92 protein-coding genes and 4 pseudogenes (1 of these 96 running past the window's edge) are annotated in these 115,343 nt (G+C 59.6%); 47 read left to right on the forward strand and 49 right to left on the reverse strand.

The genetic code is table 11. From position 1 onward, the window contains the following. The 11 genes and pseudogenes from tssD to ACIP66_RS05795 form a co-directional block, all read left to right on the forward strand. Window positions 1-248 (forward strand): type VI secretion system tube protein TssD (gene tssD / locus ACIP66_RS05745; RefSeq protein ID WP_400646182.1); only part of this gene is annotated, 248 nt, incomplete at its 5' end. 91 nt (window positions 249-339) lie between these two features. Beyond that, on the forward strand, window positions 340-2,382 hold the full coding sequence (gene tssI / locus ACIP66_RS05750; RefSeq protein ID WP_400646184.1) for a type VI secretion system tip protein TssI/VgrG: 2,043 nt from the start codon (window positions 340-342) through the stop codon (window positions 2,380-2,382). After that, entirely contained in the window at window positions 2,372-3,115 is a 744-nt protein-coding gene (locus ACIP66_RS05755) for a DUF4123 domain-containing protein (RefSeq protein ID WP_400646187.1), read from the forward strand. Before tssI ends, ACIP66_RS05755 begins: the two co-directional genes overlap by 11 nt. Then, window positions 3,112-7,914, forward strand: coding sequence for an RHS repeat-associated core domain-containing protein (locus tag ACIP66_RS05760; protein ID WP_400646189.1), 4,803 nt, complete (start codon window positions 3,112-3,114; stop codon window positions 7,912-7,914). Before ACIP66_RS05755 ends, ACIP66_RS05760 begins: the two co-directional genes overlap by 4 nt. Then, the gene (locus ACIP66_RS05765) at window positions 7,911-8,303 is read left to right on the forward strand and encodes an Imm50 family immunity protein (RefSeq protein WP_400646192.1); all 393 of its coding nucleotides are present in this window, start codon (window positions 7,911-7,913) and stop codon (window positions 8,301-8,303) included. The genes ACIP66_RS05760 and ACIP66_RS05765 overlap by 4 nt, the downstream gene beginning before the upstream one ends. A 317-nt stretch (window positions 8,304-8,620) precedes the next feature. Beyond that, on the forward strand, window positions 8,621-9,052 hold the full coding sequence (locus tag ACIP66_RS05770) for a HEAT repeat domain-containing protein (RefSeq protein WP_400646194.1): 432 nt from the start codon (window positions 8,621-8,623) through the stop codon (window positions 9,050-9,052). Between the two features lie 9 nt (window positions 9,053-9,061). Beyond that, window positions 9,062-9,568 (forward strand): DUF2247 family protein, encoded by a 507-nt coding sequence (locus ACIP66_RS05775; RefSeq protein WP_400646196.1) that lies wholly within the window; start codon window positions 9,062-9,064, stop codon window positions 9,566-9,568. A gap of 27 nt (window positions 9,569-9,595) precedes the next feature. Then, window positions 9,596-12,022, forward strand: a pseudogene (locus tag ACIP66_RS05780) (RHS repeat-associated core domain-containing protein); the annotation flags it as partial. A 467-nt stretch (window positions 12,023-12,489) separates the two neighbouring features. Continuing rightward, window positions 12,490-12,867, forward strand: coding sequence for a hypothetical protein (locus tag ACIP66_RS05785; protein ID WP_400646198.1), 378 nt, complete (start codon window positions 12,490-12,492; stop codon window positions 12,865-12,867). A 658-nt stretch (window positions 12,868-13,525) separates the two neighbouring features. Further along, the gene (locus ACIP66_RS05790; protein ID WP_400646200.1) at window positions 13,526-13,900 is read left to right on the forward strand and encodes a hypothetical protein; all 375 of its coding nucleotides are present in this window, start codon (window positions 13,526-13,528) and stop codon (window positions 13,898-13,900) included. A 523-nt stretch (window positions 13,901-14,423) separates the two neighbouring features. Next, entirely contained in the window at window positions 14,424-15,251 is an 828-nt protein-coding gene (locus ACIP66_RS05795; protein ID WP_400646202.1) for a glycosyltransferase, read from the forward strand. A gap of 323 nt (window positions 15,252-15,574) precedes the next feature. On the opposite strand, the gene ACIP66_RS05800 is transcribed toward ACIP66_RS05795, so the two are convergent. The 6 genes from ACIP66_RS05800 to ACIP66_RS05825 all read right to left on the reverse strand — a co-directional run bounded on the left by ACIP66_RS05800 (window position 15,575) and on the right by ACIP66_RS05825 (window position 21,023). Continuing rightward, complete coding sequence (locus tag ACIP66_RS05800; protein WP_159812497.1) at window positions 15,575-16,159, reverse strand: hypothetical protein; 585 nt, start codon at window positions 16,157-16,159, stop codon at window positions 15,575-15,577. 85 nt (window positions 16,160-16,244) lie between these two features. Beyond that, complete coding sequence (locus tag ACIP66_RS05805) at window positions 16,245-16,424, reverse strand: hypothetical protein (protein ID WP_053119175.1); 180 nt, start codon at window positions 16,422-16,424, stop codon at window positions 16,245-16,247. Window positions 16,425-16,435: 11 nt separating this feature from the next. Further along, window positions 16,436-16,678: a hypothetical protein gene (locus ACIP66_RS05810; RefSeq protein ID WP_053119173.1), complete on the reverse strand. Its 243-nt coding sequence runs from the start codon at window positions 16,676-16,678 to the stop codon at window positions 16,436-16,438. Between the two features lie 166 nt (window positions 16,679-16,844). Beyond that, entirely contained in the window at window positions 16,845-17,912 is a 1,068-nt protein-coding gene (locus ACIP66_RS05815; protein WP_400646206.1) for a lipocalin-like domain-containing protein, read from the reverse strand. Then, a complete protein-coding gene (locus ACIP66_RS05820) occupies window positions 17,902-20,373 on the reverse strand; it encodes an ABC transporter permease (RefSeq protein WP_400646209.1) in 2,472 nt (823 codons plus the stop codon). Before ACIP66_RS05820 ends, ACIP66_RS05815 begins: the two co-directional genes overlap by 11 nt. Then, window positions 20,370-21,023 carry an ABC transporter ATP-binding protein gene (locus ACIP66_RS05825; RefSeq protein WP_053119167.1) on the reverse strand — a complete coding sequence of 218 codons (654 nt, stop codon included), beginning with the start codon at window positions 21,021-21,023 and terminating at the stop codon, window positions 20,370-20,372. Before ACIP66_RS05825 ends, ACIP66_RS05820 begins: the two co-directional genes overlap by 4 nt. A 138-nt stretch (window positions 21,024-21,161) precedes the next feature. On the opposite strand from ACIP66_RS05825, the gene ACIP66_RS05830 reads away from it, so the two are divergent. Beyond that, window positions 21,162-23,135 (forward strand): alkyl/aryl-sulfatase, encoded by a 1,974-nt coding sequence (locus ACIP66_RS05830; RefSeq protein ID WP_400646212.1) that lies wholly within the window; start codon window positions 21,162-21,164, stop codon window positions 23,133-23,135. Between the two features lie 84 nt (window positions 23,136-23,219). Here ACIP66_RS05830 and ACIP66_RS05835 read toward each other — a convergent pair whose 3' ends face one another. From ACIP66_RS05835 to ACIP66_RS05855, 5 genes are all read right to left on the reverse strand, one after another. Next, window positions 23,220-24,596 carry a DUF1254 domain-containing protein gene (locus tag ACIP66_RS05835; RefSeq protein WP_400646215.1) on the reverse strand — a complete coding sequence of 459 codons (1,377 nt, stop codon included), beginning with the start codon at window positions 24,594-24,596 and terminating at the stop codon, window positions 23,220-23,222. Beyond that, window positions 24,593-25,942 (reverse strand): DUF1254 domain-containing protein, encoded by a 1,350-nt coding sequence (locus ACIP66_RS05840; RefSeq protein WP_400646217.1) that lies wholly within the window; start codon window positions 25,940-25,942, stop codon window positions 24,593-24,595. The genes ACIP66_RS05835 and ACIP66_RS05840 overlap by 4 nt, the downstream gene beginning before the upstream one ends. 130 nt (window positions 25,943-26,072) lie before the next feature. After that, the gene (locus ACIP66_RS05845; RefSeq protein ID WP_212546141.1) at window positions 26,073-27,410 is read right to left on the reverse strand and encodes a DUF1329 domain-containing protein; all 1,338 of its coding nucleotides are present in this window, start codon (window positions 27,408-27,410) and stop codon (window positions 26,073-26,075) included. A gap of 11 nt (window positions 27,411-27,421) precedes the next feature. Beyond that, complete coding sequence (locus ACIP66_RS05850) at window positions 27,422-29,248, reverse strand: DUF1302 domain-containing protein (protein ID WP_400646220.1); 1,827 nt, start codon at window positions 29,246-29,248, stop codon at window positions 27,422-27,424. A 98-nt stretch (window positions 29,249-29,346) separates the two neighbouring features. Continuing rightward, window positions 29,347-30,189 (reverse strand): helix-turn-helix domain-containing protein, encoded by an 843-nt coding sequence (locus tag ACIP66_RS05855; RefSeq protein WP_400646222.1) that lies wholly within the window; start codon window positions 30,187-30,189, stop codon window positions 29,347-29,349. Window positions 30,190-30,285: 96 nt separating this feature from the next. Here ACIP66_RS05855 and ACIP66_RS05860 point away from each other — a divergent pair, with 96 nt between their 5' ends. Beyond that, window positions 30,286-31,206 (forward strand): LysR family transcriptional regulator, encoded by a 921-nt coding sequence (locus ACIP66_RS05860; protein WP_053119153.1) that lies wholly within the window; start codon window positions 30,286-30,288, stop codon window positions 31,204-31,206. Window positions 31,207-31,538: 332 nt separating this feature from the next. Here the strand turns inward: ACIP66_RS05860 and ACIP66_RS05865 are convergent, their stop codons facing one another. Continuing rightward, complete coding sequence (locus ACIP66_RS05865; RefSeq protein WP_400646226.1) at window positions 31,539-32,474, reverse strand: LysR family transcriptional regulator; 936 nt, start codon at window positions 32,472-32,474, stop codon at window positions 31,539-31,541. A gap of 71 nt (window positions 32,475-32,545) precedes the next feature. On the opposite strand from ACIP66_RS05865, the gene ACIP66_RS05870 reads away from it, so the two are divergent. Further along, window positions 32,546-33,562 carry a helix-turn-helix domain-containing protein gene (locus tag ACIP66_RS05870; protein ID WP_400646229.1) on the forward strand — a complete coding sequence of 339 codons (1,017 nt, stop codon included), beginning with the start codon at window positions 32,546-32,548 and terminating at the stop codon, window positions 33,560-33,562. 109 nt (window positions 33,563-33,671) lie between these two features. On the opposite strand, the gene ACIP66_RS05875 is transcribed toward ACIP66_RS05870, so the two are convergent. Beyond that, window positions 33,672-35,378, reverse strand: a complete 1,707-nt coding sequence (locus ACIP66_RS05875) for a sulfatase-like hydrolase/transferase (protein WP_400646232.1) — start codon at window positions 35,376-35,378, stop codon at window positions 33,672-33,674. Window positions 35,379-35,768: 390 nt separating this feature from the next. On the opposite strand from ACIP66_RS05875, the gene ACIP66_RS05880 reads away from it, so the two are divergent. The 17 genes from ACIP66_RS05880 (at window position 35,769) to ACIP66_RS05960 (ending at window position 54,681) form a co-directional block, all read left to right on the forward strand. After that, window positions 35,769-37,121, forward strand: a complete 1,353-nt coding sequence (locus tag ACIP66_RS05880; protein ID WP_400646234.1) for a UDP-glucose dehydrogenase family protein — start codon at window positions 35,769-35,771, stop codon at window positions 37,119-37,121. Beyond that, entirely contained in the window at window positions 37,118-38,155 is a 1,038-nt protein-coding gene (locus ACIP66_RS05885; protein ID WP_400646237.1) for an NAD-dependent epimerase/dehydratase family protein, read from the forward strand. Before ACIP66_RS05880 ends, ACIP66_RS05885 begins: the two co-directional genes overlap by 4 nt. An 18-nt stretch (window positions 38,156-38,173) precedes the next feature. Beyond that, window positions 38,174-38,920 (forward strand): sugar transferase, encoded by a 747-nt coding sequence (locus tag ACIP66_RS05890; RefSeq protein ID WP_053119140.1) that lies wholly within the window; start codon window positions 38,174-38,176, stop codon window positions 38,918-38,920. Continuing rightward, the gene (locus ACIP66_RS05895) at window positions 38,920-39,567 is read left to right on the forward strand and encodes a CpsD/CapB family tyrosine-protein kinase (RefSeq protein ID WP_008084477.1); all 648 of its coding nucleotides are present in this window, start codon (window positions 38,920-38,922) and stop codon (window positions 39,565-39,567) included. The genes ACIP66_RS05890 and ACIP66_RS05895 overlap by 1 nt, the downstream gene beginning before the upstream one ends. 21 nt (window positions 39,568-39,588) lie before the next feature. After that, window positions 39,589-40,614, forward strand: coding sequence for a polysaccharide biosynthesis/export family protein (locus tag ACIP66_RS05900; RefSeq protein ID WP_053119138.1), 1,026 nt, complete (start codon window positions 39,589-39,591; stop codon window positions 40,612-40,614). Between the two features lie 16 nt (window positions 40,615-40,630). Further along, window positions 40,631-42,223 (forward strand): Wzz/FepE/Etk N-terminal domain-containing protein, encoded by a 1,593-nt coding sequence (locus tag ACIP66_RS05905; RefSeq protein WP_053119136.1) that lies wholly within the window; start codon window positions 40,631-40,633, stop codon window positions 42,221-42,223. Next, a complete protein-coding gene (locus tag ACIP66_RS05910) occupies window positions 42,220-43,311 on the forward strand; it encodes a glycosyltransferase family 4 protein (RefSeq protein ID WP_400646241.1) in 1,092 nt (363 codons plus the stop codon). Before ACIP66_RS05905 ends, ACIP66_RS05910 begins: the two co-directional genes overlap by 4 nt. Continuing rightward, window positions 43,308-44,678: an O-antigen ligase family protein gene (locus tag ACIP66_RS05915; protein ID WP_400646243.1), complete on the forward strand. Its 1,371-nt coding sequence runs from the start codon at window positions 43,308-43,310 to the stop codon at window positions 44,676-44,678. Before ACIP66_RS05910 ends, ACIP66_RS05915 begins: the two co-directional genes overlap by 4 nt. Then, window positions 44,675-45,643, forward strand: a complete 969-nt coding sequence (locus ACIP66_RS05920; protein WP_400646246.1) for a glycosyltransferase — start codon at window positions 44,675-44,677, stop codon at window positions 45,641-45,643. Before ACIP66_RS05915 ends, ACIP66_RS05920 begins: the two co-directional genes overlap by 4 nt. Continuing rightward, a complete protein-coding gene (locus tag ACIP66_RS05925) occupies window positions 45,636-46,772 on the forward strand; it encodes a glycosyltransferase (protein WP_400646249.1) in 1,137 nt (378 codons plus the stop codon). The genes ACIP66_RS05920 and ACIP66_RS05925 overlap by 8 nt, the downstream gene beginning before the upstream one ends. A gap of 13 nt (window positions 46,773-46,785) precedes the next feature. Beyond that, the gene (locus tag ACIP66_RS05930) at window positions 46,786-47,787 is read left to right on the forward strand and encodes a polysaccharide deacetylase family protein (RefSeq protein ID WP_400646252.1); all 1,002 of its coding nucleotides are present in this window, start codon (window positions 46,786-46,788) and stop codon (window positions 47,785-47,787) included. Further along, window positions 47,784-49,091: a lipopolysaccharide biosynthesis protein gene (locus ACIP66_RS05935; protein WP_053119195.1), complete on the forward strand. Its 1,308-nt coding sequence runs from the start codon at window positions 47,784-47,786 to the stop codon at window positions 49,089-49,091. Before ACIP66_RS05930 ends, ACIP66_RS05935 begins: the two co-directional genes overlap by 4 nt. Beyond that, window positions 49,088-51,010, forward strand: a complete 1,923-nt coding sequence (locus ACIP66_RS05940) for a hypothetical protein (RefSeq protein ID WP_400646255.1) — start codon at window positions 49,088-49,090, stop codon at window positions 51,008-51,010. The genes ACIP66_RS05935 and ACIP66_RS05940 overlap by 4 nt, the downstream gene beginning before the upstream one ends. A gap of 224 nt (window positions 51,011-51,234) precedes the next feature. Beyond that, complete coding sequence (locus tag ACIP66_RS05945; protein ID WP_053119122.1) at window positions 51,235-51,924, forward strand: hypothetical protein; 690 nt, start codon at window positions 51,235-51,237, stop codon at window positions 51,922-51,924. A 4-nt stretch (window positions 51,925-51,928) separates the two neighbouring features. Next, a complete protein-coding gene (locus tag ACIP66_RS05950) occupies window positions 51,929-53,113 on the forward strand; it encodes a GNAT family N-acetyltransferase (RefSeq protein ID WP_400646257.1) in 1,185 nt (394 codons plus the stop codon). Then, complete coding sequence (locus ACIP66_RS05955; protein WP_400646260.1) at window positions 53,085-53,876, forward strand: ChbG/HpnK family deacetylase; 792 nt, start codon at window positions 53,085-53,087, stop codon at window positions 53,874-53,876. The genes ACIP66_RS05950 and ACIP66_RS05955 overlap by 29 nt, the downstream gene beginning before the upstream one ends. 112 nt (window positions 53,877-53,988) lie before the next feature. Next, on the forward strand, window positions 53,989-54,681 hold the full coding sequence (locus tag ACIP66_RS05960; protein ID WP_400646262.1) for an N-acetyltransferase: 693 nt from the start codon (window positions 53,989-53,991) through the stop codon (window positions 54,679-54,681). 208 nt (window positions 54,682-54,889) lie between these two features. On the opposite strand, the gene ACIP66_RS05965 is transcribed toward ACIP66_RS05960, so the two are convergent. Beyond that, window positions 54,890-55,687 (reverse strand): class I SAM-dependent methyltransferase, encoded by a 798-nt coding sequence (locus tag ACIP66_RS05965; protein ID WP_400646265.1) that lies wholly within the window; start codon window positions 55,685-55,687, stop codon window positions 54,890-54,892. 305 nt (window positions 55,688-55,992) lie between these two features. Between ACIP66_RS05965 and ACIP66_RS05970 the strand changes: the two are divergent. After that, window positions 55,993-56,136 (forward strand): annotated as a pseudogene (locus tag ACIP66_RS05970) (DNA-binding protein); the annotation flags it as partial. Window positions 56,137-56,361: 225 nt separating this feature from the next. After that, window positions 56,362-56,712, forward strand: a complete 351-nt coding sequence (locus ACIP66_RS05975; protein WP_400646266.1) for a hypothetical protein — start codon at window positions 56,362-56,364, stop codon at window positions 56,710-56,712. A gap of 111 nt (window positions 56,713-56,823) precedes the next feature. Here ACIP66_RS05975 and ACIP66_RS05980 read toward each other — a convergent pair whose 3' ends face one another. From ACIP66_RS05980 to ACIP66_RS06000, 5 genes are all read right to left on the reverse strand, one after another. Further along, the gene (locus tag ACIP66_RS05980; RefSeq protein ID WP_400646269.1) at window positions 56,824-58,254 is read right to left on the reverse strand and encodes a sigma-54-dependent transcriptional regulator; all 1,431 of its coding nucleotides are present in this window, start codon (window positions 58,252-58,254) and stop codon (window positions 56,824-56,826) included. Further along, entirely contained in the window at window positions 58,223-59,713 is a 1,491-nt protein-coding gene (locus tag ACIP66_RS05985) for a sensor histidine kinase (protein ID WP_400646270.1), read from the reverse strand. Before ACIP66_RS05985 ends, ACIP66_RS05980 begins: the two co-directional genes overlap by 32 nt. A gap of 94 nt (window positions 59,714-59,807) precedes the next feature. Continuing rightward, window positions 59,808-60,887, reverse strand: a complete 1,080-nt coding sequence (locus tag ACIP66_RS05990; RefSeq protein ID WP_400646273.1) for an SCO family protein — start codon at window positions 60,885-60,887, stop codon at window positions 59,808-59,810. Window positions 60,888-60,904: 17 nt separating this feature from the next. Then, window positions 60,905-63,712 carry a multicopper oxidase domain-containing protein gene (locus ACIP66_RS05995; RefSeq protein ID WP_400646276.1) on the reverse strand — a complete coding sequence of 936 codons (2,808 nt, stop codon included), beginning with the start codon at window positions 63,710-63,712 and terminating at the stop codon, window positions 60,905-60,907. A 273-nt stretch (window positions 63,713-63,985) separates the two neighbouring features. Next, window positions 63,986-65,434, reverse strand: coding sequence for a sensor histidine kinase (locus ACIP66_RS06000; RefSeq protein WP_400646279.1), 1,449 nt, complete (start codon window positions 65,432-65,434; stop codon window positions 63,986-63,988). A 423-nt stretch (window positions 65,435-65,857) separates the two neighbouring features. On the opposite strand from ACIP66_RS06000, the gene ACIP66_RS06005 reads away from it, so the two are divergent. The 6 genes from ACIP66_RS06005 to ACIP66_RS06030 all read left to right on the forward strand — a co-directional run bounded on the left by ACIP66_RS06005 (window position 65,858) and on the right by ACIP66_RS06030 (window position 72,240). Then, a complete protein-coding gene (locus tag ACIP66_RS06005) occupies window positions 65,858-67,204 on the forward strand; it encodes a hypothetical protein (protein WP_400646282.1) in 1,347 nt (448 codons plus the stop codon). Window positions 67,205-67,239: 35 nt separating this feature from the next. Further along, entirely contained in the window at window positions 67,240-69,468 is a 2,229-nt protein-coding gene (locus ACIP66_RS06010) for an Ig-like domain-containing protein (protein ID WP_400646285.1), read from the forward strand. A gap of 70 nt (window positions 69,469-69,538) precedes the next feature. After that, complete coding sequence (locus tag ACIP66_RS06015; RefSeq protein ID WP_400646288.1) at window positions 69,539-70,003, forward strand: curlin; 465 nt, start codon at window positions 69,539-69,541, stop codon at window positions 70,001-70,003. A 28-nt stretch (window positions 70,004-70,031) separates the two neighbouring features. Beyond that, on the forward strand, window positions 70,032-71,483 hold the full coding sequence (locus tag ACIP66_RS06020; protein WP_400646290.1) for a curlin: 1,452 nt from the start codon (window positions 70,032-70,034) through the stop codon (window positions 71,481-71,483). Window positions 71,484-71,759: 276 nt separating this feature from the next. Next, window positions 71,760-71,966 (forward strand): hypothetical protein, encoded by a 207-nt coding sequence (locus ACIP66_RS06025; protein ID WP_053119193.1) that lies wholly within the window; start codon window positions 71,760-71,762, stop codon window positions 71,964-71,966. Further along, the gene (locus ACIP66_RS06030; protein ID WP_082341417.1) at window positions 71,956-72,240 is read left to right on the forward strand and encodes a type II toxin-antitoxin system RelE/ParE family toxin; all 285 of its coding nucleotides are present in this window, start codon (window positions 71,956-71,958) and stop codon (window positions 72,238-72,240) included. Before ACIP66_RS06025 ends, ACIP66_RS06030 begins: the two co-directional genes overlap by 11 nt. A gap of 173 nt (window positions 72,241-72,413) precedes the next feature. Here the strand turns inward: ACIP66_RS06030 and ACIP66_RS06035 are convergent. The 21 genes and pseudogenes from ACIP66_RS06035 to ACIP66_RS06135 form a co-directional block, all read right to left on the reverse strand. Then, window positions 72,414-72,784 (reverse strand): annotated as a pseudogene (locus tag ACIP66_RS06035) (DUF6124 family protein). A gap of 1,101 nt (window positions 72,785-73,885) precedes the next feature. Then, complete coding sequence (locus ACIP66_RS06040) at window positions 73,886-74,746, reverse strand: CsgG/HfaB family protein (protein ID WP_053119091.1); 861 nt, start codon at window positions 74,744-74,746, stop codon at window positions 73,886-73,888. 28 nt (window positions 74,747-74,774) lie between these two features. Beyond that, on the reverse strand, window positions 74,775-75,206 hold the full coding sequence (locus ACIP66_RS06045; protein ID WP_282357072.1) for a curli assembly protein CsgF: 432 nt from the start codon (window positions 75,204-75,206) through the stop codon (window positions 74,775-74,777). Further along, window positions 75,203-75,595, reverse strand: coding sequence for a curli production assembly/transport protein CsgE (gene csgE / locus ACIP66_RS06050; protein WP_400646296.1), 393 nt, complete (start codon window positions 75,593-75,595; stop codon window positions 75,203-75,205). The genes ACIP66_RS06045 and csgE overlap by 4 nt, the downstream gene beginning before the upstream one ends. Continuing rightward, on the reverse strand, window positions 75,592-76,131 hold the full coding sequence (locus ACIP66_RS06055; RefSeq protein ID WP_008086659.1) for a type II secretion system protein: 540 nt from the start codon (window positions 76,129-76,131) through the stop codon (window positions 75,592-75,594). The genes csgE and ACIP66_RS06055 overlap by 4 nt, the downstream gene beginning before the upstream one ends. After that, complete coding sequence (locus ACIP66_RS06060) at window positions 76,106-76,480, reverse strand: type II secretion system protein (protein WP_007919395.1); 375 nt, start codon at window positions 76,478-76,480, stop codon at window positions 76,106-76,108. The genes ACIP66_RS06055 and ACIP66_RS06060 overlap by 26 nt, the downstream gene beginning before the upstream one ends. A gap of 5 nt (window positions 76,481-76,485) precedes the next feature. Continuing rightward, a complete protein-coding gene (locus ACIP66_RS06065) occupies window positions 76,486-76,959 on the reverse strand; it encodes a type II secretion system protein (protein ID WP_053119085.1) in 474 nt (157 codons plus the stop codon). Window positions 76,960-76,961: 2 nt separating this feature from the next. Further along, entirely contained in the window at window positions 76,962-78,809 is a 1,848-nt protein-coding gene (locus tag ACIP66_RS06070; protein ID WP_400646300.1) for a secretin N-terminal domain-containing protein, read from the reverse strand. Continuing rightward, window positions 78,806-79,318: a hypothetical protein gene (locus tag ACIP66_RS06075; protein WP_400646303.1), complete on the reverse strand. Its 513-nt coding sequence runs from the start codon at window positions 79,316-79,318 to the stop codon at window positions 78,806-78,808. The genes ACIP66_RS06070 and ACIP66_RS06075 overlap by 4 nt, the downstream gene beginning before the upstream one ends. Further along, the gene (locus ACIP66_RS06080; RefSeq protein ID WP_400646306.1) at window positions 79,318-79,866 is read right to left on the reverse strand and encodes a GspMb/PilO family protein; all 549 of its coding nucleotides are present in this window, start codon (window positions 79,864-79,866) and stop codon (window positions 79,318-79,320) included. The genes ACIP66_RS06075 and ACIP66_RS06080 overlap by 1 nt, the downstream gene beginning before the upstream one ends. Beyond that, complete coding sequence (locus ACIP66_RS06085) at window positions 79,853-80,398, reverse strand: PilN domain-containing protein (protein WP_400646309.1); 546 nt, start codon at window positions 80,396-80,398, stop codon at window positions 79,853-79,855. Before ACIP66_RS06085 ends, ACIP66_RS06080 begins: the two co-directional genes overlap by 14 nt. A gap of 1 nt (window position 80,399) precedes the next feature. Next, window positions 80,400-81,203, reverse strand: a complete 804-nt coding sequence (locus tag ACIP66_RS06090) for a hypothetical protein (RefSeq protein WP_400646311.1) — start codon at window positions 81,201-81,203, stop codon at window positions 80,400-80,402. Further along, the gene (locus ACIP66_RS06095) at window positions 81,184-82,905 is read right to left on the reverse strand and encodes a GspE/PulE family protein (protein ID WP_400646314.1); all 1,722 of its coding nucleotides are present in this window, start codon (window positions 82,903-82,905) and stop codon (window positions 81,184-81,186) included. Before ACIP66_RS06095 ends, ACIP66_RS06090 begins: the two co-directional genes overlap by 20 nt. Before the next feature lie 81 nt (window positions 82,906-82,986). Then, on the reverse strand, window positions 82,987-83,517 hold the full coding sequence (locus tag ACIP66_RS06100) for a response regulator (protein WP_008086646.1): 531 nt from the start codon (window positions 83,515-83,517) through the stop codon (window positions 82,987-82,989). Window positions 83,518-83,736: 219 nt separating this feature from the next. Further along, window positions 83,737-84,498 carry a SurA N-terminal domain-containing protein gene (locus tag ACIP66_RS06105; RefSeq protein WP_282357061.1) on the reverse strand — a complete coding sequence of 254 codons (762 nt, stop codon included), beginning with the start codon at window positions 84,496-84,498 and terminating at the stop codon, window positions 83,737-83,739. A 15-nt stretch (window positions 84,499-84,513) separates the two neighbouring features. Further along, window positions 84,514-86,064: an ABC transporter substrate-binding protein gene (locus tag ACIP66_RS06110; protein ID WP_400646318.1), complete on the reverse strand. Its 1,551-nt coding sequence runs from the start codon at window positions 86,062-86,064 to the stop codon at window positions 84,514-84,516. A gap of 8 nt (window positions 86,065-86,072) precedes the next feature. Further along, entirely contained in the window at window positions 86,073-86,693 is a 621-nt protein-coding gene (locus tag ACIP66_RS06115) for an SCO family protein (RefSeq protein ID WP_400646320.1), read from the reverse strand. Further along, window positions 86,690-87,340 (reverse strand): SCO family protein, encoded by a 651-nt coding sequence (locus ACIP66_RS06120; protein ID WP_400646323.1) that lies wholly within the window; start codon window positions 87,338-87,340, stop codon window positions 86,690-86,692. The genes ACIP66_RS06115 and ACIP66_RS06120 overlap by 4 nt, the downstream gene beginning before the upstream one ends. A 14-nt stretch (window positions 87,341-87,354) precedes the next feature. Beyond that, the gene (locus ACIP66_RS06125; RefSeq protein WP_400646326.1) at window positions 87,355-89,277 is read right to left on the reverse strand and encodes a YncE family protein; all 1,923 of its coding nucleotides are present in this window, start codon (window positions 89,275-89,277) and stop codon (window positions 87,355-87,357) included. A gap of 435 nt (window positions 89,278-89,712) precedes the next feature. Beyond that, window positions 89,713-95,550 carry a manganese-oxidizing multicopper oxidase MnxG gene (gene mnxG, locus ACIP66_RS06130; protein ID WP_400646328.1) on the reverse strand — a complete coding sequence of 1,946 codons (5,838 nt, stop codon included), beginning with the start codon at window positions 95,548-95,550 and terminating at the stop codon, window positions 89,713-89,715. A gap of 200 nt (window positions 95,551-95,750) precedes the next feature. Next, window positions 95,751-96,359, reverse strand: coding sequence for a lytic transglycosylase domain-containing protein (locus ACIP66_RS06135; protein ID WP_053119059.1), 609 nt, complete (start codon window positions 96,357-96,359; stop codon window positions 95,751-95,753). A 205-nt stretch (window positions 96,360-96,564) separates the two neighbouring features. Between ACIP66_RS06135 and gspG the strand changes: the two genes are divergently transcribed. The 3 genes from gspG (at window position 96,565) to ACIP66_RS06150 (ending at window position 98,827) form a co-directional block, all read left to right on the forward strand. Then, window positions 96,565-96,993, forward strand: a complete 429-nt coding sequence (gspG, locus tag ACIP66_RS06140; RefSeq protein ID WP_053119057.1) for a type II secretion system major pseudopilin GspG — start codon at window positions 96,565-96,567, stop codon at window positions 96,991-96,993. A gap of 14 nt (window positions 96,994-97,007) precedes the next feature. Next, a complete protein-coding gene (locus ACIP66_RS06145) occupies window positions 97,008-98,195 on the forward strand; it encodes a type II secretion system F family protein (RefSeq protein WP_282357050.1) in 1,188 nt (395 codons plus the stop codon). A 74-nt stretch (window positions 98,196-98,269) separates the two neighbouring features. Beyond that, on the forward strand, window positions 98,270-98,827 hold the full coding sequence (locus ACIP66_RS06150; protein ID WP_082341416.1) for a hypothetical protein: 558 nt from the start codon (window positions 98,270-98,272) through the stop codon (window positions 98,825-98,827). Window positions 98,828-99,027: 200 nt separating this feature from the next. Here the strand turns inward: ACIP66_RS06150 and ACIP66_RS06155 are convergent, their stop codons facing one another. Continuing rightward, complete coding sequence (locus ACIP66_RS06155) at window positions 99,028-99,927, reverse strand: LysR family transcriptional regulator (RefSeq protein ID WP_400646332.1); 900 nt, start codon at window positions 99,925-99,927, stop codon at window positions 99,028-99,030. Window positions 99,928-100,161: 234 nt separating this feature from the next. On the opposite strand from ACIP66_RS06155, the gene ACIP66_RS06160 reads away from it, so the two are divergent. Together ACIP66_RS06160 and ACIP66_RS06165 are read left to right on the forward strand one after the other, a co-directional pair. Further along, window positions 100,162-101,181 carry an alpha/beta hydrolase gene (locus ACIP66_RS06160; protein ID WP_400646394.1) on the forward strand — a complete coding sequence of 340 codons (1,020 nt, stop codon included), beginning with the start codon at window positions 100,162-100,164 and terminating at the stop codon, window positions 101,179-101,181. A gap of 108 nt (window positions 101,182-101,289) precedes the next feature. Further along, the gene (locus tag ACIP66_RS06165) at window positions 101,290-102,717 is read left to right on the forward strand and encodes a mechanosensitive ion channel domain-containing protein (protein ID WP_400646335.1); all 1,428 of its coding nucleotides are present in this window, start codon (window positions 101,290-101,292) and stop codon (window positions 102,715-102,717) included. A gap of 163 nt (window positions 102,718-102,880) precedes the next feature. Here the strand turns inward: ACIP66_RS06165 and ycaC are convergent. The 6 genes and pseudogenes from ycaC to ACIP66_RS06195 all read right to left on the reverse strand — a co-directional run. Further along, window positions 102,881-103,426 (reverse strand): annotated as a pseudogene (ycaC, locus tag ACIP66_RS06170) (isochorismate family cysteine hydrolase YcaC); the annotation flags it as partial. Window positions 103,427-103,497: 71 nt separating this feature from the next. Next, window positions 103,498-105,336, reverse strand: coding sequence for an amidohydrolase (locus tag ACIP66_RS06175; protein WP_282354532.1), 1,839 nt, complete (start codon window positions 105,334-105,336; stop codon window positions 103,498-103,500). A gap of 43 nt (window positions 105,337-105,379) precedes the next feature. Further along, complete coding sequence (locus ACIP66_RS06180) at window positions 105,380-106,006, reverse strand: antibiotic biosynthesis monooxygenase (protein ID WP_053119045.1); 627 nt, start codon at window positions 106,004-106,006, stop codon at window positions 105,380-105,382. Beyond that, complete coding sequence (locus ACIP66_RS06185) at window positions 105,999-106,415, reverse strand: DoxX family protein (RefSeq protein ID WP_159815775.1); 417 nt, start codon at window positions 106,413-106,415, stop codon at window positions 105,999-106,001. The genes ACIP66_RS06180 and ACIP66_RS06185 overlap by 8 nt, the downstream gene beginning before the upstream one ends. 280 nt (window positions 106,416-106,695) lie before the next feature. Next, window positions 106,696-107,055, reverse strand: a complete 360-nt coding sequence (locus tag ACIP66_RS06190) for a DUF6124 family protein (protein WP_400646340.1) — start codon at window positions 107,053-107,055, stop codon at window positions 106,696-106,698. A gap of 517 nt (window positions 107,056-107,572) precedes the next feature. Beyond that, on the reverse strand, window positions 107,573-108,496 hold the full coding sequence (locus tag ACIP66_RS06195; protein ID WP_212549110.1) for a LysR family transcriptional regulator: 924 nt from the start codon (window positions 108,494-108,496) through the stop codon (window positions 107,573-107,575). Between the two features lie 212 nt (window positions 108,497-108,708). Here ACIP66_RS06195 and ACIP66_RS06200 point away from each other — a divergent pair, with 212 nt between their 5' ends. Further along, the gene (locus tag ACIP66_RS06200; RefSeq protein WP_400646342.1) at window positions 108,709-109,131 is read left to right on the forward strand and encodes a helix-turn-helix domain-containing protein; all 423 of its coding nucleotides are present in this window, start codon (window positions 108,709-108,711) and stop codon (window positions 109,129-109,131) included. A 142-nt stretch (window positions 109,132-109,273) separates the two neighbouring features. Further along, a complete protein-coding gene (locus ACIP66_RS06205; protein ID WP_400646345.1) occupies window positions 109,274-112,168 on the forward strand; it encodes an ATP-binding protein in 2,895 nt (964 codons plus the stop codon). On the opposite strand, the gene ACIP66_RS06210 is transcribed toward ACIP66_RS06205, so the two are convergent. Further along, a complete protein-coding gene (locus tag ACIP66_RS06210) occupies window positions 112,133-113,569 on the reverse strand; it encodes an ATP-binding protein (protein ID WP_400646347.1) in 1,437 nt (478 codons plus the stop codon). The two genes, ACIP66_RS06205 and ACIP66_RS06210, sit on opposite strands and share 36 nt — an antisense overlap. An 89-nt stretch (window positions 113,570-113,658) precedes the next feature. Continuing rightward, window positions 113,659-114,609 carry a GlxA family transcriptional regulator gene (locus tag ACIP66_RS06215; protein WP_400646349.1) on the reverse strand — a complete coding sequence of 317 codons (951 nt, stop codon included), beginning with the start codon at window positions 114,607-114,609 and terminating at the stop codon, window positions 113,659-113,661. A gap of 220 nt (window positions 114,610-114,829) precedes the next feature. Between ACIP66_RS06215 and ACIP66_RS06220 the strand changes: the two genes are divergently transcribed. Then, window positions 114,830-115,343, forward strand: the 5' portion of a protein-coding gene (locus ACIP66_RS06220) for a pirin family protein (protein ID WP_053119028.1). Its footprint extends 209 nt past the window's final position; only the first 514 of its 723 coding nucleotides appear in the window; the start codon lies at window positions 114,830-114,832; the stop codon falls past the right edge of the window.

Below are 115,343 nucleotides of genomic sequence, written 5' to 3' on the forward strand. Positions count from 1 at the left end.
GCATGAGCGAAATCGTTATCCAGTGGTACCGTACTTCTGCTCAAGGTCCCCAAGAGCACTACTACACCACCAAACTGGAAGACGCGATTATCGTCGCCATCAACAACAAAATGCACAACTGCCAGGATCCAGGCAACTCGCACTTCACCCACCTGGAAGAAGTGCAGTTCACCTACCGCAAAATCACCTGGACCCACGAAGTATCCGGTACTTCGGGTTCCGATGACTGGCGTGCTCCAGTCGTTTAATTACGGCTGATTGTTACAAGCATCGGCCAGCTCTGCTGGTCGATGTTGTTTTCGCAACTCCAGATTTTTGTGACAGCACGAGGAACAAGGGATGTTCGCGCCGGCCAATGAAACCCACTTTGCCCTGACCATCGAAGGTCTTTCCGCTGACTTTCAGGTGTTTACCCTGCAAGGCCGGGAAGCCATCAGCCAGCCTTTTGTCTTCGAGGTGGAGCTGGTCAGTGAGCAGCCGTCGCTGGATCTCGAAACCCTGCTGCACAAACCGGCCTTTCTGCAACTGTCGCCCGACGGCAGCGGCATTCACGGCCAGATCTACCGCGCCGCGCAAGGCGATTCCGGCAAACGCCTGACTCGCTACTCCGTGACCCTGCGCCCGCAACTCGCGTACCTCGCGCACCGCGTCAACCAGCGCATCTTCCAGAACCTTACAGTGCCGAAAATCATCGGCATGGTGCTTGAAGAGCACGGTATCCAAGGCAACGCCTACGAATTCAAGACCGGTTCGATTTATCCCGAGCGCATTTATTGCGTGCAATACGATGAATCGGATCTGCATTTCATCCAGCGCCTGTGCGAAGAAGAAGGCATTCACTACCACTTCCAGCACAGCGCCATGGGCCACAAACTGCTGTTCGGCGATGACCAGACGATATTCCCGAAACTCGCGCCCGTGGCCTATCAGCAAGACTCCGGCATGGTCGCCAGCGACCCGGTGATCAAGCGCTTCGACCTGCGCCTGGAAACCCGCACCAGCCGCATCAGCCGCCGCGATTACGACTTCGAAAAACCTCGCCTCACCCTCGAAAGCGAAAACCGTGGCGACGCCCTGCCCGACCTCGAAGACTACGACTACCCAGGCCGTTTCATTGACCGCGAGCGCGGCAAACACCTGGCCAAACGCGCCCTCGAACGCCATCGCAGCGACTTCCAGTTGGCTGAAGGCAAAAGCGATCAGCCATTGCTGGTCAGCGGCCACTTTCTGGCCCTGACGCAACACCCGAAAGCCAAATGGAATGACCTCTGGCTGCTCACCGAAGTCCTCCACGAAGGCAAGCAGCCGCAAGTGCTGGAAGAGTCGGTCACCAGCGACACCACCGCGCTGAAAGACGATTTCCATCAGGGTTACCGCAACCGCTTTCAAGCCACGCCGTGGGACGTACCGAACCGCCCGCCGCTGAACCACCCTAAACCGCGCATCCTCGGCAGTCAGAGCGCCGTGGTCACTGGGCCCAAAGGTGAAGAGATCCACTGCGACGAATACGGCCGCGTCAAAGTGCAATTCCACTGGGATCGCGAAGGCCTGGCTGACGACAAAACCAGCTGCTGGCTGCGTGTCTCCAGCGCTTGGGCCGGCGCCCAGTACGGCGGCATCGCCATCCCGCGCATCGGCATGGAAGTGCTGGTCACCTTCCTTGAAGGCGACCCCGATCAACCGCTGATCAGCGGCTGCCTGTACCACAAGGAAAACACCGTCCCGTACGAGCTGCCGGCGAACAAAACCCGCAGCACGTTCAAGACCCTCAGTTCTATGGGCGGTGGCGGCTACAACGAACTGCGCATCGAAGACAAAAAAGGTCAGGAACAGATCTTCCTGCACGCCCAGCGCGACTGGGACGAGAACATCGAGCACGACCAGAAAATCCGCGTCGGCAACGAGCGCCACGACACCGTAGAGCAAAACAGCTACAGCGAATTCAAAGCCGAAGAACACCACACCGTCTACGCCGACCGCAAAGTCGAAGCGCGCGCCAACGACCACCTCACCGTGGGCGTCAACCAGCACATCAAAATCGGCACCGGCCAATTCATCGACGCTGGCCAGGAAATCCACCTCAACAGCGGCATGAAAGTCGTGCTCGAAGCCGGCGCCGAACTGACCCTCATCGGCGGCGGCAGCTTCATCAAAATCGACGCCGGCGGCGTAACCATGAGCGGCCCGGTGATCAACATGAACTCGGGTGGTAGCCCCGGCACCGGCACTGGCGCCGCCCCGCTGATGCCCGGCATCCTCAAACAGGCCGATGCCGACAAGGCCGGCCAAGTCCTGACACCGGCGCAAATCAACACCCTCAAACGCAACGCGCCATTCTGCGAAGAATGCGAAAAATGCAAGGCAGGTGCCTGTGCCATCTGATCGACTGACACCCAAGGACTGGCTGGCACAACAGCCGCTGCAAACTGGTGAGCGACTGTATTTGGTGATCAGCGCGGCGAGCGATGCCGACGCCCTGAAAAACCTCTACCTGAGCGAACCCACCGCCCAACTCATCCCCATCTGGGGCGGCACGCCCTACTCCACCTGGCAACCGGTGATGCCCTACGTCACCGAGCTCAAGCCTAATTCGGAATTCCTGTCGTGGATCGCTGATACCGATGCTCTCGATTGGGGTTGGCTGGCGGTATCGCGTTCGGAGCCGAACGAAGTGTTCGAGCATCTACGCAGCCTGACGCAGGTGAAAATGCCCGATGGGACGGAGGTGTTTTTCCGGTTCTGGGATGGCCGGCATATCTACCCGATCCTGCATGGGCTTGGGGAGAAAGCTGCGGAAGTGATGCCGATGTTTGAGCGGTATTTGATTAATGGGCAAGCGCTGGAGGTTGGCACGCGGGGGGTGCCGAAGGTGAAGGATTGGCCTTGGTGGGAGGTGCCGAAGGATTTGTTGGATGGGTTGATGGCAGAAAACCCGTCGACCGTCATCGGCAACATGATGCAGTGGCTGCTGGACGAACATGCCGATCTGTACTTCTCGTTCCCGGAATCAAACTTGAAACAAAAAGTAGCGCGCTTCGTAAAACGCACGCCGCTCACGGAAGAAAATTTTACCGGGCTGTTGAAGGCCCATTTGGAAAATGAGGTGGTTGTATGAGCATTTTGATGGGTGAGATCGCGGGTAACCTCACAGCAGAACAACCGAATGCTCAGACCGTCATCGGCGACTTCAAGAAATGTCTGGTTGATTATCGTAGCCATGCCGAGGCTTGGTACGGCGGGTTTATGGACGCTGAACAGCAGTTCCGAGTTGGCGACGAAGTCGACACACAGGACAAGGACAGCAAAAGCAGAGCCGTCCTTTATGCGACCTGCCCGGAAAACGGCAAACTTAAACTGATCCATAGTTTCGAGTCCGCGCGATTTGTTCCGATCGGCAATACACCTGTTCGCTTGGAGCCAGTAGCAGCTGGCAGGAAGAACGAAGCGACTCAGCCGATTGAAAGAAGAATCGACTCGACCGGAATTCTGGAAATTACCGGCCTCACCCCCTACCAGAAATACAAAATCACCTTTTTCCCAAACCCTACCTCCGCACAAATAGACAGTCTTTTCAAATCCTACCAAGGCGTCATTGGTGATTTGAGTACATGGTTAACTACTCAGTGGGCCACCGAGTTCTTGCCTCTTTGGCAGGCGCATAACAACGCCTCGATGCCTGGTCGCATGCTTCAGGAAATGGAAGCTGCCTGGAAGGGATTCTGGAAAGTCGTCATGGGACTGTGGGGCGATCTCAAAAGCCTTTACGACATGGTCTCAGAGCCTCGTAAACACTTTGAGCAGTTGAAAAAGTTTTTCACTGAGGAAGAAATCAAACGCATATACAACGCCTCCAAAGAGGGCCTTCAGACGGCGATGCTGATCGCCAGCGATGAGCCTTTGATGTGGATCTACATTGGCGCTATCAAGGCGTGGATCACATTACTTCCGCCACAGACTCGTACGCAGATATTGACGCAGCTGACGTCCGAAGTTTTGCTGAATATTCTTATTGGTATTGTTCTTACCGGGGGCATCGGGCTTGCGGTTCGGGTGGTGGCAAAAGCACTCAACGTCACACAAAACAGCAACAAAGCTCTCAAATTACTTGAAGACTTTACTGCTCTGTTGATGCAAAACAGTAAAAAACACGCTACCGCACATGCGGAGGCTGCCAAACCTTTGCTGCTAAATGGCGTGGCGGATGCAAACGCAGCACGTAAAGCCGACGTGCGCATTTCAGATCCCAAACCGGCAGAAACCGCAACACAGCCGAAATCAAAACCCCCAGCCGGTGGCGGAAAAGTTGAGGCCGATGCGCAAATTCACGCTCGAGGCAAAACGGAAAACTTCACGCGAATTGAACAAAAAGAAGCCGTAAATAACGCCCCTAACCAGTCGAAAAACCCAGCGGATCAGCCAGCGCAATGCGCTAACAAAACCTGCACCAACGGCGAACCTGTTTCGATGGTAACTGGTGAAGAGCTGCTGACGCTCACTGATGGCGAACTGAGCGGGATACTTCCGTTTGAGTGGACACGTCTTTACCGCAGCAGCGCGGTTGAAATTGATGGTCGCCTTGGTCAAGGCTGGAGTCATTCACTGTCCCATCGTTTACACATTGATGATGAAGGCGTGCTCTGGACTGACAACGAAAATCGCCAGACACGGTTTCCGATGCCCACCGAGCAGCGCCCGGCCATAACAAATAGCTTGGCTGAAGCGGCGATTTATCTGGGGACTGCGCCCGGAGAATTAATTCTCACCCAAGCGGGGCCAAAACCACGCTTCTATCATTTCCGCGCAAACCGACTGATCACCATCAGTGACGCTTATGAAAACCAAGTGCATATCAGCTATGACTTGGTCGGCCGCATACAACGTATTGACAACGGCGTGGGCCGCTCTTTGCTGTTGCGTTACGACGACCACCATATTGTGGCCGTGGATCAACAGCAACAACGTTCGGAATATGACGAGCGTGGGGGACGCCGTGATCCGTGGATGACCCTACAAACGCTCGTCACCTACACGTACAACGCTCGCAACCAACTCGTATCCGCGACCAACGCAGTTGGTGAAATGGAGCGCTATCGCTACAACGAACAGCACGTAATTCTTGAGCGGCAATTGGCGGGTGGCGCCAGCTTCTTCTGGGAATGGGAACGTGAAGGCAAGTTTTCTCGCTGCGTGCGCCATTGGGCGAACTACTCGCAATTGGAAGCGCGTTATGAATGGGACGACAAAGGGACAGTAACGGTTCACAACGCCGATGGCAGTGAGCAGGTTTATGTGCATGATGACAACGCACGCCTGATCAGTGAAACCGCTGCCGACGGTGCAGAAACCCAAAAGACCTATGACGATCAGGGACGTCTGATCGCAGTAAAAGATCCGATGGGGGCCATCACTGAATATCAATACAGCGACGCCGGCCGTTTAATTGCTGTCATACCGCCAGAGGATCTACCAACCCGTTACAACTACTTCGACGGACAACTTATCGAGGTCAAACGTGGTAAGGCTCGTTGGCAGTATGACCGCAATTCCCAAGGCGACATCACCCAACAGACCGACCCCGAAGGCAATCAAACCCAGTACAACTACGACCGTCAGGGACGCTTGCTGGATATCCGTCATCCCGATGGCAGTCGCCATCAATTGGGCTGGAACAATCTCGGGCAGCTGCTTGAAGAGCGTTTGCCGGATGGCGGTCAACGCAAGTATCGCTACGATGCTTTGGGCCGACAGATCACCCGACAAGACGAATTTGGAGCAATCACTCAGTACCAATGGGACGCTGTTGATCGTCTGACTCAGGTCACTCTTCCCGGCGGTGCCACTCGCGCCTTCACCTATAACCCGTACGGACGCGTCACCGCAGAAAGGGATGAGCTCGGTCGAGTGACCCGCTACGAGTACGCGGAAAACTTGCACCTGGTGAGCCGTCGCATCAACCCGGACGGCAGCCAACTCCGCTATCGCTATGACAATGCCGGTCTGCTCCTGACTGAAATCGAAAATGAACGCGGCGAGCATTACCAACTTGATTACTTCGCCAACGGCCTGATTAAACAGGAAACAGGATTCGATGGCCGCCGCTCAGCGTATGAATACGATCTCAACGGCCAACTGCTGAAGAAAATCGAATTCGGCGACGACGGCAGTGAACTGGTTACAGAGTACCAACGTGACGCAGCAGGCCGCTTGCTCGTAAAAACCCTGGCCAATGGCGAGGAAATCCACTACAGCTACGACGCTCTCGGTCGTCTGGTAAACGTCGACGATGGAAACTGGCCACTCGCCTATGAATACGATGTGCAAGATCGCCTGACAACTGAACATCAAGGTTGGGGTACAACGCGCTACAAGTACGACAGCGTCGGGCAGTTAAGCCACTGCCGTCTCCCGGACGGCAGCAAACTCGACTACCGCCATCTGTCCGGCGGTCGTCTGAGCAGCATCGACCTCAACGGGTCACGCCTGACCTCACACCAGTTCAGCGCCGGTCGCGAACAACAGCGCCAGCAAGGTCTGCTGCTCAGCCAATACCAGTACGATGAACAGGGTCGTCTGCAAGCACACAGTGTCAGCCAGCGGGACAAAAACCTGTTCCAGCGCCGTTATAACTACGACGCAAACGGCAACCTCGCCGGTATCGACGACAGCCGCAAAGGTAACCGCAGCTACCACTACGACCCGCTCGACCGATTGATCAGCGTACGTGGCGCAACACCTGAAAGTTTCGCCCACGATCCGGCAGGCAACCTTCTCGGGCAGAATGACCTTCCTGCTGCCAATCTGGCCAACGTCAAAGGCAACCGCTTGCTGATGCAGGGCGACCGCCACTACGACTACGATGCCTACGGCAATTTGAGCCGCGAGCGTCGCGGTGCCGGTCAAAAACTCGTCACTGAATACCGTTATGACTGCCAACATCGCCTCATTGGCGTCAGCCTGCCGGGAGGGAGCACCGCGTCTTACAAGTACGATGCTTTCGGTCGCCGTATCGAGAAAACAGTAAATGGCCACACCACCGAGTTCTTGTGGCAAGGCGAACGCTTGATCGCGGAAAGCGCCGCAAACCGCTATCGCAGCTATATCTACGAGCCTGGCACCTTCCGCCCTCTTGTAATGCTCGACGGCGAAGGCCCGCGCAAAGCCACGCCGTTCTACTACCAACTCGATCACCTTGGAACACCGCAGGAACTCACTGATTACAGCGGTGAAATCATGTGGTCGGCGAAGTATCGAGCCTACGGCAACCTCGCCGCGTTGGACGTCAGCGAAATCGATAACCCGTTGCGGTTCCAGGGTCAGTATTTCGATGCGGAGACAGGGTTACATTACAACCGGCACCGCTACTACAATCCGGGGAATGGACGGTTTTTAACGCCGGACCCGATCAAGCTTGCGGGGGGGTTGAATAGCTACCAGTACGTGCCTAACCCTACGGGTTGGGTGGATCCATTAGGACTGAGTTCTGGTTGCCCTGGCAAGAAGGATATTCCTTCGCAAGACAAGCAGAATGATCCCCCACCACCAGAGCTTTCGCGTAGCGGTGCCTTCAGACAGGCGAAAACAGAAGCGGGAATACCACGATCCCAAAACCCGGATTCCGTGTTTGACCCTACTACCGGAAAAACGCAACAATATAAATATGCAAGAATGACAGACAAAGCTGGGGAGAGCATTTTAAACAGTGAAGGGAAACCGATTCTTACAAGAGAATATCAATTCACACGTGCTGACGGATCCAAAGTAATTATTCAAGATCACTCAGCAGGGCATCAATACCACGAACTAGGAAATAAGGGCGACCAGGCAGCTCACTTCAATCTGAGACCGATTGAAAACCCAAGAACAGGCAAAGTACCTGGTGCAAAAGACCACTATTATTTCAAGGAAAAAAAATGAACTCCTGGAATGAATTAGACGGAAGCTCGTTCTTTAACAGAATTTTCACAAATCCAATTTCGATTGGAGAGGTAACGCTTTTTTCTTTAAGCATAGACAACAACAGACCAGCAATAATACTTGAATTTGACATCACGGAGTATCCAGAATCACCTCCTGCGAAGTGGAGCCAGTCTGGTTTCAACACCTGCCGAATCGGCCTCAACTGCAGCAATATTGACGAGCTTCTAATAAAAAACATTCCTACCAAACAACGCCTAACCGTCACAATATTAAATGAATCTGGAAGTTACAGGATTCGTGCAATAAATGACGAATCATTAATAGAATTCACAACAAAACATCCTTTACTATGCGGCCCCTCCGCTTATTTCAATTCACCAGATTAATATTGCCGGCCATTCAAATATCGAACGTTAAAAGCCAGGGAGGCATATCACTGCGTATAGAAGAATTAGCGCCGTCACCCAATTTCAATTGGATACGCTGATCGAGTAAACCAAGTTGCCCGGCTCGGCGGAACGGTTCGCAGGCCGTGTCACTGCGGTACGGGATGTGCTCGGTCGCGTGACCCGCTAAGGTTAAGATTTAGATTGTTCTCACAGACCGAAGTAGACCCCAAGGGATTCAAAACAGTGACCGGCGAACAAATCGAATAAAAAATTGGATCAATTTGTGATAGAAATATCCATATGAAAATTACTCCATGAAATCGAACCAAGAAGACGAGTCGTATGAAAAACTCTATATCTGGATAGGAGAATCGGAAGAGTCGAACTGGACTGAATACAGCACTGAGCTCGTTGCAAAAACAGTACTTATTGATTTCACACAGAAGCAATGGGAGAAATTGGAAAAAGAAGTTTTAGAGAAGCCCGAGTTTTGGCAGCAACGCTGCGCAGTGTCCTTAGGCGAAGATCGTAGCGATCACGCTGTTACGATTTTAAAACTTTTATTATCAAAATCGCCATACAAAGACGTAAAAACACTGTCAGCGTACGAACTCGATTGGGCTGAAGTGCCAATCGAGAAAAAATACGCCAGCTTTATAAAAAAGATAATTGACACAATCCCTTCGTCTGAAATCGAGCCAGAAATTTACAGCCTGCTTGCAAAAGCGGAAAGATCAAAACTATAAAAAACAATCATGAAGCCATTACCGCTCAACGGACACTACGTCTACTACAAAGCACCTTGGTTACACTGGGCTCATTTGAATTTCGGTTTAAAAAAAGGCCTCATCAATGAGCAAGGCATTGCTGACTATATCTGCGACGGACTAACAAAAATATCTCCTCCAGAGGCTTATGAAATCGCCACTCTTGGCGCAACAGAGCATCAATTGCTGCGAGAATTACTGCAAACCCTCCTCAGCAAAGACTCGCATCAAGTAGAAAGTGAAGAAGCAATCAGACCTTGGATTTATCTGACTCTTTCTTATTTATTCGAAAATAAAGATTTGGCAGATGACCCCTTTGAAAGCATAGAGGAATTATATGCAGATCTAGGCTATCCGGAAGAAATTGCACCAATAATTAGATACATGCCATTAACTGAAGGCGCAGTCGGCTCTGAGGAATTACTCTACGACAACTGGAAAACAATATTATCCAATTACGAAGATTATTTTCAGAACAGAATCAAACAACATTGACGCTCAGTATCTATGATCGAGATGTAGAACGCTGCTGGTGAAGCCGAACACTATCGCTACAACGAACAGCACGTCATTCTCGAACGACAACTGGCGGGCGGCGCGGCGTTTTACTGGGAGTGGGAAAACGAAGGCAAGCTGTCTCGTTGCATCCGTCACTGGGCCAATTTTTCGCAAATGGAAGCGCATTACGCCTGGGATGACAAAGGCAGCGTGACCGTCACCAACGCCGATGGCAGCGAAGAGGTCTATACCCACGACGATCAGGCGCGACTGATCAGCAAGATCGACCCGGACGGTGCCGAACACCTCAAGGCTTACAACGACAAAGGCCAGTTGATCGCGGAAAAAGGTCCGCTGGGCGCGGTCACCGAATACCGCTACGACGACAACGGCTTGATGACAGCCGTCATCCCGCCGGAAGACGAAGTCACTACCTACGAATACATCAACGGTTTCGTCAGCGACGTACAGCGCGGCAAAGCCAATTGGAAATACCAGCGCAACCGTCAGGGCGATATCACGCAGCAAATCGATCCCGACGGAAATGCCACGCTCTACAGCTATGACGGTCAGGGCCGCCTGCTGGAGATTCGCCATCCGGACGGCAGCCGTCACCAACTTGGCTGGAACAACCTCGGACAATTGCTGGAAGAGCGACTCCCCGATGGCGGCCAACGCAAGTACCGTTACGACGCGCTGGGTCGACAGATCACTCGGCAGGAAGAGTCCGGCGCCATTACCCAATATCAGTGGGACGCCGCTAACCGACTCGCACAGCTGACGCTGCCAGGTGGTGCAACGCGGGCTTTCACCTATAACGCTTATGGCAATGTCACCGCTGAACGCAATGAGCTCGGCCGCATCACCCGTTACGAATACGCTGATAATCTGCATCTGGTCAGCCGGCGCATCAATCCCGACGGCAGCCAACTGCGCTATCGCTATGACAACTCGCGTCTGCTGCTGACTGAAATCGAAAACGAGCGCGGCGAGCATTACCACCTCGACTATTACGCCAATGGTCTGATCCAGCAAGAAACCGGCTTCGATGGTCGTCGTACGGCTTACGAGTACGATCTCAATGGCCAACTGCTGAAGAAAACCGAGTTTGGTGACGATGGCAGCGAACTGATCACCGAATACCAACGCGATGCCGCCGGACGACTGTTGGTCAAAACCCTGGCCGATGGCGAGGAAGTTCACTACAGCTACAACGGCCTCGGTCGGCTCGTAAGCGTCGATGACGGCCACTGGCCGCTCGCCTACAAATACGACCTGCAAGACCGCCTCATCGAAGAACACCAAGGCTGGGGTACCCTGCGCTACGAGTACGACAGCGTTGGCCAGCTCAAACACTGCCGCCTCCCTGACGGCAGCAAACTGGATTACCGTCACCAGCCTGGTGGGCAACTCAGCACCATCGACCTCAATGGCTCTCGCCTGACCGCTCACCAATTCAGCGCCGGTCGAGAACAACAGCGCCAGCAAGGTCTGCTGCTCAGCCAATACCAGTACGATGAACAGGGTCGCCTGCAAGCACACAGTGTCAGCCAGCGGGACAAAAACCTGTTCCAGCGCCGTTATAACTACGACGCAAACGGCAACCTCGCCGGTATCGACGACAGCCGCAAAGGTAACCGCAGCTACCACTACGACCCGCTCGACCGATTGATCAGCGTACGTGGCGCAACACCTGAAAGTTTCGCCCACGATCCGGCAGGCAACCTTCTCGGGCAGAATGACCTTCCCGCTGCCAATCTGGCCAACGTCAAAGGCAACCGCTTGCTGATGCAGGGCGACCGCCACTACGACTACGATGCCTACGGCAATCTGAGCCGCGAGCGTCGCGGTGCCGGTCAAAAACTCGTCACTGAATACCGTTATGACTGCCAACATCGCCTCATTGGCGTCAGCCTGCCGGGAGGCAGCACCGCGTCTTACAAGTACGATGCCTTCGGTCGCCGTATCGAGAAAACCGTAGATGGCCACACCACCGAGTTCTTGTGGCAAGGCGAACGCTTGATCGCGGAAAGCGCCGCAAACCGCTATCGCAGCTATATCTACGAACCTGGCACCTTCCGCCCTCTCGTAATGCTCGACGGCGAAGGCCCGCGCAAAGCCACGCCGTTCTACTACCAACTGGATCATCTTGGCACCCCGCAGGAACTCACCGATTACAGCGGTGAAATCATGTGGTCGGCTAAGTATCGAGCCTACGGCAACCTCGCCGCGTTGGACGTCAGCGAAATCGATAACCCGTTGCGGTTCCAGGGTCAGTATTTCGATGCCGAGACAGGGTTACATTACAACCGGCACCGCTATTACAATCCGGGGACTGGAAGGTTTCTGACGCCGGATCCGATCAAGCTTGCGGGTGGGTTGAATAGCTACCAGTACGTGACGAACCCTACGGGCTGGGTAGACCCACTAGGTCATAGCGAATGCCCAGGAGCAGGGAACGGTGATTCAGGATCATCGAAGAAGCCTGAGGACACAACAAAAGTAAAAGAAGGGGCCCCCTCTCCTCCGATCGCAGACAGAAAATTTAAACAGGGAGAAGACGTACGTCACTTTTAGAAGCACGGCGAGGAAATTGGGCAAACACTCGGGCACGAAAATTACTCTCTAGAACAATACATAGCTGACGCAAACTCGGTAATTCGTAACGGGACATTTGCACCCGAACTGAATGCTTTCGTTGCAATCCCAGGAGGAGTTGGGAGCGCCAAAGGGTTACTCGTGGGAGTCGACAGAGCTACTGGGGAAATTACAACCATGCACCTAAAGTCTGTTTCATTTTTTGAAACTAAAGCCCCGAGCCTAGGATGGAAGGCACAACCTAAGTCAGCCAAGACAGATACGATTGGCTCAGACCCACATGTCGGCTGGAAATATCCATACGGCCAACAAACACCAGAGTGAGCACTGTGATAGTAAAAAATATTAAGTGGATATCTCAAATTTCCGAAGAAGCCGAAGTGGAAATAAGCGATGGCGAGTTCACTTGCATTGCCTTTTCCCATCCTTGTAGAGCGAGCATCGGGGACAAAGTAAATGAACCCCTGCATATTTTTTCGATGAAAAATGCAATGCGCTGCACAGAGCTTGCGGAATTAGGAATTTGGAATATTCAAGGACAAGACTTATCCAGAAAGGTCATCGCTAGAGTATTAGACACTTCAGAGCAAGTAGTAACGGTTGGAAAAATAACAATGACAATTGATGACTATCTACCGGGCGGAATCATAGTCGGAGACTTAATCGAATTTGAATGTGCGCGCATCGATCTTTGGTGAAGCCAAAAATAGTAATCTCTCGAAGCAGTCTCTATTCAAAAGACTTCTGCACTTGGTCTTTCTCTGAATAATCTGGCCGAAACAATCCGGCTTTTACAAGAATACCTCACCCAAATGGAGGGCACCCACCATTATCGGCAGAAAAAACTCAGTGATATTCAAAATTGCAGGTAACGAAGTCGATCCAAATACGGTAACCTATAGAAATCTTGGATTTGGAGAGGCTTCATCCTATAAACAAAAATGTACGAGATAATAATAAATCTCAACGAATTGTCTGAGAAATTCATTTCACACGCAAACTCGTTCATTTAAGAATGCAAAACAAATGATTAAAACCAAGACCATGCGGACATTTCAGAACTTCGCAAAGTAAACCATCCGATATCTAATGCATCGCTAACAAACCATCGAGACCTAGCAGTCAGCCTAATCAAAGACTATTTATATTTTTAGCTGTTCTATTTTTTATTTCCGAATTCCCCCAATCTGAGAGTCCTCACAAATAAAATACAGGACATTCGCACAAACGAACACTCTGGAATAATTACGGGGAATACATACCCGTTCAAAAACACGGCATCTAGATCAATTCATTACTCATGAGACGTGAAAAAAACTCCTGCAAACTCCAGCAGCAGAAAAAGGTTACGAGAAAGTGAAAATCTTCCTAAATATTGAAACCTTGCCAAACTACCCTCACCCCGAAAATTTTCTAAATTTTGCAACTATCCAACCAGAGGTCGATATTGAGCCGTGGTGGCTGCTGATTTACAGCAAAGGAAAAGTCAACAATTGGCATGAGACTCTCAAAAAGCTTTACCCTAAACGCACATTAGTTCCTTTTGCCAAATTCAACGCTAACGATGACATTGCGTGTTTTGATGGTGAGGATATTTCAGGCAACCCAAAAATCTTTATCATTCACGCTTACGCGTCAGAAGGATGGGAGCTCCACGACACTTCCCCACACTTTGATGAATGGCTAAAAAAAGCAATTGAAACACATGAAGAGTGGAATAAAGAAGAATAGCAAAACCAATACAAAATATGCTTTCCTACAGAAATCTTCTAAAAAATTCGCACCCCGAATTTATAATCAAAAAGGGAACAGATTTACTCTCGCAACATGAAAATAAATCTGTTCCCTTTTATTAGATGGTTCACCTCAGACCTAACCACCGCCCGACTGGACACAGCCTGCTTCACCATCAACGGTGAATAAATGGTCAACCAGTGGATCAGGTTACTCAACTTTCAGATTCCTAAGCTAACCTTCGCATCATGATTCGCCGGGCGCGATGGTAAAGCTGTCGAACACGGCGACGACGGACGCAGCTTCTTTTCTTCAGCGTTGATGGGCCGCGCATTTTAGCGTGTAAAGATACCCAGCAACTACGCCGATTCACCAATTCAGGAAGCTCCACCGCGTCCACCCTCCAACACACCCTGAACCCTTCCTTAACCCCAAAATTAAGGTTCACCTAAGGTTCCATCGTTACCATCCCGCCCCATGAACCACTGTCGCCCATGAGTCGCGGATGAGACCTTCTGATATGAAAGCCTTAGATTTTCCAGCCCAGCAGCAGGCGAATTTCAGCGTTGTGCTGGTGAATTACAAGACGCCGGACTTGACCAAAATGTGCCTTGAGCTGCTGCGTGAGCACGCTCAGGAGCAGCGCATTCCGGTGTGGGTGGTGGACAACGATTCCGCAGACGCTAGCCTCGATTATCTGCGTACGCTCGACTGGATCAATTTGATCGAGCGCCCTTCTGTAAAAGGTGAGCAGGGTCATATCGCGCATGGCAAAGCGCTGGATCTGGTGCTGGACAAGGTTGAAACCGATTATCTGTTTCTGTTGCACACCGATACCTTTGTTTATGACAAAGAGGTGTTTGCGATGATGATGCGCGAGTGCGCGAATAATCCGGATATGGCCGCCGTCGGTTGTGTCGAGCAAATCAATCGCGGGATGCTCAGAGAGACATGGCGATTAACTTCGCGTTTCTGCAAGCATTATGTCCGTCGCGCTAAAACTCAGTTGGGTTTGAAAACCAAAGAGCCGAAGCCGTATCGGGAAACTCATCTGAAGAGTTTTTGCACGTTGTGGAATGTTCGTCTGGCCAAGTCTCATGGTTTGCACTTTTGCATGGATGATCGGGTGCCTGGATATACGCTGCAGGATCGCATGGTGAGCTTGGGCTATGGCATCAAGTTTCTGTCGCCACGCAAGATCTTCAGCTATCTGGATCACATCCAGTCAGGCACGGTCGCGGCCGCAGGCACCTACGGCAAGGATCATCGGCGTACGAAAATGTACGAGGCGTCGATCAAGCGTCTTGAACAGCAGCGAGACAAGGCCGGGATGCAAGCATCGGCATAATTTTAAGACACAAAAAAGGGCGACTATTCAGTCGCCCTTTTTTGTTGCCGAATTCTGTATACATACGCTTCGTTTAAAGTGTTCGCCCAGTGTTATGGCCTGGCAATCCATGCACCGGTAAAGAGCCCTGACACTGGGCGAACGGAAGGGATTTTAATTGAAGTTGGCGCTTATGTCGTCATGAAGAATTGTGAAATTTATGTACTGGAAAGTTAAAAACTCTGTCACCCGGATATTTACCGGCAAACTTTCTACAGAATCTTTTATATGATTGTTCTCATACACAAAGCTGTACAAGAACAATCATTCTGTAGAGTTAATACTCAGCTTTCATGCTGACTGGTCACTTTTAATATATCGGTGTAAGTGACGATGACGCTCTGCCCTACTTTCAAATCTTTCAATTTCGCCTGAATCTCAGGCTTTTTCACGTCGAGTGTTTTCGATTGGCCCGACGGGTTTTCCAAGGTTACCTGATTCTTCTTCAAATCAATTTTGGTGATTTTCAGTTGTACCTGAACCTGACGGAATGCTTCGCCACCCGGGTTATCAGTGCCCGGCGCCTTGCGCAGTTCGCCGGTGCGTTCGGTCGTGCCAGGCAGACCTTTATCCACGTCGGTATCCAGGTAAGCGGCGACAGAACGCTGGACTTGGACTTTGACCAGATCACCGACCTTGAGGTTGGCGAGGTTTTTCGCCTTGTCGGTGAGTTGTACGTGAACCTGACGGCCTTCCGCGCCTTCGAGCACAACCTGATGGTTGGCGGGATCGACGGAGACGACTTTGGTGGTGACCTGATCCGCTTCGATGGTGGCGGACAGCGGAATATCGGCGGCAAATGCTCCGAAGCTGGTGGCGGACAGTACGGTTGCGAGGGTGATGGCTTTGGCCAGTGCGTGGAGCTTCATAAGCAATACTTTCCCTGTGATGAATGGCAGCCACCGTCGCCAAAACGTTTTTGGCGACGGATGTCCGATTGAGCATAGACGCTGTTCAGGGCTTGGTTTGAGATTGTTTTGCGGTGTCTTGTGCGGTGGATTCGCCGCTGGGGGTGCCTTTGCCGTGGCTTTGGCGCTGCTTGGGATCTGTGGGGCGCAGGGCGTCGTTGTCGCGCTCGGTTTCACCGGCGGGACGCGGTTCGTCGGGGTGTTCGCTGGGAGTGATGGGTTTCATGGTGGGTGTCCTCAGGCTTCGGGGTCGTCGAGTTCGCGGGCGACGTTGATGGCGGGCGAATCCTTGTGCAGGTCGGCGGCTTTGGCACGGAGGATCTGCCATTGCTCAAGGTCGATGGCGCCTTGGCCGAGCAGGTCGTCGGCGATGCGTTGCAGATCCAGGTAGTGAGCGTCGGGGGATTGCTGCCAGTAGGTTTCATCGTCGAACAGACGCTGCCAGGTGGTGAGGTCTGGGGGTTGCAGGTCGTCGCTCATGATCAATCCTCGACAGGTTTCTCTGTAGAGGACACCACAGCAACCCGAGTTCAAACCGATCCGTGTAGGAGCTGCCGGAGGCTGCGATCTTTTGATTGTTTAGCCAGCGAGATCAAAAGATCGCAGCCTTCGGCAGCTCCTACAGGGGTTTGTGGTGTTTGGATAATTAGTAGCCGGTCATTTCCAGGTAGCCCTGGCCCGGGTGACTGCCCGTGATGTTCACCGGGCCTTCCCAGTAGGGGATGCGCAGGTTCATCCACGCCTTGGGGTTGAGCGCGTTGATCTGGATGTCGAGGTGTTTGTCGGGGATGCTGATCACCCAGCGGATCGGCAGTTTGCGCCCGGCGACGTTGGCGGTGTCTTGCGGTGTGAGGGTGATCTGCTCGCCGCTCAGGGTTTGCGTCTGGCCATCGGCAGCGATCCACGTGCCGGTCAGGTAAGGCGCGCCGTCCTTCTGGCGGGTGCGAAAGAGCATGACTTTTTCACCACTGTCCAGATGCAGAGAAAGCCAGTCCCAGCCCGTCTGGTTGGCGCTCAGCGGTTGGCTGCTCCACTCGCGATCAAGCCACGCCGGGCCGCTGACGGTGTAGGTCTGCCCGTCGATCTGCAACGTACCGTTGGCCTGAAAAAACGGCTGACTGTAGTAATACGACGCCTGCCCTTCTGCGGATTTGCGGCTGAAGCCCTTCTCACCCTGCAACACCAATGGCCGACTGGAGGTGAGGTGCAGTTGATAGGCGAAATCTCTGTCGCGAGCGCTGAGCTGTAGATCGCTCAAGGGATCGGCAGCCTGACTGCTAAACCGCCAATCATCGATCCACGCGTCAAACGGCGCCACGCGAACGCCGGCCTGGCCCACGCCACCGCGTGCATAACGTTCGGCGGCGTGATGTGCAGACGCCGACGTCACCGCCGCATGCCCCAGCCAGATCACCTGATTGCTCCAACCCGACTGCTCCGGCACGGGTTTCAGGGCGCTGCGAAACAACGTCCATTGCACGCCGAACTCGTTGCCCTGCCGATCCTTGAGATTGGCGGTGACGTACCACCACTCGATGCGAAATCCATCATGCGCGCCGTGATCCGCCGGAAAACTGAACACCCGCCCCGGCACCACCGCCGTGTACGCCTCGGCTTTATCGCCCATCCCGGCAAAGCCCTTCTGCTCAGGCGCCGGTTGATCGCAACCGCCGAGCAGCAGCGCGAGCATCAGCACCACGCGGTTAATCCTCATGGGCAAACGTCCTCAACAAATCCGCCGGTTGCGTGCGGTACAGCGAATACAGCGGCCATGCCGAAGCCAATAATGTCGCCAGCAACGCCAACCCCATCAGTTGCAGCAATTGCCATGGGAACACCCGCAACGGCAGGCGCCAGCCAAACGCCTGCACGTTAATCACCGCGTCCAGGCACCACGCCAGCGCGATCCCCAACGGCAACGCCAACACCAGCGTCAGCACCGCCAGCAGCCAGGTTTGACCGAGGTTGAGCAGCATCAACTGTTTGCGCGTCACGCCCAACGCCCACAGCGGCGCGAGTTGACTGAGGCGACTCTGACTCTGGGTCAGCAGGCTGATAAACAGCGCCACGCCAGCGACCGCGAGGGTCAGACTGTTCAGCGCCGCCGTCGCCGCGAAGGTGCGTTCGAACACTTGAACCGACCAGCCCTTGAGCCGCGCCTGATCGACGATGCGGCTGTCATCCAGCTGAAACCGCGTCTGCAACGCGCTCAACAATGTTGGAATATTTTTCGGCTCGATACGCAGGTTAAAGCGGTTCGGCGTCAGTTGCGGCCAGCCGCGCAATAGGTGATTGACGTTGACCAGCAAGTGCCCTTTCGGATTGCCGTAATCGGCGTAGATGCCGACGATGCGCGGCGACCATGGGCCGTTGGGCGTGGGGATCGTCAGGTGCTGGCCGGCCTGCAGTTTCAGGCGGCGGGCGAGTTGTTCGCTGAGCATCACCGCATCGTCCGTCGCCAAGTGGCCCCACGGATCGCTGCCGCTGGAATCGAGCAACGGCCAGTGCTCGCGATAATGCGGGTGATCGATCACGCCAAAGACATCCGCCGGCCAGCCTTGCAGCGTCACCGACACCTGCCAGTTGGGCAGCACCGCTGCGACGTTCGGCTGTTGCCGCAGCCAGCTGTACATTTCGCGGGACTGCGCCGGATTGCTCGGATTTATATAGAGCTCAGCGCTCAGACGTTGTTCGAGCCAATCGTTGAAGGTCTGACGAAAACCCGAGGTCATGCTGCCGGCGCCGATGTTGGCGGCGAGGGCCAACAGCAACGCCATCAGCGCCAGACTTAGCGCCGGCAACTGCTGGCGGCAATCGGCGAGAAACCACTGACCGAGCACCGAACGACTGCGCCCGAGCAATTGATTGAGTATCGCGCTGAGCAACACCGGCAACGCCAGCGCGGCGCCGAGCAGCAGCCCGGCCATCAACACAAAGCCACTCGCCAGGCTGTCACCCCAGATCAACGCAGCCAGTGCAATCGCAAGCAGCACTGCCGCCAGCCAACCTTGCCGACGCAACCAGCGCGCATATTGCTGATGCCAGGCTTGCGGATCGGCCACGGCCAACAGTGGCAATCGTGCCGCGCGCAGCAGGCTGTTGCCGCCGGCGAGCAAGGCGCCGAACAGGCTTAAACCGATGCCGCTGAACCACCACCAAGGGCTCAGGCGCAACTGCCCCGCCACTTCCGCGCCGTACAAACCGCGCAGACTGGAGGCGACATCCGGCAGCAATACACTGGCCAGCCAGTAGCCACTGATCACGCCGAACACTCCGCCGATCAGCGCCAGCATGCCCAACTCAACGATCAGGCAGAGGATCAACATTCGCGCGCTGACACCGCAGGCGCGCAACGTACGCAGCAGGCCTCGACGCTGCTCCAATGCGAGGCCAATCGCCGCGTGGACGATAAACAAACCGACCAGAAACGAGAGAAATCCCAAGGCATCCAGGTTGAGATGAAAGCTCTCGGTCAGCCGCGCCAGATTGTTTTCCTCGCCGCTGCTTTTCAGCTGCAACTGACCTGTGAACGAGGCCGGCAACTCGGCGTGAAAGTCCTTGGGCAGCAACAGCCGTGACAGTTGCCCCGGCTGTTCGAGCAGGGTTTGCGCGATACCGATGTCGACCAGCAACACACCGGGTGCCATGTCCTTTTGCACCCGCAGCGGCGGCAATGCCAGGCCGTTAACCGTCTGCGGCGTGGCGCCCTCTGCGAGGTTCAAGGCCTGCAGGGTATCCGGGGAAATCCATGTGCTGCCGGGCGGCGTGAAGAACTCGACGATGCGCTCGATCGGCATGGCCTGCCCGGCCACCGCCGAGTCCGTCGGCAGCGATACCGGCTCGATGCCCATCAATTGCAGCCGCTGATTTTCGTGATCCTTGAGCATCAAACGGCCCTGCAACAGCGGCGACACCGGCCAACCCTGTCGACGCAGATCGACAAACCATTGCTGGGTGAACGTTGCGCCGCTCGGGGTACTCAGGCTGGCCTGCGGTTCGCCGCCGATCATCTGGCTGGCGCGGGCGTAGCTGTCGCGGGCCTGACTGTTCAGCGCTTCGACGCCGGTCAGCAAACTGGTCGCCAGCCACAACCCGGTCAGCACACTGAAAAACTGCACCGGATGGCGCCGCCAATGGCTGAGCAGCGCACGCAGGGTCTGGCGAAAAACCATCACGTCAGCCGACCTTTGGACAGCACCACGCGCTGCGCCAATTGCGCCGCGACCCGCTGACTGTGGGTGACCATCAACAAAGTGGTCGGCGTGTCATTAAGTAATTCGAGCAACAGCCGCAGGACTTCATCGCTGGTCGCTTCGTCGAGGCTGCCGGTCGGTTCATCGGCCAGCAGCAATTTTGGCTGCGACGCCAGCGCCCGGCCCAACGCGACGCGCTGTTGCTGTCCACCGGAAAGCTGTTCCGGATAACGTTTGAGCAGATCGCCAAGGCCTAAACGCTGTACCAGATGCGCCTGCCAGCGCGGCTCGTGGCGCCCGGCGAGTCGCGCTTGAAACGCCAGATTGTCCTCAACGCGCAAACTGCCGATCAGGTTGAACTGCTGGAACACCAGACCGATTTCAGTACGCCGCCAGTTCGCCAGTTGCGCTTCGTTCATTTCCTCCAGCCGATGCTCGCCGCTGCGGATGCTGCCGCGATCGACCTTGTCCAGACCGGCCACCAGGTGCAGCAAAGTGCTTTTGCCACTGCCCGATTCGCCCATCAGCGCGAGGCTGCTGCCAGCCTCCAGCGTCAGGTCGACGCCTTGCAGCACCGGCAAGGAACCCTGGGGGGTGGCGTAGCTTTTGAAGACGTTGCGAACCTCAAGCATGGCAAAACCTGATCAATGAACCTGCGCCAAGGATAGCGGCCCTGAATGGTTTTTGTCCGTTGACGATCACCGCCGCGCCAGAGCGCCGCCCTACCCTCTGAAACTGGTTCACCCATAACGATAAAAACCGGAGACGCCATGCAACGTTTCACTTTGAGCCCCCGCGGCCTGTTGGCCTGCCTGATCACCGCGTGTCTGAGCCAGTCGGTGCTCGCCGCCGACGCGCCCGTCGCCCCCAGCGCACAGACCATCGCCAGCAACGCCGCTGTTCTGAAACAACTGCCCTTCAGCGACCGCACCGATTTCGAATCCATCAGCAACGGCCTGATCGCGCCGTTCAAGGGTCAGATCAAGGACGCCAGCGGCAAGGTCATCTGGGACGTGCAGGCCTACGACTTCCTCGCCAAGGATCAAGCGCCGGAGTCGGTAAACCCGAGCCTGTGGCGACTGGCCCAGCTCAATGCGCACGCCGGTCTGTTTGAAGTCAGCCCGAAGTTGTATCAGGTGCGCGGCCTCGATCTGGCCAACATGACCATCATCGAAGGTGACGACGGGCTGATCATCATCGACCCGCTGACCATGGCCGAAACCGCTAAAGCGGCGCTGGATCTGTACTACGCCAACCGTCCGCACAAACCGGTGGTCGCCGTCATTTACAGCCACACCCACGTCGACCATTTCGGCGGCGTGCGCGGGGTGATCGACGAGGCGGATGTGAAGGCTGGCAAGGTCAAGGTGTTCGCCCCGGCCGGGTTTATGGAGCACGTGATGAGCGAAAACGTGATGGCCGGCAACGCCATGAGCCGTCGCGCGCAGTACCAGTTCGGCAGCCTGTTGCCGCGCGGTGAAAACGGTCAGGTCGATGCCGGTCTGGGCAAGAGTTCGCCAACCGGCGGCACGGTCACGCTGATCCCGCCGACCGATTTGATCACCAAGGAACTGGAAACCCGCACCATCGCCGGCATTCCATTTGAGTTCCAGCTGACGCCGGGCACCGAAGCACCGGCGGAAATGAATATGTATCTGCCGGAGCTGAAAGCCCTGTGCATGGCCGAAAACGCCACGCAAATGATGCACAACGTCCTCACCCCGCGCGGCGCGCAAGTGCGTGACGCCAAGGCCTGGTCGCAATACCTCGACGACAGTCTGGCGCGCTACGGCGACAAGGCTGACGTGCTGTTCGCCCAACACAACTGGCCGACCTGGGGCGGCGAGCGGATTCGCACGTTCCTTGCCGACCAGCGCGACATGTACGCGTTCCTCAATGACCGCACCTTGCACCTGCTCAATCAGGGCCTGACGCCACAGGAAATCGCCGACACCATCACCAAACTGCCGGGCTCGCTCGACCAGAAGTGGTACACCCGTGGCTACTACGGTTCGCTGAGTTTCAACACCCGCGCGGTGTATCAGCGCTACATGGGTTTCTACGACGGCAACCCGGCCAACCTCAATCCGCTGCCGCCGGTGGACACCGCCAAACGCACGGTCGAGGCCATGGGCGGCGGCGCGGCAGTGCTCGATAAAATGCGCAAAGCCGTGGCCAGCGGTGACTATCGCTGGGCGGCGCAGTTGGGCAATCAGTTGTTGTTCGCCGAGCCGGACAACGCCGAGGCGCACAAAGCGCAGGCCGAGACGCTGGAGCAATTGGGTTATCAAAGCGAGAACGCCACCTGGCGCAACATGTACCTGACCGGCGCGATGGAACTGCGCAACGGCGTGCCGCCCCATGCGGGCACGTCGGTGTCGGTGGACATGGTGCGGGCGATGAGCCCGGAAATGTTCTTTGATTATCTGGCGGTGCGGCTGGACAGCGACAAGGCTGTGAATCATGACCTGACGTTGAACTGGACGTTTGATGACCTGCAGAAGGACTTTAATCTGACCTTGCGCAATGGTGTGCTGACGCATCGGGCCGGGCTCAATCCAGCGGCGGACGCGAGTGTCAGTTTGAGCAAGGACACGCTGGAGAAGATCAGCCTCAAGCAACTGGATTTCCCGACGGCGATGCAGAAAGGCTTGATCAAGTTGCAGGGGAACGGGAAAAAACTGGGCGAGTTGATGGGCAGCCTGGATACGTTTGGGCCGCAGTTCAATATCGTTACGCCTTAAGGTCAAAAGATCGCAGCCTTCGGCAGCTCCTACAGGTGATTGCATTCCTCTGTAGGAGCTGCCGAAGGCTGCGATCTTTTGCTTCTAAATAACCTCAACCACAGGCATCCGCCATTTCTGCTCAACCACTTCTTGCTTCGGCCCGTACAAGCGCAAAATCACGTTAAACGCCCCGTTCTGCGGTGTCGGCAGCCAATTACTCTCCTCCTCCGCCCCCGGCGAATTCGCCTGCATCCATAACGTCAGCCCACCATCCGCATCGCGCTGCAATTGATCACGACTGCTCAAGCAATACCGATCAAGCGGATTCGCCACCAACTGCCGATCCGGCAAGTCATACAACGTCAGCGACCAGAACTCACTGGCCGGCGGCAATTGCCCCGGTGCAAAACGCAGGCGATAACGCCGGCCGCCCTGCAACGGTTGCCCCTGATTATCCAGACGGCTACCGGTGTAAAACGCCTCCTCAACACTGTTGCCGTAAATCCCCAGATACGCCCCGACCGCACGATTCAGATAATTGCCATGCATTGCCTCACGGTTACCAAACAGGCCAAGCGTGGAGCGTGTTTGCGCAGCGGTCTCTTGCAGTTGCGCTTGCGCCAGTTTGATTCCGGCGGCGATCGCTTGCTGCTTTTCGACCGGCAGCACGGCGAAGTCAAAAGCCTGCCCCGGGACAATGCCGATGCGTGCGAAGCGTTCGCGCAATGCTTGTTCTGCAGGTTGAGTCGGGCACAGCGCGAGGATCTGATTAAGCACCGCGATAAACGACGGCCCCAACCCGGTTCTTCTGTCCCACGCCGGCCAGTCAATCGCCGGCGCCGCCAGCGGGCCCGGGCTGCCGCTGTATTCATGCAACCCACGCAAACGGTATTGCTCCTGCAACGCACGCACTGCCGGCATGTCGTCGGCGTTCTTCAACCCGGTACGTCCGAGCAGCATGACAATCTCGGTTTCGCTGCGCAGCACGGCTTTGATGCCCATCGGCGTCGGCCCCTGCCAGTTCGGCCCGGCGATCAGATAATCCCCCGCCTCGCGTCCGGTGCTGAGCACGCCGACATAGGCAAAGTTATGCGTGTACTGATCGACCAGTTGATGCACGTAATAACGATCGGCATCCACCGCCGGCACGCTCAACACTTGCGGCTCAGTGCGCAGATCGAGCCAAGCCCAGGAGTAAGGCGTGTCGTTGTTCGGCGTGACGATTTCGCGATTGGCCGGGGTGTAGAGCTGGCTGTAATGGCGAAAACGATTGAAGCCGCCGACGTACTCCGCCGCGCTCGGATCAAGCAGTTGTTTTTCCATCGTCTGGTAATGCATCAGCATCGGAAAAGCGTAGATCCACGCCTCCTGCACCACCGCTTGGGTTTCATCGGCCAGCAACCAGCGCGGCATCATCAGCCCGCCTCCCAGCACACTCATGCCGCCCAACATCTGGCGACGATTGATCGTCAGACTCATGGCTCGACCCTCGCAATCGTCGGCAATTGATAACTGCCATCCAGCGCAGCGGCTTTCGGCAGGTACAAACGCAGCAGCAGGTTGAACGGGCCTTGTGGTGTCGGCAGCCAGTTGCCTTGCTCGGCCTGTGCCGGTGCGTCCGCTTGCAACAACAGCGTGAGGCCGCCGTCGGCGTCGTAGTGCAAATCGGCGCTGCGATCGCCCAAGGCGTAACGCCCGATGGCATTGCTCGCCAGCAATTGCGTTTTGCCGTCGTACAGGGTCAGTGACCAAAAGGCGTTCACCGGCGGTAACTGCCCGGCGGGGAAATGCAGGCGATAGGTCTGGCGACCGTCGAGCAACTGGCCTTCGGCATCGTGCAGGGCCATCGGGTAAACCGCTTCGACCGCGTCGTTGGCGTAGATGTAGCGCCAGGCGACAGCCGCGCGGGTCAGGTCATCGTCGGCGAATTTGCCGATGTTGGTCGGTGATGGAAACCAGCCGTTCTGTTCTTTCGACAGTTGGCTGGAGGCCGCGCGAACCTGCTCGCGGCCGGCTTCAGCGCCTTCTGCGATGGCTTGGCGAAGGTTGTCGGCCGGGGCGAACGCGCTGCCGGGCAGCACGCCAATCGCGGCGAATCGAGCGAGTTTGGCCTGCTCGCTGGGCGTCCATTGATGCAGCGGTGCCAAGGCATTAAAGGTGTTGAACAGGGCCTGCGCTTCGCCGTGTTTGGTGTCCAGATACGCCGGGAGATGCAACGGCGCAGGTGCGTCAGGTGCAACGCTGTTGGTGGCGCGGGACAACGGCTGCAGGGCATAACCCATCAGCACTTTGGCGGCGTCTTTTTGATCGGCCTCGCCTTTGACTTCGGTGCGCCCAAGCAAAAACACCACGCGACTTGGCGAACGAATCACGCCGTTGAAACCCGTCGGCGCTGCACCCTTCCAGTCCGGCCCGACAATCAGATAACGCCCGGCCTGATTGCCGGTGGCGCGGGTGCCGATGTAGTCGAGGTTGTCGGTGCGCAGGTCGACCAACTGGAAGCTGTAGTAGCGATCCTTGATCGCCGGCACTTGCAGCACCATCGGCTCGGCGCGCAGGTCGAGCAAGGCGCGGGAGTAGAAGGTGTCGTTGTTCGGCGAGACGACTTTGTTGTCTTGCGGGCCGAGCAGACGCGGTTCGCTGTAGAGGCGATTGAACGGCAGTTTGGCATTGATCGCGGTGAGTACTTTGTCGTGTTCGACGGTGGCGTAGGCGAAGACGTAAGCCTCTTGCGCGAGGGCTTTGGCCTGGCTCACATCAAGGTCAGCGGCGTGAACGTTGCCGAGGCTGGCGCCGACCGCTAGAGCACAAATCCAGTGACGCATAAACAATCTCCAGACAGAAAACAAATCCCTGTAGGAGCTGCCGAAGGCTGCGATCTTTTGATCTTGAAAAACCACATCAAAAGATCGCAGCCTTCGGCAGCTCCTACAGGGGTTGTGTGATGGTGAGAGGTTATTTAGCCCAACGCCGCAGATCCGACGGGGTGTAGTCGTCGGTCTTCGCCGCGAACCCGACGCGCATTGGCTGGGTCTCTTCGTTGGCCAGGCCGCCGGCGTAATAACGCCCGGCAATCAGGTCGTAGGACGTCTCCAGCACGTTGTAGGTGAAACCATGGTCGTACTGCTGAATCGCGTGCAACTCACCGCTGCGCCACAACTCGCCACGGCTGTCGTATTGATCGGACTGGGCAATCTGCCAACTGTCTTCGTCCACATAAAACCGGCGTTTGGCGTAGATGTGCCGGGCGTTTGGCTTGAGCGTGGCTTCCACCACCCACACCCGGTGTTTCTCGTAGCGCGCCAGATCCTGATTGATGTGATTGGGCTTTATCACCTCGTCGTATTTGAGCGCGTGGCTGCCGATCTTGTAGCTGTTGTAAGGGATGAACAGCTCCTGTTTACCGATCAGTTTCCAGTCGAAACGATCGGGCGCGCCGTTGTAGCCGTCGATGTTGTCGGCGGTGATCAGGCCGTTGCTGTAACGCGCGCTGTTGTCGTAAGCGATCATCGGCGCGCGACGCACCCGGCGTTGCCCTGGCAGGTATTGCCAGGCCGAACGCGGCTCGGCGACCTGGTCGATCGGTTCGTGCACCAGCACCGCTTCACCGGACAAACGTGCCGGCTCGAGCACGCGGCTCTTGAACAGGAACAGCGTATTGGCGCCCGGTTCCAGCCCGGAAACCGTGTCGGCAAAGTTGATCAGCGACTGGTTGCGCACATAACTGGTCGCGCCGTTTTCGCGCACCAATGCCGAGCTGCTGATGCGCTCGTAACTGCCGCCGCGATAGCGGGTCATGTGGTTCCACATCACTTCCAGACCTTCGGTCGGCAGCGGGAATGGAATGCCGCGCGCATAGTCGTGCAAGCCGTTGCCGCCGTCAGCCATGCTGGTTTTCGCGACGTTGCCGCGACTTTGTTCCAGCACATCTTTAGGCAGATTGGCGCTGCGATGAGTCGGGTAGATGTTCATTTTGTAGCTGTCCGGGTAGCGCTTGAACAACGCGATCTGCCCGGGGCTGAGAAACTTTTGATACTGCGCAAGATTCTGCGCGGTGACGGTGAACAACGGTTTTTCCGCCGCATACGGATCGCTGTAACTGCCCTTGCTGTCGACGGTGCCGGCGTTGCTCGCCAGGCCACCGCTCCACGCCGGAATACTGCCGTCGGCATTCGCGGCTATTTCCGAGCCCATCGGCGTCAGGGTTTTACCCAGGGGTGCCGGATCGTTACCTTTGGCTTGCGCCAGACCAACGCTGCAGGCCAGCGCCAGTACACACAATTGCAGTCGCATGAGGGTTCTCCTTAGAAGTCGGCCTTGAAGCTGACCGAGGCAAAATCGCGGTCATCGAGGGTGCTGTAATCGTTGGAACCGAAGAACGTGTTGTAAGCCAGTTCAACGCTGTAATCGTTCATGTAGACGCCGGTCAGGCTGAGGCCGAGGGCTTGCTGACCTTCCTGAAACGGCCCTTGCGGATCGTAGGAATAGCCCGAGACGTCATGGCGCCAGTTGACCGCCGGAATCAGGTTGATCCCCGGCAACACGTCGCTGTATTCAAGGCTCGCGCGCAGGCGATAACCCCACGACCACTCGGTGGCGAAACCTTTGTCGGTGCAGTACTGATTGGTCACGCCCGACGCCACGGTGTTGCACGCGGAGCCATTGCGCGGGGCGCTGCGACCGAACGCGGCGCTGCGGCCCAGACGTTCGTCGCCGAGGTCGTCGATGTGTACGACGCCGGCCTCGCCGAACAGACTCAAACGCGTGGCGCCGAGGATGTTGTCAAAAGCCTGCGTCGCCGAACCGGTCATCTGCCACACGCCTTTGCGCACCCAGCCGTCGTAACGGCTGCCGGCATTGGTGTTGAAACCCGGCGGCAGATCGACCCACGAATTACCACCCGGCCCGGAGATCACCGCGACGTTGATGTCCGGCGCATTGATCGCCAGCGGCATGTTTGGCCGATAGCTCAACTCGCCCGCGAGCGAGATGCCGCTGATCGGCTCAACACCGTTGAGGCTGATGCCGTACAGGTGAATATTTTCCGGAAACGCTGCGGCATAACTCGGCGCCTGAATGCCGCCAGGAAAGGTGCCCGGCAGCGAGGTGTTGCGCGCATCGAGGGTGAAATACGGCAGCCGCGAGTGATAGTTGATGTAGTAGATCGCCGCTTCAGCATCGTTCAGCGCCGGGATCATGTTGCGCAACGCGAAGCCGAACTGGCCGTTGTCCGACGGCGATTCGTTGCCCCGCGAATAGGCGTATAAACCGGCGGCTTGCATCTGCTGATCGGTCTGCACCTGGCTCAGGTACAGCGGCCCGCAACCCTTCTGGATCGCATCGCTGGAAGCGAAAAAAGTCCCGCAACCGTCGAGTGCGCTTTCGCGCCAGTTGTACTGATAAAAGCCTTCGAGGTTGAGGGTGTCGGACAGGCCGAAGCTGAACGAGATCATCTCCACCGGCAACTGGCCTTCTTTGATTTCCACCCCGGGACGGTTGAAGGCGGAAATGTCCAAGGGGTTGATCACGTTGATGCCGTTCTGGATCAGCAGCGATTCGCCCCACGACAACACCTGGTTGCCGACCTTGACGTTCAGCGGGTGATCGGCGATCTGGAAGTCCTTCCAGACGTAAGCGTCGAGGGTTTTGAAACCCTGAAATTTGCTCAGGTCATCCCAACCCGAATCGTCGAAATCCTTGAAGCGGCCATTGCGGGTTTCGTAGGCGTGGTCGTACCAGTATTTGAAACGAATGAACGCGCCCTGCCCTTGGCCATCGAGACTGAAATCGGTCAGGCCTTTGAAGTTCTGCGAGATCGGATCGCCCTTCTCGAAGTTCAGCCGGTTGTCGTCGGCGCTGACGCTGGTGCCATTGGCGCGCACGCCTTGTGCTTGCAAGGCGTTGGCACGGGTCATCAGGCTTTTGTCGGGGTTCTGCGTCGACCAACTGCTGCCCAGGGTCAGGGTGGTTTTGGTCGACAGGCTCCAGTCTTCGTTGAGGTCGAAACTGGTGGCGTAGCCGGGGCTCGACAGTGCGGCGAGAATCGCCAGGGTCAGGGGTTGCGTACGGGGGTGGCCACGCCGGGCAAGTCGCGGACGGACTTGGGGCGTAACCGAGCTTTTTCTTATCATTATTGGGCTCCGGTCAGGTTTGCTCAGCACTGACACGGTGCCCAACCCTCAGCGCTGACACACAAGCGATGGCTGACAAAAACCAATCATCGGCGTGCTTACAGCGGATTGAGGCGGAATTGCTTCGGCGTGATGCCGAACTGTTTGCGGAAGGCGCGGATGAAGTTGCTCGGCTGGCGATAACCGAGGCGTTCGGCGATGCGTTCGATCGGTTGATCACCAGCGGTCAGCCAGTGCCGCGCCAGTTCCAGGCTGTCGTTGCGACTCGGCGCGGAGGATTCGGTTTGCCAGTGGCGAAGCATGCTCTGGTGCAGAAACGGATTGGCGCCGAGCAGTGGTTCTTCGAGGGTTGAGCGCTTCAGAGTCAGGCGCGGATGAGCGCCTTGTTCAACACGAATGCCGTTGTTGTGCAGCCAGTGTCCGGCGGCTTGCGCTGGGCACAAGGTGACGCTGACGAACACTGCGTCGGGCGTCTTGCCCAGTCGACGGGCGATGTTGCGCACCAAGGTAATCGTTGCTGCATCGAGGCCGAAGTGATGGGCCTGGCCTTGCACCGGACGCAGGTGCAAATGCGCGTCATCGCCGGACTCCTGCAACTCGACCGCGACGTAATTGGTCACGCGCGGCGCAAACGCCACAAAGCAATCGAGGCTGGCGCGTAACGTCGGCGCCGAGTCGAGCAGAATGTTCAGGCCTTGCAGACATATGGTCGCCAGACCGTTGACCAATTCACAACCGAACGTCGGCGCAGCCCCGGCCTGCTCGCATTCAAGCCATAGTTTCTCGACCGCGTGCGCAGGAATTTGCTGGTCGTGACCGTCGAGAGCCGATGCGCAGATTCCGGCCCGTGCCAGCAGGGTTTGCGGGCACAGGCCAGACTGTTCGGCGTGGCCGAGAATGGTGCGGGTGAAGGCGCTGGAAGCGAACATGGGATGCGACATGGCGACGATTACCGAGGGACAGGCGTGTACTTATGCCAGCCAACGTGCTATCGATCCAATGCATTAAAAGTATCCGCAGAATGCAGGAGACGCATGATGGATTTACGCCAGCTTCGCCACCTCGTGGCCCTCGCCGACTACCGCAATTTTGGCCGCGCGGCGGAAGCGATCAACCTCAGCCAACCGGCGTTCAGCCGTAGCATTCAGACGCTGGAACGTGACCTCGATTGCGAACTGGTCGAGCGCAGCAGCCGTGAGTTTCGCCTCACCGGCCAGGGTGAACTGGTGTTGCAGCATGCGCGGCGTCTGCTCGCGGGTAGTCAGGCGTTGCACAACGAATTGACCCAGTACAACGGCCTCACCGGCGGCGAACTGCAATTCGGTTGCGGGCCGTACCCGGCGCAGGTGCTGGTGCCGGAAGCGCTGGCGGAATTCATTCAGGCACACCCGGCGATTCGCACGCGTTTTCATCAGGGTGACTGGCAGCAATTGTCGCTGTGGTTGCGTGAGCAGCAGATCGAATTTCTGGTGGCGGATGCGCGCTATTTCGTCGGCGATCCGCAGTATCACGTGCAGTTGCTGCGCACGCGACCGGGGCGGTTTTTCTGCCGAGCCGGGCATCCACTGGCCGGGCAGAAGGGTTTGAAGTTGCGCGCGCTGCTGGATTATCCAGTGGTGGGCACGCGGATTCCGCCGATGATTCGCAAGATCCTCGCGGATATTTTGGGTGAACCGGATTTCAATCCGAGCGTGGAGTGCGCGCAGTTTGACGCGATTCAACGGGTGGTGTTGCGTTCTGATGCGATTGGTCTGGCGACGCTGGAAGCGTTGCGTGAACAGGTTGATCAAGGGCTGATTCATCTGCTCGATTTCACCGACGTGCCGCGCAACGACCCGGCGCTGCAATTGGGTTACGGCATCGTCAGCCGTGTCGGCTACTCCATGACCCCGGCGGCGCGGGCGATGGTTGACGCGATCCTCAGCGTCGACCAACGCCTGCTCGCGGCCAACCACTAATTCAACGTCGATCTCCTGTTCGTCGCACCTGTAGGAGCTGCCGAAGGCTGCGATCTTTTGATCTGTTTTTCAAGATCAAGATCAAAAGATCGCAGCCTTCGGCAGCTCCTACAGGGGATCGCGTTCTTGCAGGAGGGACACGGTCGAATGTGGGAGTGGGCCCACAAGTGATCGCAGTCCGGCAGCTGGAACACGGTCGAATGTGGGAGCGAGCCTGCTCGCGAAGAGGCCGGTATATTCAACATCGCGGTGCCAGACATACCGCTTTCGCGAGCAGGCTCGCTCCCACAGGTGATCGCATTCCGGCATAAAGAAAACTGGAGGCTACCCCACTACCGCGAGCCCGCACGCTCCCACAAATGCTGGGTTTTCGCCGGGATTTGCTGGGTCTCGCCGAGGGCATTCAGTAAACAATGCATGGCCTCTTCGCGACTGCGCTCGAAGCGGTATCGCGCTTCGATGTACAGCGCCAGTTTCAGCTCCACCGCATCCTCCAGTGGCAGCGGCGCTTGCTGCAAACCCAATGCGCTGGCGACCCGACTTGGCAAACTCAAGCCAAACGGTTGACGATCAGCAATAAGCTTCGCCGCCAGGGTACTTTGCGTGGTCACCGCAATCGTGCGGCGCAGTCCTTTAAGCCCCAGTTGCAAATCCACCGGACTCAACCCATCCCTTCGGCTCGACACCTGAATCTGCGGCTGCTGCAAATAAGCCTGCAAGGTACGCGGCGGCTCTTTCAACGCAGCACCGTAAGCAAATACATAGTGATCCGCCGCCAACGTACGTTTATGCAAACCACTCAACCCGGCCAACGGCTGATCAATGTCGATCAGAATATCCAGCTTGCCACTGGCCAGTTCCTGCAGCGCATCACGCCGGCGCGGCTGGAAATAGCGCACTTGCCAATCGGCATGCGGCGCTTCAAGCAGCGCATCCAGCAGCACCGGTTGCAGGCAATCCAGGCAACTGATGCGCAGCAACGGATTGGTCTGCCGCGCCGCTGGGATCATCCGCAAACCATCGCGCAAAGACTCAAGTGCCGCACGCACATAGTCCGCCAGCCGATGCGCGACCAGCGTCGGCGTCACGCCCAAGCGACTCTTGATAAACAGCGGATCGCCGCACAATTCACGCAGGCGCCGCAGCGCATTGCTCATCGCCGGTTGCGACAGGCTCATCACATCGGCGGCGCGGGTGACGCTGCGCTGTTGGTAGATCGCGTCGAAGGCGAGCAACAGGTTGAGGTCGAGCTGGCGTAAATCAAGCATGGTCTTGCTCCGGCAAATCGCTTAACGTCGGCCAGCCTAACCAGTGTCCCGAATCAAGCGGTGAGCCCTACATGACAAAAATCAATCAGCCGCCCGCCAACGCCTTTTACGCGCCGACCCTGCTGCCGGCCATCGAAGAACTGCTTGCGCGCGGCATCCCGCAGGACGCCATCGAAGCGCAATTTCATCGCAGCCTGTTCGATTTGCGCACGCCGTTCATGCGCATTCCGCTGGTGCTGTCGCGGCGCTTCTGGGCGTTCGCACTGGAGCAGACCGGCGACCCGCTGATCGGTCTGGCGGCGGGACGGCGCTTTGTCTCGACGGCCACTAATGGCCTGACCTATCTGTTCGATGTCGCGGTGTCGCTGGAAAGTGCCTGCGCTTATTTCGTGCGCTTCTTCCCTTTCTTCAACGGCCATTTCCACGCACAGATTGTGCGTGAGGATGACCGCGTGGAATTACGTCTGGTCGAAACCGGCAGCCTGCGCGCGGCGGCGCCGATTGCCGATTACATTCTGGTCAGCCTGTGCAGCATGTTGCGGCGTAAATTGCTCGCCAGCGGTTTGGGGCGTGATCCTGTTGTCGGCGTGACGCTGCTTTCGGCGACTAGCGAGGAACATGAGCGCGCCTTTCGGGCGCCGGTGCTGGGTGAGCAGGCTTATCTGGCGATTCGGCTGGATCCACAGCTGTTTGTTGCGGCGCTGACGCCGGGCAATCAGGGGCTGGAACAGACGCTGGTGGAGTTGCTGGAGCAAACGCGGCGTAACAGCGAATCGACGTTGCTGGAGCAGCTCAGCGATTACCTGATCGAGGATCTCGCAGCGGCGGACTGGAAGCAGTTTTGTGCGGCGCAGCATTTGATCGAGCGCACGGCGGCGCGACGCTTGAAGGCGTTGGGCTGGAGTTTTTCCGAATTGCTGGATGAGTATCGGCGCTATCGGGCTGAGGATTTATTGCAGGCCGGAGAGCTGGAGTTGGTCGAGGTGTCGGATCGGTTGGGGTACAGCGATGTGCAGAGTTTTAACCGCGCGTGCTTGAGATGGCTGGGGTGTGCGCCGGGGGTTTATCGGGCTCGCTGGCAAGATTGAAAAGCCAGATCAAAAGATCGCAGCCTTCGGCAGCTCCTACATGGAAATGCGCTCTCCTGTAGGAGCTGCCGAAGGCTGCGATCTTTCAAGGCTGCCGACCTCAGAAGCCTTACCGTGAGGGCTGCTCCACCGCCACACTCGCCGGCGCCTGTGTCGGCGTGACAATGCTGCCCAGATCAATATGCTTCCACTCCGGCTTCGCCCCCAGCCGCGCATTAAACCGGTAGTTAAACGTGAACTCATCGCCAGTCGCCACGCTCAGCGGCTTGCCATACACCGCCTCAACCCCTGCCAGGTCATACCCCATCAACTGCAACAGGGTCGGGAAAATGTTGTAGTGGCTGGAGCGATCCTTGTTCTCCGCCAACTGCGCCGACCAATCCAGCGTTTTCAGATCGCTACCCTGTATCACCACCAGCGGCACCAGCCCCTCCTCCTCCACCGGATCGCCGCCGCAATGGGTGTTCAACCCGGGATTGCCGCGCTCATGCAAATCCTGGCCATGATCAGACGTATAAATCAGCAACGCATTGTTCAGATTGGCCTGCGCAAACACCCGCGCAAAAAACTCGCCGACGTTCCACAGCACGGTGTTCTTGTAGGCATTGCGGTACAGCACCCAATCATCGGGCTGGCCATTGAAACCGGTGCGCTCACCAGTATCCGCCACCTCGGTGAACTGACCGCGCGGCAACGTCGGGCGGTACGCCATGAATGCATCGGGGTATTTGTCGTGCACCGGAAAATGCGCGCCGACCTTGTTGATCACCACCAGCTCCGCTTTGTCGTCGTTGAGCAGCTCGATCAGCTTCGCCGCAGCCGCCATGTCGCGGTCGCGCACGCTGGTTTTATCGAATTGCACAAATTCGTCGATGTCCTTCTTCTCGGTATCGGTCATCAGGTTCTGCAGATTGCCGGCGGTGCGCTGGGCATCGATGTACACCGTGCGCAGCCCGGCCTTTTTCGCGTACTGCCAGATCGACGGCAGCGTGCTATTGATGCGCATGTAATCGGCGCGGGTGCCGCCGTAGCGCAGGGTGACGTTGGTGTCGGCGCTGCAATTGGCGATGGACGCCGCGTAGCCGTAATTGAAAATGTCGACGCCAGCGTGCGCCTGCTTGAGGTTGCTGTGCACGCCAAAAGGCGCGTTGATGTCCAGATAATTGCCGGAGATGCTTTCATCGATGATCAGCACGATGTCATGCCCGACCGGTTGCGCGGCGCGCGTCAGCGTCACTGGTTCACGCGGGCCGACGGTGTTGTGCAGCGCCTCATAGGCAAACAGGTTCAGATAGGCCAGCGGCGTGTACATGATCGGCAAGCCACGGGCGCCCTCGCCCGCGCGTAAAAACAGCACGGCGCTGAGCAGCAAAACCCCACAAATCGGCGCGGCCACGCGCAAGGCGTTCGGCACCACCAGCGCATGCCGAGGTTTGAGGCCGATGCCGAACAGTAACAACAGCCCACTGAGCACCCCGCGCAGGATCGCATCGCGGTACTGATACGCCGCTTCCTGAATAAAGCCGCCGGAATAGACCAGCGAGACGAAGCTGCTGTAGTTCAGGTAATCCGCGGTAACGCGGGTATAGACATCAAAAAACACCGCCGAGGCAAACATTGCCAATGCGAATAGATGTCGTATGAGTGTCTGGCGTATATAGGCCGTTAGATATAACGCTAAAGTAAGCGCCAAAAACATCGCGCCAAAAAGAAGTACAGGAAAACCGAGGCCGATAGCATTTAACCGCTCAATGTAATATTCGCAATAAAGCAGCAGATAAATAATTAAAAGCAGTTCTTTAAGGTATCGAAACATGGCTTTTCCGGACGCGCGAAACGGCAAAGGGTCAAGGTTTTGTCGGTCAAAAACTGACACTAGCACCCGGCCATCAAAGCGCAAGAAATGGCTGACTTTTCCCTAAAGCGTCAAAAAAACGTTGACTCAAATCTGACACACTCCAGTTGCTGCAAGCCTCTAATTTCGCGGCCTGCGACCGTTTATCGCATTAATGGAATTGTGAAAAAAGCGTCAAGAACGGGACAAATCCAGCAATAGCAAGCACTTGATGGCCATTCGCCCCCAAAAATGGGCCTGTTATACAGGTGCAACATGTCATTTTGCTGACACGCTTTTCTCACCCTGCGCTATACCCCTTTTGACAGTCTCATTTCGAACTCTTTCCACCGTCTTACGAGGCACGCCAATATGGACGTGAGCGTATTTGGTACGGGCTATGTTGGCCTGATACAAGCAGCAGCACTTGCCGATGTTGGACACCGCGTTTTATGCGTGGATATTGATCCGAATAAAATCAAGCAACTGCAACAAGCAGTTCCTCCGATTAGTGAACCGGGTTTATCCAGCACCCTGGAAGAAAACATCAAAGCCGGGCGCTTATTGTTCAGCACCCAGGCCAGTGATGCGGTTGAACATGCTGAGCTGATCTTCATCGCCGTGGGCACGCCGGCCGATGAGGATGGCTCTGCTGACCTGAGCCACGTGCTCAACGTCGCCCGGCAAATCGCCTCGTTCATGGAGGCTGATCGCACGCTGATCATCAAATCGACGGTGCCGGTCGGCACGGCGGATCAGGTGCTCGCCGCTGCCAACAGTGAACTGCTGCGTCGCGGCAAATCCGAGCTGAACGTGCGCGTGGTCTCTAACCCCGAATTTCTCAAGGAAGGCAGCGCCCTCGCCGATTGCATGCGCCCCGACCGGATCATCGTCGGTACCCGCGACGAAGCGGCCCGCGAGCAGATGAGCGAGTTGTACGCGCCGTTCTGCCGCAACCACGAAAAATTGATGTTCATGGACAACCGCAGCGCCGAGCTGACCAAGTACGCCGCCAACGCGATGCTCGCCACGCGTATCAGCTTCATGAACGAACTGGCCAACCTCACCGAACTGCTCGGTGCCGATATCGAAGCCGTGCGCAAAGGCATCGGTTCTGATCCGCGCATCGGTTACCACTTCATCTATCCGGGCTGCGGCTTCGGTGGCTCGTGCTTTCCCAAGGATCTGCGCGCCCTGCTGCACACCGCCGAACACAACGGCATGCCGCTGAAATTGCTGCGCAGCGTCACCGACGTCAACGACCTGCAGCGGCACATCCTGTTCAGCAAACTCAAAGCGCAATTTCCGCAAGGCCTGGCCGGCAAGTCCATCGCCATTTGGGGTTTGGCGTTCAAACCGAACACCGATGACATGCGCGAAGCCCCGAGCCGTTATCTGATGGATGCACTGTGGGCCGAAGGCGCTAGCGTGCAGGCCTACGATCCGGAAGCGATGTCCGAGTGCCGACGCCTCTATGGCTACCGCAACGATCTGCACCTGTGCGCCACCCGCGACGACACCCTTGAAGACGCCGATGCATTGGTGATCTGCACCGAGTGGAAAAACTTCCGCGTGGTCGATTTCGAATTGCTCGCCGAAAAGCTGCGCTCGAAAGTCATCGTCGATGGCCGCAACCTCTACAACCCGGAACACGTCGCCGCCGCCGGCCTGCACTACAGCGGCATCGGCCTGCGCCATATCGCGCCCGAAGGACCACGGCCATGAAGGTGCTGGTCACCGGTGCGGCCGGTTTCATTGGCGCTCATTGCGTATTGCGGCTGATGCGCGACGGCCACTCGGTGGTCGGCCTGGATAATTTCAACAGCTACTACGACCCGCAACTCAAGCACGACCGCGTGCAATGGGTGCGCGAGCAGGTCGGCGATTTCCAGCTCGCGACGGTTGACCTGGCCGATGCCGCAGCCGTCGACGCGCTGTTTGTCCGTGAACGCCCGCAGGTGGTGATTCACCTCGCGGCGCAGGCCGGGGTGCGTTATTCGCTGGAAAATCCACGGGCGTATCTGGACAGCAACCTCAATGGTTTCCTCAACATTCTGGAGAGCTGCCGGCATCACCCGGTCGAGCACTTGATCTACGCCTCGTCGAGTTCAGTGTACGGCGCCAACCAGCACACGCCCTACTCCGTGAAGGACGGCGTCAATCATCCGCTGTCGCTGTACGCCGCCACCAAAAAAGCCAATGAACTGATGGCGCACAGCTACAGCCATCTATTCGGCATTCCCTGTACCGGCCTGCGCTTTTTCACCGTGTACGGCCCTTGGGGCCGGCCAGACATGTCGCCGATCCAGTTCGCCCGGGCAATCAGCGAAGGCGAGCCGCTGAAGCTGTTCAATTACGGCGAGCATCAACGCGACTTCACCTACATCGACGACATCATCGAAAGCATTGCCCGCCTCACCGATCGCCCACCACAAGCGCAACCGCAGTGGGATCGCGAGCAGCCTGACCCGGCCAGCAGCATGGCGCCGTGGCGACTGTTCAACATCGGCGGGCAACACCCGGTCGAGCTGAAAACCTATCTGGCGCTGATGGAAAAACACCTCGGCCAGAACGCCATTGTCGAGCTGCTGCCGCTACAACCGGGCGACGTGCTCAACACCTGTGCCGACACCAGCGATCTGGCCCAGGCCACCGGGTTCCAGCCACGCATAGAGCTGGACGAAGGACTTGGACGCTTCATCGCATGGTTTCGCGATTACTACCCGACTGCCTATCGCCCACGCGCCGCTCGCGGCTGAACATCAGCGGAGGACTTTATGACTGGACATGAAAAAGGTGTACCGATCCAACAACTGCAGCGTGATAAACGCATGGATCCGGAGCAGCGAATGCGCCTCGATGCAGCGATTCATCGCCAGGGCCGTGGCTGGTTCACCGGCCGTGACGGCGGTCGCCCATGGCAACTGTCGCGCACCAACCGCGTGGTCGCTTGCCTCGGTGCGCTGATGATTCTGCTGCTGATTTCGCCGCTGCTGCTCGGGCTGGCGCTGGCCATCAAGTACTCCAGCAAAGGCCCGGTGATGTTCGTGCAGAAACGCACCGGTTATCGCGGTCGCAAGTTCGGCATGTACAAATTCCGCACCATGGTCGCCAACGCCGAAGAATTGAAAGAGTCGCTGCGTCACCTCAACAAGCACGGTGCCGACGCCATCGACTTCAAGATTGATCAGGATCCACGCATCACCGGTATCGGCGGTTTTCTGCGGCGCACCAGCCTCGATGAACTGCCCAACCTGATCAATGTAGTGACCGGCGACATGCGCCTGGTCGGCCCGCGTCCGACCTCGTTCAACGCCTATCGCTACAAGGACAGTCACCTCGCCCGTCTGGCGATTTATCCCGGAATGACCGGCCTCTGGCAGATCTCCGGGCGCAGCAACATCGACTTCGACCAGCGCGTTGAGTTGGACCTCAGCTACATCGCCGAGCAGAGCCTTTTGCTTGATCTGAAGATTCTGTTGAAAACCCCCTTCAAAGTATTCAGCGGCCACGGAGCAAGCTAATGGACGGTTCAACCAACAAAAGCCTGAGCATTGCCAACCCCAGCGAATCGAACCTGACCTCGACCGTGCTGGATCTTGATCTGCGGATCCTGTTCCTGACCGCCGCCAACCCCGGCGCCGGCACCACCACCAGTGCGTTGGCGCTGGCCAGCCAGTTGGCGCAAATGAGCAGCGGCCAGGTGCTGTTGGTCGACGCCAGCCAGTCGGCGAGCAATCTGACGCAGCAGCTGAACCTGAGCAAAGAGCGCGGCCTGCGTGACTTGCTGTTCAACCCGGACAACCCGCCGCTGTTGCAGGACTGCGTGGTGCAGGTCTCAAGCCTGCCGTTCCACGTACTGCCGAATGGCCGGCCGATCCGCACCATGGAGCACCTGACCGCCGAGCGTCTGAGCCCGTTGCTTGATCAACTGGGCAGCCAGTATCGCTTCGTCGTGATCGACGGCGACGCGGTGTACTCCGCCGCCGACACGCTGGTCATCAGTACCCAAGTGGATGGCGTGGTGTTTGTGGTTCGCGCTGAGGACACTCGCTGGGAAGTCGCTCAGGCCGCCGTGCAACGCCTGACGCAGGCTGGCGCGAAAGTGGTCGGCAGCGTGTTCAACCGGCGCAAGTACTACATGCCCAAATGGCTTTACAAAAACCTGTAAGCAACCGCGAAGGATGACGCCATGAACGCCAAAATGCTTGTCCTGCTGTTGCTGCCGCTCGCAGGTTGCTCCAGCAATTCTGAAACGCAAAACATGCCGGTGAATATCCTCACCGCCGCGCCGGCCAACGCCCAAGCGACGGATATGCCGAAGATCGAGCAGACCCTGCGCCCGCAGGATGTGCTCGACGTGATCTTCCATATCAGCACCAGCGGCTCGGACGCTTACCGCGTGCAGTCGGGTGACCAGATCGGCCTGAACTTCACCGCCGCCAGCCAGCTCAACGGCAATCAATTGGTGCTGCCCGATGGCAGCATCGAACTGCCGGGCGCCAACACTTCGGTGAAAATCGCCGGGCTGACCAGTGATCAGGCACGCGAAGAAATCCAGCGTGCCTATCAGCGCAAACAGCTGTTCCAGCCCAATCGCAATCAGTTGACCGTGCAGATCATCAGCCCGCTGACCAATGAGCAAAACCTGAAAAGCGCGCTGAATCACCCGGCCACCGGCATGAGCCGCGAGATCACTGTCGGCACCGATGGCTACGCGAGTTTCCCGGAAATCGGTGCTGTGCCGCTGCAAGGCATGACCGTCAATCAACTGGAAACCTTCCTCAACAAGAAGTACGCGCAACTGCCGGGCCGGATGACCGTGGACGTGCTGCTGAAATCCACCGCCGGCAACGAAATCTATGTGCTCGGCGAAGTCGGCCAACCGGGTTCCTACCCGATCCGCCGGCCGGTCTCGGTGCTTGAAGCGCTGACCCTGGCTCGTGGCACCAACGTCAAGGCACGCCTTGATTCGGTGGTGATCATGCGCCGCAACGGTAATCAGGTGCAGGCCGTGCGTTACGACGTCGAGAAGGCCCTGTCGGGCGAGGCGCCGCAAATCGCCTACCTGCAACCGGACGACATGCTCTACGTGCCGAAAACCAAACTGGCCAGCGCCGGCGAACTCGCCCGTCAACTGGCCGACGTGGTGCTGTTCCAGGGCGTCGGGTTCAGCTTCGGCTACCGCGTCGACAACAAAGACAGTGACAGCAACTAACTCTCAGGTGACCGACATGAATCCAAAGGAAAACTACCTGCACGAGTTCTTCAGGATCTTTTTCGCCAACAAGCAATTGGTGAAACGGGTCTTCCTGATCTTTGCAGTGATCGCCCTGCTCCTGCCGCTGTTGCTCAAACAGAGCTTCGATATCACCGCGCAGGTGATCGTGCAGTCGAAAAAACTCTCTCAGGGTGACGCCACCACGTCGCTCACCGTGGACAACGCCACGTTCATTCCGCCGTCGCTGGCGGACATGGAAACCGAGAGCAATATCCTCCGTTCGCCGGCGCTGATCCGTCAGACCATCAGCGAACTGCGCGACAAGGGCGAATACACGCCTTCGCCGGGCATGTTCAGCAAACTGGTGGCCGATCCGTTCAAGCGCTACGTCAGTTCGCCGCTGCGCCAGTACGTGATCAACCCGGTGCGCAACATGCTCGGGCTGGAGACCGATCCGGTGCGTGACACCGCGCTCGACGCCCTGACCCAGCAAGCCATCGACAGCCTGAAAATCGAGACGCTGCCAGGTTCCAACGTGATCTCGATCATCTACAGCTTCCCTGATCCGCATCAGGGCACGACGTTTGTCGCCGCCCTCTTGCAGAACTATCTGGTGAGCCGTCAGGCCCTTCAATCAATCGACTTGCCGCAGTCCTTCTACGAGTCGAAAAAGCAGCTCTACCAAGTGCGTCTCGATGGCCTGGAAGGTAACCGTCAGGCCTTGCTGGAAAGCGTCGGCGCGTCGGATCCGAAGGAAGAAATCACCTTCCGCCTCAACGCGATCAACACCGAAGAACAAGCGCTGAACCTGTATCAGGATCGCCTGCTGCAGAGCCAGCGCTGGCTCGAATACCTGAAAACCGCACTGGCGGCTGCGAGCACTAACAAGCTCAACGACTACACCTTCCCCTACACCTTCACCACCACCGTCGACAACGTGGCGTTCGAAGATCGGGAGATCAAACAGATGGGCGAGCAACTGACCACTCAGGTCAGCCGCTACATGAATGATCTGGCGGTGTTCCAGCCTGGCAGCGAGCCGATGCTGCTGACCCGCGAGCAAATCGCCCGCACCCGTAGCCAGTTCCTCAAAGTGGTGAGCAACCGCATTCAGGAACGCACCAACGATCTGGCGGTGGTCAAGCAGGTGATCGATCAGAAAACCGCGCGCATCGCCCAGTTCAAGAACCGCATCCACGAGTTGCAGCAGACTCAGAGCAAGCTGCGGCAGATGGACACCGAGATCGACGCGCTGCACGCTGCGTTTTCAACCTACGCCCAGCGGTTCGCCGAAAGCAGCACCACCCGTTCGCTCAGCGACGACCTGTCCAACGCCCGGGTGCTCAGCCCGCCGTTCGAACCGACCGAAGCGGCGTTCCCGAAACCGGGCCTGATCATTCCGTTCGGCATGCTCACCGGGTTGCTGTTGGCGATTGCCTTCGTCTACGTGCGTGAGTTCTTCGATCACCGCTTCAAACACCCGGCGCAAATCAGCCACGAGCTGGGCATTCCGGTGCTGTTGGTGATCAACGACCAAAACGTGCTGCCGAGCAATCCGCACAAGAACTGGACCGTACCAAGCTTCCTGCACTGGGTGCGCAATTGAGCAGCGCATCCGCCCCGAATACCGCGCTGCCGATCATTCATTTGCTCAGCAGCGGCGGTTTCTATGGGGCCGAGCGCATGTTGCTGGATCATTGTCTGGCGACGCCGGGGCAGCATCAGGTGCTGTTCCTCGACGCGCCAGCAGAACTGATCGCGCGTTTTCGCGAGGCCGGGGTGGACTGTCGCGGTTGTGCCGGACTAGCGGAATTGCTGCAGCACTTGCGTCAGCGTCGCGCTGAAAAACCGCTGATCAATACGCACAATTTCAAAGGGCTGTTGTTCGGATGGATTGGCGCAACGCTGTTGCGCCTGCCGTTGGTCATCACTCAACACGGTTTCACGCCGCGCAGCCGCAAGCAGAAGTTTTACACCTGGCTCAGCCTGCAACTGTGCCGCACCGCGTCGGTGGATCGGGTGGTCTGCGTGGCGGAAAGCATCGCCACGCTGCACCGTGAGGCCAGCGTGCGCGCGGATAAATTGCAAGTCATTCCCAACGGTTTGCCGGCGGCTGCGGCCATGATTCCCGATGCCGATCGGCAACGCTGGCTGGCCGGTTACGTTGGTCGCTTGAGCAGCGAGAAAGGCCCGGATCTGTTTCTCGACGCGCTGATTCCGCTGTGTCACCAGCATCCGCAACTGGACGCAGTGATGCTCGGCGACGGCCCGGAACGCGAGGCGTTGCAGGCGCGGATCGACAACGCCGGGTTGCAGCAACGCATTCGTTTGCCGGGTTATCAGACGGCGATGCAACCGTGGTGGCAGCAACTCGATGCACTGGTGATCAGCTCGCGCACCGAAGGCACCCCGATGATTTTGCTCGAAGCCATGCAGGCCGGGGTGCCGGTGGTGGCGTTCGCTGTCGGCGGGATTCCCGACGTGCTGGAACACCGGCACAACGGTTTACTCGCGACACCGGCCGATTGCGCCGACCTCAGCCGTCAGCTCGACACCTTGCTGAGCGAGCCGAAACTGGCCCGGCAACTGCGTGACAACGCAAAACGCACGCAACAGGATCGCTACGACCTCAAGGCCCTGGCCGAACGCTGGTCGCAGCTGTACATCCGCACGGCACGGGAGGCACGCGCATGATTTTCCCGCTCTCGATCGTCAGTTTGCTCGGTCTGGTCTGCATCGCTTTGCTGGCCAGCCCTTATCCGTTTCTGGCGCCGGGAGTGGTGCTCGGCCTGGTCGGTTTTGCGGTGCTGTACCGCAAGCCGACCTGGGGCCTGCTCGGTATCGCTGCACTGGTGCCGTTCGAAGGTTTCTTCAAGGACAGTTCGTTTTCCGGGAGTAAATTGCTCGGTGCCGGGCTGGCGGTGATCCTGATGCTGCAACTGGCGCTGCATCAAATTCCTTCGGAGCGCCTGCGCAGCAATATCTGGCGCTACCTGATCTGGTTCATGGTTCTGTACTTTTTGAGCATGCTCAACACCGATGATCTGGGCATGTCACTAGGGCATCTGCGTGAACTCAGCGTCGGCCTGATTCTGTTTGTCATCACCCTGTTGATCGGCCGCGACCTTAATCTCGACCTGTTCGCCCGCCTCGTCACCCTTGCCGTCAGCACCACCTGCGCAATGGCGATGTTCTCGGCCAAATTCCAGGATCAGGGCCGCGCGGCGGGCCTGCTCGAAGACCCCAACGCTTTCGCCATGCTGATTGCCTTCGCGGTGCCGATGGGTTTGCTGCTGGTGATTCGTAGCCCGAATACCCTGCACCGGTTGTTCTGGGGCGGTTGCTGCCTGCTGTTGCTGGGCGGAATGACCAAAACCGAATCGCGCTCCGGGCTGGTGGTGTTGGCGCTGAGCTTGTTGATCGGCTGCTGGCATTACCGTTCGCAACTGACCCACATTCGTCCACGGCACTTGGGTTTTGCCATGCTCGGCGCGGCCATTGTGATTCCCCTGGCGATCTACGCGATGCCGGCCGGTTACATGGCGCGCATCCAGTCCTTGAGTATTCTCAGCGCCGGTTCCAAGGCGCAGGACGAATCCCTCGGCCGCCGCGCTTCGTACATCGTCGTTGGCAGCCAGATGATCCGCGAGAACCCGCTGCTCGGCTCCGGCCCCGGCACCTTCCCGCTGCATTACGCGACCACCGGTTACGCCAAAGCCTTTTCCGCCAACCGCAAAATCGGCGACTTGTACCGTCGCGCGCACAACACCTACCTGGAAATTTTCAGTGAGCTGGGCGTGCCTGCCGGGCTGTTGTTTGTCGGCATGCTTGCCCTCGGTCTGTACAACCTGATTCGCGCGCGGGCGGCGTGGATGCTGCGCCGCGATGCGTATCAGGCGGATCTGATGACCCACCTCGGCGTGAGTTTTCTGTCGCTGACGCTGTTCCTGATGTTCCTCAGCGCGCCGAACCAGAAATACGTGTGGATCATGCTCGCGCTGACCAGTGTTCTGCGTCTGAAAGCCGAGCAAGCACCGCTGACCACGGAGGCCAGAGCATGAGCCGGATCAGCATCGTCATTCCGATGTTCAACGAAGCCCGGCACATTGGCCGCACGCTGCTCGCGGCGCAAAAAGCCGCGCACGCGGCTGATATCGAGTGCGAACTGATCGTCGTCGATAACGGCTCGACCGATGAAGGCCCGCACATCGCCCGCCAGTTTGGCGCGACGGTATTGGTCTTGCCGGGCTTGTTGATCGGCGCGTTGCGCAATCGCGGCACCGCGGTCGCCAGCGGTGAATGGCTGGCGTTTATCGATGCCGACATTGAAATGCCGGAAGACTGGTTGAAGCCGCTGTTCGAATTGGAAGCTAGCGGCCAGGCCGATGTCTTTGCGCTGGATCTGCACACCCCCGCCGAGGCGCCGTGGTACGCCACCGCGTGGCAGCGGCGCACCTTGCGCGTGTCGTCGCAGACTTCGCACGCCGTCGACTGGCTGCCCAGCGCAAACCTGTTGATGCGCCGGCGCTGGTTCGACAAGGTCGGTGGCTTCAACGAAACCCTGCGCACCGGCGAGGACAAGGAATTCACGTTGCGCCTGCATGAACAGGGCGCACGGTTGCTGTCGATCAACAACAGCGTCGCCCTGCACTGGGGTTACGAGATGAACTGGCGCGAGTGGATGGGCAAGGAATTGTGGCGTCAGGGCAGTCACCTGCAACTGCTGCGTACCCACGGTTTCAGCCTGCGCCTGCTGCGTTTTCCGATGCTATCGCTGTTCGTATGGTTGCTGGATTTTCTGGCGATTTCGGCGCTGCTTGATGGCTTCCCGCATCACGCGGCGATCATGGTCGCCATCACCAGCCTGCCGGGTCTGGTGCTCAGCCTGCGCCAGAGCGCCAAACACCACGATATAGGCCTGACCCTGCAATTGTGGGGCCTGCACTGGGTGCGTCTGCACCTGGCCGGCGCCGCGTTCATTTTGAGTCTGTGTCATTGGAACGCCAGGAGGCCTGCCCGTGGCTGAATTCATTTTCTGGATGTGCCTGTTGCTGCCGGTCTACGCCTACGTCGGCTACCCGCTGCTGCTGACGCTGGTCGCGCCGCTGTTTCCGGCCTGGCGGCACACCCCGGCGCCGCCGCTGAATGTCAGCATCGTGATTGCGGCGCACAACGAAGCACGGCATATCGAGCACAAATTACGCACGTTGCTGGCGCAGGATTATCAGCCAGCAAACCTGCAAATCATTCTGGCCAGCGACGGTTCGACCGATGACACCGTGGCTTGCGCGCACAAAGTCGTTGACCCGCGCATCACCGTCCTCGACCTGCCGCGTCAGGGCAAAGCGGCGACGCTGAATGCCGGCGTAGCCCTGAGCACTGGCGACATTCTGGTGTTCACCGACGCTGACAACCAATGGTCACGGGAAACCCTCGGTTATCTGCTCGCGCCGCTGAGTGATCCGCAGGTCGGCGGCTGCGCCGGGCACATGGTCATTCCGGTCACCGGTGGTGGTTTGAGCGTCGGCGACAGCCTCTATCGGCATTACGAAGGTTGGTTGCGCCGGGTCGAGAACCGCACCGGTTGCATGGTCTCCGCCGACGGCGCCCTGCTCGCCTTGCGCCGCGAGTTGTTCCAGAACGTGCCGGCCGAGGTTAACGACGATTTCTTTATCAGCACCTGCGCACCGGTGGCGCACAAACGCATCGTCTATGTGCCGGAAGCGCAAGTGATCGACCACGGTGTCGATGAAGCAGACAAACAATTCCGGCGCCGTCAGCGCGTCACCGTCGGCGGTTTGCAAAGCCTCGCGCAACGTCGCGAGCTGCTCAATCCGCTGAAATATGGCCTGTATTCGATCGCGTTGATCAGTCACAAACTGATCCGCCGACTGGCGCCGATCCTGTTGCTGCCGCTGCTGCTGAGTAATTTCTGGCTGTGGAACGAGCACGGTTTTTACCGCCTCGCCCTGATCGCGCAACTGATCGGCTACGCCATCGCGATTGCCGGGCTGCTGGATTCGCAACACCGTTTGCCAAAACCCTTCCGCCTCGCTGCGTTTCTGCTGGTCACCCTCGCCGGGATGAGTCTTGGCCTGTGGCAGTTCCTGCGCGGTCAGCGGTATGCCCAGTGGAATCCCGAACAGAACCGTTAAAAGGACTGAAGCCATGGCGATCAAACAACTGCTAAAACGCACCAGTGGCTGGCTCTATCTCAACTCGTCGATGGGCCGCAACCAGTTGCACGGCGCCGGGGTGATTCTGATGCTGCACCGGGTGCTGGCCAACGACCGCGCCGCCAACCTGCCGCACCGCAATGAACTGTGCGTCGGGCCCAAGGCCTTCGAGCATTTGCTGGTGTGGTTGCGCAAACATTTCGATTGCGTGCCGTTGATGGAAATCCTTCAGCCCAACTCTCTACGCACCGAGCGCCCACGGGTGGCGCTTACTTTCGACGATGGTTGGCGCGACAACGCAGTCAACGCCTTCCCGTTGCTGCAAAAACATCAGGTGCCGGCGAGCATTTTCCTCTCCACCGATTTCATCGGCAGCCGTCAGCGTTTCTGGTGGGAAAGCCTCGGTGAAACCCTGTGGGGCAGCCACGGCGAAAAGGCGCGGATGCATTTGATCGAGTGCCTGCAAATGATGCATCACCCCTTGCCGGTGATGCTCGATGACATCGATGTCGACCGCCGCAGCCTGGCGTTACTGCATTACCTGCAAGGGCTGAAGTCGCTTGACCCGAAGGAGCTGGAAAAGCTCACCGACGAATGCCCAACGGAATCGCAACCGCAAGCGCTGGACTGGCATCAAGTCCGCGCGCTGGAAGCTTCGGGACTGGTGCGTTTCGGCCCGCATGGCGCCAGTCACGCCATCCTCACCGGCCTTGATGATCAGCGCCTGAACGAAGAAATCAGCCGCAGCCGCGATGCTTTGTACAACGGCTGCAACCGGCCACTGCCGGTGTATTGCTACCCCAACGGCGACAACGATGAACGCGTGCGCGAGCAGATCGCCAATCACGATTATCCGTTCGCGCTCGGCACCGGCACCGGTATCTATCGCGGCGAAGGCGAACCGTTGAACCTGCCGCGTTTCGGCGTCAGTCAGCGCACCGCGCGCAATCCGGAATTGTTGTCGTGGCGGATTTTTCGCGGGGCGCGGCCATGAGCCGAGGCACCTACCTCAAACATCTGGCGCTGAGCATGGGCACCAAACTGGCGATGATCGCCCTGCGTTTGCTGCGCAACGTGCTGCTGGCGCGGATTCTCGGCCCGAGTGAGCGCGGCTTGTTTGCGCTGCTCAGCACCCTGCCCGACTTGATCAGCGCCGCCACCAGTGGCGGGCTCAATTCGGCGGTGGGTTTTCAGGCTGCCAAGCAGCGGCCGATGGGGTTGTTGCTGAGTCAAGTGTTGGTGTTTGGTTGTTTGCTGGCAGCGCTGCTGACCTTGCTGGTAGTGGCGCTGGTGCGTGAGTTTGGCAGTGAACTGGATGTGACGATGCAACTCGGTTTGCTCGCCTGGCTGTTGCTGCTGGCGGTGCCGCTCACCGTGTTGAAAAGCGGCCTGCTGACGCTGCACAACGCCTCGGGTGGCGTGGTCGCGTTCAATGCCTTGCGTCTGGTCGAATCGCTGGCGCCGCTGTTGCTGTTTCTCGCACTGTTCTGGATGTGGAAAAGCGCCGCACTCGAAGCCGCGCTGATCAGTTGGCTCGCCGGGATCAGTCTGGTGGTGCTGGCCGGTTGGGTCTGGCTCAAACGCGCGCAGCCATTACAACTGCAATGGGATCGCGCCAGCCAGAAAGAACTGCTGCGCTACAGCGCGCGCAGTCATCCGGATCTGCTGTTTCAGCAAGTGATATTGCGCTCGGATTATCTGTTTATTGGCGCCCTGCTCGGCAGCACCGCCCTCGGTCATTACGCGATGGCCAGCGCGGCTGCAGAGTTGTTGCTGATCGTCCCGGAAGCGGTGACCACGCCGCTAATGAAACGCCTGCTGCAACAGGACGAAGGCATGGACAAGGTCACGCCGCTGGCCCTGCGCCTGACCGCGACGGTGATGCTCGGCGCGTGCCTGACCATGGCGGTGATTGGCGAATGGCTGATCGTCACGCTGTTTGGTGCGGTGTATCAACCGGCCTATCCGGCGCTGCTGGCGTTGCTGCCGGGGCTGTTGGGCCTGTGCTACGCAAGCATTTTACGCCTGGACTTGCTCGGTAAAAATCGCCCCGGCACGGTGTCGATGCTGATGGGTTTGGGCGCGCTGCTGAATCTGGCGCTGAACCTGGTGATGATTCCGGCTTACGGCATCGTCGGCGCGGCGGCGGCTTCGTCGATTGCGTATCTGGCAGTGACGGTGGCGATGCTGGTGCTTTATTGCCGCTTGAGCGGCGTGCCGTTCTGGCAAACCCTGATCATCCTGCCGCGCGACGTCACACCGATGTGGCTGATGCTGCAACGGCGGAAAACCGCATGAAAGGCCTGGCCCTGCTGATCGGTCTCGGCCTGTCGCTGGACGCCTTTGCGGCGTCGATGCGCTGGGGCGAGATTCGCGACGGCAGCCTGTATCTGCAAGCGGATCGTCCGGACACGGTAACCGTGCGCTGGACACCGGCGTGGCAGGCTGAGGCCAATGAAGAACATGTGTATTTGCTCGATGGCCAAGGCAAGTTGCAGGGTGATCGGTTCATCAAGGCCAGTGAAACCCGTGGCAGTCAGAGCTGGCCGCTGCAGCCCGGCGCGGCGAGTTATCGACTGGAAATTCCCGGCTACAGCTTCCGCAATTATCGCGTCGAACATGACGAGCGCACGGTGGCGTTGTTCGCCCCAGCGAAAGTGCATTTCAGCGCCGATACGCACAATGGCGACGAGTTGTATTTCAAAGTCGCAGCGGGCGAGCACGCGGTGCTGGCCGGCAAGTTTCATGGCGGCGTCAGCGGTTTGCAGGCTCAACGCGTTGGCGATGATCAACAACTGACACTGGCGCTGAAACCTTATCGCGCCTATTGGCAGTTCGATCAGGTCGCCCTGCCCGTCAGCGAGCGCGAACAGGTCTGGCGCCTGCGTTTGCAAGGCAGCGGCAAAGCAGCGTTCTGGCTGGATGGCACGGCCAACCTGTTTGCGCAGAATCCGCAGCAACTGAAGCCGCTGCGCGAAGACGCCGGGCACACCCGTTTGACCCTGCACGACAAAGTCCTCGGGCGCACGCCGGATCTGGGCATCGCCCTGCCCTACGTGATGCCGCCGCCGGCCAGTCACGCCGTGCTGGACGCGCTGAAACCGACCGCGGCGAGTTACTACAGTTTTGTCGATGTGACGGCGAAGAACCCGCATTTCGAAGACGCGTTCCGAAAGGTGTATCAGGATCGTTTCGGCATCAAACAAGACATCACCTTGCTCGCTGGCAGTCAGCGGCAGGCGGATCTGCGCGCCGATGTGCAGAGCAACAGCGGCCTCGATGCGTGGCTGGCCAGCACCCGAGCGCTGGGCGGCAAAGGCACGCATTACATTGGTTTTGCCGATGAGCCGAATCTCAACTATTCGAGCTACGCGCAGTATCAGGCGATTTTCGCCAGCATGGCTCGGCAGGTGCGCAGCGATCCGGCGAATGCCAAGGCTGGTGTGCGCATTGCCATGCCGGCCAGTTCGCGACTGGTCAACGGGCCGTTCGCCGATAACGCGGCGGGCAAGCGCGGGATCGATTGGGCGCGGCGTTTGCTTAGCGAATCAGGCGATCAGGTCGATGCGCTGGCGTGGCACGAATGGATGATTCGCGACCTGCTCGCCACGCGCGTTTATCGCGACAGCGTGCGCCGCGCCGCCGACCTGGTTGGCCTCGACAGCAAAGGTCAGCCGCGCAAGGCCTTGCTGCTCGATCAGACCAATATGTCCAGCGGCTCCAGCCTCAGCCCCTACGATCAGGAAACCCACTACGCTTCGCTGTGGTGGGCGTCGGTGGTGATCAACGCTTCACAGGACGGCTTGTTGAGCATGCTCAACTGGTTCCAGGCTGCCGATGAGCCGCAATATCCCAAGGGCATGTTGCGGGTTTCGGCGGATGAACAACGTTTCGAGTTGAAACCGGTCGGCCTGGCGCAACAGTTTATCGCCCAGCATTGGCTGCATCAGGTGCTGTGGCTGGAAAACGATTCCTTTGAAGTCGATGTGCTGGCGATGGCCGGCGACGATCAGCGCGGCTTGCTCGGCGTCAACAAAGGCACGCGCCTGCAGCGCATGGAACTGAGCGGCGCCACGTGCCCGCTGCACAACGGCGCCTTGCGCTACTTCGGCACCGACAACCGCAGCCGCGACGCACCGTTCACCTGCCGCGATGGACGCGTCAGCTTTGATCTGCCAGGCCAGACCCTGTTTGCACTGAGCTGGATCGCGTCATGAAGCCAATTCCGAACATTCATGAGAAAGGCCAGGCGAACTTTAACCCCGATGTGATTGAGCTTTTGTGGCGAGGGGATTTATCCCCGTTCGGCTGCGCAGCAGTCGTCGCTTCTTATCCTGTTAAAGCGGGGCCGCTTCGCAGCCCAACGGGGATAAATCCCCTCGCCACAGGCGTTCTCTCAACAATTGGGGTCGCTGCGCCGAAAGGTTCAGGAGCACGCACCATGGGCATCGTCAGCAAACTCAGCGAGCACATCAAACAAAAAGGCCTGCGCGCCACTTTGGCGAAAGCCTGGAAACACTATGTTTTTTCCCATCAGGAACTGCTGTGGATGGAGCGTGATCTGGTCAGCCCGGTGCCGCCGCACAACCTCAAACCCTACCCGCCATTGCAGGTAGTGAAGATCACGCCAGACAACGCCAGCGCCTTCGCCCGCAACTTCGGTGACCGCGTCGGCACCATGGCTGAACTGGCCAACGAAGGCCACACCGGGCACATGCACCTCGACGATCAAGGCGCTGCCGTGGCGTTCATCTGGGGCAGTTCGCGGGACTATTTCGACCGGCATTACTACGGCTGCCTGTTCCCGGTGAAACCGGGCGAATTCTTCGAGTTTGGCGGCGAGTTGACCCGCAAATATTGGGGCACCGAGCTGTCGGTGGATCTGCAACTGGAGCTGTGGAAAGCCATGGCTGCACAGGGTTGCGACAAGGTCGTCGATGTCTGCGAATTTCACAACATCCCGGCGCTCAAGCTGCACCTGCGCATGGGCTATACCGAACAGGGACGGATCATGAATGTTTACACCTTGTTCAGTCGCTGGCGCTTCTACCGCGAAACCCGCTACAGCGGCTCGCGTCTGGACGCACTGCGCAAACCGTCCCGTCCACCCGTAACAGCAACGGCGGCCTGAGCCTATGGTGACGCGATTTGAATGGCGCACTTCACTGTGCGCCGCCGATTTCCCCGAAGCAGCGTATGAAGCGCTGCGTCTGCGGGTGACGGATCACACGCCGTTCAACAGCCTTGGTTGGTTGTGCGCGGCCGAGCAGGCCCTTGGTACGGATGAGCGTCTGCACATCCTGCTGGGTTGGGAAGCGGACGAATTGCGTCTGTGCCTGCCGCTGGTGGCGAGTCGCGAACGCTTTGCCGGCGTGCCGTTTCGGGTGCTGCATCACTTGGGTTATCCGCTGGCGGATCGCTTGGCGCTGCTGTCGTTGTTGGGCGCTGAGGACATGCGTCAGGCGCTGAATATGATTCGCCAACGTGTGCCCCACGCGCTGCTGCAACTCAATGAATTGTCCGAACCTGCCGGTGAAGAAAGTGCGCTCACCGAATGGATGGCGCACAGCTCCACCGGTGAACGACGGCTGAGTTGTCGAGTGCCGGTGCACCTGATCAGCGAGGCCGATCATCAGGAAGTCTCCGGTGATCCGCGCTACAAACTGCGACGGGCGCGCAAGCGGATTGCCGCGTGTGGCGCTGAGGTGCGCAGAATTATTCCCGACGCGATGAGCATGGGCCCGTTGTTGCAGGCCATCAGCGAAGTCGAAGCGGTGAGCTGGAAAGGTGATGAAGGCGTAGGCATTTTTGCCAGCGAACCCAGTCGCCAATTGATCGAACGCGCGTTCATCGCCCTCGCCGGCCAAGGCCTGGTTCGGGTGGTCACGCTGGAGTTGAACGGGCGCTGCATCAGCTATCGCCTCGGCCTGCTGGAGCAAGGTCGGCTCTACGATTACAACCTCGCCTTCCTGCCGCAATACGCCGATCTGGGCAGCGGCCGGGTGTTGCTGGAGGAATGGATTCGCTGGGGGCTCGACGATCACTGGCACTGGATCGATGCCTCGCGGGTCAGCCTGGAAAACTCCAGCCATCAACTGCACGAACGCATGACCGGACAACTGGAGCACTGGCGCTGGAGTTTTTATTCCTGGCGGCCGAGTGGTCTTGTCCTCGGCCTGGGCTTGCGCCTGTGGCATCGACTCAAGCCGCGCGTACAAGCCTGGCGGGCGCGGCGTGCCGAGCAAGCGAAACCTGTTTTGAAACCTGTTGCGATCACCACGGAGGGCGAACATGCCACGCCAAGTCATAGTCAACGCTGACGATTTCGGCCTCAGCCCGAACGAAAACGCGGTGATCTTCGCTGCCTTTCAGGCCGGGGTCATCAGTTCTGCCACGGCCATGGCCAACATGCCGGCGTTCGAAGCGGCGTGCGCGATGGCCCGGCATCCGACGTTGCAAGGCCGGGTTGGATTGCACTTCAACCTGACCTACGGGCGGCCGTTGAGTCAGGCGATTTTCAAGCGCCGTACCTTCTGCGACGACCATGGCGTGTTCGACTTGAGTCTGCCGCGCCATCGGTTGTGGCTCAGTCGCGAAGACCGCGAGGCGGTGCGTGAAGAATTGCAGGCGCAGTGGCAGCGTTGCGTCGATCACGGCGTGCGGCCGAGTCATATCGATTCCCACCAGCACGTGCATAACATCTGGCCGATTGGCGAGATCGTCGCGCGGTTTGCCGCGCATCAAGGTGTGCCGATTCGACTGGCGCGCAATCTGGGGCAAAACCTCAATCTGCCCAAGCGCGTGTTCAAGGGTTTGCTCAATTGGCGCTTGCAGAGTCTGGCTGGTGTGACGGCTGACTATGTGTGCACGCCGATCGACCTGCGTAACGACAGCGCGCCGACCGACGGCGTGCTGGAAATCGTCGCGCACCCGACGCAACTGGGCGCCGATTTTGGTGATGCTTATCTCAACCCTGACGAGTCCCTGAGCCGCGTGCTAGAGCAGCGGTTGACGGGCGTTCCACGGGTTTCCTACGCCGATCTGAACAAGGATTTTCTACGCGGTACCGCCGCACTCGATTGAGTTACATACCTTGCAATACTTTCCAAGATGGCACTTTGAAATGAACTGGCAAGGGTGATCTATACCCACAAAGCGACCACAACAACACCGGGCTTCGGCCACGGAGGGCATCATGAGCTTTATCAAAAAACTACAAGAACGCATCCGCCAAAAAGGCCTGGGCCGCACCTTCGGCACGTTGTGGAAACGTTACGTGTTTTTCCATTGGGAACTGTTGTGGATGGAGCGTGACCTGGTCACCCCGGTGCCGCCGCACAAGCTGCGTCCATACGAGGGCCTGAGCAAAGTCGACATCACCCCGGAGAACGCGATCGCGTTCAGCAAACATTTCGGTGACCGCGTGGAGACCATGGCGGAGCTCGCCGCCGAGGGTCACACCGGGCATATGTACCTCGATGCGGATGGGCATGCGGTGGGGTTCATCTGGGGCAGCATTCGCGACTATCACGACCGTCATTATTACGGCTGCACCTTCCCGGTGAAGCAGGGTGAATTCTTTGAGTTTGGCGGCGAGATGATCCGCACGTATTTCGGCAGCAGCCTGTCGGTGGACGTGCAGGTGGCGCTGTGGGAAGCGATGGCGGCGCAGGGTTGCAACAAGGTGGTGGACGTCTGTGAGACGCACAATATTCCGGCGCTGAAGCTGCACATTCGCATGGGCTATCACGAGCAGGGGCGCGTGATGCACGTGTATTGCCTGTTCGGACGCTGGAAGTTTTTCCGTGAGACGCGGTATGAGGGATCGCGGCTTGAACCGCTGCGCAAACCGGGGCGGCCGGTGGTGAGTGCGGCGGCGCAGGCTTGATTGTCTTTCGGAATTTGCAGTGGCTTTGTTGCCGCCTTCGCGAGCAGGCTCACTCCTACAAGGGATCTGCTATGCGCCGAATACCATTGTAGGAGCTGCCGAAGGCTGCGATCTTTTGACTTTGAAGATCAAAAGATCGCAGCCTTCGGCAGCTCCTACAGGATTTGTGTATGGCGCATAGCCAATGTGGGTCGACTCACTAAAGCATTCAGGTCTTGATGGCGACCAGGGTAAAGCACATCGGCATCTGCGCCTCGCGATTCAAATACTGGTCATACACCTCTTCCCGGTTCGAGTGCGCATACTCCTTGAAGTGCGCAATATTCAGCCCCGCCGCCATGGCAGCACTGAAAATATCCCCCAGCGTGTGCACAAACCAATACGACTTCGCCGCCTGCTGCTCAACCTTGCCGACATACACAATCGGCTCCTCCTGCACAAATGGCTCGGTGCGGAAGTACGAACTGGCGAGCTGATACGGATCTTCCGCATCCGGATCAACCATTTCCAGAAACGGATGGGTTTCATAGATCACCAGTTTCCCTCCCGGTTTCAGCGTCGAGACGACATGACGGAAAAACTCGCCAATGTCCGGCATCCAGCCGAACACGCCAATGGTGATCAGCGCCACGTCAAAACGGTTGTGCAAGGACGCCGGCAAATGATGGATATCGGTCTCGATGAACTCGGCGTTGTGCGGTGAACGGCGGTTCAGCTCACGCGCCTGATCAAGAAACGCCGCCGACTGATCGACCCCGACCACACTCCGCGCACCGTGGGCAAACAGCGACAGACTCTCGCGGCCATTGTTGCAGCACAGCTGAATCACATCCTTACCATCGACCTCAAGCAACCCGCTCAAGGTCTCATCAAGACAAGAGAAATCCGCCTGCGCAACTTCGCTGAGCACGGCCTGCCAGTCAGGCGAATCCTCATGATGGCGGGCGGAATCGTTCCACGCCTGTCGATTACTCTCGATGGCGGTTTCGTTATTGGGCACTTCCATGGCGCACTCCGGACGATGCTCGTAATTGAGCGAAACCGAGTCTAGATCACCCCGCCAATCGCGATTGTTGCAAACTTGTAAGCCACTCCGTGTAGGAGCTGCCGCAGGCTGCGATCTTTTGATCTTGTTTTTAAAGATCGCAGCCTGCGGCAGCTCCTACAAATGAATTGGTTCGTGCCTACAGCTGTTGGCGACCTATCCAGACAAATTGAAGACTCGGCTGACTTTTCAACTCTGTTCACATGGATATCCTCACAGAGCGCAGACATCCGCCGCGCACAAAAAATGGCTAAGGAGGTTTAACCATGAGCCAGACTTTGACGAATTTCGACATGGCAGCACTGCTGGACAGTGACGAAGCCATCAGCGAATACCTGTCTCAGGTACTCGCAGACGGGGATAACGAAGAGTTTCTTCGCGCAAGCGACTATGTGCTCAACGCGCGTGGGACGGATCTATGTGCAGAGCCTAGACATGCGATCCACCCGGTTTCCTGAATGTAGGAGCTGCCGCAGGCTCGGGCCGCGTTCGGACGATCTTTTGATCCTGCTTTTAAAGATCAAAAGATCGCAGCCTGCGGCAGCTCCTACAGGGATCCGATGTGGATCGGGCGTTAGTGGCGTGGGCAGCTATAGTTAATAGCCTTGGGGAATACCGCACTCGCAGGTGCCGCCATGCTGATGCTCGAACGGCTGTTGTTGATGGGTTGTCTGCTTGCTGCCACTCAGGCGCAGGCGCTGGACAGCAATTTTGTTTACTACGGGCCGAACCAGCCCTTTGCCCACCCTGCCCCGTATTCATTGAATGCGACGCCGCCGCGATCTTATGAAGAGGCGGCGCCGCAGGATTTTGTGGTGATCCCGGGTGACCATGAGTTCTACGATTCACAACTGCCGACGGTGGCGGATGCGACGGTGCGGGTGTTTATTCGCACATACGATGCCGAGCGCGGGATTTATGTGAATGACGAGGTGCTGGATCCCGGTTGTTTGCTGGAGTGTTTGAGTCGGCAACAACAACACTGAATACCGTACGCCCACTGTAGGAGCTGCCGAAGGCTGCGATCTTTTGATCTTGATCTTAAAACAAGATCAAAAGATCGCAGCCTGCGGCAGCTCCTACATTGTGTACGGCCGCTACCACTGCCGTTTATCCGGGCGGGCCAGGCCGAGTTTTTCGATGCGGTAGCGCAGCATGTCGCGGCTCAGGCCGAGCAGGCGCGCGGATTTGGTGACGTTCCAGTCGGTCTTGTCGAGCATCTTGCGCACCATATCGCGCTCCACCTCCGGCAGGTTCATCGACTCCATATTGCTCGCCGGCCGTGGTTCGTAGTGCACCGGCGCTTCATGAATATGCAGCGGCGGCTCGTCGACCAGGCTCATGCACACATTGAGCTGATGCGCGGCAATCGTATCGCTCGGCGCCAGCAGCACAGTTTGCTCAAGCATGTTGCGCAACTCGCGCACGTTGCCCGGCCAGGTGTAACTGAGCAGCAACTCCTCGGCCTGCTGGCTGAAATGCAGATTCGGTTTGCCGTAACGCTTGCCATGGCAGGCGAGGAAATGCCGCGCCAACAGCAAAATATCCTCACCGCGCGCATACAAACGCGGCACTTTGATCGAAATAATCCGCAGACGGAAAAACAGATCACGCCTGAATTTGCCCTGCTGCACCATCTGCTCAAGGTTGCAGTTGGTCGCGCTGATCACCCGCAGATTGACCTTGCGCTCCTTCACCGAACCCACCCGGCGAATCGTCCGATCCTCCAGCAATTTCAAGATCTTCGCCTGCAACAGCAGATCCATCTCGCCAATCTCATCGAGAAACAGCGTGCCGCCATCCGCCGCTTCCACCAGCCCGACCCGGCGATCCTTGGCGTCGGTGAATGCGCCCTTCTCATGCCCGAACAGTTCCGACTCCACCAGATTCGACGGAATCGACGCGCAGTTGAACTCAATGAACGGGCCTTTGCTACGCGGGCCGTCGAAGTGCAGCGCACGGGCCACCAGTTCCTTGCCGGTGCCGGTCTCGCCTTCGACCAACACCGGTGGCAGATCGGTGTTGGCCATGCGCCGTTCTGCGTCGAGCAACTGGCCAATGGTATTTTTCAGATACTGCATCGGCGCCGAGTCGCCGATCAGCGCCTGTATCCCGGATTTCTGCGCCTCGCGCTCCTGATAGAACGACAGCGTGCGCTCCATCCGTTCAGTGGCCAGGGCCTTGTCGAGCAGCAGCTTGAGTTCCGCCAACGCAACCGGTTTGGTCACGTAATGAAAGGCGCCCTCCTTCATCGCCACCACCGCGTCTTCGACGTTGCCGTAACCGGTCATCATGATCACTTTGAGATCCGGCGCGCTGATGCGCAGCTTCTGGATCAGGTCGTGACCACTCATGCCCGGCAGCGAGTTATCCGTCAGGACGATGTCGGGCATAAAGCTTTCCAGTTGCTCCAGCGCGTCTTCGGCCGAATGGCAGACTGTCACCTCGAAGTCTTTGCGCTCCAGGTAGGTCTGAATATTCTCGGCCAACAGTTCGTCATCCTCGACCAGCAGAATGCTGTGTTCCATATTCCCCTCCCGATGCCACTTTGAAGTTGAGACTGACGCGGGTTCCTTCCTGCTCGCGGCTGGTCAGGACGACCGAACCTTGAAAGCGCTCCATGATTCTTTTGACCAACGCCAGGCCAACCCCGAGGCCGCCCTGTTTGGTGGTGAAAAACGGTTTGAACACCAGCAGTTGCTGCGACGCGCTCATGCCCTTGCCGGTGTCGCTCAGGGTCATGCGCACGCTGTCCGGCTGCGGTGATTCGAATTCAATGCTGAGTACGCCGCCCTTGGGCATGGCTTCGAGGGCGTTGGCAAACAGGCTATTGAGGATTTGCGTAAGCAGCACCTTTTGACTGACCACCGGCAGGCAATTTTGTGGACTGAATCGCACTTCGACGCCGTTACGCCTGATCAACGCATCGAAGGCACCCAAAGTGTCCTCCACCGCCAGCACCAGATCCACCGCTTCGCCGTCGTCATTCATCGGCCGTAACGACACCAGCAGTTCGCGCACCCAGCGCGACATGCGGTCGACCTGACTGATGATGTCGCCGATATTGCGTTGCGCACCGGGGCTGGCGACTTCCTGAGCCAGTTCGGCGCTGGAACGAATCGTCGCCAGCGGATTACGCAAACTGTGCGCCACCGCCGAAGACATCTCGCCGAGGGCAACAAAGGTTTCGTTGCTGATCAATTGCTGTTGTTGGCTTTGCAATAACTTTGCCGCACGCCGCACAATCCAGAACAACGCCAGAAAAATCGCCGCTCCGCCAAAACAGGTCGCCGCCCAGATCGAGGCGAAACCGCGATCTATACGGTCGACCAGATCCGACGGTTCCTTGTAGATCTCGACCATGGCGATGACTTTGCTTTTATCGGCATTGAACATCGGGATGTAGTTCTCGATGAACAGGTATTTCGGCTCGCGCAGCAAACGTTGCTCCGGACGCTCCTCGTCGATTTTGTGGTAGCTGGAGGAGACCGGCACTCTCATCTCGAACGACTCGTCGAGTTCGTCGTCATCGTCGATGTGCACGCCGATCAGCTCGGCGTTGGTCGACCAGATCACCGTGCGATCCAGCGCATAAACGGTGGCGAGAAGAACGTCCGGCAGGTGCTCGACGTGATCGAGAAATTCGGTGCGGGCCGACACGTGCGACGCCGGGTCGACGTCGGGATAATTGTTGTCTTGGCGCGGGTCGAGCATTTCACCCATGGTTCGCGCCGGTGAGATGTCGGCGTGGCGCATCTCCGCCTCGCCGATGGCCTGAACAAATTGCGCGGTCAGCAGTGCGTCACGCTCGACGCTTTCGGTGACCACGAAGCGCGTGGAGATGTAACCGAGCCCCAGCGCCACGGCCGCAATGATGAAAAAACTGGCGAGCGTGAACCAGCGCAGCAGATCGAACTGCTCACGCCAGCCCTTGCCTGCGACCGATGCGTTCGGTGCAGAGGTTTTTTGTGCTTCCAGTCGCTGCATGGGAGTGCCCTGGAGTGTTTGTATCGAAGCGGTTACAGCCCTTAGTGTAGGTGGCTATGACCGCGACACACGGTTCAATGATGCTATTTTGCCGCTAGCGCATTTGACTCACCGTCGCGGCGCTATCACCCGGTTTTACTGGCGTCAAGCCGCCGTCGGCCAAGCCTTTGGCGGACGTTTGCTGACGTTCGGTTTCGTCACTGAGGAAGTCGATGATCGACTGCGCCGACGCTTCGTCGAGGCGCAGGTTGGGCATCGGAATTCGCTCGAATTGTTCATACAGTTGCAGCGCGATCGGGTCTTTTTCCGCAAGCAAGCGATCCGGTTCACGAATCCAGCGATTCAGCCATTTGGGGTCGCGGTTGCGGGTCACGCCAATCAGGTCGGGGCCGATGTTGCGCATGCCAATGCCTTGGCCATCCTGCGGGCCGAGGCTGTGGCACGAGGCGCAGCGGGTGCGAAACAGTTCTTCACCGTTGCTCGGCGGGCGAATATCCGGGGCGTTCGCGTAGCTTTCTTCGATGCTCGGCTGCTTCCAGTTCTGCAAGGTGTTGGCCAGTTGATCGGCAAGAATCCACGGATTTTCGAATGGCGAAGCTTTCATCCAGCGCCCGGTGGTCTGATTGCCGACGATCAGGCTGAGGTTGTGATCCTTGCTGCGGCCGTTGTCGACACCTTCGATGAACAGCCCGAGTTTCTTGCGCAGGTCGGTGACGTCTTCGAATTCGCCGGTGAGAAACTTCCAGCCCGGCCCGACCTTGAAGCGTTGCGAATAGGCCTTGAGCACCTCGGGCGTATCGCTCAGCGGATCGATGCTGATCGAGTAGAAGAAAATGTCCTGCCCGACCCGATCGCCGAGCAGTTTCTGCACCTGGCGCAGGCGCGCGGTTTCCAGTGGGCAGGAGTCGCTGCACGAGGTGAAGATGAAGTTGATCACCACCACTTTGTCTTTGATCAGGTCATCGAAAAAATGCACCTGCTGACCGTCCTGATCGGTCAGCAGGGTATTGGGGAAATAGTCGCCACCCCACGGGGTGGCGGATTCGCTGGCCGCGGGCGGTTGGCCGACGCTGGCCTGATGTGCCAGCAGCACGCGGCTGCCGAGCACACAGACCACCAGCATCAGCACCAGGTGCATGCCCAGCGCGCGGGAACGCGGAGCTTGTGTTGGCATGACGGTGCGCTCGCGGTTCATTTTTTCACGGTCACTTGCGGGCCGAAGCCATCGCCATTGCGGAAGGTTGGCAGCGCGGCGGAGTTGACGTAGCGCACGCCGTCCCAACTTGGCAGAGGCGTCGGCATCAACTGCAGTTGCCCGGGCTTCTCAAGGTCCCAACGCAGCAGCATCGAGTTGTCCTCATGCTGAGTGTTGTGACAGTGCTCCATGTACGTCCCGGCAAACTCGCGGAAGTTGATCGCCATCTCGACGCTGTCCAGCCCATCGTTTTCCGAACCGATGCGATAGACGTCTTTGCGCGCCCATTTTTCCCATTCAGGCGGTGCCTTGCCGCCGCGACTGAGGATGATCCCCTCCTCGAAGTGCACGTGCACCGGATGGCTCCAGCCCTTGCCGCCGGCCTTGATGTTCCACACCTCCAGGGTGCCGAAACCGGTGATACCGGCGTCGGTCGGGCCGCTGGACAATTTGGTCGAGGCGTTGAGGCGCCTTGGATCCATGTGGAAGCCGAACCCGCCATCGGTCTTGACCGTCCACGGCGCTTCATCAGTGCCGTCGGAACGGCCGAAGGTGAAGGTGCGGTGACGGGCGTTGGCCAGCAGTGCTTTGTCGGCAGCGTTGTCGCGGTGAATCTTCAGCGGAATCATCACCAGCCCTTCAGCCTTGCCCGGTTTGGCCGGCTCGTAGGCTGCCGGATCCATCGCCAGATCCTGGCCGGTGTAGGCCTTGACGTTGAGCTGCAAGACTTTGCCCACCGCCGGATCGCCCTTGTCCCACTGCGGGCCTTTGCTGCTCTGCTTGATTACCGCGAGGTATTTCTCGGAGAGCACGTCGGCCAGCGAGATCACGTCTTTCGGCCCCTTGCCGTCGTCGTGGGCCTGCAAGTTGAGGAAGAACAGTTTGTCGCCGGGTTTGATGCCGTTTTTGGCGAAGTTGACGATGATGTCGAAGCGCTCGGCAATACCCTGGGTCGGCAAGATCGCGTTGTGGTTCTGTTTGTCGCCGTCGGCATCGAGATCCATCGAGCCGTCGAATGGCACGCTGTGCTCCATGATGTTGCCGTCGTTGGCGATCATGTGAAACGGCACGCGGCTGTACGACACGCCAGAGTTTTTCGGCCCTTGAAACTCGCCGCTGCTGCCTTTGATCTCACGCACCAGCGCCAGTTTGAAGTAACGCGACACCGAGCCGTTGAGGATGCGGAAACGGTAGCTGCGCGCACGCACGTCGAGGGTCGGTTTCCACTGCCAGTTGACCAGCATCTGATCGCCGAGGAAGCCGTCGGTGTTGAACGGGTTGAACCACAACTGGCCTTCCTGATCCCAGGCCTTGTCGGCGAACACCAGGTTGACATCGTAGTCGCGGTTGCCCCACGGCAAGGCGCTGCCGCTGGGCAGGCGCAGGTTGACGCCGTCGTTGACCGACTCGTTGCCGCGATCCAGCGCGCTGTAGTAATTCATCATCGCCGCGTTGCCCTTGTAGACATTCTGCGCGGTGAAATCGAGCATGTGATCGTGGAACCAGTGGGTGCTCATGGTCTCGCGCCAGTCGCCGCGAATCTTGATGGTGCCGTGGTCGCAGGTCTTTTTCGCCGGAGCCAAGTCGTTGACCCACAGAGTTTCACCCGGTGCGCAAGGGAACGCTGCGCGCGGGTCTTCAGCCTTGGTGTTGATGCTGTCGTAACCGGCGAGCTGGATCGGCCAGCGATAGTCGTAGAACTGCCCCGGGAAGAAAAATGCGTTGGCGTAACCGTCGCTTTCTGCCGGCGCGTGACCGTTGTGCTCGTGGGTACTGATGGTGTGCAAGCCGAAACCACGGTTAGCCGCCGGATCAATCGGCAAGCCGTTGTAGTGACGCATCATCACCGGCTGGCCGTAGCGCACCATCAACAGTTTCGGCGGCAGCGTGCCGTCGAACGTCCACACCGCGTTGTGGTTCTGCACCGGCATGTTCGGGTGGAAGCGCGGGTCGACGCCTTTGGCCGTGCCGTCCGTCAGCGGTACACCGGCGACGTTGTGGTACAGGCCGCCGGGGCCGAATTCGCCCACGGCGTAGTGGTGCATCTGCACGCTGTCACGCAGGCCGCCATTGATGCGCGCACCGGTTTGCGCGGTTTTGTAGGCAACTTGCGGGTAGAACTCGTTCCAGCGCTGGTGCGCCCAGCCCTTTCCTGGCGGCCGCCCTTCTGCCGACGAACCGATATGGCGGTTGAGGAACACCTCGATCTGCGCCTGCCACGGGTTGCGGTCGACAATGTTGGAGAACTGGCTGGGGAATGGCGTCAGGCCCGGTTGACGCAAGAACGCGTCGAGCGCAGTGCCGGGTGGCGCACTGCGGGCGACGTTGTTCGGATCCTGAGCGGGAGCCGGGCCGATCGCGGCCGGCGGAAATGGCAGCGGCGCGGCGGGAGTGGTCGGGTCGAGTTTTTCCGGGCCGAACTCTTCGAACAACACCAATTGCTGGGTGAACGGCTGCGCGCCATAGAGCGGGCTCGGCTTGCCGTTGGTGGGGTAGTTGAAACTGGTCTGCACGGTCGGCGGCAGGCTGTTTTCCGCACGCGGAGTGTCACGCGAGCCTTTGACGCCGTCGGGCAAGTCGAAAGAATCTTCGTTGGCCTCGGGCATGGTCAGGATGGCGTTGAGCGCCGTCGCCTCATCCGCCGGCTCGTCGTAGTAGGCCGACGGATCGGACGCTTCGGGCTCGCGTTCGTCATCGATCGGGCTCGCTCGAACGCCGGCCATGGTGCCGAGGGTCAACAGCAGGAAGACGCTCAGCGGCGTCAGCAGGAAGGTGTTGCTTGGGTTACGCGTTGTTCTGTCCATCACCAGCCGCCTCATCAAGGAAGGGGTGATGGTGTTTTGCAACTAGTGCGCCAAGAATTTATTTCCAGTTGTTACAGGGGCTTGCGGGGGCTGCGGGTGTCCCCACTCCCCGGTGACCGGGGCTTGACACCCAGTGATGGGGGAAGTTCATAAAAATTTTGGGGATACATAGTCCCTGTAGGAGCTGCCGAAGGCTGCGATCTTTTGATCTTGTTTTTTAAAATCAAGATCAAAAGATCGCAGCCTTCGGCAGCTCCTACAGGGGTTAGCGAATTACTCGACGAGTTGGAAGGCCAGGCGCACGGTGGTGCCCTCACCTTCGCAGCTGTGCAGGGTTACGCCGCCGCCGAAGCGTTCCATGATGCGTTTGACCAGCACCAGACCGACGCCGAGGCCGCCGGCCTTGGTGGTGAAAAACGGCCGGAAGGCCATGGTGCGCTGTTCTTCGTTCATGCCTTTGCCGGTGTCGCTGAGCACCACGCACACGCCGCGATCGTCGCTTGGTTCGAGGCTGATGGTCAGCGTGCCGCCCTTGTCCATCGCCTCCAGCGCGTTGGCCAGCAGGCTGTTGAGGATCTGCGTCAGTTGCACCGGCTGGCTCAGCACCATTGGCGTGTGCTGCGGCTGAAACACTACTTTTACGCCTGCCCTGGCGATCTGCTGTTCGAAGGCGACGAGGCTCTCGTGCAGCGCCGCCACGAGGTTCACCGGTTCCGGGTCATCGTTGAGCGGACGCAACGACTGCAGCAACTCGCGCACCCATTTCGACATGCGATCGACCTGGCCGATGATGTCTTTGATGTTCTTCTCGGCCGGGCCGGCGTCGAACTCCAACGCGAGCTCGGCGCTGGAACGGATGGTCGCCAGCGGATTGCGCAGACTGTGCGCCACGGCGGACGACATCTCGCCCAACGCAACATACGTTTCATTGGCGATCAGTTGTTTTTGCTGCACGGCGAGCAAAATCGCCGCGCGCCGCACGATCCAGTACAAGCCCAGATAAATCAGCCCGCCGCCGAGCGCAGTGGCCAGCCAGATCAGGATCATTCCACGCTCCATGCGCGCGATCAGGTCTTTGGGTTCCTTATAAATCTCGACCATCGCCGTGACGGTCTTGCCGTCGGCGTCGAACAGCGGGATGTAGTTTTCGATAAAGATGTAGTCCGGCGGGATGACGAACTTCTGTTCTTCACGCGCCTTGTCGACGTCGTGATAGCTGGCCGACACCGGAATCTTTTCGTTGAAGGCGCGATCAAGGTCTTCGTCGGCATGGATGCTGGTGCCGACGAGAACCGGGTTGGTCGACCAGATCACCTGGCGATCCGGCGCATAGATGTTGGCGAGGATCACGTCGGGCAAGTGTTCGATGTGATCGAGAAACTCTCCGCGCGCATCGGCCCGGGCTTGTGGATCGACATCGGGAAAATCCTTGTCTTGGCGCGGGTCGAGCAACTCGCCCATGGTGCGCACGTTGGGGATCGAGACGTGGCGCACTTCGGCTGAAGCGATGGCCTGAATGAATTGCGCGGTGAGCAAGGCGTCGCGCTGCACGCTTTCCTCGATCACGAACCGCGTCGACACCGCGCCGAGCGCCACCGCCACGGTGGCGATCACCGCCATGCTGATCAGCGAAAACCAGCGCAGCAGGTTGAACGGCTGCTTGCGCGAGCCCAACCGTAGCGTGCCCTCCTCAACCGGAAGCGATTTCGACTGCATGTTCATGGCGGCGACTTCCCGATACATCCCTATAGGGTTATAGCCCACGGGTGGGGGTTTGCCCGGTTGCGGGGATATCGACCCGATGCACACCTGCCAAACCCACCGCAAATCCCTGTAGGAGCTGCCGAAGGCTGCGATCTTTTGATCTTGATTTAAAAATTTAAAAACAGGATCAAAAGATCGCAGCCTTCGGCAGCTCCTACAGGGTTATGTGTTTGGCAGGTAATGGATGTTCATCCCCATCGTCCCCGATTCTGGGGAATGGCGCCCTTTCCCCGCTGGCAAAAAAACCCAACTTCACACCTGCAAACCCCTCTACCCCGGCCCTCTCCCGCCCATTCACTGCACCTTGGCATGGAAGGTGTACAGGCCCTCTGCAACTGACCCATCCCCAAGGGGCAGGTACTTCGATAGAGGGATTAACTCATGCACCCTTTACTGTCCAAAACCGCGACCGTCCTGGTCGTGAGCGCCTTGGCCCAGGGCATCGCTCAGGCCGCTTTGTTTGCTGTAGATCCGGGCCCGTACACGCCGGCCAGTGGCGGTTTCGCCAATTGGTATCAGGACACCCACGGTCGCACCCTCGATCTGTGCCTGTCGAAAGCACTCAGCTCGCGAGTGCCGAGCGCACCCGGCGCACCGTCGTACATGTGCTCGCTGCTACCGACCCCCGGCGTGTTTGACGACACCCAACCGATCGTCTTCCCGAGCAACTTTCCCGACGAAGCGTTCTGGTTCACCGGCGAAACCACCCTCGTCGACGCCGCACGCGGGATCGACCTGACCTACGTCAGTGCCATCGAAGCCGCGTTCGCCGCCGAAGAACCGGTGGAAGGTGATCAAGTCAGCTTCGCGCGAATCCGTATTCGCGTCGACGTGCCCACCGCGGGTACCTACGTCATCACCCACCCGTACGGCGTCGATGTGTTCAACATCGACACCCCCGGTCGCCGTGCGATCAACATGACCCGCGACATCGGCATCGGCACTCCGAAAACCTATGACGGCGCACTCAAGGGCGACATCGGCCCGTTCCTGCGTAGCGTCAACGGGCCGTACACCGAGACCAATCCGCTGACCGGTGCCGCCGAACAATTTGTTGGCGATCCGAACCTTTCCGAAGCGGTGACGGGCAGTCCGTTCAACACCAACTTCGTGCGCATCGAAGGCCCGAATGGTCTGGATCTGCGTTCCACGACGTTTGCCGTCTCCGGCAAGTTGTCGACCGTCGTGCGGCCAACACCGATGATCGCGCAGCGCAGCACCTACTCACGCAAGGCCGGCGACAGCGCACCGGTGGCGCAGCAAGACGTGTTCGTCCTCGCGCCGCCGGCACCGGGTACGGCGGCCGTCACCAGCAGCACGCCCGTGCTGAACATGACCGAAGCCAACAGCACCGGCAGTTGGTATGCGCAATCGGCGGTCAACCCGACCTTGCCGACCACGCTGCAGGTGACCGCCGACAACCACTTGGCCATCGCCAGCAGCACGCCGACCACCCTGCCCATGGCCCTGACCGATCTGGTGGTGATCCAGAGCGCGCAATACAGCCTGAGCTCCGGCCAACTCACCGTGGTGGCCTCGACCAGCGACGAAACCTCGCCGCCACTACTTACCGCGACCTCCGGCAGCGGCGCCGCCATCGGTGCGCTCGGTGGCGACGGCGCGGTGAAAACCCTGGCCACCGGGATCTCGCCGATTCCACCGGCCAAGGTGCGCGTGACGTCGTCCAACGGCGGCAGCGACACCGAAGAAGTGGTCATCGTGCAATGAACGCTCACATGCCCAGATCCGCATCAGGAGGCATCATGAACAAGTGGCCACGCTTTGCGCTCAACGCGCTCGGGCTCGCTCTCTCGCTGACCGGCAGTGCCTATGCGCAACTCGCCGCCGTCGACCCCGGCCCCTACACCTTCGCCACCGGGAAATTCCCGATGTGGTATCAGGACGAAAACCAGCTGTCGATGGAGCTCTGCCAGTCGCGCGCCGCCAGCTCGCGAGTGGCGGCCAGCGTGCCACCGGCCTACATGTGCATCCTGCTCGCCGAGCCGGGTATCTACGATGATGCTCAGCCGATGATTTTCCCGGATAACTGGCCACCGGAAGCGTTCTGGTTTCTGGCCGAAACCACCATCGCCAACAACGCCGCCGGTTACGGGATGGACGCCTACGTCGCCGGGATTGAAGCGGCGTTCGCCTCGGAAAATCCGGCCGACGGTGATCAACAAAGCTTCGCGCGGATTCGCATCCGGGTGAACGTACCGCTTGCCGGCACCTACACCATCACTCACCCGTATGGTGTGGAAACGGTCAACGTCACCGCGCCTGGCCGGCGGGCGATCAACATCACTCGCGACATCGGCATCGGCGCACCGGGCAATTTCAGCGGTGCTGTCGGTGGTGCGATCGGCCCGTTCCTGCGCAGCGTCAACGGGCCGTACACCGAAGTGAACCCGGACACCGGCGCCACCGAAACTTTTGTCGGCGACCCGAACCTCAACGAAGCGGTGACCGGCAGCCCGTTCAACACCAACTTCGTGCGCATCACCGGGCCTGCCGGCACCATCCAGTCGAACGTGTTCAGCCTTTCCGGCAAAGTGCTCGACAACCGTCAGCAGACCCACGTCGACATCGACCGCGCGACCTATCGCCGCACCGCCGCTGGTGTGCGTGCCGAGGTGTTCGCCAAGGCTGACAGCAGCTCGACCCTGTGCTTCCGCGAAACCGTTGCGTTGCTGCCCGGCCCACCACAAACGCCGTGCCAGACCAATCTGCTGGGCGACAACAACGGTCTGTTCTTCGGCCATCGATTGGGCACCGGTGCTGTCCCTCCGGTAGTGGTCGTGACGGCCACCAACCCGACCGGAACCACTCGGCCAACGGCCGTATCGGCCAAGCTCACCGACGTGGTGAAAGTGCAGACCGCACGTTACAACTGGGCCAACCACAGCCTGCTGATCGAAGCCACTTCAAGCGATGAGGTGGCGATCCCGGACATGGTTGCCCAAGGCTACGGACGTTTGTCGAAGACCGGCACTCTGCAGCGCATTACCGTCGCCGACCTGACTCAGCCACCCGCTGCCGTGACGGTGAAATCCGCCGCCGGCGGCAGTGACACTGAGCCTGTTGTGGTGGTCGGCACTGCACCGAACACCGGTGAGAACCAGGCGCCAATCGCCAACGCCGATGCTGGCAGCACCAGTTTTGGTGTGCCGATCACCCTCAGCTTGCTGACCAACGACAGCGATCCCGATGGCAATAATCCACTGGGCATCACCGCGTTGACTCAACCGGCGGCCGGTCAAGGCACCGTCGCACTCAACGGCAGCACCTCGGTGGTCTACACCCCGCCTGCGGTGGTGAACGCGCCACTGACCACGACCTTCACCTACAAGGCGCAGGACGCCAAAGGTCTGGCCTCGGCCAACCCGGCGACCGTAACCATCACCGTCGCGCCAAACCAGGCACCGACCGCCGTCGCCGACAGCGTCGCCACTCTGGGCGTAGCGATCCCGATCAACGTGCTGGCCAACGACACCGATCCGGAAGGCAACGTGCCGCTGGCCGTCAACAGCCTGACCCAACCCGCCGCCGGACGCGGCACGGTCAGCAGCAACGGCACGGTGATCACCTACACCCCGCCCGCCACCGTCACCACGGCGTTCACCACGACCTTCACCTACATCGCTCGGGACAACTTCGGTGCCCTGTCGACGCCGGCCACAGTCACGGTGCAAGTGTCGCCACGGCCAGCGGCGGAAACCTTCGCCGTGACCGCATCGACGGTGCAGGCACGCTCCGGCGGACGCTTCAACTGGGACTTCACCGGCACCTCGTCAGTGACCACCGGCAACACCATCACCGTGCAGGTCACGACCCCGACCGGGCTGGTCACTCTTGGCACCACCACGGTGCCGTTGACCGGACGCTGGCGGCTGACGCTGAACAACACGACGGTGGTGCCATCGGCCAACCCGACCGCGACGATCCGCTCATCTCAGGGCACCGTGCGCACGGTCTCGGTGACCACGCTGTAAGCCAGATCCCCAGCCACTTTCGGGTGGCTGGGGCCCTTCAAATCGGTTAACGCCTGACAGGATGTAAGCCATGAACACGCCGACCGCCGCCCTGCTTTGCCTGCTCCTGCTGTGCAGCAGTGCGGGCGTGCGCGCCGACGACCTGATGGACAACGACGACCTGGCCCCGACCAGCAGCGACCTCGGCGAACTGCCCCCACCCGTGGGTCAGCAAGCCCTGATCGATCAATTCGGCCAAGCCAACGTCGCCCTGCTGCAACAAAACGGTCAGTCGCTGCTCGGGCAGATCGTGCAGTCGGGCAGCAATCAGGAGGCGTACATCCTGCAACAGGGCAGCGACTTGATGGCCCTGATCAACCAGAACGGTTCCGGCAACGCCGCCTCCATCACGCAAAACGGCAGCCACAACCGCGCGCAGATTTCGCAAAACGGCAACAACAACGACGCCAGCATCGAGCAGGCCGGCGCGGGGCTGCAAAGCGCCGTGACCCAGTCGGGCAACGGCATGAGCGTTTCGGTCAAGCAATATCGCTAAGCACTGCAAATCATCGGAGAGTTCAATCATGTTCAAACTGACGCCCCTCACCGCCGCCCTGCTGGTCATGATCAGTGCCCAGGCCATGGCCGACGACAGCCTGTCCAACCAGAACCAGGCCGGTACCGCCAACATCGCGGACGTGAAACAGACCCAAGCCCCGTTCAGCACGGCCACCCAGACGCAACTGGGCCAAGGCAACGACGCCGCCGCCGTGCAAGACCACGCCACCAGCGTGATCACCCAGGACGCAGTCGGCGACTACAACGCCGGCTACGCCGAACAACTTTACGAAGACAACGCCACCATCACTCAACAGCAGGTCGGCGCCTTCAACACCGCCCACGCCAGCCAGTCGCTGGGCTTCGGCTCACCGAACAGCGCGCTGCAACAGCAGCAAGGCACCGGCAACTTCTCGTTCGTCTATCAGGACTCGCAGAACGGCAGCGAAGGCAGAACCTTCCAGTACGGCGACAGCAACGAAGCCAACATCGAGCAACTCTATGAAGGCAGCGGCAACAGCGCGGTGATCACCCAATTCGGCACCGCCAACTACGGCACCGCCGAACAAGTCACCCACAACGGCGGCCAGATCGGCATCAACCAGGCCGGCGAAAACAACTACGCCTACGGCGACCAGCGCGACGGCACCGGCGGCAACATCACCATCAACCAGTTCGGCAACCTCAACGGCAGCGAAATCTGGCAAGACGCGCAACTGGCCAGTCAGGCGACCGTCAACCAATACGGCGACAGCAACGAAACCGTGGTCGACCAAAGCTTCGGCGAAAACAACACCGCCGCCGTCACCCAGGTCGGCAACACCAACGCGATCTACGCCGACCAGTTCGAATCGGTCAACTCGACCCTGGCGCTGTATCAGGTGGGTAATGGCAACGTCCACTTCACCTACCAAAGCGGCGACGGCCACGCCCTCAGCGCCACCTCCGTGGGCAACGACAACAAGGTCTACGCCAGCAACTGGAAAGGCCCGCAACTCGGCGGCCAATTCGGCAGCAACCAACGCGCGACCGTGACTCAGGCGGGGAATGCCAACGTCGCCAGCTTCACTCAGGATGGTGTTGGACAAGTGATGACCACGCAGCAGACCGGGACGGGCAACAAGACCACGGTCAGCCAGGCGGAGTCGTATAACGAGCTGTATTTTGATCAGAATGGCAGCGACAACATTTTGATCTCCGATCAACGCGGCACTGGCAACCTGGTGCAGGGTTCTTCGAATGGCACCGGCAACAGTGCTGATTTCGATCAGTCAGGATCGGGCAACCAGGCGTACACCGCGCAACTGTATGGCAGTGACAACCAGATCACGGTGAAGCAGGCGGACACCATGAACGTGGCGTATGTGACCCAGGGTGGGACGGGGAACATTGCCAATGTCGATCAGAGTGGAGTTACGCAGACAGCGAATATTCAGCAGTATGGGTCGGCTAACCAGGCGACGGTGTTGCAGCAGTAGGGGTTGGGTGTTGATGGGCCGCGATTCTCTGGTGAGGGGCGTCGCGGTTTTTTTTGCGCTGACGCTTGAGTTACGTCCTACAGAAAACGGAACGTTTTTAGAAATCCGGGGAGTTTTCTGACAGGTTCTGGCGGTTGGCCGTCGGAAGCGCAGGCTCTAGGATTTGCCGGGACAACTTGATCCTCATGGAGCTTGGCCTACATGCAATTCATCCAGACAGCGACGACAGCGATACCGTTAACGAATAGACTTCGAGGCACCAAACCCGGAGGTTCTATGATCGACCCGTCCTTGATCGACCCATTGTGCCCTGTTGTTTCGGATCTTGGTCCCGAGGAGCAGGCTGCGAGTTATGACCGTTGGTTTCGGGCCGAAGTACAGGCCTCTCTCGATGATCCGCGTCCGAGTATTCCCCATGAGCAAGTGATGGAGGAAATGAATGCCTTGATGGAATCAATGCGCAAAAGCGCTGATGCAGATTAAGTGGCGACCCAAGGCTCGGGTCGAACTCTCGAAAATCCTGAAGTACATTGGCGAGCGAAATTTTGTAGCGGCGACTGCACTTCACAAGTCCGTCGTAAAAACTACATCTGCGCTTTGTTGGCATCCCCACCTGTATCGCAAAGGTCGCTCTCCCGGCACTCGAGAGATTGTGGTAAGCCCGAACTATCTCGTCGTTTATCAAGTGGCGGACCACATTGAGATTGTGAGCATCTTGCATGCGCGTCAGGAGTACCCTCGACGCGACCCCGGTTAGGATCGCTTCCTCGTCTCAACACAAGAAACCGTGCTTCCCGTGGAGGTACGGTTTTTTTGATCGTTCCCACGCTCTGCGCGGGAATGCCTCTCGGGACGCTCCGCGTTCCAACTCGCGAATTTGACGCACAGCGTCAAGGGCTGCATTCCTTTGCTGCGCGTGGGAACGATCAATCAGCCATCCTTCAACTCGACGTGATCCAGCGCTTGATTCACCGCCAGTTCGCCCAGCATGACGACTTGAGCGATGCCCAGTGCTGTCTTGCGCTGTGAGGTTTCCAGGGAGGCGGCGAAGTTGATGAGCATTTCGCTGGCCGAGCCCAGGGTTTCGCTGGCGTTGGCCAGCAGGGATTCGGTGTTGTACCGGGGTTGTCGAGGTACATGGGTTCCGGCTCGTTGGCGCTGGACATGATGTGGGCGGCGGGATTGAGGTAGAAATCCAGGGCGCGGTCGGCGGCTTCGTGGAGTTTTTTGCTGTCGACTGAGGCGTAGGGGGATGTGGTGTTGGTGTCTGGTTCTGGGGGGTTGGGTGTTGGTTTTTTCATGGTGATTCTCCGATCCTGAAGTGGAGCTGGCCCATTCGGTTTCCGAACGAATAGGTGGCAGCTGTACGCAGGCTGGAAACCCGGGGAACGGAGAACCCGGTTGACCCGAAGGTCTCCCGCGCACAGCCGCCATAACGGAGTGCACACAATTAAGGTGCGCAAGCATACGTCATGAAAAGCGCAAATGCGCTCGGTTCACGTCGGGGTTTCCAATCCCGGTCGCTGAATTGGCAGCGACGAACACAGGCTAGAGACCGGACGTCCGACGGACAACCTGAAAACCTTGTGGGAAGGTTCCGCAAAACCGAAACATCCTTTAAACATCCCGAATTGAAATACGCATGTATAGGAGCTGCCGAAGGCTGCGATCTTTTGATCTTGATTTTGATATTCATCTTAAAAAATCAGAGTCAAAAGATCGCAGCCTTCGGCAGCTCCTACAGTGAATGTGTGCAACCGGCGGGAATTGGTCGGCTCATAGATCGCCATCGCTGGCAAGCCAGCTCCCACAAGGAGTTGGGTACATCCGCAATAGCTACTGTGTCTGAGAGATAGCTATCGCGAGCAGGCTCACTCCTACCGTTGAATCGCGTGCTGTCAGCAAGAAATTGGTCGGCTGTAAGGCCGCCTTCGCGAGCAAGCTCGCTCCCACAATGGAGGTGTACACCATTAGGCCGAGTGTCAGCTCGCCTGCTCTTGATCTTGATCCACGGGCGACGTCGGAAGGCTGAGTGGAGGGATTGATCCGGGCGTGGGAGCGCAGCGACCGTTTGGCGCAGCCAAACACAGCGAGAGGAGGTGCAGCGAAGCAAACCGTAGGCGCTGCGCCCGGATCGATCACGGAGCGAAGGAACCCCGAGCTTTAGCGAGCGGGCCGTACGTAGGAGCAAGCGTTTTTTTGCTTACTTTTTTTAGGCGTTTGTAAAAAAAGTGAGTCGCCGTAAGGGCGAAACCCTAGGTGGCCGTTGCCGCAGGAATGGATATGTACTCAGTCAGAAAGAACCCCAGCGCCTGACAAAAAGCCTTCGCGAGCAGGCTCACTCCTACAGGTTTAAACCGGTTTCGGCCAAAAGAACCTGGTCGGCCCGAAGGCCGCCACGTTCACTCCGCCTCCGGATCCACCTTGTTCTGGCTCAAATACCGATTCAACACATCATCCTGCCCAGGCACAGAAGCGTCCCCCGCCACCTGCCACAACCGCCGCTCAATCCCCTGCGCCACCATATGCCCCACCGCCGCCTCAATCGCCGACAACACACACAACTGCGCCGGCTCATTCGTGGTGTAGCCAACCTCAGCCTCAAGCAACTTCTTGAACTCGATAAACTTGAAAATCCCGGCACTGCGCGCCACCGAATAAATCGTCTTGCTGGTCATCACATTCGACAACACCTGCCCACTGCGCACATCCACCGCACGCAAGTTCACAGTCACCTGATCCACCCGATATTCCCGGGAAATATCAATCCCCAAATACCGCGCCCCTTCCCCACCGCTACGCACATTCGTGTCATACGCGATGATCCCTCCCTCAAGCATCATGTTCGCCGCCTGCAACGGCGGCAGCTCACCCTGAATATTCACCGGCGTATTCGGCTTCTTCTGCGACGCGCGAATGATCTTGCGTTCGGTCAACAGGTTCTGCAGCCCTTCCCGTTCCAGCACCACAAACCAGCCACTGGCCTGCATCGCGTCCATCAACATCGACGCCGCACCCTGAGTCACACTGGTGGAAAACGAACTCGCCGGCGTTGGCTTGTACTGCCCGGTCTGATCACGGAACCCGTACACCACCGCCATCAACCGGCCCTTGGGCCGCGGCATCTTCAGCAAATCGTAATAAGTCGAGGCCCTGGGCGTCAGGGTCGGGGTTTCGGTGTCCTGCTCGGCCGACATCGGCTCACGCAGACTGCACCCTTGTAATGTCGCCAACAGCAGCCCTAACGCGATGATCTTTTTCATGTCCGTTCTCCCCGGAACCGTCAGCCCGTCACGGGTTGAGGCCGTTCACCTGAATTTCCGAAACCTCACCGGTCGCTCGATCGGTCACTTCAATGCTCAGTGCCCCGGAGTCGTCGATGACGTTGACGATAAAAGAGTCGGTGGACAGGCTCCCCGTGTTGCCGGTGGAGATGTTGTCCAGCAACTGCCCTAGCAGCCGCGATTGCAATTGACTGGTGAAGCGCTCCAGCGCCGAGGTGCCGGCCACCGCCGAGCGGCTCTTGATGTCCGGGTCGTCGTGATCGTTTTGCGCCTGCGCGTTGTTGAGCAACCAAGTGCCGTTCAACGGGTTGCCGCCGAACGACGGGTTGACCGGCGTGTAGACCAGTTCAGTGGCCTGGACAGCGGCAGCGCTGGCGAGCCCGATCAACAACCCCGAGATCCACAATCCGCTGCGCCGTGAGAACGTTTTGCTGTTCATAGTTCGTCCTTCTCAAGGTCGGTGGTGTCCTGCAACAGAGCCTCCAGCTTGCGCTGGACAACCTGGCGTCGAACCCAGTCGGCGGCCGCGTAGGCCTCGTCCTTCAGTTCCACGGTGTTCGGCGGCAGGAAGCGCCGATAAACCAGGCGTTGCTGATATTCCACGGTCACCAGGCTGCCCCAGCGCGCGTCAGGCCGCTCGCGCACCACCAGGTTGAAATCCATCGGGCTGGTGTCGCGCAGGCGTTCACTGAACGAGTAATAAAAGTCGTGGCCGATGTGCGAGATCGTGTCGTCGACGATGAAGCCCATCATTTCGTCTTCTTCACCGGCGCTGGCGCAGCACGCCACAGCGGTAAAGATCAGCGCGCACCACCACTGACGAGTCATGGCTGCAACGCCTGCGGCAAATTCGATTGCCCTTTGGCCGGGCCATTAGTGCCCTCAAGAAAGGCTTTCTCAGCAACGAACTGCCAATCGGAGTAACGCTGCATGCCATCGAAATCCGACCACTGCGTCGGGAAGTCCGCCTGCTTCAACGGCAGCTCGGTCGACGGGCTGTTGAGGCCGGTGATGCGTCCGTCAAAACCGCGTTGCAGCGCCCATTCACCCTGACCGATCGGATCGGGATAGAGCTGACGCAGGTGATGCTTGGCCTCAGGAAAACGCTGATCGTCGAGCAGGTCTTCAAGCTCTTTCGGGTACTGCGCCAGCCCCGGCGAGCTGCGGTAATAGCTGCGCAGCGCCTGCGCGTATTGGGTGCCGACCCAGAGCAACTGACGTTCACGGTCGCGGCGTGAAGCGGTCGACCACAACTCGCCGGCACTGGCCAGGCCCATGCCCATCACCACAATCAGGAACAGCACGCCCAGGTAAGTGAAACCACCCTGCTGCGCACGGTTACCACTCGGAATACTGGCTGCCATCACGCGCCCTCCCGGTAGCACCGCTTTTGATGTCGGCCACACCACCGGCAACACCGTCCGGTGGCGCGATCAGCACCCACTGGTCTTTGCGTTCGGTGATCGGATCGAGTGGCGCATTGCGCAGGTAACGTTGTTCGATCAGTTGCTCGATGGAATCCGGATAGCGCCCGGTGTCGCCGTAAAAGTGATCCAGCGCTTCGCGCATCGCCGACAGGCTCTGGCGCAAGGTGGTTTCCTTCGACGCTTCGAGGCTGTTGAAGTAGCGCGGCAGCGCGATGGTCATCAGCGTGGCGATGATCGCCATCACCACCATCAGCTCCAGCAAGGTAAAACCTTTTTCCCGGCGCATGAGGTTCACCACTCGCGGTAGGCGATGCCGTTGAGGCCCTTGCCCCGGGCGTGGGAGTAGACGTCGAAAACGTCCTCGCCATCGCGCGGGTTTTGAGCCGAACTGTTGTAGGCGCGCACGCCCCAACCCCCTTCATCATCACGTTTGGCCGGCACCAGCGGATCGCGCGGGATGCGGCGTAAAAAGTAGAACTTGGCGCCCTTCGCGCTGCGCACATCGCGCACGCCTTCGACCAGCACTTTCAGGTTCGGCGGGTAGCCGCTGCTGTTCAGCGACTTCTCGATGTAACCGGCATCGAACGCGCGTTTGTAGGCGTCGATACCATCGCGAATCTGGTACAGCGCATTGCGCAATTCCTGCTCCTTGCCACGCCGCACCAGGGTCTCGGTCAGTGGCGCGGCCATGCTCGCCAACAGGCCGATCAGGGCCAGCGTCACCACGACTTCGATCAGGGTGAAACCGCGTTGGGAGGCGTTCATGATCAAGGCTTCTCGACGGTGACGCGGGTGGTGGCCACGGCCGATTCACTGACGGCACGCGGCTGCGCGGCCGGCGACGGCATCACGTAACTCTGCGAACGATCCGGTGCCTGGATGTGCATGCTGGTTTCGGTGCCGGTGGAGAACTCCATGTCCGACGGGCTCTGATACGGCAGGTTGCGCACGATCCGTGGGGTGATCGACAGCACCAGTTCGGATTTGCCGATGGTGTCCTTGTTGCTACCGAACAAGCGGCCCAGCCCGGGAATGTCACCGAGGCCGGGAATCTTGTTGCCGGTCGCGCCGTGGTCGTTGCGCACCAGCCCGGCGAGGATCTGCGTTTCGCCGTCGTGCAGACGTAGCGAGGTCTGCGCGTTGCGGGTATCGACCTGCACCGGGATCGTGCCCTGACGGGTCGGCTCCAGCGGCGTGGCGTTACTCACTTCCAGCGCGATCTTGATCGCCACTTCGTTGTTCAAATGCACGGTGGGCGTCACTTCGAGCTTCAGACCGACATCCAGATAGGTCACGCTTTCAGTGATCACCGGCCCCTGCGTCGACGGCACCGAGGTGGCGCTGATGATCGGCACGCGCTGACCGATGTGAATGCGCGCCTGCTCGCGGTTGCTGACGCGAATCACCGGGCTGGCGAGGGTGTTGATGTCGTTGTCCTGCGCGTTGATCTTGGCTTGCGGCGACGGGCCGATGGAGATGCGGTCAGAGTTGATGCCTTTGAGCTGCCCCAACAGCGTCACCGGCGAACCATCGGAGTTGACCACGCCGAAGGTGCTCGGCCATTGCAGGCCAAGGTCGAGAATGCGCTGGGTGGCGACTTCCATCACCTCCACTTCGAGCACCACTTCCGGGTTGGACTGGTCTTGCGATTGCAGGAGTTTCTCGGCCATGCGCACGGCGTCTTCGGTGTCGCGCATGGTCAGGGTGTTGAGGCGTTCGTCGACGAACACATCGCGGGTCTTGAGCATGGTTTTCACCATGTTCAGCGCGGTGTTGGCGTCGATGCTGGTCAGGTAGAAAGTGCGCATCACCAGTTCCTGGTAATCCTTCACTTTCTGCGGCGAATCCGGGTAGATCAGCAAGGTGTTTTCGTTCACCACTTTCTGGTGCAACTGGTTCTGTTGCAGCAGCAGGGTCACCGCGTCTTCGATGCGCACGTCCCGTACGAAAATCGTCGCTTTCATGTCCGGACGCAGGTCTTTGTCGAAGATGAAATTCAGCCCGGCGACCTGCGACAGCACTTCGAAAATGGTCTTGAGGTTGGCGTCGCGAAACTCCAGAGTCACCGGGCGATCGAGCTTGGTGCGCAGTTGCGGATAGGCAATCACGTTGCGGCTCTGCACCAGACGAATATTGCCTTGCAGCTCCAGCGCACCGTCGTTGTTCGGGTCGAGTTCGAGGATCTGTTTGACCTGACGATCAGCGCCATAAATATCGCCGCGACGCAGGTCGCCACGGGCCAGTTCGAGTTTTTCGTCCATGCTGCGCAGGTAATCCATCTGCTTCAGGGCATCCTGAGCGCGGCGGTTATTCGGCTCGATGGTCAGCACTCGTGCGTAAGCGATACGTGCCGAGGCGAAGTCGCGGCGCGAGCGATCGGTGTCGCCGGAGGTCAGCAGCGCGGTGATCGCCTTGGCCCGGCCGCTGTTGAGCAGCAAGTGCAATTCGGTGTCGCGAGGATTTTCGCGCAGACCTTCCTCGATCCGCGCCAGCCCCGCCTCGTACTGACCCTGATCAATCAGGTCGGCGGCTTCCTTGTTGGCCACCTGCGCAGAACTGCACGCGGCCAGCCCGGCGCACAGGCCCAGGCTCATCAGCAAACGGGAACGGTTCATTGCGTACTCCCCACAGACAGGGTCTGCGACAAATGCAAAGGCAGGTAGACCAGGCTCAATTCCACATCGGAAATGCCGGTGATCTTCCAGGTGTCGTCGATCACATCCCCGTTGCGCACGACGTAGATTTTTTCGCCGTTCTGCAAAAACACTTGCAGGTCGCTGCGGTCGTGCAGCCTGCCGACGAACTGAAACGGCACCGGTGGCAGGCTCGGGGCTTGCACCACTGTTGCGGGATTGACGGCAATTTCGGTGACCGTGGCCAGGGTTGGCGCGGCCTTCCAGCTCTTGGCGGCAAACAGATCACCGGCCGGGCTCAAGTCCTTGATCGGCGCCTCTTTGGCCTTGGCGGTGCTGGTCGGCAGCGCACCACGGGTTTTCCCCGGTGTGGCGACGGCCACTTGTTTCGAATCGGCGTCTTCGCTCGGCGAGAAATACGCCGGTAACCACGCCAGCGCAGCGGCCACACCGAAGAACGCTATCCACCCTGTCACGCGCTTGGTATTCATCACGACCTCGACAGGAAAAGGGTCATACGGATCCGGCCATTGAGGTCGGTGTCGCCAATCTTTTTGCGTTGCAACTCGAGGTCTTCCACCACCACCGCCGGCAACTGACCGAGCAAGGCGTGCACAAACCGGCGCAGTTGCGGGTAGCTGCCGCGCACGGGAAGAAGGATCTGATAACGCGCCAGATGGGTTTTCGGGTCGACGCCGAGCGCATATTCGCCGCGTGCCAGGGTGATGTGTTCTTGCGCTGCGAGGGCGTAGATGCGGTCGATGGCGACCGTGGCTTGCGGCTGCGCCGGCAGTTTGTTGCGGAAGTCATCGAGCTGACGCTGCGGCACCACCGGCGGCGCGATGCTGCCGTCTTCAACCTTGGCCAAGTACTCGGTGGCTTCCTGAGTCTGCTGGCTCAAGTGCTGCAAGGATTGCCAGCCCGGCAGCAAACCAACGAGTGCCCACGCCACGGTGACCAGCAGCAGCGCCAGTCCGGCGAGGCCCGGAATGCCGAGGCCTTGCAGGTATTCGTGGACGATCAGTCTAGGGATTCGCATCGCCAATCTCCCAAGTCGCCGACAGGTTGAATTGCACCGGTTGTTCCGGTGATTTGACGACGATTTCGTGGCTGAGCAGCGAGACGTCGGACAGCTCGTCGCTGGCTTCCAGACGTTTGTGGAAATCGAGCATCGCTTGCAGATCCCGCGCCTCGGCGCTGATCCGCACCTGGCCTTTGCGCGCATCCGGGGTCAGGCTCAGCAGTGCAACGTCATCGCGCGGCATCGCTTCGAGCATGGCGAACAGGCGTTCCCATGGGCGGCGCAGTTGCTGCGAGACTTTGCGCATTTCGGCGAGGTTTTGTGCTTGCTCGCGGGTTTCCGCCGGGCTCAAAGTGGATTTGGCACCGCTGTCGCCAGTGAGCTGACGCTGGGTGGTTTGCAGGTGGCCTTGTTGCTGTTCGGTGTGCGCGTCGAGGTGCTGTTGCACGCCGAAGCACAGCAGCGCCAGCAGCACTCCGCCGCTGAGCAAACTCCAACCTAATGGGCCGGAACGTGGACGCGGCTGAAAGTCGAGATTGAGCGCGCGCATCTCAGGCCACCGCCCGGGACATGACGTACAAGCCGTCACGCACAGTCATCGAATCGTCTTCAAGGGTGCGCAACTGCACACCCGCCACGTCCGGATGCGCATCGAGGCGCGCCGGCGCATGCAGATAAACGTTGAAGGCGCGTTCGCTGGTCGAGGCCTGCAGTTGCCGTTCGCGACCGATCAGGGCACTCAGCGCGGCATCGCTGTCGCTGCCGCCCACTGAGCGCACACCGGCCCAGCGCCCTTCCCTTGCCAGCAACAACACACTGCGTTGCGGCTCGGCGACGACGAAGAGGAAGTCGCCGGCATCGAGGCTTTTGTCGAAACGGTTGAACGCCGCCATCAGGTACGGCTGCACCGAACGCAGGCGCAAACCGCGACCGCTGACCAGCACCCGCAAGCGTTCGAGCAAGTCTTGTGGCAAAGCGCTGGCGATGCGGTCGTAACCGGCCGGTTCGGCGGACAGCACCAGACTCCACGGCTGGGTTGGTGCACCGAACAGGTCTTCAAAACACAGTTGAGCAAAGCCACGCAGTTCTTCAGGGCTGCTGATCTGCGCGCTCCACGGCACCAGGCAGAAACGGCTGAAGTGCCCGGAGATGACCACGCTCAGTTCGGCACCGGCGCGGGCGTGTTCACCGAGCAGGCGATCGAGGGTGTCCAGCGCCACCGCGTAGCTCTGGAAGCCTTCGTCGATGTAACCGACGCTGCCCAGCCACAGGGTGTCGCTGCCACGCCGTTGACCGAGGCCAACACCGCTGGCGCCGAGTACGGCGACAAAACGCTCACGAGATAAATGTGACACGGTTGATCTCCTCCAGCGTGGTGCGACCTTGTTCCACCAGCTCCAGCGCCGATTCGCGCAGCAGGCGCAAACCACGGGCGCAAGCCAGGGCTTTGATTTGTTTGATCGGTTGGCGCTCGACGATCATCTGGCGCAGCTCGTCGTCGAGGTGCAGCAACTCGGCAATCGCCGTGCGCCCGCGATAACCACTGCCTCGACAATGCCCGCAGCCCTTGCCGTGAACGAAGTGGTAATGGTCGACTTTCTGCGGATCGAGGCCGGATGCGCGCAGCTCTTCATCGCTCGGATTGACCGGTGCGCTGCAACTGGCGCACACCAACCGGATCAGGCGCTGGGCGAGAATCGCGTTGAGCGCCGAGACCAGGCTGTACGGGTCGATTTCCATTTGGGTGAAGCGGCCAATCACGTCGAAGACGTTGTTGGCGTGGATGGTGGTGAACACCAGGTGGCCGGTGAGCGCCGATTGCACGGCGATCTGCGCGGTGTCCGGGTCGCGGATCTCGCCGACCATGATTTTGTCCGGGTCATGACGCAGGATCGAGCGCAAACCCCGGGCGAAGGTCAGGCCTTTTTTCTCGTTGACCGGGATTTGCAGCACCCCCGGCAATTGATATTCGACCGGGTCTTCGATGGTGATGATCTTGTCCACGCCGTGGTTGATCTCGGTGATCATCGCGTACAGCGTGGTGGTTTTGCCGCTGCCGGTCGGGCCGGTGACCAGCACCATGCCGTAGGGTTCGGCGGCGAGGCGGCGCAACTGGCGCAGGGTTTCATCTTCAAAGCCCAGCGCCTGCAATTGCACGCCGCAGACCTTGTCGGCCAGATCCTGTTTGTCGAGCACACGCAGCACCGCGTCTTCGCCGAAAATGCTCGGCATGATCGACACACGAAAGTCGATCTGGCGGCCACTGATGCCGATCTTGAAGCGCCCGTCCTGCGGCACGCGTTTCTCGCCGATGTCCAGTTCGGCCATGACCTTGACCCGTGAGATCACCTGCTCGGAGAACTCGGCGCCCTGGACTTTGCTGATGTTGTTGAGCACGCCGTCGATGCGGTACTTGATCACCAGACCGTTGCCGGTGGTGCCGAGGTGGATATCGCTGGCGTGCATTTTCAGCGCGTCGTAGAGGGTCGAGTTGACCAGTTTCACCACGCTGCTGGCGTCTTCGCTGATGCTGGTCAGCGACAGGCTTTGCAGGGTATCGATTTCGTGATGAGTGTCGCCTTGTGCGTTGAGCGATTCGACGGCGTGGAAGCTTTCTTCGTGGCGGGCCAGATAGGCTTTGAGGTCATCGGCGTGCACCAGATACAACGGCGCTCCGTGCAGGCAATCATCAATCCAGGCCAGCCGCGCCGGGTCGAAGGGATCGGCAAACACGCCGATGACTTCGTCGTTGTGGCGCAGCAGGATGAATTCACGTTTCAGGCATTGCGCGAGGGTGACTCGGTCGAACATCGGCGTCGCGGCAAACAGGCTGTCGGTGTCGAGCACCGGGTAATGCAGGGTGGCGCCGAGGGCTTGAATGAACGGCATCGCTGCCAGTTCGCACAACACGCCGAGCGCCTCAAGGACGCGTTCGCCGGAAGTGGCGGCCCGCGCCCGGGCCTGGGACAACTGCTCGCTGGAAAAATGTTCACTGGAAAAATGCGCAGGTGCACTTTCGACCGGCAGTGGTTCGACGACAACGGACAGACGTTCCATGGCTTGCTCTCCAACCGGGGCTTAGAGCCCTGTCGGCGCGGCAAACCTTGGCGGCAAGTGCCGGAACGTCTGATCGCGCCATTACTCCCCGGTGAGCATTTGATCGTCGTCCGGTGCCATGGCGTGCAACTGTCGTCGCCGATCCGCCAACACCCAACTGCCATCGTACAACTGCAACGGGAAGCTCTCGGTCCTGCTCTGGCGTCGTTCGACAAACCCCTCGGAAGGGCTCGCACCGGGTTTCGCTTCACGCTTGATGCCAAGAAGGTCGCAGACCGCTCGGGCCAGTTCCGCCAATGGAAACGGTTTGAACAGGATGTGGCTGACCCCCAGTTGCCGCGCCCGCTCACAGACTTCAGCGGTCGGGTGACCCGTTATCAGCACAAAATGGCACGTCCTGTTCTGGCGGACTGCGTCGAGCACCTCAAAGCCTTCCATATCGGGCAAGCGGTAATCGAACACCAGCACGTCGGGGGCAAAGGTTTCGGCCAGGCCGATCGCCGTCGCTCCGTCATGTGCAATCCGGACGTCCAGCCCCTGCGCCGACAGATAATCCTGAAGGTTTTGTGCAAGCAGCTGTTCGTCTTCGACAACCAGTACTTTGTTAACCAAGGTCGACTCCTTGAAACAGCAGGTCCGATGACCCCGCCCTGAGAGTGCGCCTTACACGTGGTAACGCACACTTCATGCCAGGCTGAGTGCCGGTAATTTTATGTCTTCATGTCCTTGAAATTAATGACAATGCCCGCTCGTCCCGGTACCCCGTTCCCCAGAAACGGGGAAGCACCTGAATGGGCATCGAAGCCATTCCCCACTATTGGGGGGGAACCTTCAGTCGTCGTCAATTCGTTCGATCCTGTTCTGCACCCGTAATTGCGCGAGCACTTGGCGACGAGCCTGGGTCTGTTGCTGTCGGGCGAGCTGTGCCCTGACTGTGTCCAGCCCCTGTAAATCTGGGACATCGGCGGCCTCCAAGTGGTTCTGCAAATAAATCACATGCCAGCCGAACGGTGAACGCACCGGTTGGCTGGCGAGCGCTGCCCCGCTGATGATCGAGGCGCGCATTTGCATCAAGCGTAGACGCGCTGCGGCCACTGTGGCTGCATCGGCTTGCGCTGGCACGCGGATCAACAGTTGTCGGGGTTGCAAAGTGTTCGCGCGGATCAGCTCGGCGAATACCTGCTGTGCGGCCAATTCGCGGCGGGTGTACTCGGTAAAGGAAACCTCGTCGAAACCGGCATCCTGCAAGCGACGCTGGAATTTATCCGGGCCACCGATGGCACTGCGCATCTGCTCGATCTGCTGACGCACCGCTTGCTCGTCAATCTGCACGCCACGTTTTTGCGATTCCTGCCAGAGCAATTCCTTGTCGATCAGCGTTTGCAGCGCAGCCTGTCGCAGCTGTTTATAGGCCTTGGGATTACGAATGCTCGCCACCGCGCGGCCCTGATCTTCGAGGTATTCGGCAAAAAAGCGCTCGAAGCGATAGCCGGAGATTTCCTCGCCATTGACCCGCGCCACCGCCGGTTCGTTGTTGGCCCAGACCGCCGGGAGCCAGCAGGACAGCAGCACTATCAGACTTGTGAGTTTCATGATCGGGGCCTCCGTTCAGGGGCTGGCAACAATCGGTTTGTAGGGTGCGACCAGATAAAAATGCTGATCTGGCAAATCCACGGTGACCACGTGCGCGCCGCTCAAGCCCAGGCGTCGACCGGGGCCAAAACTCAGGCGCGGGGTCAGGCCGGTGTCGAAGTCATGCAGACCCTCCAGCGCCGCCACCAGTTTTTCGCGGCTGGCGTCGCGGCCGGCCTGTTTCATGCCTTCGCTGAGCAGCAGCATCGAGGCGTAGGCGCCGACTTGCAGCACCGCATGCTGGGCGCCGAGGCCTTGGCCCTCGCGTAAAAGTGTCAGGCCGATGCGCCCTGCCTGGGTCCAGTCGCTGGGCACGAACGGATAGGCGAGAAACACGCGACGGGTAAAACCGCTGGGCACTTGCAGCAGATCACCGGCCACCTGGCTCGATGCCGCGAACAGGTACGGCACCTGCCCGGCGCCCTGCAGCCTCGTCGCCAGACGACTGAAACCACCGCCGCTGCCCAGATAGAACACCGAGCGCGAACCTAACGGCAGCGCTTCCGCCGCCGGGTCATAGGCTTGCAGATGGACGTTCTGCCAGCCGTGATCCTGCAAATACTGACCGAGGTTTTGCGCGGCTTGCGTCTGCATCGGGTCAGCGGGATAAGCGATCAGCGTCGGCCCTTGCAGCACGCGCAGGCTCGCCGTGGCGTAGTCGGCCAAGGCGATCAGTTGCTCGCGCAAACCGGGCAACGGCTCGAAAATCTGTGGACTGGCCTGCATCGAGCCGAGCAACGACAGCGCGCCGATCAGCGGCACGCCGGCCTGTTCCAGACGCGGGCCGAGTTCGCTGTCGAGGGCTGGCACCATCGGCGCGATCAGCGCAAACACCTGTTCCTGCTCGATCAGTTGCTGCAAGGCCTGTTCGGCACTGGCGCGATCCGGGCCGGGGTCGATCACCGTCAGGCGCAGTTGCCGACCGTGGATGCCGCCGGCCTGATTGATCCGCGCGACACTGCCGTTGAGCACCGCTGCAATGGTCATGCCCTCCTCGGCCAACGGGCCTTGGCTCGGCAATAACGTGCCGAGGTGCAAGGTCTCGGCGTCGAGGCCGGGGTCGCGCTCATCGGCCAGGCGCTTGAGATAGGCGGTGAGATTGCGCTGATCCTTCATCGACAGCAGAAAGCGCGGCATGCTCGGGTCGAGTCGATTGTGGCCGGGATCGCGGCCCTGCTGAATCACCGTTGCCAGCGTGCTTTCGTTATAGGCCGGATAACTGCGGCCGTTGACCTGCTGCTGGCCGTAGGTGCTGGTCAGTCGTGCCCAGTTCAGCGGCGGCGGACGTAAGCCGCCTTCGGGCCGACCGAGGCCGTCGGCGCCGTGACAGTTCGCGCACGGCAGGCTGGTGGCCGGCAGCAACACGTCCGCCGCGCCGACCCGCGCCATGATCGCTTCGCCGCTGGCTGACAGACCTTGACGGTACAGGCGTTTGCCCGCCGCTTCTTCCGAGCTCAGCGGCGCAGCATTCGCGCCGAGGCTGATGCCAGCGAGCAGGATCAGGGCGAGTACGCGGCAGCGTTTCATGGCGCGGCTCAGCGACCGGCCACGGGCATTGTCAGCAACTGCAAGCGCTGGGCAATGGCGACGGCCGGGGCGTCGGGGCGAATTTTGCTCCAGCGTTTGTTGGCGACATCCCCAACGATCAACTGCGTCGAGTGCTGCTCGGGCGTCGGCACGATCTGGCCGATGCGACTCAGCACCAGATCCATCTGCGCCTTGTCGCCGGTGAGAAAAAGCCAATGAGGGTCATCGGAACCCTGCTTCAAGGTGTAAGCCTTGAGCACCGCCGGCGTGTCGCGCAGCGGGTCACTGGTAAGGGAAATAAAAGTGATGTCTTGCGCCTTGTCGCCCAGCAATTCGCGGACTTCCTTGAGCTTGCGGGTGATCAGCGGGCAGGCATCGTTGCAACTGGTGAAAATCACGTTGAGCAGAACGATGCGGTTTTGCAGGGCGTCGCTGTAGAAGCGCAGGGTCTCGCCGTTCTGATCCTGCAACGGCGTGTCGGTGAACCAGGTTTTTGCGTCGTGAGTGCCTTTGGCCGGGGCGGCGGCAACCGTCGCCGGCGGCTCTTGAACGTGACCTTCGTGGGCGAACGCGACGTTGCTGAAAATCCAGAAACACACGGTCAGGGAGATCCAGTCGAGCAGTCTCATGGCTGTTGCTCCATGGCGATGGCGGTGTGTTTGGCGTGGGTGCGCAGGCCGCTGAGCTTCTCGACTTCCTTGGCCAGCAGCTCTGGATCGGTGAAGCCGTAGTAGCGCATCCAGTGGCGGTTATTGCCGTCGCCGACGAGGATCAACGGCTGATGATTCTTGAGGTCGCCACTGAAACTGCCGAGGCCTTTGAGGGTTTCATTGATCGATTGTGGTGAACCGGTCAGCCAGCTCCAGCCCGGGCCGCGCTGAAAAGTGCGGGCGTAATCCTGCAGGCGTTTCGGGTCGTCGCGTTGCGGGTCGATGCTGATCGAGACCAGTTGCACTTCCTCGCCGACTCGCGCGCCGAGCTGTTTCTGCACCTTGCCCATGATCGACGAGACCACCGGGCACACCGTCGTGCAACTGGTGTAGATGAAACTCATGACGACAATTTTGCCCTGCACCAGGTCTTGTTCGAGGCGCACGGTTTTGCCGGTCTGGTCGAGCAGCGGCACGTTGGCGAACTTGACCTCGGTGTGTTCTTGCGTGCTGCTGGCGGGGGCTTTGTGCCCGGCGTGTTCGTCTGCCGAGTGGGCGTTGGCGTGTTGAACGCCGAGGCTCAACAGGCACAGGGTCAGCAGGCCAGTGGATGCAAATCGGTTCATGTCGAAACTCCTCTTCAACGGGCCTGGTCGGGGGTGACCCGAACACTGGCAAAGGTCTTGTCATCGAAACCGGCGCCCAGCGAGGCGGCGCGCACATGCAGGTACCAGGCGCCGCTGCGGTCGAGGCTGATCGGCGCTTCGTACACACCGTCAGCGACTTCCAGTGCCGCGACTTCACGCGGGTGTGAAGTGGGCGCGAGGTAGTAGCGCAGCTGCACGTCTTTAACGCCGCTGCGCTGGGTTTTGTCTTTGCCTTGAACGATGCGGAAGCGCACGACATACGGGTCGTTGAGCGCCACGGCAGTCTTGTCGAGGAGGAACTCGACTTTCGGCTGGCCGAGGTGTTTTTGCGGTTTGCCGTCAGGATCAATCTGCGCGGTAAAGCAGTGAATGATGTTCGGTTGGTTGAGCAGGAACGCCACGTCGAAACGCCCCGCTGCCGGCAGTTTCACCCGTGCGCTGTACAGGCCCGGCGAGACTTCGCGCAGGCTGCGATCAATGACCATCGCGGCGCGGGCGATCTGGCCACGGTTGGGGTAACCGGACATCGGCGCGTTCATGCCTTCGGCGTAGAAGTAGGTGGTGTTGTCGACCGGGTTGACCACGAACACTGCGTTGTCGTCACGTGAGACGGCGAGGCTGGAGGCCAGCGGCAAGTCACCGGCCAGGCGCGGTGCTTGCGGCCCGGCTTCGAAACCCTGGCTGATCGGCTGGCGACCTTCGCCGAGCGAGGACAGGTTGATCATGGTGACTTTCGGTGAAGCGAGTCCGCGGATGTAGGCGTAGGCCTGGGTGAACACCACTTGGTAGGGTTCGGCGCTGACCTCCAGATCATGGATGGCGCTGTTGGTCGCGGCATCGATGACGCTGGCGCGGTTTTCCACGGTATTGAGTACCACACCGAAGCGGCCGTCGGCGCTGAAGCCCATCGGGCCGAGGCCTTGTTGCAGTTTCAGCACCCGGCGGATGGCGTGGGTGCTGGCGTCGATCACGGTGACGGTGCCGTCCTTGCCATCGGCGACGTAGACGGCGCCGGACAATGCCGAATAGGCGACGGATAACGGGTGAGAGCCGGTTTTGATCTGCTCGACGATGTTCAGAGTGGCGATGTCGATCACGCTGACGGTGCCGTCGTCGCGGTTGCTGACGAAGGCGAAGCGGCTGTCTTTGCTGAAGGTGATTTCGTGGTGACCGCGACCGGTCTGTAAATGTTTGAGGGGGTTGAGGCTTTGGGCGTCGATCACGGTGACGCCGGAGTCTTCGGTTTTGCTCGCGTTGTTGCCGACCCAGAGCAGGCGTTCGTCCGGTTGCAGGGCGACGCGAAACGGTTGGCTGCCGGCGCTGATCGAGTCGATGACTTTGAATTGTTCGCTGTCGATGACGGCGATTTCCCCGGCAGTCGGCATGGAAACGAAGACGCGTTTGTTGTCCTTGGGCGTGACCCAATCCATCGGCGGCTGCTTGAGCTCGATCCGGGCGAGGGTGCTGGTGATGCCGCCGACTGATATCGATGGATCGACCACGGCGATGCTCGCGTCGCGGTTCATCACCAGCAGGAAATAGCTGTTGAGGTCGAGCAACGGCCGCGCGCCGATGTTGGATTTGAGGAACACGCCGACCCGGGCTTTGCAGCTCTGGTCACGGCCCTGGGCCTTATCGGCAGCGAGGGTTTGCGGATCGACCCAGGCACCCGGGGCCACGCCGGACAGAGGCTGGCCGGATGCGCTGTCGCTGATGCGGAACTGCACATCGGCGAACTCGCCTTCACGCAGTTTGCCGTCGGCGGCCATTGGCTTGAGATCGAAATCCACCGCCACGCCATCACGGTTCAGCGTCTGCCCCGCGCCGGTTTGCGCCAGCGCAATCTCACTCAGCGTCAACAACGCCCCGGCCATAGCCAGCGTGCAAACCCCGATGATGTTGATGATCCTGTTCATCTTTCACTCCCCTACGCATTCCAGCCAAACGACGCGATCCCTGTGGGAGCGAGCCTGCTCGCGAAAGCAATCTGCCAGCCACCCCACCTGTTGCCTGTGCCGCCCTCTTCGCGAGCAAGCTCGCTCCCACAAGGGATTTGCATTCATCCCACTTCCTCACTGCCCACCGCAGATCCTTGTAGGAGTGAGCCTGCTCGCGATGGCGTCATCCGCCCCACCATCGAAAACCGAGTTGCCTCAATCGCGAGCAGGCTCACTCCTACAGGGGATTTGCATGCATCCCGCCAAGCTAACTGCCAACCGCAGACCCTGTGGGAGCGAGCTTGCTCGCGAAAGCAATCTGTCAGCCACCACACCTGTTGCCTGTGCCGACCTCTTCGCGAGCAAGCCCGCTCCCACATGGGATTTGCATCCACGGGGATATTGACGTCGTGTCTACTGCCCCTGCGGCGCCGGTTCGGGTTCATTGGTCACGCGCAGCAGCCCCCATAATCCGGAGGTGTTGCCGTAGGCGGCGTAGTCGCGGAACAGGTAATCGCCCGGTATCGCATTGCTGCCGCCGGCGCTCGGGATCATGAAGCTGAAGTGCGCGGCCGGCAGGATGCTTTCGTGGGCGCCGATGTACATCGACATCGGGTTGTAGCCGAAGCGCACGGAGCCCACGCCCGGCGAGCCCATCGGATAACCACCGACATCGCTCTTCTCGGCCTGGAACGGGTTCACCGACCAGACGTGCCCGTCGAGCTGGAACGTGGTGCCGCGACTGCCACCGCTCGGCATCAGAATATGCGTGCGGAACGGTTGCCCCGGTTTGGCGTAGAGCACCGGCGTTTGCGGATCACCACCCACCAGTGCATTGCTGTAGGCCATGTGCGCATTGACCATGTCGCCATAACCCGCGCCATCGGCATGACCAAACGGCGCATCCGGGGCGAGGCCGAAGCGGTACCACAGCGGCTCGGTCTTGTAGTTGATCGCCATGCTTGAGTTGTCCTGCGGATCGGTCGGCACGCCGAAGCCTTCAGCGGCAATCCCTTCCACCGGCCGGCCATTGGCCCAACGGGTGTTCAGCGCCTTGTGCCAGACCATCGCGAAGTCGCGGTAGCTGGTCTGCCCGGGCGCCGTAACCGTGGCGTTGACCTTGCGCGCATCGTCGACCCAGGTTGCGCCGATCGGCAGAATACTCATCGCCCCGCCAAGACCTTTTTGCGGTTGCTTGATCACGTCCGCCGGGGTGAAATTCAAGCCGCCGAACTCCACTGCCGTGGCGTTGATGTTGTCGACGCTGCGACCCAGTTGAGTCACCGGTTTGCCTTCACGCTCCAAATGCCCGGCGTAGTACTGATAGGTACGCGTCGGGTACGCGCCGCTGTTGCCAACGCGCGGTGGCACGGTCTGGATCGGGTTGGCGCCGACGTTGGCGCCGTCGGATTTGGTGATGTCATACGCCAGCAACTGTGCATGCAGGCCGACGTGGCTTGACGGCCGCATCAGGTTATTGCTGAAGGTGGTCGAACCCAGACCGCTGTTGCGATCACGCTTGACCATGCCTTGCATCACTGCGGTTTGCGTCAGGTCGGGCATCACGCTCGGCAGACGGTTTTCCAGGGTGATGTTGATGCAATCCCCTGCCGCCGCACGCAGTACCAGTGGTTCAACCGGGATGCCGGGTTTCAGCTTGCCACTGAGCGGATCCAGATCGGATTTGCGCACATACAGAATCGCAGTCGGATCATGCAAGGGCCCGCTCTGCCCGCCGATGGTGATGGTCTCGCCATCCTCCGGATCGGTCACGGTGACTTGTGGAATGCTCACCGTACGCGAGTTCAGCACCAGGGTGCCACCCGCCGGATTCAGCGGCCCGCCGACATGCTGACCAAGCCCTTGCGGATCGCCAATGGTCAGGCCCAGCGCATTGCCGAGGATGTCATTGGCCAGCGCCGCGACCACTTCATAGTTGCGCTGTACCGTCGGCCGCGTGCCGATGCCGTTGGGGTTGGCGCTGATCCGTGGGCAACTGCCCTCGAACGCCACGGTGTTGCGCATGCCCGCCGGATTCGGGTTGTTGGGGATGGCATACAGGTCGTTGCGTTTGGCGGTGTAGTTACGCATCACGCCCCAGATACCGCTCCAGTAGCCTTCGATCGAAGCGTCCATCGAGTACAGATAGTCGCCCGTCGTCGCAGCGGAACTGGAGAGCATCGACACCGGTGCAATAAAGCCCATCTGCTCGGAGATGCCGATCATTTGCGAGGCGCGCCAGCCGGAGTTGGAGCTGTTGCCGAACCCGGAACCGCTCTGCAGCCATTTCACGCCGTGCAGGGTGACGTTGTGCTCTTCTTCATGGCCGCCGGCATGCACCCGCAGCCGCACGTTGTCGCCGGTGTAAGTACGCAGCATCGGCGTAAACGGGTCGCCAGGTTCAGCGCCGCCCTTGTTGATGTGCGGCGGGAACAGCGTGGTGCCGCCGGTTGGCCCGGTCGCGGCGGTGAGCAGATTCGGCGCCAGGTTCATCGCCGGAATTGCGCGGTCGGTACGGCTTTGCATGGCGAACGACAGATCGCCGCCGAGGCCATCAGCCTGCATGCCGCGCTTGCCATCCGGGCCGACCTTGTTCGGATCGTAAACGCGCAGGGCCAGCGGTTCGTTGCGATAGTTGACGACGAACATGCCCGGATCATCCACCGAAATTGCCTGTGGGCATGGCCGGCTCGGGCAGCCCGGCACCTGACCGCCCTGCACTTCCAGCACGCCTTCGAGCAGGTTGCTAGCGTTGTTGCGCACTGGCGGGTTGATCGCGTAGCGGAAGCTGTCGGCGGTGGCCGGGAACGCCTGCGCATTCGGCACGCCGTTGGGGCCGGCACCGACATAGACGCCGGCTTCATAGGCGTGCTGGAAGTCGCTGTATTCGAGGAAGAACTCGCGGAAGCTGTCGTTTTTGCCGTCGCCATCGAGGTCGCCGGTATTGATCACCGCTTGCCACGAGGTCGGGCCGCCGTCCTGGCGCGCGCCGCTGTACAGAGGCTCGCCGGTTTCCGCATGGAACCAGGTCGAACCGGCCGGTTCCGCCAATACGGTGGCGTACAGACCAATCTGCTGATGCGTCGATGGGCCCAGGTGGTCGTGAGTGAAAATGGTGCCGAGGCCACGATCGACGCCTTTGATGTTCACCACCGGATCAACGAACCAACGCTGCATCGCCGTGCGCGCACCGAGCCAATCGGCGCGGCCGTACTGGCCGAAGAACGGATGGTTTTTGGCTTTCGGGCACGCCTGGGTGCCGTCGCGCGGATCGGTGGCGGCGCACTGGTTGAACTCGCGGATCGCGTGAATGCGTTCCTGCACGGCGCCCGGCGAGAGCACGCCGTCTTCATAGTTCCAGCCGTTGGAGGAGCCGTCCGCCGAGGTCAGATCCCACTTCGGCAGGTGAATATGCTGGCCGATCACATCGGTCGGCGTGCGCACCTGATAGTCGTCCATCTCGTAAGTGGCCGGCACCAGGTTGGTTTGCTGGTATTGCACGCAATCGAAGGTGTTCATGCGCATCACCAGCGGCTCTGGCGGACGCTGCTTGGTGATCACCGGCCAGGCGTCTTCCCACAGCGCCAGAATGCGCGCCTGCGGGAAGTGATAACCGACCTTGTTGTACACCGCGTCGAACTGAATATTGGCGGCTTTGTAGATCCGAGGGCGGTCGGCGGTGAAGCTTGAAGCGCCGACAAAGGACATGCCGTCGATGCGGTCACCGCTGGCGAACTCACCGCTGCCGGCGCTGCTGGTCAGGCGTTTTTGCCGATCGTCCATGCACGGTTCGTAGTACGGCGCGCCGGCCATTGGCAAGGCACCGTTGGTACGGAACGCCTTGGCCACCACTTGATTGCCGGGCAGCAAGGCATAGCTTGGGTGATCTTTTTTCGCGTGGAAGGCCATCGCCGCTTGTTCGACTTCGGTGCCTTCTTCCGGCAGGTAAATCGGTTTGGCGCGGGTGACTTCCTTGGAGAAATCCAGCGAGGTGGTCACGGTGTGCGCTTCGCCACCGGCCGAGACGCCGTCGAGGGTATGACGCTGCAAGCCACCGTCCCAACCACCGGACTGCGCCGGGTCAAGGTTGGCCCACAGCGCTTTGCCGCTGGCCTTGAGCGATTGCGCGGTAGCGGCGTCGAGCATGTCCAGCGGCGGGGTTGGTGGACGTTGGCCCACCGAGCTTTCCATGCCACCGATCCAGAATGGATAGCCCGGGTTTTTCAGGCTGCCGTCGGCATTGCGGTTGGCTTCGCTGCGATCAACCAACGCCAGCGAACCGATGGCTTGACCACCGGCGTTGCCGCCATGGTGTTCGCCGTCGTCATCGCCCTCTTCTTCATCCTCATCGTCATCATTGCCGGCGATCAGGGTTTCACCGATTTTCGGCACGACCACGACTTTGCCCGGCATCGGTGCCATGGCTTTGCCCGGCAGCGGCACTATCGCTGGAATCGGTGTACCGGCGACGATTTCGCCGTCCGGCAAGGCGCGCGCGCCGGTCGCCGGTTTGCCACTGCGCAAGGCAAACGGTTCGCTGTGATAACCGTCGGCGCCCTGCTGCGAAACGTCGAGTCGAGTGCCCTCTTCAAACACATCGTGCACCCGCCACATGGCCCACATGCCTTGGGCAAAGTGCGGATAGAAATGGCAGTGATAGATCGCATCGCCGGCCACGCGGTTGCGGTTGCCCGAACCACCGTTGGCGATTTCATAGGTGTAACCGGCACCCGGGCCAATGCCCTGGGCATCGACGTAATCGGAATTGTCGTCGTTGGGGTTGAACAGCCACTGATGGCCGTGCAAGTGGAAGATGTGCTGCTCATGACCATTGTGGGTGTTGCGGAATTTGACGAAGTCACCGATGTAGCTGTGGTTGACGTTCGACGGCTCCGACGGATACAGCGCCATGGTCGCTTTCACCCCGATCTGATCGGCGCGCGGTGTCTGGCCAGGGGCGATGTTTTCCAGCCCGGCGTTGGCCGGCACGTCGACCAGCATCGCCACGTCGCCAACGGTGTGCGAGCTGAGGAAGAATTCTTCATAGGCGCACGACAGGCAATCGTGCATCGGCCCGACGCCCAAACGGTTGGCCACCACTTCGGCGCCCATGCCGCCCGAGCCGTAATTGATCATGAACGAATCGCGCGTCGGCTCCAGCACGTGGGCCATCACCGGATCAGCCCAATAGGCTGGAAACGCTTGAGTGGCGGCAGTTTCATCCTGGAATTGCGAGGCAAAATCGCGGAACGCTTCCAGTCGATTAGGGATCGCCGGGTTACGTTTGCCGACTGATTCCAGCGGATAAGTGCTGGGTGGGAAGCTGCCGTCGGCGTTGCTGCCCATGACAATCGCATCGCTTTCGCTGGAAATGATTTCATTGCCGTCGACCATGCCGATGATCGGCGTGCCAGCCTTGCCTTCGCGCAACCACGGCTCGCGTTGCGGGTAACGCGCCTGGTAATCAACGATCGGTTGGCCGGTGGGTGCGCGGCCCGTGGTGGCCAGGCGCATTTCTTCTTCAGTGAGGGTGTTGCGATAGGTGCGACCGCCCTTGGGCAGGACGACCACCTGGCCGAACAAGCCATTGGCGACGTTGCCGGCCGCGCCCTCGCCGCCAAACGTTGCGCCACGGCTGCTGACGGCAAACGCGCCTTCACGCTCGGCGTACAGGGTGTAAGAACGGCTCGCACCCGGCGGTACCAAGGTGTTGGCGTTACGCCCGGTGAACGAGGAAATGTCATCGATGCTGTTGACCGCTTGCAGGCCATTGACCTGGAAACCGACGTGACGGTCAGCGACTTGCTCATCGACTTTGAAGTCTTCAGCCGCGTTGGCGTTCTCGACGCCTTCCTCTTCTTCACCTTCATTCTCGAAGTGCTTGTTCGGGTTGGCCTGATAGTCGAGCAGGTTTTGCAGATTGATCGTCAGGCAATCACCCGCCGCCACGCGCAACACCAATGGCCGTGGCCGCTTGTCCGGGCGCAGCGAAACCTTGCCCGGCACCGCTGAGCCGCCGTAGGCCAGCGACATGTTGCGGTCATCCACCACGTCGCGGCGCAGGGCGAACATCATGCCGTTGATGTTCTGCGCACCGAGGCGGTTGAACATCAGCGGTTGATCGAAGGCGACGACGTTGGCCACCAGGTTGCGCTCGCATCGCACGGCCGCGCTGGCCAGTTCGACGCTGAGCATCGAGGCCAGAATCAGCAGCCAGTTGAACAGAGACGGAGCGTGATGAATGCCAGCCATGATCAGTAACCTCGTAGTGGGTGCTCTTGGGAACACTTCTCGACAATTGCCTCGGAGCAATCCGCGTGCCACAAAAAATTCGTTTACCGTTCAATCGGTTACTGCAGCGACTTGAGAATCCGGGGCATATTCCCCACCGCTTTGCCCCACTTTTCGGGGCTGCCGGGTTTGCCCCGAAAGTGGGGAAAACCGGGTTGGGGTCACAGCGGGGCGTCCATCGCCAGGCCCTGCAAACGTCGGTACTGGCGCAACACATTCGGTACATAACGTTGGGTTTCGGCGAACGGCGGGATCACCCGGCCACGGCTGAGCACCGCGTCGGGCCCGGCGTTGTAGGCCGCCACGGCGAGGGCGATGTCGTTGTCGAAGAGGGTCATCAAACGCTTGAGGTATTTCGCTCCGCCCTGGATGTTTGCCTTGGGGTCGTAGACGTCGGTCACACCCAGTTCGCGCGCGGTGTCGGGCATCAATTGCATGAGCCCCCCGGCGCCTTTGGGTGAGGTCGCGCCGGGGTTGTAATGCGACTCGGCGTTGATCACCGCGTGCAGCAACGCTTCGGGTAACTGGTTGACTTTGGCGGCTGCCGACACCAGTTCTGCGTAGGGCTGATTGGCGATCATTTGCGGCTGTTGATCGAGGCTGGCCACAGGCATTTCAGCCTCGTGGATCACCCGTTCGTAGGTGCGTCCGGGCCGGTGAACGTTGGACAGTACATAGCTGCCCTTGGCGTCCACCGAGATGAACACATCGGCCTGCGCGGCGCCGCTGAGCAGCACACAACCGAGCAATCCGCTGGCGAGAAATTTCATGTCGGGCCTCCCCGGATCGACCCCGATAAATTGGGGGAAATGCCCCAATGGCCGATCACGTTTCAGCCATACGCAAGCACTGTGCCGACTCTTGCAAGGCCCGAATTACAAGGGTTTCGGCGTGTCGACCAGTTTTCGGTGGGGCTGAGCATGGCAATTGCATAAGCCCTTAAGGCGACACGGCTGCCACTCACGGGAGGTCATCATGAAGCTGCAATTTCGTCCGCGTGGCCAACGCGGTTTTACCCTGCTCGAATTGCTGGTGGTGCTGGTGGTGCTCGGTCTGTTGGCCGGGATCGTCGCGCCGAAATACTTCGCTCAACTCGGTCGCTCGGAAGTGAAAGTGGCCAAAGCGCAGATCGAAGGGCTGAGCAAAGCACTCGACTTGTATCGACTGGAAGTCGGTCACTACCCGTCCACCGAGCAGGGCTTGCAGGCCTTGGTCACCGCCCCGAGTGACGAGGCGAAATGGACCGGCCCGTACTTGCAAAAAAAGCTGCCGCAGGATCCGTGGGGGCGTAGTTACGCCTATCGCTATCCCGGCGAAAACAGCGAGTACGACTTGCTGTCGATGGGCAAGGACGGCCAGCCCGGTGGCGAAGGCGAAAACGCTGAAGTGACCAATTGGCAGTGAGCGGAGCGCGGCCCATGCGATTTCATTTGAAAGCGGTCGGCAAGGCTGGCGTGGTTTCCTTGAGCGTCGAGGCAGCGGGCGACAGCGAAGCGCGACGGATTGCCGAGGATCAGGGTCTGCGCGTGCTCAGTTCGCACGCCGACAAGCATTGGCGTTCGCTGCGATTGCGTCAGCGCGAGACCTTCAATCTGGTGCTGTTCAGCCAGGAACTGACCACGCTGCTCAACGCCGGCCTGCCGTTGATTGATGCGCTGGAAAGCCTCGCCGAAAAAGAATCCGCCCCCGCTGCCCGGAAAACCTTGAGTGAGCTGGTGCGCCTGCTCTACGAGGGCAAATCGTTTTCGCAGGCGTTGGGCCAGTTGTCGGCGGTGTTCCCGCCGCTGTACGTGGCGCTGGTACAGTCCAGCGAGAAGACCGGCGCGGTCGGCGATGCGCTGGGCCGCTACGTCAGCTATCGCCAGCGCATGGACGAGGTGCGGCAGAAGATCATCAGCGCGTCGATCTACCCGATGCTGTTGTTGGTGGTCGGCGGCGGCGTGGTGTTGTTTTTGATGGGTTACGTGGTGCCGCGCTTCAGCCTGGTGTTTGAAGGGTTGGGCAATAACCTGCCGTGGCTGTCGCAGGTCTTGATGAGCAGCGGCATGTTTCTGCATGCGCATCAGGCGGAATTTTTCGGTGCGCTGGCGGCGATTGTCATCGCCCTCGCCGTCCTGCAAAAACAACCGGCGTTTCGTCGTGGGCTGGATCGGCTGGTGGAGAAACTGCCGGCGGTGCATCAGCGAATTTTCATGTACGAGCTGGCGCGGTTTTATCGTTCGCTGGGGATTCTGCTGCAAGGCGGTATTCCGCTGGTGACCGCCATGAGCATGGTGCGCGGCCTGCTGACTGTGGCCTCACGAACGCGGCTCGATCAGGCTTGCGAGCGGGTGCGCGAGGGGCAATCGTTGTCTACCGCGCTGGAGCTCAATCACCTGGTGACACCGGTGTCCCTGCGCCTGCTCCGCGCCGGCGAACAGTCCGGCAACCTCGGGCAGATGATGGAACGCAGCGCCGACTTCTACGATGAGGAAATCAGCCGCTGGCTGGAGTGGTTCGTGAAGTTGTTCGAGCCGCTGCTGATGACGTTTATCGGCCTGCTGATCGGGGTCATCGTGATCCTGATGTACATCCCGATTTTCGAACTGGCGTCGAGTATTCACTGACCCCGGGAACGGGTCGAATCCCTGCAACAACGCACTCTCACGTTCCCAACAAGACCACAAAGACGGAGAACGATATGCACATTAAAAAGCTCGTGCTCGCAATGGCCATCGGCGCAGTTCTGTCGGCGTCCACGGTACTGATTCCGGACAGTTTGTCGGGGGTTTCCAGTGTTCAGGCCAAGGAAGGTGGGAGTGGTGGTGGAGGGAACGGCGGCGGACATGGCGGAGGGGGTGGCGGTAGCGGCGGTGGAAACGGGGGTGGGCATGGAGGCAGTGGCGGTGGCGGTGGCGGTGGCGGTGGCGGTGGCGGTGGCGGTGGAAATGGTGGCGGTCATGGCGGCAGTGGCAATGGTGGAAGTGGCCACGGTGAGGGCGGCAGTGGTCACAGCGGCAGCGGCCAAGGCTCCGGACACTCGGGCAATTCCGCGTCATCCTCCGGCCGCAACGGCACCCACGCCGAACCGGGCGATGATCACGGTGTTCACCGGGCGGGTGAAGTCGGCGACGATCATGGCGTCCATCGCGCCGGAGAAGTCGGCGATGACCGAGGCCTGCATGCAGCGGGCGAACCGGGGGATGATCGCGGCGTGCACGTCGGCGGCGAGCCGGGCGATGACAAGCGCGCCAACTGACCTCTAGAGCCCACCGCAATTCCTGTGTGGGGCTTGCTCGCTCCCACAGGGTTTTGTGGTGTACGCCGATTACGCAGACGACCACCATCAATTGTAGGAGTGAGCCTGCTCGCGATAGCGGTCATTCAGACACTGAAGCTGTGACAGACCGAACGCTATCGCGAGCAGGCTCACTCCTACAGTTTTGATCTGCGTAAGGATCAGAGGGCGACGTTGTTCTGGTTCAGGCGTTCGCGCAGGAATTCGACCAACGCCTGCACCGGGCGTGAGGCCTGCCGATGCTGCGGGTACACCGCCGACAACGTCAGCGGTTCCGGACGCAGATCATCCAGCACCGGCACCAGCCGGCCATCCTTCAGCGCCGCGCCGACAATAAACGTCGGCAAATAGGTAATCCCCATCCCCTGCACCGCCGCATCCCTGAGCAACTCGCCGTTGTTCACCCGCATGCGCCCGGTGACATTGACCAGCAGCGGCTTGCCCTGCCCGGCATTGAAACGCCATTGCACCGAGCGACCATGGCCATAAGGAAGGCAATCATGGCTGTGCAAGTCTTCCGGTTCGAGCGGCGTACCGCGTTCGGCCAGATACGCCGGACTGGCGCAGTACACCCGCTCGATCGACGCAATGCGCCGGGCGATCAGCGTCGAGTCCTCCAGCACGCCAATGCGCAAGGCCAGATCGTAGCCCTCACCCAACAGGTCTACCGGACGATCGCTCAAGTCCACTTCAACGGTAACTTCGCGATAGCGCTGCAAAAACATCGGCAGCAGACAACCGAGGTGCGCGACGGCAAACGACAGCGGCGCGCTCACGCGAATCGTCCCACGCGGCTCGGCGGTCTGCCCGGCGATGCCATGCTCGACCTGTTCGACTTCGCCCAACAGGCGCAAGGCCGATTCGTAGTAGCTCTGGCCCAGCGGGGTGACGTCGAGGCGTCGGGTCGAGCGATTCAACAATCGCACGCCGAGGCGCTCCTCCAACTGCATCAAGCGACGGCTGACGAACTGCTTGGACAAGCCCAACTGATCGGCCGCGGCGGTGAAGCTGCCGGAGTCCATGACCTGGCAAAAAATACGCATGTCTTCGAAGGGGTTCATTGTCACTCTCTGGTGGACAGTTAAACGCTTTATAGCCGCTTTTTCACTTTCGAGCAGCTCATTAATCTGTGCTCACGGTTTGAAAACAACCCTGAACACGTAGGAGCTGCCGCAGGCTGCGATCTTTTGATCTTGATCTGCGGTGACGCGGGTAAAAGGCAAAAACAGGATCAAAAGATCGCAGCCTGCGGCAGCTCCTACATCACACATTCGAAAATGGAATTGAACATGAACATGAACATTAAACAGACCCTCGCCGCTTCCCTCCTCGCCCTGTCCATCGGCAACGCGTTCGCCGCCGAAACCTCCGGTGTCGAACACAACACCCAAGCGTTCCTCAACGCCCTCGCCGCTGGTGGTGGCAAACCGCTGGAGCAACTCAGCCCGAAAGACGCCCGTGCGGTGCTGACCGGTGCGCAGGCTTCGGTGAAGGTGGACTTGTCCGGTGTTGAAGTCAGCGACAAGGCGATCAAGGTCGACGGCCAGACGATCAACCTGAAAGTGGTGCGTCCGGCCAAGGTCAAAGGCGAGTTGCCGGTGTTCATGTTCTTCCACGGTGGCGGCTGGGTGCTCGGTGATTACCCGACGCACCAGCGCTTGATTCGTGACTTGGTGGTGGGCTCGGGCGCTGTCGCGGTGTACGTCGATTACACGCCGTCGCCGGAAGCGCAGTACCCGACGGCGATCAACCAGGCTTACGCCGCGACGAAATGGGTGGCTGAGCACGGCAAGGACATCGGTGTCGACGGCAAGCGTCTGGCGGTGGCCGGCAACAGCGTCGGCGGCAACATGGCGGCGGTTGTGGCGTTGATGGCCAAGGAACAGAAAACCCCGGCACTGCGCTTCCAGCTGTTGATGTGGCCGGTGACCAACGCGCAGTTTGACGACGGTTCGTACCAGCAATTTGCCGAGGGCCATTTCCTCACCAAAGGCATGATGCAGTGGTTCTGGGACAACTACACCACCAACCCCGCCGAGCGCGCGCAGATCCATGCTTCGCCACTGAACGCCAGCGTCGAACAGCTCAAAGGCTTGCCTGCTGCACTGGTGCAGACCGCCGAATTCGACGTGCTGCGTGACGAAGGTGAAGGCTATGCGCGTCACCTCGATGCGGCCGGCGTGGCGGTGACCTCGGTGCGCTACAACGGGATGATTCATGACTTTGGTTTGCTCAACCCGCTGAGCCAGATTCCTGAGGTGAAAGCGGCGGTGCGTCAGGCGGCGGCTGAGCTGAAGACTCATTTGAATCCTTAAAAACAAAAGATCGCAGCCTGCGGCAGCTCCTACATTGGAATGCAATCTTCTGTAGGAGCTGCCGCAGGCTGCGATCTTTTTACTGGCAGGCACCGCGGAGTTTCGGTCATGACATTCTTCTACACCCACCTGCTGTCCCTCAGCGCCGCCTTGCTGCTGCTCGACGCGGTGCTCTGGCACTTCACGCCTTTCACCCATCGCGCGCCAAGAGTGGCTGTGCGGTTGGCGCTGTTTCTGGCCTTCACCGCGCTGGTGATCAATGCCGGTGTCAGCCCGCTGCAAGCACCGCTGTTCGCCGATGACCGCGTCGCGCAACTGGGTGCAACGGCGTTGGGGATTCTCTGGTGGTTGTACGCCGCGCGAGTTTTGACGGAAGTGATCGGCCTGGCGCTGATGCGTCGCATCGGTCACAGCGGTCGTTTGCTGCAAGACGTGATCGGCGCACTGGTGTTTCTCGTGGCCATCGTTGCCGCCGCCGGTTACGTGCTGGAACTGCCGGTCAAAGGTTTGCTGGCGACCTCCGGCGTCGTCGCTATCGTCGTCGGTCTGGCGCTGCAAAGTACCTTGGCCGATGTGTTTTCCGGGATCGTCCTCAACACCACCAAGCCTTATCAGGTCGATGATCTGGTGATGATCGATGGCGTCGAAGGCAAGGTCTTCGACATCGACTGGCGTGCCACGCATCTGCTGACCAGCGCCGGCACCATGGCCGTAGTGCCCAACTCGGTGGCGGCGAAGGCGAAGATCGTCAACCTCAGCCGCCCGAACAACATGCACGGCGTGTCGATCAGCATTCAGGTGCCCAATCACATTCGTCCGCGCCGGGTGCTCGATGCACTGGATCGTACGCTGCAAGGCAGCAGCTCGCTGTTGCTGAGTCCGGCGCCAAAAGCCGTGCTGAAAGAGGCCGGCGAAACCATGTCGGAATACGTCGCCAGCGGTTTCATTGCCGAGTTGGGCAAGAAAGGCGAAGTGCGTAATCAACTGTTCGACCTCGCCCACCGGCATCTCGAAGCGGCAGGGATTTCGCGGCATCCGGACGGCGTGATCGAACCGTTGACCCGCGCACGTGCGCTGCTTGATGAAGTGAAAATCTTCCGTTCGCTGAGCAGCGAAGAACGTGATCGCCTCGCCGAATCGATGGTCGCTCAGCAGTACACAGCAGGCCAGGTGGTGCTGGGGCTGGATGAAGTACCGGACAGTCTGTTCGTGATTGCCACGGGCGTGGTCAGTGCGACGGTGCCGGATGGTAATGAGCAGACTGAAGCCGGGCGCATGGGGCCGAGTGAGGTCATGGGTGAGCAGAGTATTCTGGCTGATACGCCGTCGCAGGCTACGTTTACCGCGCTGACGTCGAGCATCATTTACCGACTCGACAAGAACCTCACTCGTCAGTGCATGGAACAGCGCACGGAGGTGGGTCGGGCGTTGAATAAATTGCAGGCGGTACGTCAACAGAACAGTCGCCTCGCGTTGATGGCTAAACCGGTGGCGGTGCGGAAAGGCGGGTTTTTGGGGTGGCTTCAAAAGCGTTGAAAGCAAAAGATCGCAGCCTGCGGCAGCTCCTACATTGGAATGCGATCCCCCTGTAGGAGCTGCCGCAGGCTGCGATCTTTTGATCTTACTTGGCGGTGAACTTGGTATAGCTGTTAATCAAATTGCGATAGTTCGGCAGACGCTCCGACAGCAAGTGCGCCTAACCTTCCATATCGTTGCGCCAGTCACCCTGCAGCTCGCACGCCACCGAGAACCAGTTCAACAGGTGGGCACCCGCCGCCGACATCCGCGCCCACGCCGCCTGCTGCACGGTGGTGTTGAATGTGCCCGACGAGTCAGTCACCACAAACACTTCGTACCCTTCAGCAATGGCCGACAAGGTCGGGAACGCCACGCATACATCCGTCACCACACCCGCGATGATCAGTTGCTTGCGACCGGTCGCCTTGATCGCTTTGACGAAGTCTTCGTTGTCCCACGCATTGATCTGCCCCGGACGCTGAATGAACGGCGCATCCGGAAACTGCTCGCGCAGTTCAGGCACGATCGGGCCGTTCGGGCCGGCGTCGAAACTGGTGGTGAGGATGGTTGGCAGTTTGAAGAACTTGGCAATGTCGCCCAGCGCCAGCACGTTGTTCTTGAATTCGTTCGGGGTGAAATCCTGTACCAGCGAGATCAGGCCGGTCTGGTGATCGACCAACAATACAACCGCATCATCTTTGTTCAGACGTGTGTAAGGAACGCTCATGGGAAAACTCCTGATGGACGGATGGATGAAGCGTGAAGCGCCGACCGGTCGGCCGGCGCTTTGGGGGAGAATCAGAAAGCGAAGCAGGAGCAGCCGAACGCGCCCCAGAACCCGGCGAAGTCGCTGACCGGCGCGTTCGACATCCGCGCCTTTTCATGGCTGTGGGTGTGTACGGCGCAAGGGCCGCTGCACTGGTGAACCTGCGCCTGCAACGGCGAGTTCGGCCGCCAGTGGCCCGGGACTTTGACCACCGGCGACCAGTCCGGCAGCACCGGAATCGAGCGCGGCCCGAGGTCTTCAAAGTCACCAGCGGCGTAAACAATCTTGCCGCCAACCACGGTCAGTACCGATTCGATCCACTTGATCGCTTCTTCCTCGACATGGAAAAAGTCCGCGCTCAGCGCTGCCAGATCCGCCAGTTGCCCGACCTTGATCTGGCCTTTCTTGCCCTGCTCCGAGGAGAACCAGGCGCTGCCGTGGGTGAACAGTTCCAGCGCGGTGGTGCGCGGCAGACCTTCTTCGTACAGCGCCAGCCCGCCGACGGTGCGGCCGCTGACCATCCAGTACAGCGACGTCCACGGGTTGTAGCTGGAAACCCGCGTCGCATCGGTACCCGCGCCAACCGGCACACCTTCGGCAAGCATGCGTTTGATCGGTGGGGTCGCTTCGGCGGCTTGCTTGCCATAACGGTCGACGAAATATTCGCCCTGAAACGCCATGCGATCCTGAATCGCAATGCCGCCGCCCAGCGCTTTCACCCGCTCGATGTTCTGCGGGGTGATGGTTTCCGCGTGGTCGAAGAACCATGGCAAACCGTTGAAAGGAATGTCGCGATTGACCTTCTCGAACACGTCGAGCATGCGGCTGATCGATTCGTTGTACGTCGCGTGCAAACGGAACGGCCAGCGCTGTTCAACCAGGTGGCGCACCACCGGTTCCAACTCTTCTTCCATGGTCTGCGGCAGATCCGGCCGCGGCTCGAGGAAGTCTTCGAAGTCCGCTGCGGAGAACACCAGCATTTCGCCGGCGCCGTTGTGGCGCAGGTAGTCGTCGCCCTGATGCAACTTGACGCTGCCAGTCCAGTTCTGGAAATCGCTCAGTTCTTCTTTCGGTTTCTGGGTGAACAGGTTGTAGGCGATGCGCACGGTCAACTGGTCGTCTTTGGCCAGTTGCTCGATGACTTGATAATCGTCCGGGTAGTTCTGGAAACCGCCGCCAGCATCGATCGCGCTGGTCAGGCCGAGGCGATTGAGTTCGCGCATGAACTGGCGGGTCGAATTGACCTGATACTCCAGTGGCAGCTTCGGCCCTTTGGCCAGCGTCGAGTAGAGAATCATCGCGTTCGGCCGCGCGACCAGCATGCCGGTCGGGTTGCCATTGCTGTCGCGAACGATCTCGCCACCCGGTGGGTTCGGCGTGTCGCGGGTGTAACCGGCGACACGCAGCGCGGCGCGGTTGAGCAGCGCGCGGTCATACAAATGCAGGATGAACACCGGGGTGTCCGGCGCGGCCTGGTTGATTTCTTCGAGGGTCGGCATGCGTTTTTCGGCGAACTGGAATTCGTTCCAGCCACCGACCACGCGCACCCATTGCGGGGTCGGCGTGCGGTCAGCCTGATCCTTGAGCATGCGCAGCGCATCGGCCAGCGACGGCACGCCTTCCCAGCGCAGTTCGAGGTTGTAGTTCAAACCGCCACGGATCAGGTGCAAGTGCGAGTCGTTGAGTCCGGGGATCACGCAGCGGCCGTGCATATCGACCACTTGCGTGTTCGGCCCGCGCAGGGCCATGGCCTGGTTGTCGTTGCCGACGACCACGAAACGGCCATCGGTAATCGCCACGGCACTGGCCAGCGGTTTGGTGCGGTCTACGGTATGAAATTGGCCATTGAACAGAATCAGATCGGCGCTCATCGCAGTTCCTCAAGCAAAGTAAAAAGAAGCAAACCCCGCGCGCTCAGCGTGGCGAGGTTTCTTGGGAATCGAGGTGTTCATGGGCCTGACTGGCTTCGAGCCACGGCGCGAACAAGCGCGTGACGCGCGGCATGAACACGTACACCACCGACACGACGATGGTCAGAGTGATCAGGAACGTGGCGACCACGTAGTTGGAAAGCAGCGGATGCAATCTGAGCAGCGGCCCCCAGATCAGCGGCACCAGCAAGGTGTGCGGCAGAATCACCAGCAGCGTGATCACTGCTTGTTTCCAGCGCGGCGGTGGCGAAGCGGCTTCGGCCAGCGGCGAGAACCAGAACTCGTTGACCGGCGCGACTTCGGTCTGGTCGCCATCGGCAAGCATCGGCGCAGCTTCATCGACCAGCGCCTGACGCTGCGGCGATTCCAGCCACGATTGCATCGCGTCGGTGGAGCAAAAGCGCAGCACGCAGGTGTAGAAGTCGAGACCGGCACGTTTCCCGCGCACCACATCAACCCCCAAGTGCCCTTCCCGCTGGCCCGCGACCCGCACGATATTGCGCAGCCAGGCTTCATACGCCGCCTCAAACCCGGCCTTGACCCGGTGCTTGACGATCAGCGTCACGGTCTCATCAGACCCCGGTGCTTTTGGACTCAGGACTTCAGGCATAACGCAGCACTCCGGGCAAACGGACATTGAGCGCCAGCCGTCCCGGCCCGGCGATAAACACAGTGGCAAACAGGATCAACAGCAACCAGCCGAACTGCCCCTCGGCCACACTCCATTGCGGATGCACGACCAACAACGCCACCAGCAGAACAAAGAGAATAGGCACGCAGGCCAATCGCGCCAGTACCCCGGCGACGATCAGTAGCGGGCAGACGACTTCGGCGAAGATCGCCAGCATCAGGGTGAGGTGCGAACCGAGGTGGAACGGATCTTCGATCAGCTGCAATTGCGCGCTGAAATCCAGCAGCTTGGGCAAGCCGTGTACCCACAGCAAAAACAACCCGCCGCTGACCCGCAGAAACAGCAAACCGACGTCGCGCGCCCGTTCATCGCGTTGCAAAGCGTTCATGACCCCATCCTGGAAACTTCATCGACCTGAATAATGCCGATGCCGGGAAGGGAAAAATTGAACGGGTGTGCTCAGTTCACCAGCGTGCCGAGATATTCAGCACACCACAAAACCCTGTGGGAGCGGGCTTGCTCGCGAAGGCGTCGGGCCAGTCGAAAAATACTTGATCGTTCCCACGCTCTGCGTGGGAATGCAGCCCGGGACGCTCCGCGTCCCTTCCAGGGCCGAACGCGGAGCGTCCGTTGAGGCATTCCCACGCAGAGCGTGGGAACGATCATGTTCAGGCAGGTGGATTGAGGTTATCCAGCACCCGATTCACCGCGAGCTCGCCGAGCATGATCAACTGCGCAATTCCCAACAACGCCCGGCGCTGCGCTGCGGGCAAAAGGTGGGCGACGTCTTGGGCAATGGTTTTGGCCGAGGCGCGGGTTTCGCTGGCGTCGGTCAGTAGATCTTCGTTTTTGGTGTCGGCGGTGACGGCGTACATCCCACGGGTTTTACGTGGAGGCGGCGTAGAGCCGGGTGGGCAAAGGTAATGGTCGAGAGCGCGGTCGGCGGCTTGGTGGAGTTTTCTGGAATCGATGGATGCGTAGGGGGATGTGGGGTCGATGTCTGGTGGGTTGGGGGTGACTTTGAACATGGTGAATCTCCTTTTTAGCGCAGGGATCACCACGTCCAGTCGCTAAACAGGATGGGTGGCGACCGTATGCAGGTTAGCGAACCGGAAAAAAGGCAACCCGGTAGACCCGGAGGTCTCCCGCATACAGCCGCCATAGCGAGGTGCAGACGATAGCCCGCAACGAAGCATGGAGCGTTGATGCACTTTTTTGATCCGAGTCGCTAAACCCGATCGCTGAATATTTCAGCGACCGCCAAACGATAGAGACCGGGCCACAAGCGCACAAGCCGGCGGATTCTGTCTTAGCTGTAGGCAAAGGCGCAAGGTTGTGTAGCCTGAAAGAGTGTCTGCTGGTGTTGCTTAAACAGCGGTGTTTAAAACACCCACAACGCCGGGCTCACACCCAACAAATGTAGGAGTGAGCCTGCTCGCGATAGCGGTGTTTCAGTCAATACAGGTATCGGCAGAACTGACGCTATCGCGAGCAGGCTCACTCCTACAGGGGGATTTTTGTTGTTTGTGAGATCGGCGGAAGGAGTCAGACCGTTGGGATATCCAGCGGCGCCGCCATGAACTGACTGATCCGCGACCGCAACCACTTCTCCGCCGGATCGTTGTCATGCACCCCGCTCCACGCCATCGACAACTGCGCCGCATCAATCGGAAACGGCGGGTCTTCGGCACGCAACGCACAGCCTTCAACCAATGCACACGCCGCATAATCGGGCACGGTGGCGATCATTTCTGTACCCGCCAGCAACGCGCGCAAACCACTGAACTGTGGCACGCCGAGCACGACGCGGCGGCTGCGGCCGAGTTTGGCCAGGTCGAGGTCGATGTTGCCGCTCAAGTCGCCGGAGAACGAGACCATCGCGTGCGGGCGTGCGCAGTATTCGTCGAGCGTCAGCGGGCCTGGGCGGTCGTCGCCGCGCAGGACTTTGCAGGGGATGTCGCGGAGTTTTTTGCGTTTGGCGTTGGCCGGCAGATCGGTGGTGTAACTGACGCCGACGGAGATTTCGCCGGACGCCAGCAGCGCCGGCATCAGCAGGTAGTTGGCGCGGCGCACCACGACGACGATGCCCGGTGCCTCTTCCTGAAGCTGACGCAACAACGGCGGGAACAGGCCAAATTCCGCGTCGTCCGACAAGCCGATCCGAAACACATCGCAGCTGCTTGCTGGCTCGAATTCCTTGGCGCGGCTGACGGCGCCGGAGATCACGTCCATGGCCGGTTGCAGCTCTTTGAGAATATCGAGCGCGCGCGCCGTCGGCTCCATGGCGCGACCGTTGCGCAGCAGCAACGGATCATCGAACAGATCGCGCAAACGGCCTAACGCGGCGCTGACGGCGGGTTGGCCCATGAACAGTTTTTCGGCCACGCGGGTCAGGTTCTTTTCGAACATCAGTGCTTCGAATATCACCAGCAAGTTCATGTCGACGCGGCGCAGATCGTTACGGTTCATGGGCTCGATTTCCTTGTATGGCCAGCCAGACGCAAGTGCTACGCACTTTACTCGATCAACAGCCCTTGCAGCGCGGGTCTGTTAGGCGAATTAACAACGATTAACTCGTCAGCCGTCAGCCCGCGCACAACAATCGATGGCCTGCGCAGCGTTGTTTTTTGACCTGAGGGAAAGCGCCGAGTGTGCGTTCCCCACCGACACGGATCCTGGCCATGGCTCATTCTCTGCAAACCGTCGCCCTCGCCCCTGCCTGCGAACCCGTCGTGCCACGCACCGGTGGCCTCAGCCCGCAACGGGTGCGGCGGGTCAAGCAACTGATCCTCGACCGTCTCGGCGAAAGTCTGGAAGTCACCGAACTGGCGCAGGCGTGCTCGCTGTCGCGCAGTCATTTTTCGCGGGCGTTCAAGTGCAGCACCGGCGTGTCGCCACAAGACTGGATACGCAGCCAACGCCTCGCCCGCGCCAAACTGTTGATCCAGCACACCGACCTGAGCCTGACGCAAATCAGCCTGGAATGCGGTTTCTGCGATCAGGCGCATTTCTGCCATATTTTTACTCGCAGCGAAGGGATCAACCCGTTCGCCTGGCGCTGCCAGGTCATGCGTGAACCAAGAAGTCCTCGCCCACTGTCATGAAGTTTTGAACCCACCACTCACACCAGCCGTTGCACCGATGCTCAAACCTGAGGATTATGCCCGGACACCGCGAAACAGACGCCCTGCGCGCCCGCCCAGTGCTGTTTCGACCTGTCCGCTGCAGCACCGCAGGAGTGAGTGGTTGAGTCTTCCGTCAAATCAGGCCATCGGTTTCGGCCCTTATCGGATTTACCCGGCACAACGGCTGGTGCTTGAGGGTGAGCAACCGTTGCGTCTGGGTCGCCGGGCCATGGACATTCTCCTGATTTTGCTGGCGCACGCCGGCGAAGTGGTGAGCAAGCAGGCGTTGATGGCCGGAGTGTGGCCGGACAGCGTTGTCGAAGACATCAATTTGCGCGTGCACATGGCCGCCTTGCGCAAAGCACTCGGCGATGGTCAGGCCGGTCAGCGCTACATCGTCACCGTGGCGCAGCGGGGTTACAGCTTTGTCGCACCGATTCTGCAACAGAACATCGATCAACAACCCGCTGGCACGCACGTTGGGCGACATAACCTGCCGCTGCGGCGCACGCGGATGATCGGCCGCCAAATGCTGGTCGACAGCCTGATGACGCAATTGCCGCGTCAGCGCTGCATCACCTTGGTCGGCCCCGGCGGAATCGGCAAAACCACGGTTGCCCTGCGCGTTGCCGAGCAATTGATCGGGCATTATCGCGATGGCATTCGCTTGCTCGATCTGGCACCGCTGAGTGATCCGCGAATGATCTACTCGCACCTGGCCGCCCTCCTCGACACGTTGCTCAACGATCACGATCCGCAGACCAGTCTGATCAACGCCCTGCGCGATCGGCAAATGCTGCTGGTGATCGACAATTGCGAGCACTTGATCGACGCCGTCGCCCTGCTCAGCGAGAGCATTTTGCGCGGCGCGCCGCAGGTGCACATTCTGGCGACCAGTCGCGAAAGCCTGCGTGCCGAGGGCGAGTATGTGCAGCGGCTGGAATCCCTCGACTGCCCGCCGGACATCGTCCTCGACCGCACGCAGGCGCTGAGTTTTGCCGCGCTGCAACTGTTCGTCGAACGGGCCATGGCCGCTTGCGAAAACTTTGAAATCAGCGACGCCGAACTGCCGCTGGCGATTGAAATCTGCCGACGCCTCGACGGTATTCCGCTGGCGCTGGAGTTGGCGGCCGCGCAAATCGGCGAATTGGGATTGAGCGGTTTGTCGAAGCAGTTGCAGGGGCGTTTGCCGCCCGTGGCGCCGGACAATCAGGATCGTCACATCACACTGCGGGCCACGCTGGACTGGAGTTTCAATTTGCTCACCGCTTGTGAGCAAACCTGCTTGCGCCGGCTGGGGGTGTTTCGCGGCGGCTTCACGCTAGAGTCCGCTGCGGCAGTCATTGGTGGCCAGCACCTCACGCCCGGTGAGGTATTTGGCTCGATCACGCAATTGGTCGCCAAATCACTGCTGAACGTTGAAGTCGGCGATGAAGAGGTGTTCTACCGTTTGCTCGACACCACCCGCCGTTATGCCCTGGAAAAACTCTATATGTCGGGCGAGCTTGGACAGACCCGCAAGCGCCACGCGGAGCGCTGTCTGGCGCTGATGCATCAGGCGCAGAGCGCTTGGGAACACACGCCGACCACGCTGTGGATCGAGCGCTATGCGCGAGGTCTGGAAGATTTGCGCGCGGCGCTGGACTGGAGCCTGAACGGTGACGGCCCGGATGAGCTGGCGATTCGATTGGCCGCCGCTTCCGCGCCGTTATGGCAGGAACTGTCGCTGCTCAAGGAATACGGCGGTTACGTGCGTCAGGCGCTGGCTTTGCTCGAGGATGCCGAGAGGCCGTGTCCGCGTCTGCAAATTGCCTTGAATCTCGCACTCGGCAGCGCCTGTTATCACACTTGGGGCGGCACCCCGGAAACCATTGAGGCTTTCGCCAGTGCCACTGCGCTGGCCCATCAGCATGGCGATGTCGCCGGGCAACTGCGGGCGGTGTCGGGGCACATGGCGGTCAATCTCAGTTGTGGGCATTACCAAATGGCTCTTGAGCAGAGCGAACAATTCGATCGCCTCGGCCTGCACGGTGATCCGCTTTTGACATTGAGTACTCACCGTTTGCGCGTGCTGGCGCTGCACTACGCCGGCGACCAGACGCAGGCGCGCATCCACGCCGAACAAGTGATTCAGCGCATGGCGCAGAGCGGTCACCTCAATCGCTTTACCCACGGTTTCGGCGTGCAATACGACCAGAGCGTCGCTTCGCTGACCGTACTCGCCCGCGTGTTGTGGTTGCAGGGTTTTCCCGAACAGGCGTGGAATACGGCGCGGCAGGCGCTGGACATCGCGGTGCAGATCAATCATGGCACCTCGATTTGCTACACCCTGGCGCTGTCCACCTGTCTGATCGCGCATTACAACGGTGATGAGCAGAACGCGCGGGCCTTGCTGCGTCTGCTGCTGGAGCAGTCGCAGAAGCATTCGGTGCTGCTGTTTCATACGTGGGGGCGGCATTACGCGCAGGTGATTGATGCTGAGACGGCGACGGTTGTGCGGGCGGAGGGTGGCGGGTTGATCCGGGAAATCATGGTGACGCTGGACAGTGGTTTTGTGGAAGATGCGTTGCTGGAGCGGGCGCGCAGTGGTGCGGCGGGTTGGAGCACGGCGGAGATATTGCGGGCTCGGGCGGAGCAGCTTTTGGCTGAAGATTTGGGCTGTGAGGAAGGAAGCCTTCGCGAGCAGGCTCGCTCCCACAGAGATTTATGCCCGACGCAATGCCAATGTGGGAGCGAGCCTGCTCGCGAAGGCGCCAGATCAAACATCACAAAATCCCAAGAAGCAGAACACCTCCTGCTCCAGGCCCTGTCCATCGCCCAATCCCAAGGCGCACTGGCCTGGGAGCTACGCAGCGCCACGTCACTGGCCCGGCTCTGGCAGCAACAATCGCGCTACCTCGAGGCCCTTGATCTGCTGACCCCGATCTACCAACGTTTCACCGAAGGCTACGCCACCCCGGACTTGCGCAAAGTGCGCCAGCTACTCGACAAGTTGCGCAATCAAACGCAAGCCTGAAACCCGGGATGACCGCCGCAGAAAATGTAGATGGCGATGTTCAAAATCACCGCTGATGAGTTTTGCCCGCGCGTACAACCGAGTGGTGTTGAGCATTCGATAGTGCAACGCCCCCTCCCCGCGCTTTACCGTCAGTAACGACTTCTGCACCAGTTGATCAACGATCAACTGCCCGTGTGCCTCGGCGAGTACCGCCAGCGCCGCCTCAAGCGTAAAAGCCACTTTGAACACCGACAAACGTTGCAGCACCCGCTGCTGTTGTTCGCTCAAGCGCTGATAGCTCCAGTCCAGCGCGGCTTGCAGGGTCTGATGCCTTGGCTCAGCAGTGCGTCGCCCCTGAAGTTGCAGACAATTACTCAATTGCGCCTGCAACCCCACCAGCGCCAGCGCATCGATTTGCGCTGCCGCCAGTTCTATCGCCAACGGCAAACCGTCGAGGCGTCGACAGATATCGCGCACGACTTCCAGATCCTGCAGCCGCAGGCAAAACCCCTGCTGACGTGCGCGGGCGCGGCTGACAAACAGCTGCACCGCCGAATAACCCATGGTTTCTTCGACGCTGTCCAGCGCGCTCGACGGGGGAAGGCTCAGAGGTGGCAGGTGCTGCACGGTTTCCAGATCGGCTTGCAGCGCTTCGCGGCTGGTCACGAGGATCGACAAACGCGGCGCCGCATTCAGCAGTTTCTCCACCACAGACTTGCAGGCGTCGCGCAGATGCTCGCAGTTGTCGAGCAGCAACAGCGTATGACGACTGGCCAACGTGGCGAGATCGGTATTTAGCGTTTGCAAAACCTGATCAAACAGCGCCGTGCCATCGTCGACAAGCGCCAGATCCACACGCCACACGCCATCGCGAAAGTGCTGCAGCAACAACTCGGCCGCGCGCAAAGCCACCGTGGACTTCCCGACCCCGGCCGGGCCCGTCACGCTCATCAACCGGCACAGTGGCAGTTGCCGCACCATCGAACCGACTAACGAATCGCGGCCGGTCACCGGCGTCAGGCGTGCCGGCAGATTGTGCTGGGGCGCTTGCAGGGTTTCGAACACCACTTGCGCGGTATTGTCGCCCTGCACCGGGGCGACGAAGCTGTAGCCGCATTGCGGCACGTTGACGATGTAGCGCTGGCCATTTTCACCGTCACCCAGCGCTCGGCGCAGCGCGGCAATGTGCACGCGCAAATTGATCTCTTCGACCACCGACGTCGGCCAGACCAGCGCAATCAAGTGCTCCTTCTTGACCACTCGACCGGCGCGCTCGACCAGCACTTGCAGAATGTCCAGCGCACGCCCGCCCATGCGCAATTGCCGATCCCCTTCCAGGATCAGCCGCTGGCGCAAGTGGAACGCGTAAGGGCCAAAATGCAGCACTGACGCCGAGGTCAAATCGATGGGGCTGTTCATGCCATCATCTTGGCAGCCTCAAGTGACGGTACAACTGCCACGCGGGGCGCAACACGGACTTCCGGGTGCGCGAAACGGACAGAACCGCTCTAGCTGAACTGTTCGCGGTACTGCGCAGGGGTCAGACCGAGCTTTTCTGCAAACAGAAAACGCATATGGCGGACGCTGCCGAAACCACTTTTGTAAGCCACGGTTTTCAGCGGCAAGTCGCTGGTTTCCAGCAAATTACGGGCGCAATCGATACGCGCACTTTGCAGAAACTCCATCGGCGTCATGTCGACGTCACGGCTGAACAGGCGCGCGAAATGCCGCGCACTCATGTTCGCCAGTCCTGCCATGCGCTCGATGGTGAAAGCCTCGTCGAGGTGTTCAAGGACGTAATTCTGCACGCGGGTAATCGGCGTTTCCTGCGGCGCAACCGCTGCCATCAATGGGCTGAACTGCGCTTGACCACCTTGGCGTTTCATGACGACCAGCAACACTTTGGCGACATTCTGCGCGAGCGTCTTGCCGTGGTCTTGAGCGACTACGGCCAACGCCAGATCGATGCCCGCGGTGACCCCGCCCGAAGTGATCAAGTTGCGATCCTCGACGAAAATCTGATCGGTCTCGACATCTGCCTTGGGAAATCCCTTGATCAGACGTTCGGTGTAATTCCAGTGGGTGGTGACGCGATAGCCATCGAGCAACCCGGCGTGTCCCAGCACAAATGCGCCGGTACAGATTGACCCGTAACGCTCGGCCCGACTGACCGCACCCTTCAACCAATTGAACAACGGCGGAGACTTGTCGTTGTAGGCACCGGGGCCGCCCGGCACCAACAGCAAGTCGTAGTACTCGTCTGTCTGCTCAATATGGCGGTCGGCGTGTACCAACACGCCATTTGAAGCGCGCAGGGGGCCGGGCTCGGTACCCAGAGTGGTCAATTGGTAATGTGCTTCAGCCTTCAAAAAGCGGTTGGCGACCGAAAAAACTTCCAGCGGCCCGGCCATGTCCAGCAGAAGAAAGTCGGGGAACAGCACCATTGCCACGGTTTTCATGGAAGATTTCACTGAGTTCAAAGAAAGAAAGACGCACCGGATACGCGAGGCATTATGGCCAACTGCAGCGCAGACGTCGGAAAAAATGCGTGAACCACCGCGCAAAACTGTCAACCTGATCAGGACAGTCTTTCAATTTCCATCTACTTATTGCACTCGGCAATTACCAGTAACCTTCTCCTCACTCGGACGAATTAACGTCCCGTAAGGAGATTTCATCATGCTGACTCTTCGCAAAGCCTCCGATCGTGGCCTCGCCAATCATGGCTGGTTGAAGTCGTTCCACACCTTTTCCTTCGCCAGCTACCGCGACCCGCGTGAACAGGGTTTCTCTGACCTGCTGGTGATCAACGATGACCGCGTTGCTGCCGGTAAGGGTTTCGGCCAACACCCGCACCGCGACATGGAGATTTTTTCCTACGTGCTGGAAGGCGCGCTGGAACACAAAGACACTTTGGGCACCGGTTCGGTCATCCGCCCCGGCGATGTGCAACTGATGAGCGCCGGCAGCGGCGTGGCGCACAGCGAGTTCAACCACTCGGCGACCAAGCCTGTGCACTTCCTGCAAATCTGGATCGTGCCGGAAGTCAGTGGTGCCAAACCGCGTTATCAGCAGGAGCACTTCAGCGCCGAGAAAAAACGCGGTCGCCTGCAATTGATCATCTCGCCGGACGGCAAAGATGGATCGCTGAAAGTGCGCCAGGATGCGCGAGTGTATGCCGGCCTGTTCGATG

Source organism: Pseudomonas sp. NPDC088429 (genome assembly GCF_044753305.1).
In the GTDB taxonomy this organism is placed as follows: domain Bacteria; phylum Pseudomonadota; class Gammaproteobacteria; order Pseudomonadales; family Pseudomonadaceae; genus Aquipseudomonas; species Aquipseudomonas rustica.

Coding starts and splice junctions, on each gene's coding strand:
- ACIP66_RS05760 (WP_400646189.1), top strand. CDS start 3,112: ATGAGCATTTTGATGGGTGAGATCGCGGGTAACCTCACAGCAGAACAA.
- ACIP66_RS05825 (WP_053119167.1), bottom strand. CDS start 21,023: ATGCTTGAGGTTCGCAACGTCTTCAAAAGCTACGCCACCCCCCAGGGT.
- ACIP66_RS05855 (WP_400646222.1), bottom strand. CDS start 30,189: ATGTCGCATCCCATGTTCGCTTCCAGCGCCTTCACCCGCACCATTCTC.
- ACIP66_RS05840 (WP_400646217.1), bottom strand. CDS start 25,942: ATGCGTCACTGGATTTGTGCTCTAGCGGTCGGCGCCAGCCTCGGCAAC.
- ACIP66_RS05800 (WP_159812497.1), bottom strand. CDS start 16,159: ATGAAGCTCCACGCACTGGCCAAAGCCATCACCCTCGCAACCGTACTG.
- ACIP66_RS05945 (WP_053119122.1), top strand. CDS start 51,235: ATGGGCATCGTCAGCAAACTCAGCGAGCACATCAAACAAAAAGGCCTG.
- ACIP66_RS05890 (WP_053119140.1), top strand. CDS start 38,174: ATGACTGGACATGAAAAAGGTGTACCGATCCAACAACTGCAGCGTGAT.
- ACIP66_RS05935 (WP_053119195.1), top strand. CDS start 47,784: ATGAGCCGAGGCACCTACCTCAAACATCTGGCGCTGAGCATGGGCACC.
- ACIP66_RS06105 (WP_282357061.1), bottom strand. CDS start 84,498: ATGAAACTCACAAGTCTGATAGTGCTGCTGTCCTGCTGGCTCCCGGCG.
- ACIP66_RS05865 (WP_400646226.1), bottom strand. CDS start 32,474: ATGCTTGATTTACGCCAGCTCGACCTCAACCTGTTGCTCGCCTTCGAC.
- ACIP66_RS05835 (WP_400646215.1), bottom strand. CDS start 24,596: ATGAGTCTGACGATCAATCGTCGCCAGATGTTGGGCGGCATGAGTGTG.
- ACIP66_RS06005 (WP_400646282.1), top strand. CDS start 65,858: ATGCACCCTTTACTGTCCAAAACCGCGACCGTCCTGGTCGTGAGCGCC.
- ACIP66_RS06125 (WP_400646326.1), bottom strand. CDS start 89,277: ATGAACAGGATCATCAACATCATCGGGGTTTGCACGCTGGCTATGGCC.
- ACIP66_RS06010 (WP_400646285.1), top strand. CDS start 67,240: ATGAACAAGTGGCCACGCTTTGCGCTCAACGCGCTCGGGCTCGCTCTC.
- ACIP66_RS05920 (WP_400646246.1), top strand. CDS start 44,675: ATGAGCCGGATCAGCATCGTCATTCCGATGTTCAACGAAGCCCGGCAC.
- ACIP66_RS05940 (WP_400646255.1), top strand. CDS start 49,088: ATGAAAGGCCTGGCCCTGCTGATCGGTCTCGGCCTGTCGCTGGACGCC.
- ACIP66_RS05985 (WP_400646270.1), bottom strand. CDS start 59,713: ATGCAGCGACTGGAAGCACAAAAAACCTCTGCACCGAACGCATCGGTC.
- ACIP66_RS05980 (WP_400646269.1), bottom strand. CDS start 58,254: ATGGAACACAGCATTCTGCTGGTCGAGGATGACGAACTGTTGGCCGAG.
- ACIP66_RS06115 (WP_400646320.1), bottom strand. CDS start 86,693: ATGAGACTGCTCGACTGGATCTCCCTGACCGTGTGTTTCTGGATTTTC.
- ACIP66_RS06055 (WP_008086659.1), bottom strand. CDS start 76,131: ATGGCAGCCAGTATTCCGAGTGGTAACCGTGCGCAGCAGGGTGGTTTC.
- ACIP66_RS06060 (WP_007919395.1), bottom strand. CDS start 76,480: ATGCGCCGGGAAAAAGGTTTTACCTTGCTGGAGCTGATGGTGGTGATG.
- ACIP66_RS06025 (WP_053119193.1), top strand. CDS start 71,760: ATGATCGACCCGTCCTTGATCGACCCATTGTGCCCTGTTGTTTCGGAT.
- ACIP66_RS06165 (WP_400646335.1), top strand. CDS start 101,290: ATGACATTCTTCTACACCCACCTGCTGTCCCTCAGCGCCGCCTTGCTG.
- ACIP66_RS06000 (WP_400646279.1), bottom strand. CDS start 65,434: ATGAACATGCAGTCGAAATCGCTTCCGGTTGAGGAGGGCACGCTACGG.
- ACIP66_RS06080 (WP_400646306.1), bottom strand. CDS start 79,866: ATGCGAATCCCTAGACTGATCGTCCACGAATACCTGCAAGGCCTCGGC.
- ACIP66_RS06120 (WP_400646323.1), bottom strand. CDS start 87,340: ATGAACCGATTTGCATCCACTGGCCTGCTGACCCTGTGCCTGTTGAGC.
- ACIP66_RS05955 (WP_400646260.1), top strand. CDS start 53,085: ATGCCACGCCAAGTCATAGTCAACGCTGACGATTTCGGCCTCAGCCCG.
- gspG (WP_053119057.1), top strand. CDS start 96,565: ATGAAGCTGCAATTTCGTCCGCGTGGCCAACGCGGTTTTACCCTGCTC.
- ACIP66_RS05830 (WP_400646212.1), top strand. CDS start 21,162: ATGCAACGTTTCACTTTGAGCCCCCGCGGCCTGTTGGCCTGCCTGATC.
- ACIP66_RS05895 (WP_008084477.1), top strand. CDS start 38,920: ATGGACGGTTCAACCAACAAAAGCCTGAGCATTGCCAACCCCAGCGAA.
- ACIP66_RS05990 (WP_400646273.1), bottom strand. CDS start 60,887: ATGCCAACACAAGCTCCGCGTTCCCGCGCGCTGGGCATGCACCTGGTG.
- ACIP66_RS05965 (WP_400646265.1), bottom strand. CDS start 55,687: ATGGAAGTGCCCAATAACGAAACCGCCATCGAGAGTAATCGACAGGCG.
- ACIP66_RS05960 (WP_400646262.1), top strand. CDS start 53,989: ATGAGCTTTATCAAAAAACTACAAGAACGCATCCGCCAAAAAGGCCTG.
- ACIP66_RS06135 (WP_053119059.1), bottom strand. CDS start 96,359: ATGAAATTTCTCGCCAGCGGATTGCTCGGTTGTGTGCTGCTCAGCGGC.
- ACIP66_RS05875 (WP_400646232.1), bottom strand. CDS start 35,378: ATGTTTCGATACCTTAAAGAACTGCTTTTAATTATTTATCTGCTGCTT.
- ACIP66_RS06200 (WP_400646342.1), top strand. CDS start 108,709: ATGGCTCATTCTCTGCAAACCGTCGCCCTCGCCCCTGCCTGCGAACCC.
- ACIP66_RS05905 (WP_053119136.1), top strand. CDS start 40,631: ATGAATCCAAAGGAAAACTACCTGCACGAGTTCTTCAGGATCTTTTTC.
- ACIP66_RS05915 (WP_400646243.1), top strand. CDS start 43,308: ATGATTTTCCCGCTCTCGATCGTCAGTTTGCTCGGTCTGGTCTGCATC.
- ACIP66_RS06030 (WP_082341417.1), top strand. CDS start 71,956: ATGCAGATTAAGTGGCGACCCAAGGCTCGGGTCGAACTCTCGAAAATC.
- ACIP66_RS06070 (WP_400646300.1), bottom strand. CDS start 78,809: ATGAACCGTTCCCGTTTGCTGATGAGCCTGGGCCTGTGCGCCGGGCTG.
- tssI (WP_400646184.1), top strand. CDS start 340: ATGTTCGCGCCGGCCAATGAAACCCACTTTGCCCTGACCATCGAAGGT.
- ACIP66_RS05810 (WP_053119173.1), bottom strand. CDS start 16,678: ATGAGCGACGACCTGCAACCCCCAGACCTCACCACCTGGCAGCGTCTG.
- ACIP66_RS05805 (WP_053119175.1), bottom strand. CDS start 16,424: ATGAAACCCATCACTCCCAGCGAACACCCCGACGAACCGCGTCCCGCC.
- ACIP66_RS06155 (WP_400646332.1), bottom strand. CDS start 99,927: ATGAACCCCTTCGAAGACATGCGTATTTTTTGCCAGGTCATGGACTCC.
- ACIP66_RS05860 (WP_053119153.1), top strand. CDS start 30,286: ATGGATTTACGCCAGCTTCGCCACCTCGTGGCCCTCGCCGACTACCGC.
- ACIP66_RS06180 (WP_053119045.1), bottom strand. CDS start 106,006: ATGCCTGAAGTCCTGAGTCCAAAAGCACCGGGGTCTGATGAGACCGTG.
- ACIP66_RS05870 (WP_400646229.1), top strand. CDS start 32,546: ATGACAAAAATCAATCAGCCGCCCGCCAACGCCTTTTACGCGCCGACC.
- ACIP66_RS06065 (WP_053119085.1), bottom strand. CDS start 76,959: ATGAACGCCTCCCAACGCGGTTTCACCCTGATCGAAGTCGTGGTGACG.
- ACIP66_RS06075 (WP_400646303.1), bottom strand. CDS start 79,318: ATGAATACCAAGCGCGTGACAGGGTGGATAGCGTTCTTCGGTGTGGCC.
- ACIP66_RS05975 (WP_400646266.1), top strand. CDS start 56,362: ATGCTGATGCTCGAACGGCTGTTGTTGATGGGTTGTCTGCTTGCTGCC.
- ACIP66_RS05795 (WP_400646202.1), top strand. CDS start 14,424: ATGAAAGCCTTAGATTTTCCAGCCCAGCAGCAGGCGAATTTCAGCGTT.
- ACIP66_RS06150 (WP_082341416.1), top strand. CDS start 98,270: ATGCACATTAAAAAGCTCGTGCTCGCAATGGCCATCGGCGCAGTTCTG.
- ACIP66_RS05845 (WP_212546141.1), bottom strand. CDS start 27,410: ATGCGACTGCAATTGTGTGTACTGGCGCTGGCCTGCAGCGTTGGTCTG.
- ACIP66_RS06145 (WP_282357050.1), top strand. CDS start 97,008: ATGCGATTTCATTTGAAAGCGGTCGGCAAGGCTGGCGTGGTTTCCTTG.
- ACIP66_RS06215 (WP_400646349.1), bottom strand. CDS start 114,609: ATGAAAACCGTGGCAATGGTGCTGTTCCCCGACTTTCTTCTGCTGGAC.
- ACIP66_RS05995 (WP_400646276.1), bottom strand. CDS start 63,712: ATGGACAGAACAACGCGTAACCCAAGCAACACCTTCCTGCTGACGCCG.
- ACIP66_RS06040 (WP_053119091.1), bottom strand. CDS start 74,746: ATGAAAAAGATCATCGCGTTAGGGCTGCTGTTGGCGACATTACAAGGG.
- ACIP66_RS05815 (WP_400646206.1), bottom strand. CDS start 17,912: ATGAGGATTAACCGCGTGGTGCTGATGCTCGCGCTGCTGCTCGGCGGT.
- ACIP66_RS05885 (WP_400646237.1), top strand. CDS start 37,118: ATGAAGGTGCTGGTCACCGGTGCGGCCGGTTTCATTGGCGCTCATTGC.
- ACIP66_RS06020 (WP_400646290.1), top strand. CDS start 70,032: ATGTTCAAACTGACGCCCCTCACCGCCGCCCTGCTGGTCATGATCAGT.
- ACIP66_RS06185 (WP_159815775.1), bottom strand. CDS start 106,415: ATGAACGCTTTGCAACGCGATGAACGGGCGCGCGACGTCGGTTTGCTG.
- csgE (WP_400646296.1), bottom strand. CDS start 75,595: ATGACTCGTCAGTGGTGGTGCGCGCTGATCTTTACCGCTGTGGCGTGC.
- ACIP66_RS06045 (WP_282357072.1), bottom strand. CDS start 75,206: ATGAACAGCAAAACGTTCTCACGGCGCAGCGGATTGTGGATCTCGGGG.
- ACIP66_RS05765 (WP_400646192.1), top strand. CDS start 7,911: ATGAACTCCTGGAATGAATTAGACGGAAGCTCGTTCTTTAACAGAATT.
- ACIP66_RS05850 (WP_400646220.1), bottom strand. CDS start 29,248: ATGATAAGAAAAAGCTCGGTTACGCCCCAAGTCCGTCCGCGACTTGCC.
- ACIP66_RS05880 (WP_400646234.1), top strand. CDS start 35,769: ATGGACGTGAGCGTATTTGGTACGGGCTATGTTGGCCTGATACAAGCA.
- ACIP66_RS05950 (WP_400646257.1), top strand. CDS start 51,929: ATGGTGACGCGATTTGAATGGCGCACTTCACTGTGCGCCGCCGATTTC.
- ACIP66_RS06110 (WP_400646318.1), bottom strand. CDS start 86,064: ATGAAACGCTGCCGCGTACTCGCCCTGATCCTGCTCGCTGGCATCAGC.
- ACIP66_RS06160 (WP_400646394.1), top strand. CDS start 100,162: ATGAACATTAAACAGACCCTCGCCGCTTCCCTCCTCGCCCTGTCCATC.
- ACIP66_RS06175 (WP_282354532.1), bottom strand. CDS start 105,336: ATGAGCGCCGATCTGATTCTGTTCAATGGCCAATTTCATACCGTAGAC.
- ACIP66_RS06085 (WP_400646309.1), bottom strand. CDS start 80,398: ATGCGCGCGCTCAATCTCGACTTTCAGCCGCGTCCACGTTCCGGCCCA.
- ACIP66_RS05775 (WP_400646196.1), top strand. CDS start 9,062: ATGAAGCCATTACCGCTCAACGGACACTACGTCTACTACAAAGCACCT.
- ACIP66_RS06190 (WP_400646340.1), bottom strand. CDS start 107,055: ATGTTCAAAGTCACCCCCAACCCACCAGACATCGACCCCACATCCCCC.
- ACIP66_RS06095 (WP_400646314.1), bottom strand. CDS start 82,905: ATGGAACGTCTGTCCGTTGTCGTCGAACCACTGCCGGTCGAAAGTGCA.
- ACIP66_RS05900 (WP_053119138.1), top strand. CDS start 39,589: ATGAACGCCAAAATGCTTGTCCTGCTGTTGCTGCCGCTCGCAGGTTGC.
- ACIP66_RS05770 (WP_400646194.1), top strand. CDS start 8,621: ATGAAATCGAACCAAGAAGACGAGTCGTATGAAAAACTCTATATCTGG.
- ACIP66_RS06195 (WP_212549110.1), bottom strand. CDS start 108,496: ATGAACCGTAACGATCTGCGCCGCGTCGACATGAACTTGCTGGTGATA.
- ACIP66_RS06210 (WP_400646347.1), bottom strand. CDS start 113,569: ATGAACAGCCCCATCGATTTGACCTCGGCGTCAGTGCTGCATTTTGGC.
- ACIP66_RS05930 (WP_400646252.1), top strand. CDS start 46,786: ATGGCGATCAAACAACTGCTAAAACGCACCAGTGGCTGGCTCTATCTC.
- mnxG (WP_400646328.1), bottom strand. CDS start 95,550: ATGGCTGGCATTCATCACGCTCCGTCTCTGTTCAACTGGCTGCTGATT.
- ACIP66_RS06015 (WP_400646288.1), top strand. CDS start 69,539: ATGAACACGCCGACCGCCGCCCTGCTTTGCCTGCTCCTGCTGTGCAGC.